The organism is Streptomyces sp. NPDC092296, assembly GCF_044755465.1.
GTDB lineage: Bacteria > Actinomycetota > Actinomycetes > Streptomycetales > Streptomycetaceae > Peterkaempfera.
Map to the genome: position 1 here is coordinate 115,344 of NZ_JBIVRB010000003.1, position 112,730 is coordinate 228,073.

The window sequence follows — 112,730 nt, forward strand, 5'->3', positions numbered from 1 at the left end:
CCGGCCCGCCGCTCCCCGGCGCCCGGCTGGGCCTGCGGGCGGACGCCGAGCACCCCGCGCTGCACCCGCAGCGCGAGCCCCGGCCCGGCCTGCGGGTCGGCCGGGGCGACATCGCCGCCGTCCGCGCGGTCGGGGACCTCTTCCGCACCCTGGACCGGGCCTACGGCGGCGGCCACGCCCGGCAGGCGCTGGTCCGGTACCTGGAGAGCGAGGCCGAGCCGATGCTGCGCGGCCGGTACGGGGAGTCCATCGGGCGGGCGCTGTTCGGCGCGGTCGCGGACCTCACCCGGCTGGCCGGCTGGACGTCCTTCGACATCGCCGCGCACGGCCTGGCCCAGCGCTACTTCGTCCAGGCGCTGCGGCTCTCCCAGGCCGCCGACGACCGGGTGTACGGCGGCTACGTCCTGGTCACCATGAGCCGCCAGGCGGTTCACCTCGGCCACGGCCGGGAGGCCGTGCAACTGGCCCGGGTGGCGCAGCAGGGCGTCGGCGCGGCGGCCCCCACCGCCGTCCAGGCGCTGATGCACGCCGCCGAGGCGCGCGGCCACGGCGTGCTCGGCGACAGCCGCTCCTGCACCGCCGCCCTGGTGCGCGCCGAGCGGTGCCTCCAGGCCGTCCGGCCCGGCGACGAGCTGCCCGGCTGGGCCAGGTCGTTCGACGAGGCGCAGCTCGCCGCCGAGTTCGCCCTCTGCTACCGGGACCTCCAGCAGTGGCGGCTCTGCGCGCAGCAGGCGGAGAAGTCGCTGCGGCTGCGGTCGCCCGGCCACGCCCGCAGCCGGGTCTTCTCCCGCAGCGTGCTGGCCACCGCGCGGCTCGGCATGGGCGACGTGGACGAGGCCTGCGCGGTGGCCACCGAGGCGCTGCGGGCCACCGCCGAGATGCGCTCGGCGCGGGCGGTGGAGTTCCTGCGGGACTTCCACCGCAGACTCTCCCCGTACCGGGGCAGCCCGGTGGTGCGGGCCTTCGAGGAGGCCGCCCGCACCGCCGGCATCGCCTGACCCGGGCCGCCGCCCCCTCGCCCGCCCCCGCGCGGGCGGGGGCGGCGGGGTGGGCGGGTACCCCGGTCAGGCCGCTGCGGCCTCCCGTACGGGGCTGGGCAGCCCCAGGTCGGCCGTGATCTGGCGGGCGGCGCGGCGGCCGGAGTGCAGGGCGCCGTGGACGGTGCCGGTCTCCCGGTGGTCACCGCAGACGTACAGCCCGCCGATCACCCGCACCGGTCGGCGGAAGTGGTACGGCGGCGGCATCGCCGGGACCGCGTACGGCTCGTGGCGGGCCGTGAGGAACGCCCAGTCGGCCGTCGGCGTCCCGTACAGCTCCGCCAGCCGCCGCCGCACCAGCGGCTCCAGCGCCGCCGGGCCGCCCGGCCCGAAGGTGCGCTGCCCGAGCACCGTGGTCGCCACCAGCGACCGCCCGGCCGGGGCGTACGAGGGGTGCACCCGGCTGAGCACCAGCGAGTGCGAGACGGGCCCGGTCCGGTCGGCGTCCAGCAGCAGCACCGGTTCGGCCAGCGGCGGCCGCGCGGCGGCGTGGTAGTAGGTGGTCACCGGGTGGAAGCCGGGCCGGTGCAGGCCGGGCAGCAGCTCGGCGGCGGACACCGCGTCGGTGGCCAGCACCACGCAGCGGCCCCGCACCCGGCCGTGCCGCAGGGTGTCCACGCCGTCCGCCGACACCGCGACGGCCTGTACGCCCAGCCGTACCGTGCCCGGCGGCAGGCCCGCCGCCAGCTCCGCCGGCACCGCGCCCAGGCCCCTGGCGGGCAGGCAGAGCCGCCCGCCCGCGTACGCCCGCAGCGCCAGGTCGGAGCAGCGGCTGCTGGTGCCCAGGTCGGGATCGCAGAGCAGGGCGGCCAGCAGCGGCCGCAGGAAGCCGTCCACCACCCTGGCGGACAGGCCCCGGGCGGCCAGCGCCTGCGCGGTGGTCAGCTCCGGTCTGGCGAGCAGCCGGTCGGCGGGGGTCGCGGCGAGGCGGCTCAGCGCGGCGCCCAGGCGGGCCTTGTCCAGCGGGCTGCCGATCGGCGCCCGGTCGGCGGCCCGCCGGGCGGCGGTGCGGCGCGGGTCACCGACCCGGTAGCGGCGGCCGTCGGCGTACACCAGCACGCCGGGGGCGAGCGGGCGCAGCTCCAGGCGGTCCGGGTCGAGCAGCCGGGGCAGCTCCGGGTCGGAGGCGTCCAGCAGCCGGCTGCCGCCGTCCAGCCGGAAGCCGTCGAGCTCGGCGGCGGCCAGCCGGCCGCCGATGTGCTGTGCGGCCTCCAGCACCGACACCGTCAGCCCGGCGGCGGTGAGATGGCGGGCGGCGGCCAGTCCGGCGATTCCGGCGCCCACGATCACCACATCGGGATCGGCGGGGCGGCGACTGCGCTGCGTGGGGTCATATGCGGGCAAGGGGTGCTCCCTCCTTGCTCCGTGCCGCCCGGTGTCCTCCGGGCGGCACGGATGCGGTCCGACCGATTGATGCCCAGTCGGCAGCGTCGCCAGACCGGCGCCCCCGGTCGGATTCCACCGCCGTCCGCACCCGGCTGTCGCGCCGTCACCAGCAGCGACACCCCGCCCCACCCGGCGCGCGGGCCGCGCTACCGGGCGGCGCGCACCGCCTCCTCGATGGTGGGGTCGCTAAAGCGGAAGCCCGCCTCCAGCAGCCGGGCGGGGACCACCCGCTGACTGCCCACCACCTCGACCGCGAACTCTCCCAGCACCAGCCGCAGCGCCGCCTCCGGCACCGGGAAGGGCGTGGGGCGGCGCAGCACCCGGCCCATCGCCGCGGTCACCTCGCGGTTGGTGACCGGGTGCGGGGCGGTGAGGTTGACCGGGCCGCTCAGCTCCTCCCGGTCGACCAGGAAGCGCAGCGCCGCCACCTCGTCCCGCAGCGAGATGAAGCTCCAGTACTGCCGCCCGGAGCCCAGCCGCCCGCCGAGCCCCAGCCGGAAGATCGGGAACAGCCGACCCCAGGCGCCGCCCCCGGCGGCCACCACCAGGCCGGTACGCGGATGCACCACCCTGATCCCGGCGTCGGCGGCGGGCTGCGCCGCGTCCTCCCACTCCTGGCTGACCCGGGCCAGGAAGTCGTCGCCGGGGGCGGCGGTCTCGTCGATCACCCGGTCGCCGGCCTGCCCGTAGAAGCCGATGGCGGAGCCGGAGACCAGCACCCGGGGCGGGGTGTCCAGCTCGGCGAGGGCCTCGGCCAGCGCGGCGGTGCCCAGCACCCGGCTGTCGCGGATCTCCCGCTTGTACGCCGCCGTCCAGCGGTGGTCACCGACACCGGCCCCGGCCAGGTGCACCACGGCCTCCGCCCCGGCCAGCGCGGTGGGGTCGGCCTGCCCGTGCGCCGGGTCCCAGTGGGCCTCGGTGCTGCCGTCGGCGCGGCGGCCGTCGCCCTGCGGGGGGCGGCGGACCAGCCGCACCACCTGGTGGCCGTCGGCCAGCAGTGAGCGGATGAGGGCGGTGCCGATGAGTCCGGACGAACCGGTGACAGCGAAGCGCATGCGCCCATCCTGGCAGCCGGGGCGCCGTCCGCCGGGGTGTACACGGGCTCGGCTGCGTGGTCGGGTGCGGCGGGGGTGGTCGGGCGGGTCGGGGTGGTCGGGCGGGTCGGGGCGGTCGGGCGGGTCGGGGTGGTCGGGTGGGTCGGGGGGAGGCGCTGGCTAGAGTGGCCCGCATGCCCGATGACGATCTGATGATCCGCCCGGCCGAGGAGAGCGACGGCCGACCGCTCGCCGAGTTGGACCGGCGCTGCTGGTCGTGGCTGAGCGAGGTGGGGCCGCTGCGCGCGGCGGACGTGCCGTTCTTCGACGAGCGGCACGGGCCGGACCAGTACCTGGTGGCCGTGGTGGCGGGCCGGGTCGCCGGCTACGTCCGGGTGGTGCGGCCGACGCTGCTCGCCAGCAACGCCCATGTGCGGCAGATCCAGGGCCTGGGGGTCGATCCGGACCTGCGCGGCCGGGGGGTGGGGAGGGCTCTGGTGGAGGCGGCCTGCGAGCGGGCCAGGAGCGCGGGCGCGCGGCGGCTCACCCTGCGGGTGCTGGGGCACAACGCACCCGCTCGGGCGCTCTACGAGAGCTGCGGCTTCGTGGTGGAGGGCGTGCTGCCGGAGGAGTTCCGGCTGAACGGCCGCTATGTGGACGACATCTGGATGGGCCGCTCCCTGGTCCGCTGAGCCGCCCCTGCCTCGCCCCGCCGCGCTCAGTCGCCGTAGCGGTCCCAGAGCCGGGGGAAGCGGTCCGCCATCGCCGCGTGGTCCTCGAAGTCCAGCGCCCGGCCCTCCGGCTCGTCCGGCTCGTCGGAGAGCTCCAGGTCGGGCAGCGGCGACCCGGTGAGCTGCTCGTACGCCTCGTCGGCGGCGTAGCCCAGCTCCTCGGCGTCGCCGTCCTCCTCCTCGTCGAAGTCCGGGACCAGCTCGGCCAGGTTGTCCGGGTCGTGCAGCGCGCCCTCGAAGACCTCCCGCCCCCGGCCGATCAGCCAGCAGCGGAAGTAGTCGAAGGAGTCGTCGGAGGCTCCGCCGAGCAGCAGGTGGGCGGCGCCCCACAGGTCCCACCGGTACGCCCGCCGGAAGCGCATCTCGAAGAGCCGCGCGAAGTCGACCACATCGTCGGGGGTGAGGTCGGCCAGCCGTTCCACCAGCAGGTCGGCGTGGTCGACCGGGTCGCCGTCGGCGGCCTGCCGGGTGTCGTCGATCAGCTGCCAGAACTCCGTCTCGTACATCACGCCACCAGCATCCACGTCCGGGGGCGCATACGCACGCCTTATCGGGCGCGCGGCGGCAGACGAATGCGCCCCCGGCCCGCCGAACGCGGACCGGGGGCGCACCGTGCTTGCGCGCTGGGGACTACAGCCCGAGGTCGCCCTCGAACGCGCCGTCCTCCAGGCGGGCCTTGACCGTGCCCAGGAAGCGGGCGGCGTCGGCGCCGTCCACGATCCGGTGGTCGTACGACAGGGCCAGGTAGACCATGTCGCGGACCGCGATCGTGGTGCCGAACTCCGGGCTCTCCACCACGACCGGGCGCTTGACGGTCGCGCCGATGCCCAGCATGCCGACCTGCGGCTGGTTGAGGATCGGCGTGTCGAACAGCGCGCCGCGCGAACCGGTGTTGGTCACCGTGAAGGTGCCGCCGGCCAGCTCGTCGGGCTTGAGGCCGCCGTCGCGGGTACGGGCCGCCAGGTCCGCGGTCTTCTTGGCGATGCCGGCGATGTTGAGGTCGCCCGCGTCGTGGATAACCGGGACGAACAGCCCCTTCTCGGTGTCCACCGCGATGCCGATGTTCTCGACGTCGTGGTAGGTGATGGTGTCGTCCTCGTTCACCCGGGCGTTGAGGACCGGGTGCACCTTGAGAGCCTCGATGGCGGCCTTGACGAAGAACGGCAGCGGGGAGAGCTTGACGCCCTCGCGCTGCTGGAAGCCGTTCTTGGCGCGGGCGCGCAGCTGCATGACGCGGGTGACGTCCACCTCGACCACGGTGGTGAGCTGCGCCGAGACCTGGAGCGACTGCACCATGTGCTTGGCGATGGCCTTGCGGACCCGGGTCATCGGCACCGTCTGGCCGCGCAGCGGCGACGGTACGACCGGCGCGGCCTGCTTGGCGGCGGCCGGGGCGGCAGTGACCGGAGCGGCGGCGACCCGGGCGGCCTCGGCCGCGTCCAGGACGTCCTGCTTGCGGATGCGGCCGCCGACGCCGCTGCCCTTGACGTCGGTCAGGGCGACGCCCTGCTCGGACGCCAGCTTGCGGACCAGCGGGGTGACGTACGGGCCCTCGCCCTCGCCGGCGGCCGGAGCCGGGGCGGCGGGAGCGGCGGCCACCGGGGCGGCCGGGGCGGGAGCAGCCGGGGCGGGAGCCGGGGCCGGGGCGGCCGGCGCGGGAGCGGCCTGGACCGGCGCGGGCGCCGGAGCAGCCGGGGCGGCGGGCGCGGCCGGAGCCGGAGCCGGAGCCGCCGGAGCCGGGGCCGCCGGGGCGGGAGCGGCCACCCGAGCAGCCGCGGCCGGAGCGGCCGGGGCCGGGGCGGGGGCAGCGGCCGGAGCGGCACCCGGGGCGCCGATGACGGCCAGCTGGGCGCCGACCTCGGCGGTCTCGTCCTCACCGATCAGGATCTTCAGCAGCACACCGCCGGCCGGGGCCGGGATCTCGGTGTCGACCTTGTCGGTGGAGACCTCGAGCAGCGGCTCGTCGGCCTCCACGGTGTCGCCCTCGGCCTTCAGCCAGCGGGTGACGGTGCCCTCGGTGACCGACTCACCGAGCGCCGGCAGCAGCACCGGGGTGCCCTGCGCATCGCCGGCCGGGGCCGGGGCGGCCGGAGCAGCGGGAGCGGCCGGGGCCTCCTGGGCGGCGGCCGGGGCGGCCGGAGCAGCGGGGGCGGCCGGAGCCTCGACCGGCGCCGGGGCGGCGGCCGGAGCGGCCTCGGCCACCGGGGCCGGGGCGGCGGCGGGGGCACCGGAGCCGTCGTCGATGACGGCCAGCTCGGCGCCGACCTCCACCGTCTCGTCCTCGGCGACCTTGATGGAGGACAGGATGCCGGACGCGGGCGCCGGGATCTCGGTGTCGACCTTGTCGGTGGAGACCTCGAGCAGCGGCTCGTCGGCCTCCACCCGGTCGCCCTCGGCCTTCAGCCAGCGGGTGACAGTGCCCTCGGACACGCTCTCGCCGAGCGCGGGCAGCGTTACTGAGACCGCCATGGTTCCAGGAACTCCTTCAGTCGTGCGGTGCGGATGTGGTACGCGTGTCCCGGGCTCAGTCGTGGTTGTGGAGCGGCTTGCCGGCCAGCGCCAGGTGTGCCTCGCCGAGGGCCTCGGACTGGGTGGGGTGGGCGTGGATGAGCTGCGCGACCTCGGCCGGCAGTGCCTCCCAGTTGTAGATCAGCTGAGCCTCGCCGACCTGCTCGCCCATGCGGGCGCCCACCATGTGGATACCGACGACGGCGCCGTCCTCGACCTGGACGAGCTTGATCTCGCCGGCGGTCTTGAGGATCTTGCTCTTGCCGTTGCCGGCCAGGTTGAACTTGGCGACCTTGATCTTCTCGGCGCCGTAGATCTCCTTGGCCTTGGCCTCGGTGATGCCGACGGAGGCGACCTCGGGGTTGCAGTAGGTCACCCGGGGCACGCCGTCGTAGTCGATCGGGACGACCCGCTGCCCGGCCAGCCGCTCGGCCACCAGGATGCCCTCCGCGAAGCCGACGTGCGCCAGCTGGAGGGTCGGCACCAGGTCGCCCACGGCGGAGATCGTCTCGACGTTGGTCCGCAGGTACTCGTCCACCAGGACGTAGCCGCGGTCCATCGCGACGCCGGCCTCCTCGTAGCCCAGGCCCTGCGAGACCGGGCCGCGGCCGATGGCGACCAGCAGCACGTCGGCGTCGATCTGCTTGCCGTTCTCGGTGGAGACGCGCACCCCGGACTCGGTGTACTCGACGCCGGAGAAGCGGGACTTCAGCTCGAACTTGATGCCGCGCTTGCGGAAGGCGCGCTCCAGCAGCTTGGAGCTGCCCTCGTCCTCCAGCGGGACCAGGTGCGGCAGCGCCTCCACGATGGTCACGTCCACGCCGAAGGACTTCCACACCGAGGCGAACTCGACGCCGATGACGCCGCCGCCCAGGATCACCGCGGACTTCGGGAGGTAGTCGAGCTTCAGCGCGTGGTCCGAGGAGATGACCCGGTTGCCGTCGATCGTCAGGCCCGGCAGCGACTTCGGCACGGAGCCGGTCGCCAGCACGATGTGGCGGCCCTCGTAGCGCTGACCGGCGACGTCCACCGAAGTGGGGGAGGAGAGCCGCCCCTCGCCGGTCACATAGGTGATTTTGCGGGAGGCCACCAGGCCCTGGAGGCCCTTGTACAGCCCCGCGATCACATCGTCCTTGTACTTGTGCACACCGGGGAGGTCAATGCCCTCGAAGGTCGCCCGCACGCCGAACTGGGCGGCCTCACGGGTTTCGTCGGCCACCTCCGCCGCGTGCAGGAGCGCCTTGGTGGGGATGCAACCACGGTGCAGGCAGGTGCCGCCCAGCTCGCCCTTCTCGATCAGCGCGACCTGAAGTCCCAACTGGGCCGCGCGCAGCGCCGCGGCGTAGCCGCCGCTTCCGCCTCCGAGAATGACTACGTCGAAAACGGTGCTGGCGTCGTTCGCCACGTCACGTCCTCCATGCATCGGTGCTTGTGCCCGGCCGGTGCTGGACCGGATGGGTGTGCTCCCTTGTGGGGAGCCCAGTCGTGCCGGAAATACATCTTCGCACTTGTTCACGGGTGCCGATGTCCGGGGTCGCCCCGTGGACACCCGTGCCGGGGTGCGCGGACTGCGGCCGCCGCGCCGCGCGATGGTATCGCCGCAGCTCACAGCGGTACGGCCCGGGTGGCGCGGCGGCCGGGAACGCGGCCGGGGCCCGACGGGATCTCCCGCCGGGCCCCGGCCGCGTACACCGGTGCGGACGACCGCGCCGACTACAGCAGGGTGCCGGCCGCCGCATCCTCGGCCAGCTGCACCAGGGTGCGCACGGCGGAACCGGTGCCGCCCTTGGGGGTGTAGCCGTACGGCGCGCCCTCCTGGAAGGCCGGGCCCGCGATGTCCAGGTGCGCCCAGGCGATGCCCTCGGCCACGAACTCCTTGAGGAACACGCCCGCCACCAGGCCGCCGCCCATCCGCTCGCCCATGTTGGCGAGGTCGGCGACGGACGAGTCCAGGCCCTTGCGCAGGTCGGCGGGGAGCGGCATCGGCCACGCCTGCTCGCCGGCCCGCCCGGCCGCGTCGAAGACCCGGTCCCGGAAGCCGTCCTCGCCCGCCATGATGCCGAAGACGCGGGTACCCAGGGCCATCACCATGGCGCCGGTCAGGGTGGCCACGTCCACGATGGCGTCCGGCTGCTCCTCGCCCGCGCGGACGATCGCGTCGGCCAGCACCAGGCGGCCCTCGGCGTCGGTGTTGAGCACCTCGACCGTCTTGCCGCCGTACATCCGCAGCACGTCGCCGGGGCGGGTGGCGCCGCCGGACGGCATGTTCTCGGCCAGCGCCAGCCAGCCGGTGACGTTCACCTCGACGCCGAGCCGGGCGGCGGCGACCACGGCGGACAGCACCGCGGCGGCGCCCGACATGTCGCACTTCATGGTCTCGTTGTGACCGGCCGGCTTGAGCGAGATGCCGCCCGAGTCATAGGTGATGCCCTTGCCGATGAAGGCCAGCGAGGCCCGCGCCTTGGGGTGGGTGTACGCCACCTTCACCAGCCGGGGCGGGTTGGCCGAGCCCCGGCCGACGCCCAGGATGCCGCCGTACGACCCCTTGGCCAGCGCCTTCTCGTCCAGCACCTCGACCTTGAGGCCGTGCTCCTTGCCGGCGGCCTGCGCGATGGCGGCGAACGCCTTCGGGGTGAGGTCGTTGGGCGGGGTGTTGACCAGGTCGCGGGTGCGGTTCATCTCCTCGGCGAGCACGGTCGCCCGCTCGGCGGCGGCCTTGGCGCCCTTCTGGCCCTTGCGGCCGGTCACCACGATCAGCTCGCCCACCGGGGCCTTGCCGCTGTCGCCGGTGCGGTACTCGGTGAACGAGTACGCCCCGAGCAGACCGCCCAGCGCCACCGCCTCGACGGCCTCCGGGGTACCGGTCGGCAGCGCCAGCGCGGCCTTGCCGCTGCCCGCCAGCGTACGGGCGGCCACCCCGGCGGCCCGGCGCAGCGCCTCCAGGTCGTACGTCCCGTCCTCGGCCGCCTCACCGACGCCCACCGCGAGCACCACGCTCGCCTTCATCCCGGCGGGGGCGGGGACCTTGACCGCCTCGCCCTCCGCCCCGGTGGCGCCCAGGGCGCCGAGGATCTCGGCCAGCCGGCCGTCGAACGCCTCGGCCACCGTCTCGGCGCCGGACGCCGGGACGGGCCCCTTGTCGCCCTTGGCCACGCCGACAACGACGGCGTCCACGCGCAGGGAGGCCGCTGCTGAGGTGCTGACAGACAATGCAGTCACGTATCTGGGTCCTGTTCTGGGTTCAGGGCCGGTCGCGGCCGGACGGGCCGCACCGGCCGTCGGCTCGCCCCGCCCTTCACCATGAGGGGTTCGTCAGGGGGTTCCCGGGCTCTCGGTGCCTCACGCATCGTAATCCGCGTGCCCGACGGCCGCCCCCGTGGGAAAGCTCTTCCCGCCCTCCACGCCAGGCGGGTACTCGCCACCGGCGGCGGACCGCCACTCCCGGCTCCACCCGGCGGCGCGGCGGATTGCGGGCCGGGTGGTTTGGCCGGGGTGCGGGGGTTGCGGGGCGGGTGTCCACCGGGGTGCGGGGTGTCGTCGGCTCGGCGTACTACGGAGGTGCCGGGTTTCTCGCGCAGTTCCTCGCGCCCCTGAGGCCCGTGCCCGGTTGCTGTACGGCGGTGGGGTGGCGCCGCGCCGGGGGCGCGGGGAACTGCGCGATCAGCCACCCGCTCGCGTAGGGCGCTGAGCCCGCAGATCCCCGTGCCTCGCTGGTCCGGACAGCCTGCCCGCAACAAGCAACCGCGCGAGCGGCCACCCACTTCCGCAGACCCGCGTGGCGGAGCGCCGTTCAGCCGCCTCCCAGCAGCGCCAGGCCCAGCAGCGCACCGGTGGCCGCCGTCTCCGCGAGGGCCCCCAGGACGTCGCCGGTGATGCCCCCCAGCCGTCGTACGCAGCGCCGCAGCAGCAGCCACCCGCAGCCCACGCCGACCAGGAGCGCCGCCGGGCACCCGTAGCCCCAGCGGCCGCCCACCGCCGCAGCCGCCGCCGCACCCAGCGCCAGCGCCGAACCGCCCGTCACCGCCGCCGCCCCCCACGGCCGTACCGTGCCGGCCACCGCCGCCCCGAGGCCGCCCGGCCGCGCCGCCGGGACCGAGCGGAGGCACCCCCAGCCGAGCGCGCAGCGCGCAGCCACCGCCGCCGTCACCACCGCCGCCGCGCCCCGCCACGCGCCGCCGTCGTACGCCCGTGCGGCGGCGGCGATCTGACCGAGCAGCACCAGTACCAGCACCAGCACCCCGAACGGACCGATGTCCGACTGTTTCATGATGCGCAGCGCGTCCTCGGCGGGCTTGCCGCTGCCCAGCCCGTCGGCCACGTCCGCCAGCCCGTCCAGGTGCAATCCCCGGGTCAGCGCGGCCAGGACGCCGATCGCGGCCACCGCCGCCAGCAGCCCACCGCCGCCGAGCAGCGCCACGGCCGCCCCGCACGCCGCACCGGCGGCGCCCAGCAGCAGCCCCACCAGCGGCGCCCAGAGCATCGCCGCCCCGGCGGTGGGCCGGTCCCACCGGTCCACCCGGACCCGGATCACCGACAGCGTGCCGACGGCGAACCGCAGCCCGTGCAACGCCGGCAGCCGCCCGCTCACGCCGCCGGCCCGGCCCCCTCGACCGAGCCCGCATCCGAGCCCGAGCCCGCATCCGAGCCCGAGCCCGCATCCGAGCCCGAGCCCGCATCCGAGCCCGAGTCACCCGAGCCCGACTCCGTGACCGGCACCAGCTCCGCCAACGCCGCCGCAGCCGCCTGGAGCAGCGGCAGCGCCATCAGCGCTCCGGTGCCCTCGCCCATGGCGATGCCCTGGTCCTGGAGCGGGTCGAGCGTCAGCCGGTCGTACGCCTTGACCAGCGCGGGTTCGCCGGTGGCCTGCCCGGCCCGCCACCACTCCGGCGACCGGAAGGCGATCCGCTGCGCCACCAGCCCGCAGGCCGCCGACACCACGCCGTCCAGCAGCACCGGGGTGCGCCGCACCGCGCTCTGCAACAGGAAGCCGGTGATCGCGGCGAAGTCCGCGCCGCCGGTCGCCGCCAGCAGCGCGATCTGGTCGCCCAGCACCGGCCGGGCCCGCCGCAGCGAGTCCCGGATAGCGGCGCACTTGACCATCCACACCCGGTCGTCGATGCCGGAGCCGCGCCCGGTCACGGCCGCCGCGTCGGTCCCGCAGAGCGCGCCGACCAGCACCGCCGCCACCGTGGTCGAGCCCACGCCGAGGTCGCCCAGCACCACCAGGTCGGTCCCGGCGTCGGCCTCCTCGTCGGCGACGGCCATCCCGGCGCGGAACGCCTGCTCGGCCTGGGCGACGGTGAGCGCGTCCTCGACGTCGATCCGGCCGGAGCCGCGCCGCACCCGGTGCCGTACCACCTCCGCCGGGAAGGCGTCGGGCTCGGCGTCCACGGCCATGTCCACGACCCGTACGCTCGCGCCGAACCGCCGGGCCAGCGCGTTGACCGGCGCCGCGCCGTCCAGCACGGCCCGCACCCGGGCGGCGGTGGCGCCGACGGGGAGCGCGGAGACGCCCAGCGAGGCGATGCCGTGGTCACCCGCGAAGATCACCACCCGGGGCCGCTCGACCGCCCGTACCGGGCTGCGGCCCTGCACCCCGGCCAGCCAGTTGCCCAGCTCCTGGAGCTGTCCCAGGCCGCCGCGCGGCAGGTCGAGCGCGGCCCATCGCTCCTCGGCCGCGCGCAGGCCGGTCTCGTCGGGCCGCCCCACCAGGGTGGAGAACGCATCCAGATCCACAGTGCTGTCCATCAGACGGGAGGTTACCCGTCACCCCTGCTTGATCGGCAACACCTGTCCGGCCACCACCAGCAGCACGCTCTGCGAAGCCTCCGCCACGGCCATGTTGAGCCGCCCCAGCTCGTCGCGGAAGCGGCGGCCGGCCGCCGTGGCCGGGACCACGCCCATCCCCACCTCGTTGCTGACCGCCACCACGGTCCGGCCGGTCTCCCGCCAGGCCGCCGCCAGCGATGCGGCCCGCGCCTGCACGGCCCGCTCACCGCTGTCGGCCCACAGGGCGTCGTCCCAGGCGCCGCAGTCGTCCATCACCCGGGTGAGCCAGAGCCCCAGGCAGTCGATCAGCAGCGGCGCGGGGTCGGCGGTGTCGCGCAGCAGCCGTTCCAGGTCGCAGGTCTCCGCCGTACGCCAGCCGGCCGGCCGCCGCTCGCGGTGCAGGGCGACCCGGCGGGCCCAGTCGGCGTCGTCGTCCCGGGTGCCGCCGGTGGCCGCGTAGAGCACGTCGGCGCGGTCGGCGAGCAGCTGCTCGGCGCGGGTGGACTTGCCGGAGCGGGCGCCGCCGAGGATCAGGGTGCGCGGAGGAAGCATGCGGCCATCCTCCCCTCGCCGGGGTGACGGCGGGCCGCCGGGGCCCTCGCCGGGGTGACGGCGGGCCGCTGGGGTGGTGATCGAAGGCCACCGCTCGGCTACTGTGCGCAGAACGGCGCGGCGGACGGCCGCGCGGGGACGACCGGGAGGAGCCGGGCATGGCGTGGACATGGCGGTACGAGAAGGCCGACGGCTCCGCGGTGAACCCGACCGTGGGCCAGGAGGACTTCCCCACCCAGGGCGATGCCGAGTCCTGGATCGGGGAGAACTGGAAGCAGCTCGTGGAGGAGGGCGCCGACCAGGCCACCCTGCTGGACGACGGCAGCACCATCTACACCATGAGCCTGCACGAGGCATGAGCCCGCGCAGGGGCTGAGCCCGCGCAGGGCCTGAGCCCGCACGAGGCGGTAGCACACGACAGCGGGGGCGCGGCCGACCGGCCGCGCCCCCGCCAGGTGCCCATGGCCCTACGGGCGGCCCTGGGGGGAGGTCTTCTCGGTGAGCCCCGGGTCGCGCTCGACGACCGGGTCGAGGATCTCGTCGATCGCGCTCAGCAGCTCCGCGTCCAGCTTGACCCCGGCGGCCTTGACGTTCTCGCCGACCTGCTCCGGCCGGGAGGCGCCGATGATCGCGGCGGAGACATTGGGGTTCTGGAGCACCCAGGCCACCGCCAGCTGGGCGAGCGACAGGCCCGCCTGGTCGGCCAGCGGCCGCAGCTGCTGCACCCGCTCCAGCACGTCGTCGCGCAGCCAGCTGGCGACGAAGTTGGAGCCGCCCTTGCTGTCGGTCGCGCGGCTGCCGGCCGGCAGCGGGGCGCCGGGCGCGTACTTGCCGGTGAGCACACCCTGGGCGACCGGCGACCAGACGATCTGGCCGAGCCCCAGCTCCTCGCAGGTCGGCACCACCTCGGCCTCGATCACCCGCCACAGCATCGAGTACTGCGGCTGGCTGGAGACCAGCGGCACATGCAGCTCACGGGCCAGCTGGTGGGCCTCGCGGATCTGCTGCGCCGACCACTCCGAGACGCCGATGTAGAGCGCCTTGCCGGACCGGACCACGTCGGCGAAGGCCTCCATGGTCTCCTCCAGCGGAGTGGAGTGGTCGTAGCGGTGCGCCTGGTAGAGGTCGACGTAGTCGGTCTGCAAGCGGCGCAGCGAGCCGTCGATCGACTCCATGATGTGCTTGCGGCCCAGGCCCCGGTCGTTGCGGCCGGGACCGGTCGGCCAGAAGACCTTGGTGAAGATCTCCAGGCCCTCGCGGCGCTCGCCCTTCAGCGCGCGGCCGAGCACGGACTCGGCGCGGGTCTCCGCGTAGACGTCCGCGGTGTCGTAGGTGGTGATCCCGGCGTCCAGGGCGGCGCGCACACAGGAGAGCGCGGCCTCCTCCTCGACCTGGGAGCCGTGGGTGATCCAGTTGCCGTAGGCGATCTCACTGATGACAAGGCCGCTGCGGCCAAGGTGACGGAACTCCATGCGGCGACCTTACCCGGCCGGTGATCATTCATCCCACCGGGCGCTTGGCTCCCACCACGTGCAGCAACGCCGCGACCTGGCGATATGGGTCGGTCCGCCCGGCTCGTTCCTCCGCGTCCAGCAGCTGCGCCAGCTGCCGCCCGTCGGCGGGCAGCGGGGCGTCGTCCGGCGCCGCGTCGGTGAAGACCCCCACGCCGTACCAGTGCCGGACGGGCACGTCCATCCCGGCCAGCGTGGTGGACAGCGCCTCCAGCCGGTCGGCGCGGGTCGCCAGGCCCAGCCGGTCGGTGTAGTGCGGGCGGCTGTCGAACGCCTGGAGCGCACCGCGCCAGTCACCGGTCAGCCCGGCCCGCATCGCCAGCGCCGCGCCGTTCCGGGCGACCAGCGACAGCAGCCCGCCGGGGGCCAGCACCCGGGCCAGCGAGGCCAGCAGCGGACCCGGCTCGGGCAGGTACATCAGCACCCCGTGGCAGAGCACCACGTCGAAGCTGCCCGGTCCGAACCAGCGGCCGCACTCGCGGCCGTCCCCGCTGAGCAGCCGCACCCGGGCCCGTACCTCCGGGGGCTCGGCCTCCAGCGCCGCCTGCCCGGCACCCAGCGTGACCGGATCGGCGTCCAGCCCGGTCACCAGGTGCCCGGCGCGGGCCAGCCGCAGCGACTGGGTGGCCTGCCCGCAGCCCGCGTCCAGCACCCGCAGCGGGTGGTCCTGGCGGGCGCCGAAGTGCTCGGCCAGCTGCTCGGCGAGCTGCCGCGCCACCAGCTCCTGGCGGACCGCGTTGCGCAGCCCGCCCAGGTGGGACAGCCACGCCCCGGCGCCCGGCGTGAAGCCGGAGGCCGGCGCGGGCAGGTGGTCATGGCCGCCGCCGTGCCGGGGCCCCGGCCGCAGCGCGTGCCGCTGGCCGTGGCGCGGCCCCTGCTCCGGCAGGCCGCCGGGCCAGGAGGGGACGGGCGCCGTACTCAGAGCTTGGCCCCCCGCTGCACCTGCGGCTTGGGCAGCCGCAGCCGGCGCATCTGGAGGGTGCGCATCAGCGCGTACGCGGTGGCGCCCTTGTGGCTCTCGTTCGGGAAGCGCTCCCGCAGCTGCTTGCGCAGGCCGAAGGCGTGGCGCAGCGAGTCGAGCAGGATGCCGACGATGATCAGCACCCAGAGCATCAGCGAGACGAACTGCAGAGCGCTGTTGTGCAGCACGCTGAGGATCAGGATCACCACGGCGAACGGCAGGAACCATTCGGCGACGGTGAAGCGGGAGTCGACGTAGTCCCGCGCGAAGCGGCGTACCGGGCCCTTGTCCCGGGCCGGGAGCGCGCGCTCGTCGCCGTTGAGCAGCGCCAGGCGCTGCTTCTCGCGCTCGGTCCGCAGCCGGGCGCGGCCCTCGCGGGCGGCCTCCTTGCGGTCCTTGGGCACGTTGACGCGGGTGCGGCGGCCCGCCTGGGCCTCGCTGCGCTTGGGGGTGGGCCTGCCCTTGGGCGCTTGCGGGTCGCGGGACCGGTTCTGGTCCGGCTCCACGAGCGCGGTGGGGGTGGCGGGGGCATCCTGGGAACGGCGTCGGAACACGTAGAGAAGAGTACGTGCTGACGGCCGCCGACCCACACTGCCGTCCGCCCGGCGACCGCCGGCCCGGGTCCGGACGACCCGTACGGGACCTCCCTCAGCCCTGGGGATCATCCCCGTCGGGGCCGAATCCGCCGTGCGGACGATGTCGGGCGGACCGGGCTGTAGCAGTCTTGATGCAGGCAGGTGCGCTGCGGCAGGCGCCCCACTGCCCGTAGTGTTGGTACGAGAGACACAGCTGGCCTGAGAAGGGGGCGCCCGAGGCCCATGAGCGACGGAATCATGAAGCGGATGGGGATGGTCTTCCGCTCCAAGGCGAACAAGGCCCTGGACCGGATGGAAGACCCGCGCGAGACGCTCGACTACTCGTACCAGAAGCAGCTCGAACTGCTGCAGAAGGTGCGGCGGGGGGTGGCCGACGTGGCCACTTCGCGCAAGCGCCTGGAGCTCCAGCTCCAGCAGCTTCAGCAGCAGTCGGCGAAGTACGAGGACCAGGGGCGCAAGGCGCTCTCCCTGGGCCGCGAGGATCTCGCGCGTGAAGCGCTGACCCGCAAGGGGGCGCTGGCGCAGCAGATCAGTGATCTGGAGGCGCAGTACCAGCAGCTGCAGGGGGAGGAGGAGAAGCTCACCCTCGCCTCGCAGCGGCTGCAGTCCAAGGTGGACGCCTTCCGTACCAAGAAGGAGACCATCAAGGCGACCTACACCGCGGCCCAGGCGCAGACCAGGATCGCGGAGTCGTTCTCCGGCATCTCCGAGGAGATGGGCGACGTCGGCCTGGCGATCCAGCGGGCCGAGGACAAGACCGCGCAGTTGCAGGCCCGAGCCGGCGCGATCGACGAGCTGCTCGCCTCCGGTGCGCTGGACGACTCCAGCGGCATGGGGCGCAAGGACGACATCGAGGCCGAGCTGGAGCGGATCGGCACCGGTTCGGATGTCGAGCTGGAGCTGGCCCGGATGAAGGCCGAGCTGTCCGGCGGCTCCACGCAGCAGGCGCTGGAGCAGGGCGGCGGGGCGCAGCAGCAGCCGCAGTCCCCGCAGGACACTCCCCGTTACGAGAAGTGAGGGCGGCGTCATGATCGTCCGGATCATGGGGGAGGGTCAGCTGGATGTGGCCGAGAGCCACCTCGACCGGCTGAACCAACTCGACGACGAACTGCTCAAGGCGCTGGACGAGGGCGACCAGGGCAACTTCCGCACCACCCTGGGCGCACTGCTCGCGGCGGTGCGCGAGGCGGGTTCGCCCCGGCCGGAGGACGCCCTGGAGCCCTCCGATCTGATCCTGCCGAACGAGGACGCCACGGTGGAGGAGGTCAGGCGGTTGCTGCGCGACGACGGCCTGATCCCCGGCTGACCTGCGGGCCGGACATACGGGAGGGCCCCGGCGGTGTGCCGCCGGGGCCCTCCCGTATGCGCCTGTGCGTGCCGCGGTCCTACGGCAGCGCCAGCATCCGGTCCAGCGCGGCCTTGGCGTACTTCTCGGTGTCCGGGTCGACCTGGATGCGGTTGACCACCCGGCCGTCGGCCAGCGACTCCAGCGCCCACACCAGGTGCGGCAGGTCGATGCGGTTCATGGTGGAGCAGAAGCAGACCGTCCGGTCCAGGAAGACGATCTCCTTGTCCGGGTGGGCCTTGGCCAGCCGCCGCACCAGGTTGAGTTCGGTGCCGATGGCCCACTTGGAACCGGCCGGGGCCGCGTCCAGCGCCTTGATGATGTACTCCGTCGAACCGACCTGGTCGGCCGCCGCCACCACCTCGTGCTTGCACTCCGGGTGCACCAGCACGGTGACCCCGGGCACCCGCGCCCGGACGTCGTTCACCGACTCCAGCGAGAAGCGGCCGTGCACCGAGCAGTGGCCGCGCCAGAGGATCATCTTCGCGGCGCGCAGCTGCTCGGCGGTGAGGCCGCCGCCGGGCTTGTGCGGGTTGTAGACGACGCAGTCGTCCAGCGACAGGCCCAGCTCGCGGACGGCGGTGTTGCGGCCCAGGTGCTGGTCGGGCAGGAACAGCACCTTCTCGCCCTGCTCGAAGGCCCACTCCAGGGCCCGCCGGGCGTTGGAGGAGGTGCAGATGGTGCCGCCGTGCCGGCCGGTGAACGACTTGATGTCGGCGGAGGAGTTCATGTACGAGACGGGGACGGTGGTCTCCGCTATCCCCGCGTCGGTGAGCACGTCCCAGCACTCCGCGACCTGGTCGGCGGTGGCCATGTCCGCCATCGAGCAGCCGGCGGCCAGGTCGGGCAGGACGACCTGCTGCTGCTCCGAGGTCAGGATGTCGGCCGACTCGGCCATGAAGTGCACGCCGCAGAAGACGATGTACTCGGCCTCCGGGCGGGCGGCGGCGTCGCGGGCCAGCTTGAAGGAGTCGCCGGTGACGTCGGCGAACTCGATGACCTCGTCGCGCTGGTAGTGGTGGCCGAGGATGAAGACCCGGTCACCCAGGCGCGCCTTGGCCGCGCGGGCACGCTCCACCAGGTCCGGGTCGGAGGCGGCGGGGAGGTCGCCGGGGCACTCCACGCCGCGCTCGCTGTCCGGGTCGGCGTCGCGGCCGAGCAGGAGCAGCGCAAGGGGAGTGGGCTGAACATCCAGCAGAGGCTCTGCGGCGGGGGTGGTGGTCACGGGCCGATGCCCTTCTTCGATCGCCAACGGCTTTTCGTCTATCTGACGTTATCTATCATAACTCCTTCGCGTCAGATTGACGATGGCTCCCGGTCCGATGTGACATGGATGACCGTCCCGAGCCCGGCAGCGATTCCCAGGCATTAGCCTGAGGAGGGCGTTGATTCCCAAGGCGCCCAGAGCGTATCGCCCTGCCTTCACAACCGCGGGAGCCGCACCCCATGAGCCTGAGCCGTCCCTTCGGAAACGGCCCGCTCCCGCCGCTGGGCGCCGCCCCCGACGCCGACCTCGACGACATCGACCGCCGCCTGCTGCGCCGCCTCGGCGAGGACGGCCGCGCCTCGTACGCCCGGCTCGGCGCCGAGGTCAACCTCTCCGCCACCGCCGTCAAGCGCCGCATCGACCGGCTGCGCGCCCGTGGCGTGGTGCGCGGCTTCACGGTCGTCCTCGACCCGGGGCTGCTCGGCTGGGGCACCGAGGCGTTCGTGGAGGTGTACTGCCGCGAGCGCACCCCGCCGGAGGAGATCCTGGCCAGCCTCCGCCAGTTCCCCGAGGTCGTCGCCGCCTGGACCGTCACCGGCGACCCCGACGCCCTGGTCCACCTCCGCGCCGCCGACATGCGCCACCTGGAAGCCGTCATCGAACGCATCCGCCGCGAACCCGGCATCCAGCGCAGCCGCAGCGCCGTGGTCCTCTCCCGCCTCATCGGCTGACCCCGCACGCCCCCGGGGACGCGAGGAACCACGCGAGACACCCCCGCCCCGTGCAGCAGCCCCCGCATCAGCCCCAACCCCGCGCAGGAATCGTGCGCCCCCGCCCCGGAAGACGCCGGAATGCTGCGCCCGGGGCAATGGATCGACGCGCGCCCCGGCCCGACCCCTGCCTAGGCTGATCCCGGCCCGGCAGCGCCCGGCCACCTCCCCGCAGAGCCCCTGGGCCGCGCCCAAGCCGCCACCGAGAGGGATGCCCGTGCCCGCCGCGCCGCACCGCATGCACCAGTACGACGCCCACCTGGTCGACCTGGTCTTCGACTACATGCGGGCCCGTCTCCAGTACGACCCCGTCCCCCTGGACCACCCCGGCGACGGCGACAAGCTCCGCGCCCACCTGGACGGCGTACTCAACGAGCACGGCAACGCCCCCGCCGACGTGATCAGGCTGTACGACCAGCACCTCAGCCGGGCCGTGATCTCCGCCGACAGCCCCCGCTACCTGTCCTTCATCCCCTGCGCCCCCACCAAGGCCGCGCTCCTCTTCGACATGGTGGTCTCCTGCGCCTCCCTCCAGGGCATCTCCTGGCTGGAGGCGGCCGGCGCCATCGCCGCCGAGAACCAGGTGCTGCGCCTGATCGCGGACCGGGCCGGCCTGCCCGCCACCGCCGGCGGCTGCTTCGTCTCCGGCGGCTCGGCCGGCAACCTCTCCGCCCTGGTCGTCGCCCGCGACACCGCCCGCCGCAAGCACGGCGTCACCGCCTCGTCGCAGGGCGCCCGCGCCCGGCTGCGGATCGCGGTCAGCGACCAGGCCCACTCCTCCATCACCAACACCCTCAACATCATCGGCGTCGAGGCCCTGGTCGTCCCCACCGAGGGCCACCGCCTCACCGGCGAGGCACTGCGCGCCGCCATCGAGGCCGACGACGACCGCAGCAGCATCATCGGCGTGGTCGCCACCGCCGGCACCACCAACGCGGGCATCATCGACGACCTGGCCGGGGTCGCGGACGTGGCGGGCCACTACGACCTCTGGTTCCACGTGGACGGCGCCTACGGTGGCGCGGGCCTGTTCGCCCCCTCCGTACGGGACCGCTACCGGGGCATCGAGCGCGCCGACTCCTTCGTGGTCGACCCGCACAAGTGGCTGTTCGCCCCGTTCGACTGCGCCGCGCTGATCTACCGCAAGCCGTGGCTGGCCAAGGGCGTGCACACCCAGGACGCCTCGTACCTGGACTGCCTGCACACCGAGGGCGAGGAGTGGAACCCCACCGACTACGCCTACCACCTCACCCGGCGCGCCCGCGGCCTGCCGCTCTGGTTCTCGCTGGCGGTGCACGGCACCGAGGCGTACAGCGACGCCATCGAGGCCGGCCTCCGGCTCGCCCGCGACACCGCGCAGCTGATCCGGGAGGCCGACCACCTGGAGCTGGTCCGCGACCCGGAGCTGTCCGCCGTGGTCTTCCGCCGCCGGGGCTGGGGGGCGCAGGACTACTACGACTGGTCGCAGCGGCTGCTGGCCGGGCAGGTCGGCTTCGTCACCCCGACCGGCTGGGAGGGCGAGACCGTGGCCCGCTTCGCCTTCCTGCACCCGGGCACCACCATGGAGATGGTGCGGGAGATCCTCGACACCATGGCCTGACCGCCGCCCGGCCGACGGCTCACAGGAAGCCCTCGTGCGGCAGGTACGGCGCCGGCGGCCGCATGCCGCGCAGCGTCACATAGCCGTAGGTGGACAGTCGCAGACCGGCCTCCAGGCCCACGTCCACCGCCCACTCCTGCTCGGCGGTCAGCATGCTCACCGACGCCTCCTCGCCGTCCGGCACCCGGGCCAGCGCCTCCCGCAGCAGCCGGACCGCCAGCCGCCGCGAGGTGGCGGCCAGCAGCACCACCCGGCCACCGGTCCGGTAGCAGTAACCGGTGCCGGTCAGCGTGTCCGCCACCAGCAGCTCATCGGTGTGCAGCGTCAGGAAGTCATGGTCCACACCGTGCGAGGAGCCGCGCAGCAGCCGGTCCACCGACTCCAGCAGATGCCGCTGCGCCACACCGCCCGGATGCACCGGGATCTCCCCCGGGTCGCGCAGCCCGGTGCGGTCCACCCGGCCGCGCAGCCGCATCGCGGGATGCAGCGTGAACCCGGCCCGCCGGTAGCGGCGGGCCGCCTGGGGGTCGGGGGAGGAGCAGAGCATCCCGCGCAGACAGCCCTGGCCGTACTGGAGCGCCCGCTCCAGCAGCATCAGCCCAACGCCCTTGCCCTGCGCCTCCGGCCGCACCGCGAGGAGGCCGAGCACCCAGGTGCCCTCCCGGCGGGCCGCCTGCGCCACCCCGACCGCCCGGCCGTCCTCCTCCGCCAGCCAGCCGCCCTCCGGGTCGTGCCGCGCCCGGTGCCGGATGCCCGCCAGCGCCCGCACCCGTGCCTCCGGCGGTCGCGGCGCGCTCGGCTCGCCCAGGGACACCGCCAGCGCGGCGAACGCCGCCTCGGCGACCTCCCGGACCGCCTCCGCGTCGGCCGCCGTGTCCCGTACCGGTCGAAGGATCATGGGCTCCACGCTGGCACGGCCGACCGGCGCCCGAAAGGGGACGGCCGGTAGTCGGCGTGAACTGTTCGCCCGCAGGTCCGAGCCGTGCGGCGGTCTGCCACGGCCGTGACCGTATCCGCTCGGTGTGCGAGCATGGAGCGACCGGGGCAGCGCGCCCGCCGCACGGCGGCCGACACTCCGGGACCACCCTCCGGAATACATCCGGGAGGCCGCCGGTTGCTGCTGGCGGCAGTCTGTCGTCAAGACCGGGAGTATGCAGATGACCGTCCAGGACGAGACCACCGTCGAGAGTGGCATCCTCCTCACCGATGCCGCCGCGGCCAAGGTCAAGGGCCTGCTTGAGCAGGAGGGCCGTGAGGACCTCGCGCTGCGCGTCGCGGTCCAGCCGGGCGGCTGCTCCGGCCTGCGCTACCAGCTCTTCTTCGACGAGCGCTCGCTGGACGGCGACGTCGTCAAGGACTTCGGCGGCGTCAAGGTCGTCACCGACCGGATGAGCGCCCCCTACCTGGGCGGCGCCACCGTCGACTTCGTCGACACCATCGAGAAGCAGGGCTTCACCATCGACAACCCCAACGCCACCGGCTCCTGCGCCTGCGGCGACTCCTTCAGCTGAGCGGCACCGCCGAAGGCGGCGGCCCCGGGACCACCTCCCGGAGCCGCCGCCTTCCGCATGCCGCGACCTACTGCGGCTGACCCGGCCCCACGCCCTTGGCCCCCTTCACCCCGGCGCCGCCCGGCCGGGGCACCAGCGGGGGAGTGCCGCCCGGCTTCAGCGCACGGCCGTCCGCCGCGTCGACCACCGTACGGTCGCCCAGCGGGCGGGACAGTTCGGCGCTCACCGGCTGATACTTCGCGATCATCGGGCAGACCTGGCCGTCCGGCGCCCGACCGCTGGTCACCACCCGTACCGTCACCCGGTCGGCGGCGGACTCGTCGACGCGCAGCGCGTACTTCTCGCAGACGCCCGCCCAGAACCACACGGACAGCCGAGCGCCCTTCACCGTGTACGAATGCGCCGTCGGCCCCGCCACCGGGCTGCCGCCGGCCGTGGGCGTGGGCCCCGCCGCCGGGCTGGTGGTCGCCGTGGGCCCGGCCGCCGGCCGCTGCGCCCGGTCGGACGCCGGGGAGCCCTGCGCCAGCCACGCGGCACCGCCGCCCACCACCAGCACGGCCGCCACCGCCAGCGACACCGGCCACACCCGGCGCACCCCGGCCTTGGTCACCTGCGGCTCCGCTTCCTGCTCCGCGTCCACGTTCGTCCTCCTGACGCCCTGTCCCATGCGGCCCCGGCCACCCGGAACCACCAATCCGACGCACCCACCCCCACCCCGGTTCCCCCACCCACCCCCACCCACCCTCAGTCCCCGTACTCCGCCATCCCCGCCACCACCGAGACCGCCCCCGCCGACACCGCCAACCCCGGCCGCCGCCGCCCGCCCGCCCCCGGCGGCAGCGGCTCGGGCGAAGCCGCCAGGACCGGCCAGAACAGGCGCATCCGGCGGGAGGAGTCCACCAGCCCGGCCAGCGTCTCGGGCTCCGCGTCACCCCGGAGCGCGGCGGACACCTGGCGTGAGTCGTGTTCGAGGGTCATGCACTGCTCCGGATCGCTCGACAACCGCCCGCGGGCACCCCGCAAGCCCGGCCGGGGCGCCAGGCACCCCGCCCCGCGACCCTAGGCCGACACCAGCGCCCCGGCCACCCTCCCCGCAGCGGCAGACGCCCCGGCCGAACCGCCCGTACCACGCCCGCAATCACCGCATAGGGCGGCACCTCGCAGACCGCCCGGGTACCGTGTGAGGGTTCAACCCCTGTTCAGCCCCTGCTCACCCCCCGTGCCCGCCCCCACCGCCGCCTGACCGAGGAGAACCCGCCGTGCGCATCGCCGTCACCGGCTCGATCGCCACCGACCACCTGATGACCTTCCCCGGCCGCTTCGCGGACCAGCTGGTCGCGGACCAACTGCACACGGTCTCGCTCTCCTTCCTCGTCGACGCCCTCGACGTACGCCGCGGCGGCGTGGGCCCCAACATCTGCTACGGCATGGGTCTGCTCGGCCTGCGCCCGCTGCTGGTCGGCGCCGCCGGCCCCGACTTCGCCGAGTACCGCTCCTGGCTGGACCGCCACGGCGTGGACACCGGCTCGGTGCTGATCTCCGAGCTGCGCCACACCGCCCGCTTCGTCTGTACCACCGACGCCGACCACAACCAGATCGCGTCCTTCTACACCGGCGCCATGTCCGAGGCCCGCAACATCGAGCTGCGGCCGATCGCGGACCGGGCCGGCGGCCTGGACCTGGTGCTGATCGGCGCGGACGACCCGGAGGCGATGGTCCGCCACACCCAGGAGTGCCGAGCCCGGGGCTACGCCTTCGCGGCCGACCCCTCCCAGCAGCTGGCCCGGATGGAGGGCGACGACATCCGGGAGCTGGTCGACGGCGCGCAGTACCTCTTCACCAACGAGTACGAGGCCGCCCTGATCCAGACCAAGACCGGCTGGTCCGCCGCCGAGATCCTGGACCGGGTCGGCACCCGGGTCACCACCCTCGGCGCGCGCGGCGTGCGGATCGAGCGGTCCGGCGAGCCGCCCATCGAGGTCGGCTGCCCGGAGGAGGAGGCCAAGGTCGACCCGACCGGCGTCGGCGACGCCTTCCGGGCCGGCTTCGTGGCGGGCCTCTCCTGGGAGCTGGGCCTGGAGCGCTCCGCCCAGGTCGGCTGCATGCTGGCCACCCTGGTCATCGAGACGCTGGGCACCCAGGAGTACGAGCTGCGCCGCGGCCACTTCCTGGAGCGCTTCGCCAAGGCGTACGGCGACACCGCCGCCGACGAGGTCCGCCGACACCTGGGCTGAGCCGGGCGGCGGCGGCCCGTCAGGCGCTGCGCCGCACCACCAGGTAGGCCGTGCCCCGGTCGCCGCCGTAGTCGGCGGCCGGGGCCTCGCCCGCGTACTCCTCGCCGCGCATCCCGCACCAGGCCGGGATGTCCAGCCGGGCCGCCTCGTCGTCGGAGAGCACCGCGACCGTGCCGCCGGTCGGCACCCCGCCGATCCGCTTGGCCAGCTCGATCACCGGGATCGGGCAGCGCCGCCCCAGCGCGTCCACCACCAGCACCGGCGCGGCCCCCGGACCCGGCTCCGTCCCGCCCGGTTCCGCCCCGACCGGCTCCGTCCCGCCCGGTTCCGCCCCGACCGCCCCCGGCGAGGCGCCCAGGGTGGCCCGTACCGAGCCCACCAGCCCCGGCAGCTCGGCCAGGAACCGCTCCACGTCGGCCTCCGCCGCGCCGTACGGCAGCGAGACCCGCACATTGCCCTCGGTCAGCACCCCCATCGCCTTGAGCACATGGCTCGGGGTCAGCGTGCTGGAGGTGCACGACGAGCCGGAGGAGACCGCGAACCCGGCCCGGTCCAGCTCGGTGAGGAGCACCTCGCCGTCCACGTACAGGCAGGAGAAGGTCACCACGTGGGGGAGCCGGTGCACCGGGTCGCCCACCACCTCCACGTCCGGCACCGACTGCGGCACCCGCGCCCGGATGCGCTCCACCAGGGCGTGCAGCCGGGCGTTCTCGGCCGCCGCCTCCTGCCGGACCGCGCGCAGCGAGGCCGCCGCCGCCACGATCGCCGGTACGTTGACGAAGCCCGGCACCCGGCCGCGCTCCCGCTCGTCGGCGGGCAGCGGGGAGGCGTACCGGACGCCCTTGCGCACCGCGAGCACGCCCACCCCGGCCGGTCCGCCCCACTTGTGGGCGCTGGCGGCCAGCAGCGACCAGCCGCCGGGCACCGCGACCCGGCCGGCGCTCTGCGCGGCGTCCACCAGCAGCGGCACCCCGGCCGCCGCGCACAGCTCGGCGGCCTCGGCCACCGGCTGGACCGTGCCGACCTCGTGGTTGGCCGACTGGAGGCAGGCCAACGCCGTGCCGGGCCGCAGCGCGGCGCCGAAGGCGGCGGGGTCCACCCGGCCCAGCCGGTCCACCGGCACCTCGGTCAGCTCGCCGCCCGCCGCGGCGTGCACCTCGGCGGCGTGCAGCAGGCTGGAGTGCTCCACCGCCGAGTGCACCAGGTGACGTCCCGTCCGCCGGTGGCCGGCCAGGGCGCCGAGCACACCCAGCTGGACCGCCTGCGTCCCGGAGGCGGTGAAGGAGACCTCGTCGGGCCGGGCGCCCAGCACCTCGGCCACCGTCTCCCGGGCGGCGTCCAGCAGCATCCGGGCCCGCCGGCCGTCCCGGTAGAGCCGGGCGGGGTCGGCCCAGCCCTCGTCCAGCGCGGCGGTCAGGGCCTGCCGGGCGACCGGGTGCAGGGGGGCGGTGGAGGCGGCGTCGAAGTAGGGCACGGGTGCCACGGTAGCCGCCCCGGGGCGGCCCTGGGCGGCGGCACTTACCGCCCGTCAGCCGCTTGGTGCGGATACCCTTCGAAGGGCCTCGTCATGCCTGCTGCGGGGCACCTTTCCGAGCGTCCTCCGATCGGCTGTACGAGCCGCTTGACCTGCAACTCCACCCCTTCGGGGGCTGATCGGGTACCCGGACGGCGCGTTACCGGGACCTGCCCGTGAGACGTGGATAAGCCTGGAGTAGGGTTTGGCGCGCATAAACATCCAAACCCTGCCCGTGGCCGGGCCCCACCGGGTTGAAGGCGACAGACCCTTCGCCCCGAGGGCGCGATCGCGGGCGAGACTTCGGGAAGGCGCTACGTGAGTCCCAACGGCTCCGACCGCTCGCCGCGGCGCACGATGCGGCGGAAGCTGCCTCAGGCGCTGGCACTGGGCCTCGTCATCGCGACCGCCACCGGCTGCTCGTCCCAGGACCTCCCCAGGCTCGGCCTGCCCACTCCTGTCACGAAGGAAGGACCGTTGGTCCTCCAGATGTGGCAGGGTTCCTGGATTGCTGCACTGGTGATCGGCGTGCTGGTCTGGGGCCTGATCATGTGGAGTGTGATCTTCCACCGGCGCAGCCGCACCAAGGTGGAGGTTCCTCCGCAGACCAGGTACAACGTGCCGATCGAGGCGCTCTACACCGCGGTCCCCATCATCATCGTCTCGGTGCTCTTCTTCTTCACCGCGCGCAATGAGTCGCGGCTGCTGGAGACCTCCAAGCACCCGGACCACGTCGTCAACGTGGTCGGGTTCCAGTGGAGCTGGGCGTTCAACTACGAGAACGACGAGCACGGCAAGAACGCGCAGGGCGCCTACGACGTGGGCTCTCCGGCAGAGCCGCCCACGCTCTACCTGCCCAAGGGCGAGAGCGTGCTGTTCAAGCTGACCTCGCGGGACGTCATCCACGACTTCTGGACGATCAACTTCCTGATGAAGCAGGACGTTGTCCCCGGTCTGGTGAACGAGTTCCAGGTGACCCCGACCGCCTACGGCACCTTCCGCGGCAAGTGCGCGGAGCTGTGCGGCGTGGACCACTCGCGGATGCTCTTCAACGTCAAGGTCGTCTCCCCGGCCGACTACCAGAAGCACCTCCAGGAGCTTCGGGCCGAGGGCAAGACGGGTGCGGTGCCCTCCGGCGTCATCACCACCGGAACCACGGGAAGTGAGAAGTGACCATCCTCAACGAGCCCCAAGGGGCGGCCGGAGGAGTAACCGCGGCCGCGGTCGTCGGGGGCGAACCGCGAACCCGTAAGGGCTCCAGCGCGGTGAAGTGGCTGACCACCACCGACCACAAGACGATCGGCACGCTGTACCTGGCGACGTCCTTCGCCTTCTTCCTGATCGGTGGCGTCCTCGCCCTGGTCATGCGTGCCGAGCTGGCCCGCCCGGGTACCCAGCTGCTCTCCAACGAGCAGTTCAACCAGGCGTTCACCATGCACGGCACCATCATGCTGCTGATGTTCGCGACGCCGCTGTTCTCCGGCTTCGCCAACTGGATCATGCCGCTACAGATCGGCGCCCCCGATGTGGCGTTCCCGCGACTGAACATGTTCGCCTACTGGCTGTACCTGTTCGGCTCGCTGATCGCGGTGGCCGGCTTCCTCACCCCGCAGGGTGCCGCCGACTTCGGCTGGTTCGCCTACTCGCCGCTCTCGGACGCGATCCGCAGCCCCGGCGTCGGCGCCGACATGTGGATCATGGGCCTGGCCTTCTCCGGCTTCGGCACCATCCTCGGCTCGGTCAACTTCATCACCACGATCATCTGCATGCGCGCCCCCGGCATGACGATGTTCCGGATGCCGATCTTCACCTGGAACGTGCTGCTCACCGGTGTGCTGGTGCTGCTCGCCTTCCCCGTGCTCGCCGCCGCGCTGCTGGCGCTGGAGGCGGATCGGAAATTCGGCGCACACGTCTTCGACCCGACGAACGGCGGAGCGCTGCTCTGGCAGCACCTCTTCTGGTTCTTCGGCCATCCGGAGGTGTACATCATCGCGCTGCCGTTCTTCGGCATCGTCTCGGAGATCATCCCGGTCTTCAGCCGCAAGCCGATGTACGGCTACACCAACCTGATCGCGGCCACCATCGCCATTGCCGGTCTGTCCGTGACGGTGTGGGCGCACCACATGTACGTCACCGGTCAGGTGCTGCTGCCGTTCTTCTCGTTCATGACCTTCCTGATCGCGGTTCCGACCGGTGTGAAGGTCTTCAACTGGATCGGCACCATGTGGAAGGGGTCACTGAGCTTCGAGACCCCGATGCTCTGGACCATCGGCTTCCTGATCACCTTCGTCTTCGGTGGTCTGACCGGTGTGCTGCTGGCCTCGCCGCCGATCGACTTCCACGTCTCGGACTCGTACTTCGTGGTGGCGCACTTCCACTACGTGGTGTTCGGCACCGTGGTCTTCGCGATGTTCGCGGGCTTCCACTTCTGGTGGCCGAAGATGACCGGCAAGATGCTGGACGAGCGGCTCGGCAAGATCACCTTCTGGACGCTGTTCATCGGCTTCCACACCACCTTCCTGGTGCAGCACTGGCTGGGTGCCGAGGGCATGCCCCGCCGGTACGCCGACTACCTGGCGTCCGACGGCTTCACCACGCTCAACACCGTCTCCACCATCGGCTCCTTCCTGCTCGGCCTGTCGATCCTGCCGTTCCTCTACAACGTCTGGAAGACCGCCAAATACGGCGAGAAGCTCACCGTGGACGACCCGTGGGGCTACGGCCGCTCGCTGGAGTGGGCCACCGCCTGCCCGCCGCCGCGGCACAACTTCGTCACGCTGCCGCGCATCCGCTCGGAATCCCCGGCGTTCGACCTGCACCACCCGGAGATCGCCGCCCAGGACTACCTGGAGAACTACGGCACTCCGGCCGAGCCCCAGGCCGTGGGCGCGGGCGCGGGCGCGAAGAAGGAGGGTGACGTCTGATGAAGGTCCAGGGCAAGATCTTCGCCGGCCTGGCCGTCTTCATTCTGGCCATCGCCATCTCCTACGGTCTGTGGTCGAAGGAGCCCGCCGGTACCACGGCGCTCTTCCTCGCCTTCGGCCTGTGCATCTTCATCGCCTTCTACCTGGGCTTCACCGCCCGGCGGGTGGACACCGGAGCCGGTGACAACCCGGAGGCCGAGGTCTCCGACGACGCCGGTGAGCAGGGCTTCTTCAGCCCGCACAGCTGGCAGCCGCTGGCGCTCGGCATCGGTGGAGCGCTCGCCTTCCTCGGTGTGGTCTTCGGCTGGTGGCTGCTCTACTGGTCGCTGCCGATCACGCTGATCGGCCTCTGGGGCTGGGTCTTCGAGTACTACCGGGGCGAGAACCAGAACCAGTAGTTCCGCACCTTTCGACGGCCGGGGCCGGGCACCTTCCACAGGTGTCCGGCCCCGGCCGTCGGCGCGCCCGTCCGACGGACCGGTTCACCCGGACGGCCCTGGCCGCACCGTCCCGATATGCCCCGCTGCTCCGTTCTTCCTACGATATGAGCGATCGTCGGTGAGACGGAGGCAAGCGATGGACACTGCGGTTCGCACGGACCCCGGGGTTCGGGCTCGGCCCTCCCGGACGGGGCACTCCCTCCGGCGCCGTACGGGACCCGCCCTACTGCCGGGCCTCTGCGCACTGGCCCTGCTGGCGGGCGGCTGCACCGCGGCCAGACCCAGTACGGACGCCCGACCCCCGCAGACGGTCGACGTGGCCCCGATGGTCCGGCTGACGCCCGCCGGGGGCGCCCCGGTCGACCCCGCCCGACCGCTCACCGTGACGGCCGTCCGCGGCCGCCTCACCGATGTCACGATGACCACCGACGACGGCCGCCAGGTCGCGGGCCGCCTCGCGGCCGACGCCCGCAGCTGGCGCACCACCGAACCCCTGGCCGCCGGTGCCCGCTACACCGTGCGGATCGGTGCCGACGACGGCCGGGGCGGACGCGGCGAGACCACCACCGGGGTCACCACCAAGCCCGGCAACCAACTGCTCACCGCGCTGCTGGGCCCCACCGAGGACCAGGACGACGGCAGCCCGGTCTACGGCGTCGGCCAGCCGGTCACCGTACAGCTCTCCCGGCCGGTGCACGACCCCGCCGCCCGGCAGGCCGTGGAGCACGGGTTGCGGGTCACCTCCGAACCCGCCGTCAGCGGGGCCTGGCACTGGGTCGACGACCGCACCCTGCACTTCCGCCCCGAGGAGTACTGGCCCGCGCACGCCACCGTCCGGGTCGCCTTCGACGCCGAGGGCCGGCACATCAGCGACGACCTGTACGGCGGCACGCCCAGCCGGATCGCCTTCCGCACCGGCGACCGGGTGGTGGCCCTGGTCGACGCCCGCACCGACTACCTGACCTTCCGCCGCAACGGCGAGGTGGTCAGGACCATCCCGGTGACCACCGGCAAGCCCGGCTTCGAGACCCGCAACGGCATCAAGGTGGTGCTGGGCAAGGAGGCGCAGGTACGGATGGACGGCGAGACCGTCGGCATCCCGACCGGCAGCGCGGACGCCTACAGCCTGGACGTGCAGTGGGCGACCCGGGTCACCTGGAGCGGCGAGTACGTGCACGCCGCGCCCTGGTCGGTGGCCTCCCAGGGCCACGCCAACGTCAGCCACGGCTGCACCGGTCTGAGCACCGCCGACGCCCGCTGGTTCTACGACCACGTGCGGGTCGGTGACGTCGTCCAGGTGGTGGGCAGCAACGGGCACGGCATGGAGCCGTTCGACAACGGCTTCGGGGACTGGAACCTCTCCTGGAACGACTGGCTGGCCGGCTCGGCGGGCGGCTCGGCCGTCTCCACCGCCGGCGGGCCGACCGGTGACGTCGGCGTCACCCCTGACGGCCGGGCCGAACCGGTCGGCGCCCTGGTACCGCAGATCTGATCCGGCCGCCGCCGGGCCGCCGGGGCGACTGGGTAACTGGGGGTACGTGGGGGCATCCGGGCATCTGGAAGGAGGTGGTGGCCATGGCCGAGCGGACTCGCCCTCCCGCACGCCGCAGAAGGGTTCCGGTCGTCGGCGGGCTGCTGGTCGCCGGGCTGCTGACCGCCGGTACGGGGACCTGGCTCGCGCTGCGGCCCGACGCTTCGGCGGGCGGCCACACGGCGGGCACGGTCACGGCGGGGGTGGTCGCGGCCGGCCAGTCCGCCGACTGCGCCGCGCTCACCGCAGCGCTCACCGCCGGGCGGACGGTCGACACCGGCCGGGCCATCGCCTGCGAACGGCAGGAGGCCACCGCGCTGGACGCCATGCGGCGGCAGGCCCTGGCCCGGGGTGAGCGGCCGGCCGCCGGCTCCAGCACCATCTGTGCCGCCGTCGAACGCCGCGCCGCCCAGGGCGACCCGGCCCTCGACCGCGACCTGGCCTTCCACTGCCGCCAGCACGAACACTTCGGCCCCGGCGGCGGCCCCGACCCCGACGGCTCCTTCTGCCGCGGCGTCCGCGCCCGCGCCGCCCGAGGCGCCCCCCTCACCACCTTCCAACGCTCCCTCTGCCCCCTCACCACCCCCTCCCCCCACCCAACCCCGACCCCCTAGGACCACCGACCAGGGGCACGAGCAACCTCGCACTCCCATGGAGCGCGGAACAGCGCCGCCGCCGCGCCCCCGCCAGGGGCGCGAGGAACTGCGCGAACAACCCCCCACCCCGAGTGGCGTACCCCGGGCCAACGCTCCGCTCCCCGTCAGGGGCGCGAGGAACTGCGCGAACAACCCCCCACCCCCGTAGAGCGCCGAACGACCAGCTCCCCCCGCCCCGAGTGGCGTACCCCGGGCCAACGCTCCGCCCCCGCCAGGGGCGCGAGGAACTGCGCGAACAACCCCCCACCCCCGTAGAGCGCCGAACGACCAGCTCCCCCCACCCCGAGTGGCCTACCCCTGGCCAACGCTCCGCCCCCGTCAGGGGCGCGAGCACCCCCCACCCCCGTAGGCCGCCGAACAACCGGCCCCCGCCCCGAGTGGCGCCGGTTGCTGGTGGGTTGTCCGCAGCCCCCCCGGAGGGGGTCACTCCTCGGCGGCGTAAGCCGCCCGGAGCGCCGTGGTGACGGCACCAAGCGCCTCGGCGTGGCTGAGCCCGAGGTGATGGGCCCGGTCGGCGTAGGCGGTGGCGGCGGTGGCGGCGTGGCGGTGGGCGGCGTCCCCGGCCGCGGCGATCAGGGTGCCGTGCCGCCCGCGCGTCTCCACCACACCGTCGGCCTCCAGCTCACGGTAGGCCCGCGCCACTGTGTTGGCGGCCAGCCCGAGTTCGGCGGCCAGGCCCCGGACGGAGGGCAGCCGGTGGCCGGTGGGCAGCTCGCCGGAGCGGGCCAGCTCCGCGATCCGGGTGCGCACCTGCTCGTACGGCGGGACGGGGGAGGACGGGTCGACGGTGATCTGCACGGTACGGTCCCTCGGGCTCGGCTCGGCTCAGCTGCGGGGTGGGTGGGTCCATTGTGGCGGTAACAGCGGCGGCAAAGGCCGAGGGCCCGCCCCCGGCGATGTGCCGGGGGCGGGCCCTGCGGGTGGCGGAGCGGGAGCGGGCCTCAGTGGTGGCCGTGGCCGCTGGTGATCTCCTGGTACTCCTCGGCGGTCGGCTTGGGGATCTGGCCGTCGTCGCCGTAGTAGCCACGGGACAGCTTCGCCCGGAGCTTCTGGGTGCGGGTGATCTTCGCAGCGACACCGTTCTCGTCGACCTCGGCGGGCAGCTCGGCCGGCCGGTGCTGGTCGTGAGCGGTGAGCTTGTACCGCTGAGCGGGCGACAGCGGCTCGTGCACCTCGATGAACTCACCGTGCGGCAGCCGCTTGATGATGCCGCTCTCCCGGCCGTGCAGCACCTTGTCGCGGTCCCGGCGCTGGAGTCCCAGGCAGATCCGCTTGGTGATGATGAAGGTGAGCACCGGGATCACGAAGAACCCGATCCGCATCGTCCAGGTGATCGCGTTGATCGACAGGTGGAAGTGCGTGGCGAACAGGTCGTTGCCACCCGCCACCAGCAGCACCAGGTAGAGGCTGATCCAGGCCGCGCCGAAGCCGGTGCGCACCGGGGCGTTGCGCGGGCGGTCCGCGATGTGGTGCTCGCGCTTGTCACCGGTGACCCAGGCCTCGATGAACGGGTAGGCCCAGATGGCCACCAGCACCAGCGGGAAGATCATCAGCGGGATGAAGACACCCAGGTTGAGGGTGTGGCCCCAGGCCCGGATCTCCCAGCCCGGCATCAGCCGGATGAGGCCCTCCGAGAAGCCCATGTACCAGTCGGGCTGGGCGTCGGTGGACACCTGGTCCGGCCGGTAGGGGCCGTACGACCAGATCGGGTTGACCGTGGCGATGGCCGAGATGATCGCGGTCACGCCGAACACCAGGAAGAAGAAGCCACCGGCCTTGGCGATGTAGACCGGCATCAGCGGCATGCCGACGACGTTCTTCTCGGTGCGGCCGGGCCCGGCGAACTGGGTGTGCTTGTGGTAGAAGACCAGCACCAGGTGCGCCACCAGCAGACCCAGCATGATGCCCGGGATGAGCAGCACGTGGACGGTGAACAGCCTCGGGATGATGTCGTCGCCGGGGAACTCCCCGCCGAACAGGAACATCTGGATGTAGGTGCCGACCAGTGGCACCGCGAGCACGGCGCCCTCCATGAACCGGATGCCGGTGCCCGACAGCAGGTCGTCGGGGAGCGAGTAGCCCATGAAGCCGTCGAACATGCCGAGGATCAGCAGCAGGGCGCCGAACACCCAGTTGATCTCACGGGGCTTGCGGAACGCGCCGGTGAAGAAGACGCGCATCATGTGGACCAGCATGGCCGCCACGAACAGGATCGCGGCCCAGTGGTGGATCTGGCGGATCAGCAGACCGCCGCGCACGTCGAAGCTGATGTCCAGCGTCGAGGCGTACGCCTCGGACATCCGGATGCCGTTCAGCGGCTGGTACGTGCCGTGGTAGACGACCTCGCCCATGCTGGGCTTGAAGAACAGGGTGAGGTAGACACCGGTGAGGATGATGATGATGAACGTGTAGAGGCAGATCTCACCGAGCATGAAGGACCAGTGGTCCGGGAAGATCTTCCGCAGGTTCGACTTGGCCAGGCCGTAGATGCCCAGCCGGCCGTCGGCCCAGTCGGCAGCGGCCTCGGCCTTGTTGGCCGGCTTGGCCCGGCTGCTGCTCGGCTTCTCGCCGCCGGAGGCGGCGCTGCTCGCGGCACTCATGCGCGCTCCCAGTAGCTCGGGCCGACGGGAGCGTTGAAGTCACCCGTGGCGATCAGGTTGCCCTGCGTGTCCGTCTTGATGGCCAGCTGCGGCAGCGGGTGGCCGGCCGGGCCGAAGATCACCCGCGCGCCGTCGGAGAGGTCGAAGGTGGACTGGTGGCACGGGCACAGCACGTGGTGGGTCTGCTGCTCGTACAGGCTGATCGGGCAGCCGACGTGCGTGCAGATCTTCGAGAAGGCGAGGATGCCCTCGAAGCCCAGGTCGCGCGAGGCGCGGTCCTTGATGTCCTGCGGCGCGATGCGCACCAGCATGACCGCGTCCTTGGCGATGGCCTCCTGGAAGTTCTCCGCGTCCTCCGAGAGGCCCTCGGGCTTGGCGAAGACCAGCGAGCCGACGGTGATGTCCTCGGCCTTCAGCGGCAGGTCGGTGTTCATGCTGACCAGCTTGATCGGCTGGGCGGCAGTGGCGTCGTTCCAGTTGGTGTGCAGCAGCTTCTTCTCGGGCAGCGGCCCGAGGTCGCGCAGCAGCACCACACCGGAGAGCGGCACCAGCGCCATCGAGCCGATCAAGGTGTTGCGCAGCAGCTTGCGGCGGCCGAAGCCGCTCTCGGCGGCGCCCTGCTTGAAGTCGGCGATGACCTTGTTGCGGACCTCGTCGGACGACTCGATCGGGTGACGCTCGTCAGCGACCTCGACGTCCGACATCAGCGTGCGCGCCCAGTGGACGGCGCCGGCGCCGATGCAGAACAGTGCGACGCCGAGGGTGATGCCCAGGGCGAAGTTGAGGATGCTGACATGGCCGAACGGCCAGACGAACACGATCTTGTGCGGGCTGAAGCTCACATACGACGCGATGAAGGCGGCGGTGGCCAGCATCGAGACCGTGAACAGCAGCGCGACCTGACGCTCGGCGCGCTTGGCGGCGCGCTCGTCGATGTCGGTGCGGCGCACCTCGTGGGGGGGCAGCCCCGGATCGGCGAACGGGTCGGCGTGTACCGCGACCTCGTGGCCTTCGGAGCTTCGGCGCTCCGGCAGGTTCTCTTCTGACATGTCCTGGCTCATGACTTCTTGGCCTTGGTGGTGTGGGCGGCGATCCAGATGGCGATGGCGATCAGCGCGCCCAGCCCGAAGATCCAGCCGAACAGGCCCTCGGTCACCGGACCGAGGCTGCCGAGGTCCATGCCACCGGGGGTCGGGGCCTCGGCGGTGTGCCGCACGAAGGCCACGATCTCCTGCTTCTGCTTCTCCGGCATGATCGAGTCGGGGAACGCCGGCATGCTCTGCGGGCCGGTCTGCATGGCCTCGTAGATGTGCTTGGGCGACGTGGTGTCCAGCGCGGGCGCGTACTTGCCGTTGGTGAGGGCACCGCCCTTGCCGGCGAAGTTGTGGCACTGCGAGCAGTTGGTGCGGAAGAGCTCTCCGCCTGCCGCGACATCCGCCGCGCTCGACGAGCCGTACTGCTTCTCCGTCGGGATCACCGGGCCGGGGCCCAGGGAGGCGACGTACGCCGCGAGCTGGTCGATCTGCGTCTGGCTGTAGATGACCTTCTTGGCGGGCACCTGCGCACCGGGCTGCTGGGCGGGCATCCGGCCGGTGCCGACCTGGAAGTCGACCGCGGCCGAGCCCACGCCCACCAGGGTGGGCGCGTCGCTGCTGCCCTGGCCGTTGAGGCCGTGGCAGGAGGAGCAGCCCACGGCGTACAGCTTCTTGCCCTCCTCGATCTGGATCGACTGCGAGGAGGAGTCGGCCTGCGCCTTCTCAGCGGGCGCGAAAGCGGCGTACAGCCCCCCGGTGGCCGCGAGCGCGAAGAGTAGGACGACAAGCGCCGCCAGCGGGTGGCGCCGTCGTGCGGAGAGCTTTTTCACGGATAACCCCGGTGTGAGGATCTTGGTCGTCTGGAAGTCTGGTCGGCGGGCGGGTCGGCCGGTGTCCGCTACTTGATCAGGTAGATGGTCGCGAAGAGGCCGATCCAGACGACGTCGACGAAGTGCCAGTAGTAGGACACCACGATCGCGGCCGTGGCCTGCTCGTGAGTGAACCGCCTGGCCGCGTACGTACGCCCGAGGACCAGCAGGAAGGCGATCAGACCACCCGTCACGTGCAGGCCGTGGAAGCCGGTGGTCAGGTAGAACACCGAGCCGTACGGGTCGGAGGAGAGCGAGAGGCCCTCCTCCTTGACCAGGCTCGTGTACTCGTAGATCTGACCGCCGATGAAGATCGCGCCCATCAGGAAGGTGACCACGAACCACGAGCGGAGCTTCTTCACGTCGCCGCGCTCGGCGGCGAAGACACCCATCTGGCAGGTGAACGAGGAGAGCACCAGGATCGTGGTGTTGGTCGCGGAGAAGGGCACGTTGAGCGCGTGCGCCTTCTCGACCCAGAACGCCGGTCCGGTCACGGACCGGAGCGTGAAGTACATCGCGAAGAGGGCCGCGAAGAACATCAGCTCGGAACTCAGCCAGACGATGGTTCCGACGCTGACCATGTTCGGCCGGTTGACCGAACCGTGCGCGTGCCCGGTTTCTACTGCTGTTGCTGTCGCCACGTCCGACATTATGTCGGTCCCTTATTCCGCCTTCACTCCGGGGGGTCTTCCTCGGTGTGTCCGGGTTGCGCGTACCCTCCGTCGGCTCACACGGGGTGCCGTGCGGCGTGATCGGGAGTAGCATCCGCTTGCAGTCGAAGTGGTCCCGATCACATCCCGCCGAGAACCCCGGGGGCATCGTCCATGGCGCACACGACGGACGCGACCGTCACCGTCCTCGTCTACAGCGACGACCGCAACACCCGCGAGCAGGTGCGGCTGGCCCTCGGCCGGCGGCCCGCGGCCGACCTGCCGGTGGTGGAGTACCTGGAGTGCGCCACCTCGGCGGCGGTGGTCCGGGCCCTCGACCGGGGCGGGGTGGACCTCTGCGTGCTCGACGGCGAGGCGGTCCCGGCCGGCGGCATGGGCCTGTGCCGGCAGCTCAAGGACGAGATCTACCGCTGCCCGCCGGTGCTGGTGCTGATCGGCAGGCCGCAGGACTCCTGGCTGGCCGCCTGGAGCCGCGCCGACGCCGCCGTGGCGCACCCGGTGGACCCGGTGGCGCTGGCCGACGCCGCCGCCGAGCTGCTGCGGGCCCGTACCGGCGGCCGGACGCCCGCCGCCTGCTGAGCCGGTCCCGCTCGCAGGGCCGGTCCGTCTCAGCAGGAGAGAAGGGGCGCCGGGTACCGGCGCCCCGGGTGCGTGGCTGGATAGGGTGGCCTTCTCCTGTTCACACCCGGGCGAAGGCTGGAGTTGGTCATGGTGAACGTGTCCCCTGCGAGCGGTGGCGACGACCCCGTGCAGGCACGCTCCTGGCCGGAGATCCTCACGGCCCTGCTGCGGCGCCAGGACCTCGGCGCGGCCGACGCCGCCTGGGCGATGGCCGAGATCATGAGCGGCGAGGCGACCCCGGTCCAGGTGGCCGGGTTCATGGTGGCCCTGCGCGCCAAGGGTGAGACGGTCGACGAGGTCAGCGGCCTGGTCGAGGCGCTGTACCGCTACGCCGAGCCGCTGGAGATCCCCGGCCCGGCGGTGGACATCGTCGGCACCGGCGGCGACCGGGCCAAGACGGTCAACATCTCCACCATGTCGGCGATTGTGGCGGCCGGCGCGGGCGCCAAGGTCGTCAAGCACGGCAACCGGGCCGCCTCCTCCGCCAGCGGCTCGTCCGATGTGCTGGAGAAGCTCGGCATCAGCCTGGACCTCTCCGCCCAGCGGGTCGCGGAGGTGGCCGAGGAGGCCGGCATCACCTTCTGCTTCGCGGCGAAGTTCCACCCGGCGATGCGTCACGCCGCCCCGGCGCGGGCGCAGTTGGGCATCCCGACCGCCTTCAACTTCCTGGGCCCGCTGATCAATCCGGCCCGGATCAGCGCCTCCGCCATCGGCTGCTACGACACCAGGATGGCCGGGATCATGGCCGGGGTGCTCGCCGCGCGCGGCTCCACCGGGCTGGTCTTCCGGGGCGACGACGGGCTGGACGAGCTGACCGTCACCGCGACCTCCCGGGTCTGGGTGGTCCGGGACGGCGCCGTCACCGAGACCTCCTTCGACCCGCGCGAGCTGGACATCCCGTTGGTCGGCATCGAGGCGCTGCGCGGCGCCGACGCCTCGTACAACGCCGAGGTGGCCCGTCGGCTGCTGGCCGGCGAGCGCGGTCCGGTCCGGGACGCGGTGCTGCTGAACACCGCCGCCGCGCTGACCGCGCTGGACCTCACCGAAGCACCGCTGGCCGAGCAGTTGGCGGCCGGGATGCGGCGGGCGGCGGACGCCATCGACACCGGGGCGGCGGAGCGCACCCTGGAGCGCTGGGTGGCCGCCTCCGCCCGGAGCTGACCGCAGCCAGTCGAGGGGGGCCGGAACCGCGTGCGCGGACCGGCCCCCCTTCGCATGTCCGCATCGCGGACAGCGGTTGGGCGGCCCGGCGGTCTCTGCCATACTCCTCGGCAGGTCATGAGTGACAGCATCACAAGCCCCGGCTTGCTGTCCGGCAACCCTCCGTCCGTGGCGGGGTGCCCCGGGTGAAGACCAGGTCGTGTGGCATAGGTGCCTACGGCAAGCGCGGACCCCTCGCGATACTCCAGGGGTCCTGGTCCCGAGGAGACACGCAGTGAAGAAGCGAATGCGCTAGAGGCCGCGCGCCTCCACCCCCGCCGCCGGACCACGCCGCGCCCCGTCGCCGCGTGCCCCCGTCCGGCCGTCGGGGCGACCCCGCAAGCCTGTGCAGCCCGTCGGGCTGCCGTACCGGTGCGGCACCGCCGCGCCGTGGTCGCCCCTGCCCGCGCACCTCCCGCCGCCGCACTCCAGGAGCCCCGCCATGACCGCTCAGCCCATCGCCGCCGCCCGTACCGCCGCCACCCGTACCGCCGCCGCGACCGCCGACTCCGACGCCGCCCCCGCCTGCGGCCCGCTGCCCGTCCTCGGCCGCGAGGTGCAGGTGCCGCTGGTCAGCGGCGAGAAGGTGGCGTACGCCGCCCTCGACTACGCCGCCAGCGCCCCCGCGCTCCAGCGGGTCTGGGACGACGTCGCCGCGTACGCCCCGTACTACGGCAGCGTGCACCGGGGCGCCGGCTACCTGTCGCAGCTCTCCACCGACCTGTACGAGCAGAGCCGCCGCACCGTGGCCGACTTCCTGGACCTGCGCGCGGACGACCAGGTCGTCTTCACCCGCGCCACCACCGACTCGCTCAACCTGCTGGCCGCCGCCCTCCCGGCCGGGACCCGGGTGCTGGCCTTCGAGACCGAGCACCACGCCTCGCTGCTGCCCTGGCGCCGCGAGGGCGTCACCGTGTCGTACCTGCCCGCCCCCCGCACCCCGCAGCAGGCCGTGGCGGCGCTGGAGGAGGCGCTGACGGCGGCCCCCGAGGGTCCCAAGCTGCTCTGCGTCACCGGCGCCTCCAATGTCACCGGCGAGATCTGGCCGGTCGCGGAGCTGGCCGCCGTCGCCCACCGCCACGGCTGCCGGGTGGTGCTGGACGCCGCGCAGCTCGCCCCGCACCACCCGGTGTCGGTGCGCGAGCTGGACGTGGACTGGGTGGCCTTCTCCGGGCACAAGCTGTACGCGCCGTTCGGCGCCGGGGTGCTGGCCGGCCGCGCCGACTGGCTGGACGCCGCCGAGCCGTACCTGGCCGGCGGCGGGGCCAGCCGCACGGTGGCCCGGGAGGCCGACGGCGCGGTGGCCGTGGAGTGGCACCGGGGCCCGGCCCGGCACGAGGCGGGTTCGCCCAATGTGATCGGCGCCTACGCGGTGGCGTCCGCCTGCCGGGCGCTGACCGAGGCGGGCTTCGAGGCGCTGCGCGACCGCGAGCAGCGGCTGCTGGCCCGGCTGCGGGCGGGCCTGGCCGAGATCCCCGAGGTGCGGGTGCTGGGCCTGTTCGGCGAGGACCAGCCCCGGGTCGGGGTGCTCTCCTTCGTGGTCGGCGGCTGGAACAGCTCGCACTTCGCCGCCGCGCTCTCCGCCGAGTACGGCATCGGGGTGCGCGACGGGCTGTTCTGCGCCCATCCGCTGGTGCGCACCCTGCTGGCCGAGTCGGGCTGGGGCGGCACCGAGGAGGCGCCGTCCGCGTGCGGCGCGCCCGAGCCGTCGCTGCCCGGCGAGCGCAGCCTGAACGCCATCCGGGTGAGCTTCGGCGCGGGCACGCCCGACGAGCACGTGGAGCGCTTCCTGACGGCGGTGCGGGAGCTGGTCAGCGACGGCGCCCGCTGGTCGTACCGGACCGAGGGCGGCCGCTGCGTGCCGGACGGGCGCCGCTGAGCGGCGGCCCTGCGGTTGCTGGTCGGGGTGGCCGCTGGTCGGGGTGGCTACTCGTCGAGGCCCAGGGCGAAGGCCGCCTCCAGGTCGTGCCGGGAGTAGGTGCGGAAGGCGATGTGGGTCTCGGTCTGCCGCACCCCGGGGACCTTGTTGAGGCGGCCCGGGATCACGTCGGCGAGGTCCTCGTGCCGGCGCACCCGGACCATCGCCACCAGGTCGTAGGTGCCGGTGACCGAGTAGACCTCGGTGACGCCCTCCAGTGCGGCGATCGACTCGGCGATCTCCGGAATCCGGTCGACGGTGGTCTTGATGAGCACGATCGCGCTGATCACACGGGTCTCCTGAGCGGTCGAAGGGCTGCCGGGCCAGCGTACTGAGGCAGGTCGCGCCCTGGCGACAGCGGGCGGTCAGACCGGGTCGGGGTCGGACTCCCGGCGCGCCCCGGCCGCCCGTACCGGCGGGCCCGCACCGCGCCGCCGCCCGTACAGCGCCCAGGCGGCCAGGAAGCCCAGCGCGAAGCCGACCACATGCACCAGGTACGCCACCCCCGGCCCCGCCTGCCCGGCGGACCGGGCCAGCCACCCCTGCGTACCGAACCAGAACCCCAGCACCAGCCAGGCGGGGAAGCGCAGCGGCAGGAAGAGCAGCAGCGGCACCAGAGCGGTGACCCGGGCCCGGGGGAAGAGCCGCAGGCAGCCGCCGAGCACCCCGGCGATGGCCCCCGAGGCGCCGATCAGCGGCCGGACGGCCTCGGCGGTGTGCGCCTCGGCCAGTGCGTAGCCGTACGTGGCCAGGCAGCCGACGCCCAGGTACAGCGCCAGGAAGCGCAGCCGGCCCAGGCGCTCCTCCACGCCGCCGCCGAAGACGGCCAGGAACAGCAGGTTGCCGAGCAGGTGCAGCCAGCCGCCGTGCACGAAGAGCGAGCTGAGCGCGGAGAGTGCCGGGACCTTGCCGGGCGCCGCGACGTCCGGGCACCGGGGGCTGCCCGGTACGGGCGCCGGGAGCGCGGCGGGCGGCAGCGGGCGGTTGCCCAGCAGTTCCGCCGGGACAGCCCCCCAGCGCTCCGCGTAGCGCTGCTGTGCGCAGTCGCGCTGCTGCGCCGAGCCGTGCGGCGGGGCCAGCCCGGAGGCCGGGCCGACCGCGAAGACCAGGACGTTCACCGCGAGCAGCGCGCCGGTCACCAGCGGCGGCCGCCGGAGCGGAAGGTCCTCGCGGACCGGGATCACCATGGTCGGAGCATTCCTCCGCCGGGCCGCTCCGACACCGCGCGGTGCTGCGGACGGGCGAGTCGTACCGGGCGGGTGGTCCGTCCCGAGGTGCGAACTCGGTATCCACCGGCGCCTCCGCAGGCCATAGGGTTCTCGTTGCGCGATGTGCGGGAGCGACGGCTGGTCGCGCCCGCAGCACCCCGAGACCGGGACGACCCGAGAGGACCCCCCATGCCCGTCCCCGTGCCCGACGCCGGGACCCGCTGGCGCTGCACCCTGTGCGGCAATCTGACCCGCTTCGACGTCACCCGTGCCTCGCGCGTGGTCGACTTCGTCCACCTCGACCTGGCCGGCGACCCCCGGGTCGAGGAGAGCGAGGTGCTCAGCGAGACCGTGGAGTCGGTGCGCTGCCGCTGGTGCAACGCGGTGGACCAGGTGGAGCTGGTCGCCCGTCCCGGCGGCGACGCGCCGCAGGACGGGGCCTGAGGCAAGGCCGCCCGTGCCCGCCCGGTGGGTCCGCCGTTCGTGTGGCGGACTGCCGGGCGGGGCAAGGTACGCGCGAGAATCGAAGTGACGGTGTGCGGGGAGGCGCCGGACGAGAAGGATCGGAGTCGTGGACGTGGTGGACAGAGCTGGAGCGGCGGCCGGGTCGCAGGGGCAGCAGCCCGCTGCGCGGGGAGCGGCCGATGACGCCGGGACCGGGGCGGGCGCGACCGGCGCCGCCGTCCCCGGCACCGACGGCGCCCCCGGCTCGGCCGCGACCGATCCGGCAGCCAGTGCGGAAGCCGAGGGCAGAGCGGGAGCCGAGGGCACTGCGGGAGCGGACGGCACTGCGGGAGCCGGCGGCACTGCGGAGGCTGGTGCGGAAGCCGGTGGCGGCGACGGTGAGCGGCTGGACCGGCCGCTCCCCGAGGGCGTACGCCGCCGGGTGGTCGGCATAGCCGCTGACGCCCTGGGCACCCTGCCCCTGGGCGAACTCCCCGCCGGGCTGCGCCCGTACGCCAGGTTCACCCCCGCCCGCCGGGCCCGGTACGCGGCGACCGCGCTGGCCGCCGCGCTGGAGGCGGAGCCGCTGTTCCGGCTGCGGATCGCGGAGCGGCTGCGGCTCGGCCAGCCCGATCTGGTACGGGCGCTGGAGGGCGGCACCGTGCCTCCCGCCGCCGACCCGATGGATGTGGCCGCCGCGGCCTACCTGGTGCGCTCGGCCGGCTGGAGCCGGCTGGTCGCGGAGGCCGGCGAGGAGGTCGAGCGGGCCGACGCCGAGGGCGCGGCCGCCGAGGCGGTACGGCTGGCGGAGAAGCTCCAGGGCGAGCTGCTCGCGCTGCGCGCCTCCGCTCGGGCCGACGCCGACCGGCTGCGCGGCGAGGTGGACGCCGCCCGGCGGGAGTCCGAGGCGCTGCGCAAGAAGCTGCGCAGCCTGGAGAGCGACACCCGCCGCGCCGAGGCGGCGACCCGCAAGGTGACGGCCGAGCTGGAGGCGGCGCGGGCCACCGCGCAGGCGGAGCGCGGCAGCGCCGAGGCGGAGACCCGGCGGCTGCGGCACCGGGTCACCGAGGTGGAGTCGGCGTTGGAGGCGAGCCGCCGCAACGCCCGCGAGGGCCGCAGCGTGGAGGACATGCGGCTGCGGCTGCTGCTGGACACGGTGCTGAACGCGGCCCAGGGCCTGCAACGCGAGCTGGCGCTGCCGGTGGCCCGCATCCGGCCCGCCGACCTGGTGGAGGCGGTCGCCCCCGGGGCGGCCTCGCCGCACGACGTGGCCCGGCGGGCGCTGGCCGAGGACGACCCGGCGCTGCTGGACCAGCTGCTGGCGCTGCCGCAGGTGCATCTGCTGGTGGACGGCTACAACGTCACCAAGACCGGCTACCCCATGCTGCCGCTGGAGCAGCAGCGCATCCGGCTGCTGGGCGGCCTGTCGATGCTGGCGGCGCAGAGCGGCGCCGAGGTGACCTGCGTCTTCGACGGGCAGGACCTGGACACGCCGGTGATCATGGCTCCGCCGCGCGGGGTACGGGTGCGGTTCAGCCGCACCGGTCAGACGGCGGACGAGCTGATCCGGCAGCTGGTGCGGGCCGAGCCGGTCGGCCGGCCGGTGGTGGTGGTCTCCTCCGACCGGGAGGTGGCCGACGGGGTGCGCCGGGCGGGGGCGCGGCCGGTCTCCTCGGCGCTGCTGCTGAAGCGGCTGGTGCGGACCTGAGGCCGGACTTGTCCTGACTTACGGTCATGACCGCACTCTGCGGGGCGGTGCGGCGTCCGCCGGGCTTGGCCGGACAACGGATCTTCACTATGGTCTGTCGTCAAACCCCCATCCCGACCGTCACTCGCGCGAGTGGTGTTTGCAGGACTAAGGAGCACCTCCCTTGGCGTCCCACCGCCGTCCCAAGCAGCCGAGCCGTGCCCGGGTCTCGGTCCTGACCGCTGCGGCCGCGACCGCCGTCGCCATCTCCGCCCAGGCCGGTGCCGCGCACGCGGACCCCAAGCCGACCAAGGACCAGGTGAAGGCGAAGGTCGACAAGCTGTACGAGGAGGCCGAGGAGGCCACCGAGCAGTACGACGGCGCCAAGGAGAAGCAGCAGCAGCTGCGCAAGCAGGCGGCTCAGCTCCAGGACCGGGTGGCCCGCCAGCAGGCCGAGGTGACCGAGCTGGAGAGCGGCCTCGGGGCGGTGGCGGCGGCGCAGTACCGCTCGGGTGGCATCGACCCCACCGTGCAGCTGGTGCTCTCCTCCGACCCGGACGACTTCCTCGCCAAGGCGTCCTCCTCGGACCAGGTGAGCGCCCAGCAGGCGGACACGCTGCGCCGGCTCCAGGAGCAGCAGCGCTCGCTGGACCAGCAGAAGGCGGAGGCGGCGGCGACGCTGGCCGAGCTGGACCGCACCACCACGCAGCTGAAGCAGGGCAAGGCGCGGATGCAGGCCCGGCTGCACGAGGCGCAGACGGTGCTCAACACCCTCACCGCGCAGGAGCGGATCGCGCTGGAGGCGGCGGACGCCCGCGCCTCGCGCGGCGGCATGGAGCGGGTGGACCTCAGCTCGCTGCCGGCCGCGCACGGCTATGCGGCGGTGGCGTTGCAGGCGGCCCTCGGCAAGCAGGGGTCGGCCTATGTCAGCGGCGGGATGGGCCCGAGTGTCTTCGACTGCTCCGGGCTGATGAAGTGGGCGTACGCGCAGGCGGGCGTCACGCTGCCCCGGATCGCCAGCGACCAGGGCATGGTGGGGGTCGCGGTGCCGTCGCTCGCCGCCGCGCAGCCGGGCGACCTGATCATCTACTACGGCGGCAGCCACGTCGGGATGTACGTCGGCAACGGTCTGGTCGTCCACGCGCCGCGCCCCGGCAAGTCGGTGGAGGTGGTCTCGGCCAGCTCGATGCCGATCTCCAAGATCCGCCGGGTCTGACGGCGGCGCTGCCGCGAGCGGCCACCGCCGTACGGTCGTGCTCAGTACCCTTCAGCAACCATGCCAGGCCCGGCTTTTCGGACAAGCCGGGCCTGTCGGCTGCTGCGGCGGCGAGTGAGGTCGGCCACGGTGATCGGCCGCCGAAGCGCTTCACAGCGCCGAACGATCAGCTCAGGGTCAGATGTCGACTACCCTTTGTGGTAATTCCGAAGAAATCTTGTCGCCACCGGGACTTTTTACCTACAAGGATTTGAACGGATCACAGTTCAGTTACTAGTGTCTGGCGACGAGCCACCGTGAAGTGATCAGCCGACGTGGGTGACGGCGGTGGCTCCCGCCGAGTTCGAGACGCGGCAGGACAGGGTGCTGTCCTCCAGGGGATGCCGTCGATCGGAGCCGGGGAACCAACTTCCTCGGGGTGAATCGGCGTCAGGGCCGGCCAACACCGGCTGAGGCGTCGTAGGGCATGCTTCCAGCCCGAACCCGTCAGCTCACCCGGTAGGCGGACGTAGGAAGAAGGAGTCCGCCTTCGTGGCGTCCCACCGCCGTCCCAAGCAGCCCAGCCGCGCGCGCATATCCGTCCTGACCGCCGCAGCAGCCACCGCCGTCGCCATCTCCGCCCAGGCCGGAGCCGCCCACGCGGCCCCCAAGCCGACCAAGGACCAGGTCAAGGCCCAGGTCGACAAGCTCAATGAGCAGGCCGAGGTCGCGACGGAGAAGTACGACGGCGCCAAGGAGAAGCAGCAGCAGCTCCAGAAGCAGGTCAACCACCTCCAGGACCAGGTGGCCCGGCGGCAGTCCGAGGTCTCCTCGATGCAGAGCACGCTCGGCCAGGTCGCCGCCCAGCAGTACCGCAGCGGCGGTATCGACCCGACCGTGCAGCTGATGCTCTCCTCGGACCCGAGCCAGTTCCTGGACAAGGCGTCCTCGCTCGACCAGGCGAGCAGCCAGCAGACGGACGTCCTCAAGGAGCTCCAGCAGCGGCAGCGCAAGCTCGACCAGGACAAGGCCGAGGCGCAGGACAAGCTCGCCGAGCTGGACAGCACCACCAAGGAACTCAAGGCGTCCAAGGCCGAGGTGCAGCAGAAGCTCGCCAAGGCGCAGGAGCTGCTCAACACCCTCACCGCCCAGGAGCGCGCCGCACTCCAGCAGGCCGAGGCCGACGCCGAGCGCGCCTCGCGCGCCGCCGCCCGCGGCCCGCTGACGACCTCCGGCGCCACCGGTGGCACCACCAGCACGGCGGGCGCCGCCTCCAGCTATGCCGCCGCCGCGATCGCCGCCGCCGAGTCCAGGCTCGGTTCGCCGTACGTCTACGGCCACGTCGGCCCGTCCACCTTCGACTGCTCCGGCCTGATGCTGTGGGCCTACGGCCAGGCGAACGTCTCGCTGCCGCGCACCTCGCAGGCGCAGGCCAGCGCCGGTACGAACATCGGCACCAACATCGCCAACGCCAAGCCCGGCGACCTGATCATCTACTACAGCGGGATGAGCCACGTCGGCATGTACGTCGGCAACGGGCAGATCATCCACGCCCCGCACACCGGCGCGGTGGTCCGCTACGAGTCCGCCACGGTGATGCCGATCGCCCGGATCGTCCGGATCTGACGCACCGCTGACCCAGCGCTGACGCGTGTTCCCGGGGCGCCGCCGACGGCGACACCCCGGGAACACGCGTCTCCGGGGCCGGCTGCTCAGCCGGGCAGGCGGCGGAGCCCCAGGGTGTTGTCGACGCGGGTGGCCGGCTTCCCGTCGGGGCCCTGCTGGATGCGTTCGTGCTCCTCGCTGACCAGGACCTCCCACCGGTCGCGCGGCAGGTCCAGCGCGGCCAGCAGCTCCAGCGGGGTGGGGAGGTCCACCTCCTGCTCGGGCCCGTGCTCCCAGGGCGGCGGCCCGGCGTGCCCGACCACCAGCAGGACGCCGCCCGGGGCGACGGCTGCGGCGGCGGTCCGCAGGATCTGTTCCCGGGGTATGCCGGGGGAGTGCAGGAAGTGCGCGGAGACCAGGTCGAAGGCGCCGGCCGGGAAGGACTCCGCCAGGTCGTGTCGCTGCCAGTCGATCCGGTCGGCGACGCCCGCCGCCGCCGCGTGCCCGGCCGCGCGGTCCAGGGCGACCCGGGAGACGTCGGTCGCGGTGACCCGCCAGCCCCGCCCGGCGAGCCAGACCGCGTCGGCGCCCTCGCCGCAGCCCAGGTCGAGCGCGGTGCCCGGCGTCAGGTCGGCCGTCTCGCGGATCAGCGTGGTGTTGGGCTCGCCGCTCCAGATCCGGTCACTCCGGGCGTAGCGGGCGTCCCAGAACCCCGCCGTCGACATGCTGCTCCGGTCATCGGTCATCGGTGCTTTCCTCCATGGCGTGGGGGTCGGACCCTGCCGAGGGTCGGTCCGCGCCCCGGCGTTTGACAAAATTCCTTGCCGGGTCGGCAAATGGAGCCATGGCAGACGACGACTTCGCCACCGTACTGACCGCCGTGGGCCCCCGGCTGCGGGCGCTGCGCCGGGAGCGCGGCACCACGCTGGCCGCGCTCAGCGGCACGACCGGGATCTCGGTCAGCACCCTCTCCCGGCTGGAGTCCGGGCAGCGCAAGCCGACGCTGGAACTGCTGCTGCCGCTGGCCAAGGCGTACGGCGTGCAGCTGGACGAGCTGGTCGGCGCGCCCGCGACCGGCGACCCGCGCATCCATGCGCGTCCGTTCGTCCGGTACGGCAGGACCTTTGTGCCGCTGACCCGCCACCTGGGCGGGCTCCAGGCGTACAAGCTGATCCTCCCGCCGGTCCGGTCGGGCCGCGAGGAGCTGGAGCAGCGGGTCCACGAGGGGTACGAGTGGCTCTATGTGCTGGCGGGGCGGCTGCGGCTGGTCCTGGGCGAGCACGACCTCGTCCTCACGACGGGGGAGGCGGCCGAGTTCGACACCCGGGTGCCGCACGGATTCGTCAGCGCCGGTCCGGAGCCGGTCGAACTGCTCTCCCTGTTCGGGCCGCAGGGCGAGCGCCTGCACGTCCGGGCCGGACCAGCCGGCCGCTGAGCCGCCAGGGTGCTGACTGCTCGTCCGGTGTGTCCGATACGGAAGAAAAATTGCTATTAACGGAAGTTTGGTCTCAGTGCTCCCGGTTCGCTAACGTCTGCGCTCGGACCTCCGCCTCCCGGCGGCGGCCAGGATGAAGGGAGCCCGCGCGCGTTGGCCACCCATCGCCGCCCCAGACAACCGCGCCTGGCACGCGCCACGCTCACCGCGGCCGCCGCCACCGCCGTCGCCCTCGGCGCGGCCGCCGCCGCCCAGGCGTCGCCCGCCGACCCCGCCGTCGCCTCGCACCCCTCCGAGCAGGAGGTCAAGCAGCAGGTCGACGAGTTGTACGCCCAGGCGGAGACCGCCACCGAGCGCTATGACGGCACCCGGGAGCGGGTGCGGCAGCTGCGCGTCGAGGCCGCCTCCCTCCAGGACCAGGTGGCGCGCGGACGCGACGCGCTCAACCGCATGCTGGAGGACCTGTCGGAGATCGCCGGGGCCCAGTACCGCTCCGGCGGCATCGCCCCCACGATGCAGCTGATGCTCTCCTCCGACCCGGACGGCTACCTGGACCGCGCCACCGCGCTGGACCGGCTGGCCGCCCAGCAGGCCGACGTCCTGCACGAGGTCGCCACCAAGCAGCGCGCCCTGGACCAGCGCCGCGCCGAGGCCGCCGCCCGGCTGGCCGACCTGGAGACCGCCCGCCACGACCTGGTCCGCGACAAGCAGGACGTGCAGCGGCGGCTCGGCCGCGCTCGGGCACTGCTGGACACCCTCACCGGCGGGCAGCGCGCCCGGCTGACCGCCGAGGACGCCCGCGCCGCCCGGCAGCGGGTCAACGCGGCCACCGGCGGAGTGGGCCTCTCCTCGCTGCCGGCCCCCGACGCTCGGGCCGCCACCGCCGTCGCGGCGGCCACCGGCGCGCTCGGCTCGCCGTACTTCTACGGCGCGGCGGGCCCGTACTCGTTCGACTGCTCGGGCCTGATGTACTGGGCCTGGCGGCAGGCCGGGGTCACCCTGCCCCGCACCTCGCAGGCCCAGGCGGGCGCGGGGCGGCGGATTCCGCTCTCCGAAGCCCGGCCGGGGGACCTGGTGATCTACTACGGTGACATGCACCATGTCGGCATGTACGTCGGAGGCGGCACCATCATCCACGCGCCCTACCCCGGAGCCAGGGTCCGCTACGAGAGCGCCCGGACGATGCCCATCGCGGCGGTGGTGCGGGTCTGAGCGGGACCACGCCCACGCCCGGCATACCGGGCCGGGGGCGGCTCACCCGGCGGGGAGCGCTGCTGCTCGCCGCCGGGGGCCTGGTGCAGCTCTCCGTACCGCGCCGCGCCCCCGCCCCGGCCGTGAAGGCGCTGCGGATCGGCGTCGCGGACCGGGCGCTCGCCCCCGCGCCGCCCAGCCCCGAGCCGTCCGCCGCCGCCCGCCCCGAGGTGGAGGCGCTGCTCGCCCGCCGCGCCCGCGCGGTGCTGCACCGGGACGCCGCCGAGCTGGCCGCCACGGCCGCGCCCGCCCACCGCGCGGCCCAGGCCGAGCTGGAGCGGCGTACCGCGCGGGTGCCGCTCGCCGCCTGGAGCTACCGGGTGACCGGGCTGGACGGCGGCGGCGACCGGCTGACCGCCGACGTCCGGCTCGACCACCGCATCACCGGCTACGACCGCCATCCGGCGACCGCCACCCGGCGGCTCACCCTGGAACGCTCCGGCGGGCGCTGGCTGCTCGCCGCCGACCGGCCGGTCGGCGGCGCCCTGCTGTGGGATCTGGGCACCGTACGGGCGGTGACCGGTCGGCACTGCCTGGTGCTGGGCCTGGGCACCGCCGCCGAGGCCGAACTGCTGGCCCGCGCCGCCGACCGCGCCGTCCCGGCCGTCAGCGCGGTCTGGGGCACCGGCTGGGCCGGGCGGCTGCTGCTGTACGCCCCCGGCTCGCTGGACCAGCTCGCCCGGCTGCTGGACGCCGGCGCCGCCGACTACCAGGGCATCGCCGCCGTCACCACCGCCTCCACCGGGCCGTCCGACACCGCGCCCGCCGACCGCATCCTGGTCAACCCCGAGGCGTACCGGGGGCTGAGCGACCTGGGCCGCCAGGTGGTCACCACCCATGAGGCCGTCCATGTCGCCACCCGCGCCGCCACCCGGCCGTGGACGCCGCTCTGGCTCTCCGAGGGCGCCGCCGACTGGACGGCCTATCTGCACACCGGCCGTACCGCCCAGCAGATCGCCCCGGAGCTGGCCGCCGACGTCACGGCCGGCCGGCTGCCCCGGGCGCTGCCCGCCGACGCGGCCTTCGGCACCACCGCGACCGGCCTCGCCCAGGCGTACGAGCAGGCGTGGTTCGCCTGCACGCTGATCGCCCGCCGCCACGGCCCCCGCGCCCTCACTACCCTCTACCGCACCATCGCCGCCACCGGCTCCGCCGACGCCGACCGCACCACCACCGTCGACCGCGCCCTGCGCAAGGTCCTCGGCACCGGCCTCGCCGCCTTCACCGCCGACTGGCGCTCCCAGCTGGCCGCCGAGCTCACCACCCCGACCCCCTCCCCCCGGCCCGCCGGCTGACCGCCCGGGTGCCGCCTTCGGGCGCGGGCGTCCTGCTGGCTGTCGTCCAGGAAGGTTACGCGCCGTCACTGACTGCTGTCCCCTTCCCATTACGGGCCGTTCAATGCCTGCGGAACCAGTGATCCACGTCATGTCGAGGGCGTCAGGAGTTCGCCGCTTTCCCTGTGATGCGCCCCGTTCTGTGGAGGTGGACAGGAAGATTGCCTGCTCTATACCTTCCCTTGGCAGATCGATGAACGAAATCCAGATCTGCGGGGGACGGATGAGGCGGGGAGCGCTCGCGGGTAGGCATGCCATCGTCGGGCTGATGAGTGCGGCGCTGGTGCTGACGTTGACGGTTGGCAGTCCGGGCACCGGGTCGGCCGAGGCAGCACCGAGGACTGTGCCGGTGGCGGGGGAGCCTTCCGCCGAGGCCGACACCGCACCGGTGCTGAGCGAGGATCAGGCGCGCGCCGAGGCGGAGCGCGCCGGAACGGAAATCGAGGTCACCGCGCGGCGCGGCGAATCGAGCGAGCTGTTCGCGAAGCCGGACGGCACCTTCGAACTGGTGGAGCACGTCAGCCCGGTGCGTACCCTGCGTAATGGCCGCTGGGTGGCGATCGACGCCACGCTGCACCGCGCCGCCGACGGCTCGGTGGCGCCGGCGGCCACGCCGCTGGACGTGGCGTTCTCCGGAGGAGGCGACCAGCCGCTGATCCGGTTGCGGGAATCCGGACGTGACCTGCGGCTCTCCTGGCCGCAGCCACTGCCGGAACCCATCCTGGACCGAGATACCGCCACCTATCCGTCCGTGCTGCCCGATGTCGACCTCCGACTGACGGCCGACGTCTCCGGGGTGAGCCAGATCTTCGTGGTCAAGACCCGCGAGGCCGCGCACAACCCGGCACTGCGGCAGCTGACCCTCCAGTTGGCTTCAAACGGGCTCAAGGTACGCGAGAACGCGCAGGGCGGCCTGGAGGCGGTCGACAGCGGCGCCGGTGGCGTCGTCTTCCGGGCCCCGCTGCCCGTCATGTGGGACTCCCCGGCCGCCCCGGCGTCCGATGAACCGGCACGCCATGCCGCGGCCGGCCCCGCCGGAGCCCGCAGCGCCCCGCTGCCGGACGCGGCCGAGACCGCCGGTGGCCCCGTACCGTCCGGGATCGAGCAGGCCACGCATACGGCGCCGATCCAGGTGGATGTGGCCGACGAGCAGGACGCGCTGCTGCTCACCCCGGACCGGGCGCTGCTCGACGACCCGGACACCCGGTACCCGGTCTACATCGACCCGACCTGGGACTCGCCCAAGGCGACGGACTGGGTGGGGGTCTCCCGGGCCTATCCCAACCAGCCGTACTGGCATTTCTCCAACAAGTCGGACTTCGGCATGGGCTTCTGCGGCGCGGACCCCGCCTGCGCGCCCTCCGACGTCAAGCGGGTGCTGTACCAGGTGCCGACCACCAAGTTCGCCGGCAAGCACATCCTGTCCGCCGAGTTCGTGGCGCACGAGACGCACTCCTACTCCTGCACGGCGCGGTCCGTGGAGCTGTGGCAGACCAAGGCGATCAGCTCCGGTACCGACTGGACGGCCCAGAAGGCTTCGGGCTTCTGGACCACCAAGCTGGCCACCTCGTCCTTCGCCCACGGCTGGGGCAGTTCCTGCCCGGCGGCCGATGTCGAGTGGGGTGGCACGTCCGGCGCGGTCAAGGACGCCGTGCAGAAGGCGGCCAACAGCTCCGCCCGGACCATGACCTTCGGCCTGCGGGCCACCGACGAGACCGACAACTACGCCTGGAAGCGCTGGTCGAACAGCGCCTACCTGCGGGTGCAGTACAACCTCCCGCCCAAGCAGGCCCGGATGGCGAGGGACGGCTCGACGCTCGACCTGACCATGTCGCCCGGTGTCTGCCAGACCTCGCCGGCGTTGCTCAACCGCATTCCCTCACTGACCGCGAAGCTGTCCGACCCGGACGGCGACAAGGTCGGCGCGCAGTTCGCCGCCGGCTGGGACATCGGCGACGGCCAGGGTCACAAGCGGCGGTGGTGGTCCACCGGGGCGGAGGGTACGGCGCCGGCCAGCAGCACGTTCAAGGCGTCGGGATCCACCTTCTCGGTCACGCTGCCCACCTCGATCCCGCAGAACAAGAGCATCGGGTGGGAGGTCCGCGCCTGGGACGGGGCCGAGTGGGGCAGCTGGAGCTCCGCAGGTGACCCGCAGACCAACTGCTACTTCAACTACGACACGACCCGCCCTCCGGGCCCGACCGTGACCTCGGCGGACTATCCCGGGTCCATGGACCCGACCGCCGACCTGCCCTGGATCGACGGAGTCGGCCGGTACGGCACGTTCAGCATCCGCTCCACGGCCAGCGACGTCACCATGTACCAGTGGGGCCTCGACGCCTCGGCGTCCTCGGCACACCAGCTGACCACCAGCGGCGGCGCGGCGAAGACCGTCACCCTGCTGCCGCAGACCGAGGGTGTGCACTTCCTGTCGGTGACGGCCATCGACAGCCACGGCAACGCCTCCCAGCCGGAGACCTACTACTTCGCCGTCCGGCGCGGCCAGCCGGAGCGGGGCTCCTGGGACCTGGACGAGGCGGCGGGCGCGACCGCCGTCACCGGGAGCGGCGGATCATACCCGGCCGCGCTCGGCGGCGGCGCTGTACTGGGGGAGCCCGGACAGCAGGGCACCGCCGCCGGACTCAACGGCAGCGACGCCTACCTCGAAAGCAGTGGCGCGGTCCTGGACACCACTCGCAGCTACACCGTCGCCGGCTGGGTCAGGCTGGACAGGACAGGGCGCAACTACACGGCGCTGGCGCAGGACGGCACGTACCACGCGGGCTTCTACCTGGGCTACGGACGGCAATGAGCCGGGAGACCTCTGCTGGGCGTACGACAACGCCACGATCAGCTTCAACGGCAGGGCGGGGGAGCTGATCCCCACCGGTACCGCCGACACCTGGCGGATGAAGAACGACGACGGCACCCGCATCCAGCGGATCAAGGACACCGACCGGGGCAACGGCGACAACGACGGCGAGTACTGGAAGGTCACCACCACCGCCGGCGTGCAGTACTTCTTCGGCTACAACCGCCTGCCCAACTGGACCACCGGCAAGCCCGAGACCAAGTCCACCTGGACCGTGCCGGTCTACGGCGACGACACCGGGGAGCCCTGCCACGCCTCGACCTTCGCCGCCTCCTGGTGCCAGCAGGCCTGGCGCTGGAACCTGGACCTCGTCCTCGACCCGCACGGTGACGACATCACCTACTGGTACACCCAGGAGACCAACTCCTACGGACGCAACCTCAAGGCCGCGGACGACACCCCCTACGTGCGGGGCGGCTACCTGTCCCGCATCGACTACGGCCAGCGCAAGGCCGACATCTACTCCGCCAGCGTCAAGCCGGCCGCCCAGGTGGTCTTCGGCAACTCCGAGCGCTGCCTCCCGCAGACCGGCGTCAGCTGTGCCGAGTCCGCCATCGACAGTCAGAAGTTCTACTGGTACGACACCCCGTGGGACCTCAACTGCAAGGCGGGCACCGACTGCGACCAGGGCAGGCTCTCCCCGACCTTCTGGACCCGAAACCGGCTCACCTCGGTGACCACCCAGACGCTCCAGGCGGACGGCGGCTACCAGCCGGTCGACATCTGGTCGCTGACACACCACTGGGGCACCGCCGACACCGACTACCAGCTGCTGCTGGACAGCGTGCAGCACACCGGCAAGGCCGACGGCAGCGTCACACTGCCCAAGGTGACCTTCGGCTACGACCAGCTGGCCAACCGGCTCGACAAGGTCGGCGACGGCCGCGCGCCCTTCATCAAGCAGCGGCTGGGCACCGTGGACGACGAGTCCGGCGGCCAGATCGACATCAACTACAAGGCCCCCGACTGCTCCTGGTCCGACCTACCGACGCCGGAGGCCAACACCACCCGCTGCTTCCCGCAGTACTACCAGCCGAGCAGCAAGGTCGACCCCAAACTGGAGTGGTTCAACAAGTACGTCGTCGAAGCCGTCATCCAGACCGACCGCACCGGCGGCGCGCCGGACATGAAGACCACGTACGACTACCTCGGCGGCGGGGCCTGGCACTTCGACGACGACGACGGCCTGACCAAGGAGAAGCTCAAGACCTGGTCGCAGTGGCGCGGGTTCAGCCACGTACGGCAGCGGACCGGCGGCGTCTCCGCCATGAGCACCCAGACGGACCACTACTTCCTGCGCGGTATGGACGGAGACCGGAAGAACGCCTCCGGTGCCACCCGCAGCGTCACGGTAAACGACGGCGAGGGCACCTCGCTCACCGACCATGACGCGCTGGCCGGCTTCGAGTACCGCACCGAGACCTACTCGGCGCCCGGCGGGGTGGTGCTGGTCAAGTCCGTGGCGTCCCCGTGGCACCATGAGACGGCCAAGCGGGAGCGCTCCTGGGGCACTACGACCGCCAACCTGACCGGCATCGGGACGGTCCGCACGTACACCTCGCTGGACAACGGTGCCGGTGCCTCCTGGCGGCGCACCCAGCGCACCACCAGCTACGAGAACACCGCCGGCCGGGCGGTGCAGGTGGAGGACCTGGGCGACCTGTCCACCATCGCGGACGACCGCTGCACCACCACCAGCTACATCGACAACACGACGGACTGGCTGCTCGCCTTCCCCTCCCGCACCGAGACGGTCACGGTGGACTGCTCGGCCCGGCCCGTCCGCCGGACCCAGGCGGACGGGACCGGCTCCCAGGTGCTGTCCGACATCCGCACCGGCTACGACAACCAGAGCTGGGGCGCCGCGCCCGTCAAGGGCGACGCCACCATGGCGCAGACCCTGGTGTCGCACGACGGTCGGTACGGCACCTACCAGAACGCCAGGACGGCCTTCGACGACTACGGGAGGCCGACCGAGTCCTGGGACATCTACAGCAGCACGGTCTACGACGACACCGGCGCCGACGCGCCCAGCACCACGGCCGCCTCGGACGCCCGTAAGACGACCACCGCCTACACCCCGGCTACCGGCAGGCCGACCAGGATCACTGTCACCACGCCGCCGGCTGCGACCACCGCTGCCTCGACCGCGCAGACCACGACCACCTACTACGACACCCTGCGCGGCGCGACATCCGCGACGGTGGACGCCAACGGCAAGCGCACCGACCTGATGTACGACGCGCTCGGGCGCCTGGTCAAGGTCTGGCTGCCCAACCGCCCCAAGGCCTCTTCGCCGACCCCCTCGTACGAGTACGTCTACACCATCGCCGACGACACCATCGTCTCGGTGGAGACCAAGGTGCTCCGCAACAACGGCACCCAGCAGTCGTCCTTCGCGCTCTACGACGGCCTGCTGCGGCAGCGGCAGACCCAGGAGCCGGGCCCAGACGGCGGCCGGCTGCTGACCGACACCTTCTACGACGCGCGCGGCCTCACCGTCCTGACCTGGACGCCCTACTACGTCACCGGCGCCCCCAGCGGAACGCTCCAGCGGATCGACGACGACTCGGGTGTCGAGACGCAGACCGCCTACCAGTATGACGGCCTGGGACGGCAGACCAGCGAACGGCTGCTGGCCGGCAACGGCAACGGTGAGCCGCTGGCCACCACGACCGTCACCTATGGCGGGGACCGCGTCTCCGTGGTGCCGCCGACCGGCGGCACCCCCACCACCACCGTGCTGGATGCGCAGGGCCGCACGATCGAGCTGCGGCAGTACCACGGGCCGACCGCGACCGGGGCCTACGACGCCACGCACTACGAGTACAACGCGGTCGGCTTCCCGACCAGGCTCGCGGACCCGGCGGGCAACGTCTGGACATGGGCATACGACCTGCGCGGCAACCAGGTCAAGGCCGTCGATCCGGATCACGGGACGACGGTGAGCGGCTACGACAAGCGAGGCCGGCTGATCTCCACCGCCGCCGGCGAGCAGAAGCTGTTCTACGCCTACGACGACCTCGACCGCAGGACTGCGGAACGCTCCGGCAGTGCCACCGGGTTGCTGATGGCGTCCTGGACGTACGACGCGGCCGGCTACAAGGGCCAGCTGGCGTCGAGCAGCCGCTTCCGCCAGGTCGGCAGTGCCACCTACGAGTACAAGGACACCGTCAACTTCTACGACGAGCTCTACCGGGTCACCCGTTCCACCACGCAGATCCCCTCGGTGCCCGGCGAGGAGGCGCTGGCCGGCAGCTACCAGGTCAACAGTCCTTACAACCTGGACGGAACGCCGAAGACGATCGGCTACCCCGCAGCCGGCGGCCTGCCGGCCGAGGCACTGGCACCGACCTATGACGACCTGCACCGGGTCACCGCCCTCGAAGGCGCCACCAGCTATCTGACGAAAGCGACGTACAGCCTGACCGGCAAGCCGCTCCAGTACGAGCTGTCCACCGGTGGGCGCAAGGCCTGGATCACCGACTCGTACGAGTGGGGAACCCAGCGGCTGGCCACCTCGCGGACCGACCTGGAGAACACCACCGGACCGGAGCGCGCCGCCCTCTACCACTACGACCAGGCGGGCAATGTGCTGTCGGTCTCGGACCGGTCGCGAACCGGCACCGACACCCAGTGCTTCGGCTACGACTACCTCCAGCGCCTGACCCAGTCCTGGAGCCAGTCCACGGACAGCTGCGCCGCCCAGCCCTCGGCCGCCGTCGTGGACGGACCCGCCCCGTACTGGACGAGCTACACCTACAACCTCGACGGCAGCCGGAAGACCGAGACCCAGCACGACGCCGGCGGGAACAGCGCCCTGGACACCGAGCGCGCGTACCACTACCCGACCGCCGGCAGCCCGCACCCGCACGCCCTGTCCGGGATCACCACCACCGGGCCCGACGCCCGGACCGAGTCCTTCGACTACGACACCACCGGCAACACCATCGAGCACGACACGGTGCTCTCCGACACCCGGCTCCCGGCGGGCACCGTACTCACCGGCGGCCAGGACGCCACCTCGCCCTCGGCGCGGCTGGTGATGCAGACGGACGGCAACCTCGTCCTCTACGCGATCTCCTCCGGGGAGAAGCTGTGGCAGTCGGGGACGGCCGGACACCCCGGCGCCACCGCCACCATGCGGGACGACGGCGCGCTGGTCGTCACCGGCACCGACCACGCCGTCCTGTGGACCTCAGGCACCGCGACCGGCGCCGGGTCCGGCAACGCCGCCGTGCTGACCGCCCACGGCAACCTCGCCGTCCGGGACGCGGACGGGCACGACCTGTGGTCCACCGGCACCCTCGCCGACCTCCCGGACGGCACCCCGCCCGACTCCACGATGAAGCCGGAGTGGGACGCCGAAGGTCGGCTGGCGAAGGTCTCCCAGACGACCACCCGGGTCGTCGGCGGCACCTCCACCAGCAGCACCAGCACCACCACCTACCTTTATGACGCCGCCGGCAACCGGCTGCTCCAGCGCACGGCGAACAGCGCCGCGCCGGGCTCCGCCACCACCACGCTGTACCTCGGCGCGACCGAGCTCACCTTCGCCTCCGGCGCTGCGTCGGCCACCGCCACCCGCTACTACGACCTGGGGGAAGCCACCGCTGTACGGACCAGCGACGGCACGGTCAACTTCCTGGTGGGCGACCAGCACGGCACCGACGACGTCACGGTGAACGCCGCCACCGGCGCCACCTCCCAGCGGCGGTCCGCCCCCTTCGGCGCCCCGCGCGGTGCCCAGCCCGCCACCTGGCCGGGCACCAGGGGCTTCGTCGGGGGCACCGTCGATCCGACAGGGCTCACCCACCTGGGGGCCCGCGAGTACGACCCCGCGACCGGGCGCTTCCTCAGCGTGGACCCGCTCCTGGACGCCAGCAACCCGCAGCAGCTCAACGGATACGCCTACGCGGAGAACTCTCCGGTAACCCGGTTCGACCCCTCCGGGCAGTTCAGCCTCAGCGGGCTGATCAACGCGGTCCTCGGCTTCGCCAACAACCTCACGGCGGCGATCAACCGGGCCAGCCAGCACACCGGGTCCCGGCCGGGCAGTCAGGGAACCGGTTCCTCCATCCCCGCCGCCACCTCCACCCCCGCCTCCACGTCCGTCTCACCCACGCCCAGCCCGTCTCCCGGCCCGCCGCCGGTCCCACCGCCCTACGCCTTCGCTCCGTCGCCCCCGTCGCGGGTCGGGCTGGAGATCGCCCTCGCCGTCTGCGGCTGGATTCCCTTCGCGGGCGTCGCTTGCGACGCGTACGACCTCAAGCGTTCCTGGGACGAGGGCGACAATCTGGGGGTCGGCCTGAGCATTGTCGGTTTCCTCCCGTTCGGTGACTTCGCCAAGATCCCCAAGGCCGCCAAGCGGGTCGACGAGGCCAGGGACGCCGTCAAGGAGGCGAAGCGGCTCCACGAGGCGGCCGAGGCGGAGAAAGCGGCGCAGAAGGCGCTCAAGGCCTGCGCCGGCAGGAGCTTCCTGCCGGACGCACCGGTGCTGCTGGCGGACGGCACCACCAAGCCCATCCAGGATGTCAAGGTCGGTGACCGGGTCTGGGCCACCGACCCGGACACGGGAGAGAGCACGGCCCGGCCGGTCACGGCGGTGCTCAGGATGGAGCACGACGAGGACTTCGCCGACGTCACCCTCCAGGGCGCCGACGGCACGGAAACCCTCACCGCCACGACCAACCACCCGATCTGGGTGGACAGCACCCACACCTGGACCCCTGCGGGCAGCCTCGTCCCGGGCATGCGCCTGCACGCCGCCGCCGCCCGGCCCCTGCGCGTCGTCCAGGTGCACACCTACACCAAGCGGCAGACGACATACGATCTGACGGTCGCCGACGTCCACACGTTCTATGTGATCGCCGGCGCAACTCCTGTCCTCGTCCACAATTCAGGACCGAACTGCGGGGTTCCGCTTGGAGGTAAGAATGGCGACCACCTTGGCGGAGAAGACTTCCACGGTAGTGAATACTCCTTGGATGAGATCACTGAGTTCGTGAATGGGCATACGGGTGATGGAAATCCAGCGATGGGTAGGCCTTCGGCGGCAGAGGTGGAAACCACGTTGAGGCAAGCTGGGCCCCGTCAGATTGAAGGGCAGAATTCATCGCGATTTGACTATGATGGAGTTCGCGTCATCGTGAACTGGGATATGCCATGGAAATCGACGGCCTACTACCCGGGAAGGTGATGTCATGTCGGAAGTTCAAGCCCGCGAGTGGCTTGGCCGCCATCTGGGAGTCGCTGAAGCGGACCAACTGGACGGGACTGTGGTCAGCGTGGCCCCTGCTCGATCGTTGGGCCTGGTCACGCTGCTGATCGGTTGGTACGAGCACGTGACGCGGATGGAGAGGGAGATCGAGCTCCCCGATTCCGACAGGTCTGTATGGGGTGCGCATGACTTGATTGCGGCCGACATTCTGCGGGATTTCCTCGCCAGAGGGCTGGAGAGCCTTTCTGGGGGAGAGTCAAGAAATTTCCTTAACGCCCTCAATGAGGCGGATTCGAGATTTCTCTCTTATACGGAAGTCGACGAACTGGGTGTCCTCCTTCGGCTTGATGATGATGGGCCTGAAGTGCGTGGATGGTGGTGGACACGCATTCCGCGCTCTGGGCCGATCCGTAGAGACCTAGACCGGTTTTCCGCGTCGTTCTAGACGACAAGTATGGCCACTCATGGGTGGCCAGGAATTGCCAGAGTGCCCCACCGGCGACTTTCCTGGTGGGGCACTCTGGCGAGCTTGACGGCAGTAGTTGACGGCAACGTCAACGCACGGCGGCTCCGATGAGAGGCGGAGTGTCACCGTCGTCGGGCTTGCCGGTGATCTCGGCGGGGTTGCAGAGGGCGCGGCCGAGAAGGTCGATGGCGTCGCGCTGGAGGCGGAGCCGGACGTGGGCGTACACGGTGGCGGTGACGCCGATGTGGGCGTGCCCCAACAGCTCCTTGACCACGACGAGTCCCACTCCCTGCTCCAGGAGGAGGGTGGCCGCCGAGTGGCGGAGGTCGGAAGCGGATGCGGCGGAGTCCGGCGTGGCGGAGCAGGGTGTTGAAGTGCGGGGTGAGGGTGGCCCCTTCGATCGGGTCGCCGGTGGACCGGGTGAAAACATAGCCACTGTTCTTCCAGGCCATCCCGGCCGCTTCGCGTTCCTGGCGCTGCCGGGCGCGGTGCTGTTCGAGGGAGCGCATGCACTCGGTGGGCAGGGAGATCCGCCGCTCCGAGCTCTGGGTCTTGGTCGGGAGGGCGGTCAGGCCGTCGGAGTTGGTGCGCTGGAGGGTGCGGCGGATGCTCGCGATTCCGTCGGCCAGGTCGAGGTCCTCCCAGCGCAGGCCGAGGAGTTCGCCCTTGCGGAGCCCACTGGCGGCTCCCACCTGGCCACCGAGCTCACCACCCCGACCGCCTCCCCCCGCCCCGCCGGCTGACGGCCCGTCATCCTTCCTGTCGCCGCAGCCGGTTCCCGGCGCGGCCTGGTCGGTGCCGCTTCGCGGGTCGGCCGGCTGCGGCTGTAGGGTCTCGCCAGCCCTGACGAGTGCCGACCAAGCGGCATCGGGGGGCGGTGATGAGCTGTTCGGTACGGGGGATGAAGCAGTGCATGAAGTGCAGTTCGGGACGGAGGGGCTGTCCGAGGTCGGGGGGTCACCGGAGCGCCGGGGTCGGAAGCCGTGGTTTGTGGCCGGTGGCGTGGGGGTCTGCCTGGCGCTGGGGGCGCTGGTCGTGGTCGGACGGTCGGCGCAGCACAAGGCTGTTTCGCCCGATGCCGGGCGGCTGGTGCCGCCGTCGTCCTTCCAAAGCATGGAGCTCATTGACAGCTGGGTCGCGAGGGAACTGATGGTGGCGTTCGCCCAGGCATGGCGGGAGAGGCCGGGCGTCCTGAGCAGGGCTGTGCCCAGTGCTGCGGCGTACGTCGATGGTTCGGGACGGGGGCTGATCTTCATTGGTGCGGCCGGCCTCAGTGGCCCGGTAGCGAGCAACGACCAGGTGCTCGAGGACTTCATGGGCGAGGACGGCGGAAGGCTGGACGAAGCGAAGGCCTATGATCCAGGGGCACTGGGCGGGTCGCTGACCTGCGGAAACGCGGTGAATCTCGCGACCTCCCCGGGAGCCTGCTTCTGGTCGGACGAACACACCGCCGCCATGCTGATAGACATCTCGGGCACCATGGGCCGAGACCGACTGGCCGCGGATGCCCGAGCCTTCAGAGCGGCGGCCGAGGCCGACCGGTGACCGGCGGGCGCGGGCGGCGCCGGCGATGGTCGCTGGAACATGCCGCCATCGGCGGTGGAACGGTACGACTGCCGGACGGTGACGTGCCCGCCCGCCGCGCCCGGGGTGGGCCGGGCGCGGCGCGGGCGGTCGGTCCGGCCGCTCAGTCGGGGAGGTCGACCAGGGTGCAGCCGTGGAGCTGCATGACCTGCTGGGCGGCGAGGATGCGGTGGATGTTGGGGTCGTCGTAGGCGATGGTCACATCGGTGGTGGCGCGGGGGCGGGTCTGGCCGGGGTGGGCGAGGTAGAGGCCGCCGTAGACCCCGGCGACTTCGGGGTGCTTGACGCGTACGGCGACATAGCGGCCGCGCAGATGGGGGCAGAGCCGTACCGAGACCCGGGCGCAGGGCAGGCAGAGCGGCGGGTCGGTGGCGGCCATCCGCTCCGGCCAGCCGGGCCACTTGCCGCGTTCGTCGCGCAGCAGCCAGAGGCTCCCCAGCTCGTTGACGTCGGCGGGGCCGTCGCAGACCTGGCAGCGCAGATTGCGCATCGCGTGCCGCTGGCGGCGGGGGTGGACCAGGCCCAGCTGTGGGCGCCCCCGGGTCGGCCGGCTGTCGACCCGGGTCCACAGCACCCCGTGCGCGTCGCGGTCCCCGGGGCGTTCGTCGCGGTACGCGATCCGGCCCGTGGCCGGGTCCGCGACCAGCTCCCGGGTGTAGCGCTTCTCGCTGCTCCAGGTGGCGATGTACGGGACGGGGACACCGTTCTTCGGGTTCATACGGCCGCTCCTCGGCTCTGCGCGTTCAGTCGGGACACCTCGGGCACCAGCCGGTCGCTCAGCAGCGCCGGCCGAATCCGCTGGGGCGGTACGGGCCACTCGCACCCGCCGCCCTGCGGCCGCAGCATCCACCGGCCGCCGACCGTCCCCCGGAACTCCCCGACCCGACCCGTCCGGGTGTCCACCAGGACGGTGCCGACGGCCGGGATACCCGGTTGCTGCTGAAGTTCGGTCGGCTGTTCGAGCATTGACACTTTTGGGTTCCGTCCTTGTCTGTCTTGCTGGGATCTCACTCTCTGTGCATTAATCGTGGCGTTTTGGGCCTACGATTCCCAGACCGGAAGCGTTGACCTTACAGAACGTCAACTGGAGGAACTGCGCATGGCATATGCCGACGAACTCGACCCGCTGTCATCCGTACTCGCGTTCTATGCGACGGACCTTCGCAGCTTTCGCGAGAGAGTGGGATTGTCCCAGCGTGCGATGGCCGCCAAGGCGCACATCACCCCGTCTCTCCTGAACAAGATCGAGGCGGCTAAGCGGCTGCCGAGTCGTGAACTGTCCGAACTTGCCGACGAACTGTTCGGAACGGGTGACCATTTCCAACGGCTCTGGCCATTGGTGATCAAGTACGCCTATCCAGCGTGGTTCCGGCCGTTCGTAGACCTTGAGGAAGCGGCTACGGCGATCCGGTCGTTCGAGGTGCAGGTCGTCCCGGGCTTGTTGCAGACGGCCGACTATGCGCGGGCCGTACTCTCCGCAGGCCGACTGGACATCGACGGCCTTGAGGAGCAGGTGACCGCGCGACTCGAACGGCAGCGCATCCTCTCACGGGATGCACCTCCGGAGCTGTGGGTGGTGATGGACGAGAACATCCTTCGCCATCGCACGGGGAACGTCGAGACGATGCGGGGCCAGTACGAGCACCTGCTGACGGCTGCCGAGGCCCCGAACACGGTGATCCAGATCGTCCCGTTCGACGCCGGAGTCCATGCGGGAGTCGGCGGTCCTTTCTCGGCACTCAGCCTGGACGAGGGCCCTGACGTGGTGTACATCGAGGGCTTCCTGCAAGGGCAGATCCTCGGGGAACCGGAGCACGTCAAGACCGCTGCGCGCATTTATGATCTGCTCACAGCCGTCGCTCTCTCACCCAACCGGTCAATCGACATGATTGCCCACGCTCTGAAGGAACTGAGTACATGACCAGCGCGAGCAGCCTGCCCGATGCGGTGTGGCACAAGTCCAGCTACAGCAGCAACAACGGTGGTAACTGCATCGAGGTGGCGGACAACCTCCCGGGTATCCGTCCGGTGCGCGACAGCAAGGACCCGCACGGCCCCGCGCTGGTCTTCCCCGCCGACGCCTGGCAGGCGTTCGTCGCCGCCACCGCCGCAGGCGAGTTCGGCCCCGCTTGACGACCCGCCCCGGGACCCCGCCACCGCCCGCCGGTGGCGGGGCCCCACTGCGTTCCTCGCCCACTTGGCTACGTGGGGGCGACCGGCTCGGCGTCGTCCAGGGGCGGCGGTGGGTGGGCACGCCAGACTTTGCCCGTGACGTCGCACGCACTGCGTCTCACCGCCGCGATCCCGGCCACGTCCGCACTCGCGGCAGCCGCGCCAAGTACCGCAAGGAAGGCCGCATGTACCGTTCTCTCGCGCCGGGCGCCCTGCACTTCCTCCTGTGGCAGGCCGACTGGACCGTGGACGACCTCGACGGCTTCCTGAAGTAGCCGTTCCCTCTGCGGGGGGTCACTGGTCGGGGGTGGGCCAGCGGGGGCCGGTGGTGGGGTCGTGGCACCAGAGGTACTGGTGGGTGGGTTCGACGGTCATGCCGTAGTCGTAGAGTTTCGGGCTGCCGTGGGAGAGCCAGGTGTCCCAGGCCCGTTCGAGGTCGTCGGCGAGGCGGCGCGGGCCGCCCTGGTGGGCGACCGTACGGCCGGGGCCCAGGGCGGAGAGGGTCGCCCAGGAGGTGCCGTCGTGCAGCCAGGCCGACTCGCCGTCGGTGGTGATCCGGAGCCGGGGGAGTGCGACGCGCAGCGCGAACCGCAGGTGGGCGTCGTCCCGCAGTGGGCCCAGGTCGCGGTGGAGCGGCCGTTCGGCCTGGGCGGGGCCGTCGCCGCGGACCGTACGGAAGTCCGGCAGCGGGCGGCCGGTGCCGCGCGCGGGCATGAACTGGGCGAGGCCCTGCACCCAGCCGGTGGCCGACCGGCCGTCGGGGGCGACGGTGAGGGCCACATGCCCGAGGTGCCCCCAGGGGGTGACGATCCGGCCGCCGGGGCGCGTCTGGGCCACCCACGCCCAGGGCACCCGCTCCACCGCGTACGTGGCGACCACCCGGTCGTACGGCGCTCCGGCCGCCCACCCGGCCGCGCCGTCCCCGACCTCGACGGCGACCCCCGCCCCCGTCGCCGCCAGCCGCCGGCGGGCGGCGGTGGCCAGGGCCGGGTCCACCTCGACGCTGGTCACCCGGCCCGGACCGGCCCGCCGGGCCAGCAGGGCGGCGTTCCAGCCGTTGCCGGTGCCCAGCTCCAGCACCCGGTGGCCGGGCGCCAGGATGAGGGAGTCCAGCATGTCGGCCACCACGGCCGGACAGGACAGGCTGGACGACGGCAGCCCCTCGCAGACCTGGGTGACCGCCGCCTCGTCGGGCCCCGCGAACAGCACCCGGGCCCACCGCTCCGGGTCGGCCCCGCGCTCCACGGACACCCAGCGGTGCCCGTCCCACTGCCAGAGCAGATCCGGCGCGAACCGGTCACGCGGCAGCGCCTCCACCGCCAGGCGGACCCAGGGCGAGTCCGCAGGCCAGTCGCCGCGCCGCTCCATGGCGTCCGCCAGGCGGCGGCGCAGGATGTCGACGTCCATGCGCGCTGCTACTTCCGGTGCCTGCCGTCGGAAGGCGGCGGCTCGGGGACCTGCCCGTCCGCGTTCCCGGGCGGCGGTGTGCCCTGGGACGGGTCCGGCGGCGGCTTCTCGTGCTCTCCCACGGGAGCCTCCCTTCGTGAGCGCTTGGCCGTACGGTCCCAGCGTCCGCCGCAGGCTGACAGCCGGTCAACGGCGCTCGGGTGTGCGGTGGGGCGCGTGGCGGGACGGGTGTCGGCCATGATGGGCGCAGAGCGGGCGGCGGCGCGGGAGGCGTGTGGTGGACAGTGCGGCGGGCGGCGTCTTCACGGCCGAGGAGGTCGCCCGGGGGAAGGCGCTGCGCCGGGCGCAGACGCCATGGGCGCTGGCCGGGCGGCTGGTGGGGCTCGGGGTGACGGCCGGGCTGGGCTTCAGCGCGGCCGGCGCCGGGCTGGTGGACGGCGCGGGGGAGCTGTTCGGCGGGTCGTGGGCGGCCCGGGTGCTGGCCGGGGCGGCGGTGCTGGTGCTGCTGGGCGAGGCGGTGGGGCTGCCGTTCACCGCGCGGGTGCGGGTGGTGCGGCGCCGGTACGGGCTGGTGACGCAGGGCTGGGGCGGCTGGGCGGTGGACGTGCTGCGCGGGCTGCTGCCGGCCCTGCTGCTGGCGCTGGCCGCCGCGTACGGGCTGTACGCGCTGATCGGCTGGTCGCCGCACCGCTGGTGGCTGCCGGCCGCCGGGGCGGCGGCGCTGCTGGTGGTGGCGCTCTCGTTCCTCTACCCGCTGGTGGTGGAGCCGCTGTTCAACCGGTTCACGCCGCTGGCCGAAGGGCCGCTGCGCAGCGCCCTGCTGGACCTGGCGGAGCGCGACGGCGTCCCCGTACGGGAGGTGCTGGTGGCCGACGCCTCCCGCCGCACCACCGCGCTCAACGCCTATGTCTCCGGCCTCGGCGCCACCCGCCGCATCGTCGCGTACGACACCCTGCTGGCCACCGCCGAGCCGCGTGAGGTGGAACTGGTCGTCGCCCATGAACTCGGTCATGTCAAGCACCGTGACGTCCCCGTCGGCACCGCCCTGGGCGCGGTCGGCGGCGCGGTGGTGGTCTGCCTGCTGGGCCTGCTGCTCTCCTGGGGGCCGCTGCTGGCGGCCGCCGGTGCGCCCGACGCCGCCGACCCCCGCTCGCTGCCGCTGCTGGCCGCCTGCGCCTCGCTGCTCGGCGCCGCCGCCGGGCCGTTGCAGTGCGCGGTGAGCCGCCGGATCGAGGCGCGCGCCGACCGGCACGCGCTGGACCTCACCGGCGACCCGGAGCAGTTCATCGCCATGCAGCGCCGACTGGCCGTGGCCAATGTCTCCGACGTCGACCCGCCGCGCGCCCTCCAGCTGCTGTTCGGCACCCACCCCAGCGCCGCCCGCCGGATCGCCGCCGCCCGCGCCTGGCGGCCGTGACCGGTTGCCGCCGCCCGCCGGGGTGCGAGACCGTACAGGTATGACGGCAGCCATCGCGCATCTCAGTGATCCGCACCTCACGGCCGGTCAGCCCGCCGACGCACGGGCGGCGGCGCTGCGCCGGGCCCTGGACCGCGTCCTGGCGCTCGACCCGCTGCCGGACTGCGTGGTGATCACCGGTGACCTGGTCGACCAGGGCGGGCCGGAGGCGTACCGGACGCTGCGCGAGGTGATCGGCGGCTTTCCGCTGCCGCTGCACCTGACGGCGGGGAACCACGACGATCCGGGGGCGCTGCTGGGCGAGTTCGGCGGCACCGGGTTCCTGGGCGGGGCGGACCGGACGCACTACGCGGTGGACCACCCGGCGTTCACCCTGGTCGCGTTGGACTCGCATCTGCCCGACTCGCCCGGCGGACGGCTGGGGGCCGCCCAGCTGGCGTGGCTGGACTCCGTCCTCGCCCGTCGGCCGGACGTCCCGGCGCTCGTCTGCCTGCACCACCCGCCGATCGCCGTGGGCATCCCCTATCTGGACGGGATGCGGCTCACGGACGCCGCCGAGCTGGGCGCGGTGCTGGCCGGGCACCGCAATGTCGCCCGGGTCCTGGCTGGCCACCTCCACCGCCCGGTCGTGGCGGCCTTCGGGGGCAGCACCCTGACCACGGCCCCGAGTACGTACCTCCAGAGCAGCCTGGCCCGGCACGAGGGCGTCCCCGACTTCCTCCCGGAGCCGGCGTCCTTCCTGCTCCACCTCGGCGGCGACGGCTGCTGGGTCACCCACACCGTCGCCGTCGCCGAGGCCGCCGCGCACTGAACGGGGACCATGCGCCCGGCGGCCCCCCGACCGGGCTGAGCCCGGCCGTCACGCCGGCCCTGGCGACGGCGAATGCCCGCCCGCAGTCACGGCTTTGAGCTCGGCCAGGGACTCCCGGATCAGTTGTGACATGTCCTGCTGGTCGGTCCCGTTGATCCAGCGCTCGAAGGCGATCTTGAAGACGGCTATCCCCGCCTCGGCGGCCAGGCTCGCGGCCGGCTCCGCGACGCCGCGCTGACGCAGGGTGTCGGCCAGTGCCGCCGCCAGTGAGGCGAGCTTGATCAGCTCGCGTTCCCGCAGCTCCGCGTTGGCGGTGATGACCCGCTGGCGCTGTCGGGAGTGTTCGCGGCGCTCCTGGAAGACGGCGGCGGCGGCCTGGAGGGCCGTGGCCACCGCGTCGATCGGCGCTGCCGACTCGGGCGCGTCCGCGAGGGTGCTCACAAAGAGCTGTTGCAGGGAGGCCGCGCCCGCGAACAGGACCTCGCGCTTGTCGGCGAAGTGCCTGAAGAACGTGCGCTCGGTGAGCCCCGCCCGCCTGGCTATCTCGGTCACGGTGGTCTGTTCGAAGCCGCGTTCGCTGTAGAGCTCCAGTGCGGCCTGCTCCAGCCTGCCGCGTGCGTTCGGCTCCCATCGACTCATGCCGCTGATTCTATGTGATGACAGTGGCTGGCATCAGGTGTACGTTGATGACAGTTGCTGACATCGACTGTCCCGCCGCGCCCGCCGTGGCACGGGCACTCCATTGACCAGGATTGACCAGGGAGGATTCCCATGCGCGTCTTCATCACCGGTGCGTCCGGCTGGATCGGTTCCGCCGTCGTCCCCGAACTCCTCGGCGCGGGCCACCAGGTCGTCGGGCTCGCCCGCTCGGACGCCGCCGCCGCCGCCCTTGCCGCCGCCGGGGCCGAGGTGCAGCGCGGCACTCTGGACGACCTCGACACCCTGCGGAGCGCGGCCGCCGCGTCGGACGGTGTGATCCACCTCGCGTTCAAGCACGACATCGCCTTCTCGGGGGACATGCAGGGCGCTGCCGAGGCGGACCGCCGCGCCATCGAGACCTTCGGTGCGGCGCTCGCCGGCTCCGATCGACCGTTTCTGATCGCCTCCGGGACACTCGGGCTCGCACCGGGTCGGGTCGCGACCGAGCGGGACGGGCAGGCCGCCGACTCGGCGGCGCAGCCGACCGGCGGTGCGCACGTCCGGGCGGCCAATGCCCAGCTGACGACCTCCTTCGCTTCGCGGGGGGTCCGCTCGTCCGTGCTGCGCTTCCCCCCGACGGTGCACGGCGCGGGGGACCACGGCTTCATGGCGACCCTGGTCCGCATCGCCCGTGACAAGGGCGTCTCCGGCTACCTCGGTGACGGCGCCAACCGCTGGCCCGCCGTGCACCGGTTCGACGCCGCGCACCTCGTCCGCCTGGCGTTGGAGCAGGCCCCGGCGGGATCGAGCCTGCACGCGGTGGCGGAGGAGGGCGTGCCGATCCGCGCCGTCGCCGAGGTGATCGGCCGCCACCTCGGCCTCCCCGTGGCCGCCGTCTCCCCGCAGGACGCGGGCGAGCACTTCAGCTGGCTGGGCGGCTTCCTGGCAGCCGACGGCCCGGTCTCCAGCACGCTGACCCGCGAGTGGCTCGGGTGGCAGCCGACCGGCCCCGGGCTGCTGGAAGACCTCGACCAGGGCCACTACTTCCACGCCCCGTCCGCATGACGCCCTGACTCCGACCGGGGGGGCTAGGCGGAGGGGAGCCGTACGAAGCGGGGAAGCTCCTGGTGGACGGGTTCACGGCGGCCCGTACCACCAGGAGCTTCCGCACCCCCGTCCCCGACACGCCGGGGCTGGCCCCCGCCCTCCGGTCAGCGGGGGTCCAGGCCCGTCAGCAGCTCCGGCAGCTCCCGGCTGTGGATGACGCCGAGGCTCTTCGTCGCGCGGGTGAGCGCGACATAGAGGTCATTCGCGCCATGGCTGTGCGCGGCCAGGATCTCCGTGGGCTCCACGACGAGGACCGCGTCGAATTCGAGCCCCTTGGCCTGCGCCGCCGTCAGCAGCAGGGCGGGCGAGTCCAGCGCCGACGGGTCGCCGGCCCGGGTGACACCGTCCAACCCGGTCAGCGCGTCGATCAGGTCGGCCGGCCACCCAGGGGCGTGGATGATCGCCATCCTGCCGCCGTCCAGCGCCGCGATCTCCCGCTTGACGGCGGTGCGCAACGCCGATCCCCGGTCGTCTGCGGCGATCCGGAGGCTCCACGGGCGGAGTCCGCCGCTGCGCACCGCGCGGGGGGCGGTGAGCGCCGGGTCGACCGCCCGCAGGACGCCCTCGGCGACCCGCATGATCTCGGCCGGGGTTCGGTAGTTGACGGTGAGCTCCACCGTGCGCCAGCGTCCGGCCGTGTACTCGTCGAGCGCCTCGCCCCAGGAGCTCAGCCCGGCCGGTGCGCCGGTCTGCGCCAGGTCGCCCACGATCGTCATGGAACGGCCGGGGCAGCGGCGGGCCAGCAGCCGCCAGGCCATGGGGGACAGCTCCTGCGCCTCGTCCACGATCACATGCCCGAAGCCCCAGGTCCGGTCCTCGGCCGCGCGCTCGGCCAGGGGCCGGAGCGCTTCCGCGCCCCGGTATTGGCGGGTCAGCATCTCCGCGTCGATCTCGACCAGTCCGTCCCCGAAGTCTTCGAGGACCATCTTCGCGAACTCCAGCTCCTCCGCCTGGGCGGCGGCCTCGGCCTTGCGGGACCGGGCGCTCCCGGGAAGCGGCCCGAGCAGTTCGGCGGCCTCGTCCAGCAGCGGCACATCGGCGGTCGTCCAGGGGGCGGCCTCCCGGTCCGGGCCCGGGTGGGCGCGCAGCAGGGCGGCGCGCTCGGCCTCGGAGAAGTCCGGCATGGCCGTCGCCAGCAGCTCCGGGGAGCCGAACAGGGCGGTGAGCAGCTGCTCTGGGCTCAGCAGCGGCCACAGCCGCTCGGCGACGGCCTGGAACTCGGGCTCCCCGACCAGCGCGTCCGCGAGGTCCGCCACGTCGTCCAGCGCCATCTTCCCGCCCCGGTCCCTGGCGATCCGCAGGGCCAGCTCCGAGGAGAGCCGCTCGACCAGGGCGGCTCGGGCCGCGTTGTGGGGCTCGCCGGTCTTGCGCGCCTCGGCGCGGCCCCGCTCGCAGAGGGCCCGGTCGATCCGCAGCTCCTCCTGGCGGGCCGACCTTCGGCCCACGGTGATGGTCCAGGCCGTCTCCGGCAGCTGCCGCAGGCCGTCCAGCGCGGCGGCGAGTACCCCGGCCATCCGTGCGTCGCCCTTGACGGCGGCCGCCTCGGGCGGCTCGGTGTCGGTCGCCGTCACACCCGGGTAGAGTGCGCCGATGCTGCTCAGTACGACCTCGCTCTCACCGAGCGCGGGGAGCACCTGGTCGATGTAGCGCAGGAACGTCGTGTTCGGCCCGATGACCAGCACACCGCGCTTGGCCAGCCGGTCGCGGTGGGTGTACAGCAGGTACGCGGCGCGGTGCAGCGCGACCACGGTCTTGCCGGTCCCCGGACCGCCCTGCACCACCAGCACGCCGCCCAGCTCGGAGCGGATCACCCGGTCCTGCTCGGCCTGGATGGTGGAGACGATGTCGCCCATCCGCCCGGTCCGGGCCGCCGTCAGCGAGGCGAGCAGGGCACTCTCCCCACTGAGCCGGGAGCTGTCCCGCCCCTCCAGGGCGCCCATGCCGAAGGCGTCGTCGTCGAAGTCGACGATGGTCCGGCCCTTGCTCCGCAGGTGCCGCCGCCCCGCCACACCGCCGGGCACGGTGGGCGTCGCCCGGTAGAACGGCTCCGCGGCCGACGCCCGCCAGTCGATGAGGAGCGGCTCATGGTCGTCGTCCGCCAGCGCGATCCGGCCGATGTACTGCCGCTCGCCGTCGGCGCTCTCGATCCGGCCGAAGCAGAGCCCGTACTCGGCGGCATACAGCTCCGCCAGCCGCCGGGTGTGGTGGATCTCCAGCGTGTCGCGCTCCAGCCGGGACTGGTACGTGCCGCCCCTGTCCGCGAGATGGATCTCGCGCAGCCGGGCCGTTGCGAACGCACGCTGCCTTTCGAGGCGGTCGTACAGCTCGCTGACATACGCGTTCTCCGCGCGCAGCTCCCCGGCCCGCCAGTCGCCGTCCGGGTCCGTCCCGTCTCCGGCTCCGGCATTGACCACTGAATCGGGTTCGGGTGAGGACGAGGATGTCGGGACCAAAGCAAGCTCCATTGACTCAGGACTCTCAAAAGATCGCGCGGTTGCGGGGCGACGGAATGCGGCAGGGCCGCCCCGCCGCTGCCACGGCCCCGGGCCGGGCCCCGCGCGCACTGAGCACTCCCATGTGGGCGCATTCCGGCCGGTGTTTCGGCCCATGGCCGGTCATTCTGCGGCACCACCGGGGCCTTGCCGCAAGGCCCCCTGTGCGCTATATGTTTAATAGGGCGAGGAGTGACCACTCCTCGCCTTTATCATGGCCCGGCGGCTACGGATGGCGGCCGTTGCGGGTGGTGGGGGTGTCGAGGTCGTCGAGGAGGTGCTGCTCGTAGGCGATGCCGGGGCGGATGGTGTAGGCGAGGGTCTCCGCTTCGAAGGGGTCGCCGACGCGGGTCAGCGGCTCGGCGGGCTCCCAGGCGTCGTCCTCGGCGGGCTCGGCGGGCTCGTACGCCGCAGTGGAGCGCCACAGCCGGACGCAGGAGACCAGCGTGGCGGCCAGCAGCAGCAGATCGCGGGCGGTGAGCAGTGCGACGCCGGTGGCCGTGGAGCTGACCACCGGGCCGAACTCCACCGGGAACTCCAGCACGGTCAGCCCGGCGGCGGGCAGCAGCAGCAGCGCCACCGGCCGCTGGGTGGTGCCGCGTACGGTGAGGCAGACGGCGGCCAGCCCGATCAGCCACACCAGGTACTGCGGGCTGATCACCCTGCTGGTCACGGTGAAGACCAGCAGCGCCGCCAGCGCCGCGTCGTACGGCGTGGCGGGCTGCCACTCCCGGGCCCGCAGCCGCCACACCAGCAGCCAGCCGAAGCCCAGCGCGGTGGCGCCCAGCGACACCTGGCCGATGGTGTGCACCCACGGGCCGAGGAACTCCATCGAGCCGTAGTTGAGCGCGACCTGCCCCTGCCAGTGGCCGTACAGCCGGGCCCAGTGGATCGGCAGCGCCCCCAGCGACTCCACCTCGACGCCCCGGTCGCGCTGGAAGGCCAGGAACCGGAACGCCCCGTTCATCGCGGAGGCGACCAGCAGGCCCACCCCGGCGGCGGTCAGGGCGGCGGTGGTCCAGGTGCGGCGGGTGCGGCGGCCGCGCGCGGTGCCGAGCACGGCCAGCAGCGGCCAGACCTTCAGCAGCCCGCCGATCCCCAGCAGTGCCCCGCCGAGGCGGGCCCGGCGGCCCATCGCCAGCAGCCCGGCGACGGCCACGGCGGTGACGATCAGGTCGTAGCGGGCGTACACGGTCGGCCCGAGCAGCGGCACCGCCACCACCCAGAGCCAGGCCCCGGCGTAGCGCCGCCGCCCCCGGACGCCCGCCCGGACCAGCAGCAGCATGGCCAGCACGTCGAAGGCGGCGGTCAGCACCATGAAGGAGGTCAGGTACGACCAGGGCAGCAGCCCCGGGGCCAGTATCACCAGGGCCGCGCCGGGCGGGTACTGCCAGGTGACGTCGTCCATCGGGAAGGTGCCGGTCCGCAGCACCTCGAACCAGCCGTGGTAGACCACCGACACATCGGTGGTGACGTCCATGTCGGAGATCCGGAGCACGCCGACGCACATCAGCACGATCAGCACCCGGGTGGCCGCGAAGGAGAGGCCGAGCGCCCACAGCGGTCCGGCGGCGGTGCGCTGCGGGGCGGTCGGGTCGTGGGCCGGGGTCCGGGCCGCTCCCGGCGCTGCCAACTCCACGGCTGCATCCCCCACTCGGTTCTCGGGCCGCCCGCGTCGCGGGTGACGCCCGGCCGGTCGGGTGAGCGTACCCGCTCCGAGCCGGGACACCGGCCGGGCGATTCCGGTTCCCGGCGAGTCGCGGCCCTGACCTATGGTACGGATCACCACCGACCCCGAGCCGAACACGAGCCCCATGCAGAAGACCCTGATCGTCACCAACGACTTCCCGCCACGGCCGGGCGGCATCCAGCAGTTCGTCCACAGCATGGCCGTCCGGCAGCCGCCGGGCAGTGTGGTGGTGTACGCCTCCACCTGGCGGGACGGGTCCGAGGTGGCCCGCTTCGACGCGGAGCAGCCCTTCCCGGTCGTCCGCGACCGGACCAGGATGATGCTGCCCACCCCCCGGGTCATCCGGCGGGCGGCGGAGATCCTGCGGGCGGAGGGCTGCACCTCGGTCTGGTTCGGCGCCGCCGCGCCGCTCGGGCTGATGGCCCCCGCGCTGCGCCGGGCGGGCGCCCGGCGGCTGCTGGGCATGACCCACGGCCATGAGGCGGCCTGGGCGCAGCTGCCCGGGTCCCGGCAGCTGCTGCGGCGGGTCGGGGCGGGTACGGATGTGCTGACCTATCTGGGGGAGTACACCCGGTCCCGGATCGCGGCGGCGGTCGGGCCGCAGGCGGCGGCCCGGATGGCGCAGCTGCCGCCGGGGGTGGACGAGAGGGTCTTCCATCCGGGCTCCGGCGGCGCCGAGGTGCGCCGCCGGCTGGGGCTGGCGGACCGGCCGGTGGTGGTGTGCGTCTCCCGGCTGGTGCCCCGCAAGGGCCAGGACACCCTGATCCGGGCGCTGCCGCGCGTGCTGGCCCGGGTGCCGGACGCGGTGCTGCTGGTGGTGGGCGGCGGCCCCTACCGGGCCGATCTGGAGCGGCTGGCGGACGCGACCGGCGTACGGGAGTCGGTGCGGTTCACCGGCGCGGTGCCGTGGGAGGAGCTGCCGGCCCACTACGGCGCGGGCGATGTCTTCGCGATGCCGTGCCGGACCAGGCGCGGCGGGCTGGACGTGGAGGGGCTGGGGATCGTCTACCTGGAGGCGTCCGCGACCGGGCTGCCGGTGGTGGCGGGCGACTCCGGGGGCGCGCCGGACGCGGTGCTGGAGGGCGAGACCGGCTATGTGGTGCCGGGGCGCTCGGCCCCGGCGGCGGCCGACCGGATCGCGGAGCTGCTGCTGGACGAGGGGTTGCGGCAGCGGCTGGGGGAGCGGGGGCGGCGCTGGGTGGAGGAGTCCTGGCGCTGGGACCTGCTGGCCGGGCGGCTGGCGGACCTGCTGCGCGTGGACTGAGGCACGCGAAGGGATTGCGAGCGGGTCCGGCGGGGCCGGCCGGGCGCTTCCGCGTGCTGCCTCCGGTCGCCGTCCAGACCGAGGCGGGCAGCCGCGTACCTTGACCTGCTCGATCGTGGCGCCGCGCAGCATCTCCCGCCCGCCGGAGGCAGCCGGGCCGCTGCTCGGGATCTCCGAGCCGGGCAGCGGCGGCCGGCACCGGGGGGGAGGGGGGAGGCACCGGGGGGAGGCGGGCGCGGTGGCGCGGGACCGGTCGGCCGTCGGGGTGCCGGTCGCCGCTGCCCGGTGTCGGACAGGGTGAGGCCGTGCGCGTCCTCGGCGCCGCCGGGGATCGGCAGCCGCAACGCGTTGTGCACCGCGACGGCGGCCGGACCGCCGCGCCCGGTCCGCACTTGCGGGGCCCCGCCGGGTGGGTGCCGGCGGGCCCCGGGGTGGGGCGGCGGGGGCGTCAGCGCTGGTAGAGCGCCTCCACGTCGGCGGCGTAGTCCTTGAGCACCACACCGCGCTTGAGCTTCAGCGACGGGGTGAGATGGCCGCTGTCCTCGGAGAAGTGGGCCTGGAGGATGCGGAACTTCTTCACCGCCTCCGCCTTGGAGACCGCCTTGTTGCCGTCGTCCACGGCGGCCTGCACGGCGGCGAGCAGGTCCGGATCGTCCCCCAGGTCGGCCACGGTGGCGTCGGCGGGCTTGCCGTGCAGCCGCTTCCAGGTCGGCCAGAACTCCTGGTCGATGGTGATCAGGCAGGCGATGAACGGCTTGCGGTCACCGACCACCATGCACTCCCCGACGATCGGGTGGGCGCGTACCCGGTCCTCGATCACGGCGGGTGCCACGTTCTTGCCGCCCGCCGTGACGATGATCTCCTTCTTGCGGCCGGTGATCACCAGATAGCCGTCGTCGTCCAGGGCGCCCAGGTCACCGGTGGCGAACCAGCCGTCCCGCAGCGCCTCGGCGGTGGCGGTCGGGTTGTTCCAGTATCCGGCGAACACCTGCGGGCCCCTGAGCAGCACCTCACCGTCCTCCGCGATCCGGATCGCGGAGCCGGGCAGCGGCTGGCCCACCGTACCGATCTTCGGCTTGTCGTACGGGTTGAAGGCAGTGGCGGCGCAGGTCTCGGTGAGGCCGTAGCCCTCCAGCACGGTGAAGCCGATGCCCCGGTAGAAGTGGCCCAGCCGCTCACCCAGCGGCGCCCCGCCGGAGATCGCATGGGTGGCCCGGCCGCCGAGCGCCGCCCGCAGCCTGCGGTAGACCAGCGCGTCGAACAGCCGGTGCCGCAGCCGCAGGCCCAGCCCCGGGCCGCCGCTGTCCAGGGCGCGGCTGTAGGCGACGGCGGTGTCCGCCGCCCGGTCGAAGATCCGGCCCTTGCCCTCGGCCTGCGCCTTGGCGCGGGCGGTGTTGTACACCTTCTCGAAGACCCGGGGCACCCCGAGGATCAGCGTCGGGGAGAAGGAGCCCAGCTCCTGGGTGACGTCCCTGATGTCCGAGACATGGCCGATCTTCACCGGGGCGATGGCGCAGGCGATCTCCGCGATCCGGCCCAGCACATGGGCCAGCGGCAGGAACAGCAGCACCGAGTCCTCGCCGGTGCGGAAGAGCGGCCGCAGCCGCTCGGTGACATTGCCCAGCTCCGCCAGGAAGTTGCCATGGGTCAGCAGGCAGCCCTTGGGCCGCCCGGTGGTGCCCGAGGTGTAGACGATGGTGGCGACCGAGTCCGGGCCGAGCGTCGCCCGGCGCTCCGCCACCGCCGCGTCGGAGACCGCCGCGCCGCCCCGGGTCAGCTCCTCGACCGCGCCCGCGTCGAACTCCCACACATGCGCCAGCTCCGGCAGCCGCTCCCGGGCCCGCTCCACGGTCGCCCGGTGCCCGGCGGTCTCGGTGACCACCGCCACCGCGCCCGAGTCCCCGAGGATCCACTCCACCTGCTCGGCGGAGGAGGTCTCGTACACCGGGACGGTGACCGCCCCGGCGCACCAGACGGCGAAGTCCAGCAGCGTCCACTCGTAGCGGGTGCGCGACATGATGCCGACCCGGTCGCCGGGCCCGATGCCGGCGGCGATCAGCCCCTTGGCGGCGGCCCGCACCTCCGCGAGGAAGCCGGTGGCCGTGACGTCCTGCCAGCGGCCGTCGGTCTTGCGGCTCACCACGGCGAGGGTCGGATGGACCTCGGCGTTCCGATGGATGAGATCGGAGAGGTTGCCGCCGCTCGGCACCTCGTAGAGGGCCGGAAGGCTGAACTCGCGCAAGACTGCTCCTCGTCTGCGACGCTGCGGGACGCCAGGACGTTACTGCCCGGTAGGGACGTTCAGATAGGGGGACCGGGCAATCTGTTCCGCGGGTCACACGGCCGCCGACCGCCGGTCGCGGCCCCGTTCCGGCCGGTGGCAGCGGTGCACCGGCGCGCCCACCGGCACCGTCCCCTGCGGGCACCCTACGGCAGCCGCCCCGCCGCAGGACCGATTGCCGGTCGCGCTCCGGCGGGGGGCGGTGGGGCCGTCCGTGTCCGAACCCCTAAGGTGGCGGTCATGCGGGTGCATGTGGTGAGTGATGTGCACGGCAGCGCCGAGGCGCTCGCCAAGGCCGGGGACGGCGCGGACGCCCTGCTGTGCCTGGGTGACCTGGTGCTCTTCCTGGACTACGCCGACCACAGACGCGGCATCTTCGCGGACCTCTTCGGCGCCGCCAACGCCTCGCGCTATGTGGAGCTGCGCACCGCCCTGCGCTTCGACGAGGCCAAGGTTCTCTCCGACCGGCTGTGGGCCTCCCTGGACCGCCCGTCCGGGGAGGTGGTCGAGGAGGCCGTCCGCCGGCAGTACGCCGAGCTGTTCGCCGCCTTCCCCGACCCGACCTACGCCACCTACGGCAATGTCGACATCCCCCGGCTGTGGCCCGAGTTCGCCCGCGACGGCGTCACCGTGCTGGACGGGCAGACCGTGGAGCTGGGCGGCCTCACCTTCGGCTTCGTCGGCGGCGGCCTGCCGACCAGGATGCGCACCCCGTACGAGGTCGCCGAGGAGGAGTACGCCGCCAAGGTCGCCGCCGTCGGCGCGGTGGACGTGCTCTGCTGCCACATCCCCCCGGCCGTCCCCGAACTGACGTACGACACCGTCGCCCGCCGCTTCGAGCGCGGCAGCCGGTCCGTACTGGAGGCGATCCGCGCCACCGAACCCCGGCTGGCGCTGTTCGGCCACGTCCACCAGCCGCTGGCCCGCCGGATGCGGATCGGCCGCACCGAGTGCGTCAACGTCGGGCACTTCCGGGCCACCGGCCGCCCGTACGTGCTGGAGTGGTGAGCCGCCGCGCCGCCCATGACGCGGCCCGGCGCCCGGGTGCCTCCCCGGTGACGCCCCGTACGACCGCGATAACCTTCCAGCGCACAGCACCCGAACACCCCGTACCACCCCACAGCGGCCGAGACGCGGAGGGCCACCCATGGCGGAGCACACCAGGTCGAGCATCACCATCGACGCGACCCCGGCCGAGGTCATGGGGGTGATCGCGGACTTCGCCGCCTACCCGGAGTGGACCGGCGAGGTCAAGGAGATCGAGGTGCTCGGCCAGGGGCCCGACGGCCGGGCCGAGCAGGTGCGGCTGCTGCTGGACGCCGGAGCCATCCGCGACGAGCATGTGCTCGCCTACACCTGGGACGCCGACCGCAAGGTCACCTGGACGCTGGTCAAGAGCCAGATGCTCAAGGCCCTCGACGGCTCCTACTCCCTCGCCCCGACCGACGGCGGCAAGAGCACCGAGGTCACCTACCAGCTGGCCGTGGACGTGAAGATCCCGATGCTGGGCATGATCAAGCGCAAGGCCGAGAAGGTCATCATCGACCGGGCCCTGGCCGGGCTGAAGAAGCGCGTGGAGAGCTGACCGGTCACCCTGGAAGCAGGAGCCGGCGAGCAGGAGCCGGCGCACCCCCGACGGCCGAGCGAAGGGCGGAACGCCATGACGACCCGAACGGTGCTGGTCACCGGCAGGGGCGGCAGCGGCACCAGCACGGTCGCCGCCGCCACCGCCGTGCACGGCGCCAGGCACGGCCTGCGCACCCTGCTGCTGGCCGCCCACGACCCGCACCGCACCGTCGACACCCTGCTCGGCGTCCGGCTCGGTGACGCCCCCGCGCCCGTCGGCGACGGCGGACAGCCCCCGTACGCGGCCCGGATCGACGAGGAACTGGCCTTCCAGCAGGAGGCGCTGCGGCTCTCCGGCCGCGCCAAGCCCGCCTTCGACCTGTTCGGCGTGGACCCGCTGGACCCCGAGGAGCTGATCGCCCTCCCCGGCACCCGCCACCTCGTCCTGCTGCGCACCCTGCGCGAGCACACCGCCTCCGGCCACTGGGACCTGCTGGTGGTCGACGCCCCGCCGGTGCCCGAACTGCTGGCCGCCCTCGCACTGCCCGAGCGGCTGGACCGCTACCTCGCCCGGCTGCTGCCCGAGCAGCGCCAGGCCGCCCGCGCGCTGCGCCCGGTGCTGGCCGGCCTCGCCGGGGTGCCGATGCCCGCCGACTGGCTCTTCGAGGCGCGCCGCTGGGCCAGCGAGCGGCTGGCCGAGGCCCGCAGGGTGATCGAGGCGCCGCAGACCTCGGTACGGCTGGTGGTGGACGCCGACGGCTACAGCCTGCCGGAGGTGCGCCGGGCCCGCGCCGGGCTCGCCCTCTTCGAGCACCGGTTGGACGCCGTGGTGGCCGGCCGGGCGATCCCGGCCGCCGCCGCCGACTCCGCCGACCCCTGGCTCGCCGCGCTGGCCGCCGAGCGGCGGGCCGCACTGGCCGCGCTGGCCGCCGAGTTCGCCCCGGCCGTGCCGCTGCTGCACGCCCCCCACCTGGGCCGCACCCCCGACGGACCGGCCGACCTAGCGGAGCTGGGCGCCGAGCTGTACGGCGGCGGCCCGGACCCGGAGCCGCCCGCCGCCGACCCGTGGACCGTCGAGGACCGGCTCGGCGAGGACGGCGTACTGCTCTGGCGGCTGCCGCTGCCCGGCGCCGACCGGGCCGACCTGGACCTGGTGCGGCGCGGCGATGAGATGATCATCGCCACCGGCGCCTACCGGCGGATCGTCCGGCTGCCGTCCGCGCTGCGCCGCTGCACGGTGACCGGCGCCGGGCTGCGCGACGGCGCGCTGTCGGTGCGGTTCGCCCCCGACCCCGACCTGTGGCCGCGTCGCTGAGCACCCTCCGCAACCAGGGGCCGGTCCGGTAGCGTCGAAAGCAAGGGCCGCCCACCGACCCGCACCACAGCTGAGGAGCCGCCGCCATGACCAGTTCCGACGACCGCCGCGAGGACGCGGACGCCTGGGCCCGCGCGGTCGCCGAGGACGCCGCCGAGCAGGCCGCCGCCGCCGAGCAGCGGCGCAAGCAGCAGCAGGCGGCCGACGACCAGGGCGCACCCGCCGGTGAGACGACCGGTGAGACGACCGGGGAGACCGGCAAGGGCGCGGGCGCGGACGCCGCGTCCGAGTTCGGCCCGCTGGTGGACGAGGTGCGCCGCTTGGCCACCACCGTCGGGGAGAAGGTGCAGGAGGTCTCCCGCAGCCTCGGCGCCGGCGGCGGCCTGGAGCAGCTCGCCGCCCCGCTGCGCGAGAAGCACCCCGAGGTCTACCGCCACCTCGCGGCGGCCGGCGGCGAACTGCTCGCCGCCTACCGCGTGGCCGTCTCCGGCCACGAGCGCCGCTGGAGCGGCGAGCAGCCCTCCGGGACCGAGCGCATCGACCTCGACTGACCCGTCCCGCCTCCCGTCCAGCAGTGAAGTCGCAGGTGGCAGCCGGTCACCGAGCGGCTCCCGGCTATCACGCAGCGGGATGGAGCGTACGACTTCTGAAGGCTCCCACCATGATCACCCGGACCCTGTCTTCGGCTAATGTAAGGGGCGGTGTGTACCCGGAGCCTGCGGACGGGTACGGTACCGCCCAGCGGGGACCGAGTGAATGACTGAGGGACACATGGGACTCACCATCGGCGTCGACGTCGGCGGGACCAAGATCGCGGCAGGCGTGGTCGACGAGAGCGGTCGGATTCTCGGCCGTACGCGGGTGCCCACACCGGCCGATCCGCAGTGGGCCGTCGATGCCATCGCCCAGGCCGTACGGGAACTCAAGGAGCAGTACCCGGACGTGAGCGCCGTCGGCGTGGGCGCCCCCGGGTACATCAACCGCGAGCGCTCCACCGTCATCCTGGCCCCCAATATCGACTGGGAGAACGAGCCGCTCAAGACCCGCATAGAGGAGCTCACCGGCCTGGAGACCGTCGTGGAGAACGACGCCAACTGCGCCGCCTGGGCCGAGTTCCGCTTCGGCGCCGCCGCCGATCACACCGACATGGTGCTGATCACCGTCGGCACCGGCATCGGGGGCGGCATCGTGCTCGACGGCCGCCTGCACCGGGGTCGTTTCGGCGTGGCCGGCGAGATCGGCCACCTCAACATGATCCCGGACGGGCTGGCCTGCGGCTGCGGCGGCCACGGCTGCTGGGAGCAGTACGCCTCCGGCCGCGCGCTGCGCCGCTACGGCCGGGAGAAGGCCGCGGCCGACCCGGTCGCCGGCAAGCGGATGCTGGAGCTCAACGACGGGGTCGCCGAGACCATCCGGGGCATCCACATCACCGAGGCCGCCGAGGCGGGCGACCCGCTCGCCCTGGAGTGCTACGACGACGTGGCCGACTGGCTCGGCCGTGGCATGGCCGACCTGGCCGCCCTCTTCGACCCGGCGGTGTTCGTGCTCGGCGGCGGCGTCTCCGACGCCGGGCGGCTGCTGCTCGACCCGGTCTCCAAGGCGTTCGGCAAGTACCTCACCGGCGGCGTCCACCGGCCGCGCGCCGAGGTCGTCCTCGCCTCCATGGGCTCGGCCGCCGGGATCGCCGGCGCGGGTGACCTGGCCCGTACGGCCTGACACGCTCGGAGCACGGCGGGGCGGGAGGCAGCGGCTCCCGTCCCGCCGTACCGTCATGCTCGTACGCTCGGGCTCGTACGGTGAGGTTCGTACGGTGAGGTTCGAAGCGGTCGTGTTCGGGCGGTCGTGTTCGGGCGGTCGCGTTCGGGCGGGCCGCCGAGGAGGACGCCATGGGTGACGTACCGGTCCCGCCGCCCCCGCTGCCCGCGTCCGGGCCCGAGCCGGACGGTGGCGAACGCGTCCGGGTGCTCAGCTACAACATCCGCTCGCTGCGCGACGACCGGGCCGCGCTGGCCAGGGTGATCCGGGCCTGCGCCCCCGACCTGCTCTGCCTCCAGGAGTCGCCCCGCTTCTGGCGCCCGGCCCAGCAGGCCGCCCGGCTCGCCCGGGAGACCGGCACCGTGGTGCTCTCCGGCGGCCGCAGCGCGGCCGGGCCGCTGCTGCTCGGCCGGCTCAGGGCCACCGTGCTGCGCACCGGCGATGTGGCGCTGCCCCGCACCCCGGGGCTGCACCAGCGCGGCTTCGCCACGGCGGTGGTCCGGATCGGCCGGGCGGCGCCCTTCTCCGTCACCAGCTGCCACCTCAGCCTGGACTCCGCCGAGCGGCGCGACCAGGCCGGCCTGCTGCTGGACCACCTCGCGGCCCAGGGGGTGCGGCACGGCGTGGTCGGCGGCGACTTCAACGAGCGCCCGGACGGGCCCGGCTGGCGGCTGCTGGCCGGGCGGCTCCAGGACGGGTACGCGGTCGCGCCGTGGGGGTCGGAGCTGACCTCGGTGCCGGGCGACCCGCACCAGCGGATCGACGCGGTCTTCGCCACGCCCGACATCCAGGTGCTGGCCTGCGGCGTCCCCGACCACCTCCCCACCATCCCCCCGCCCGACCTCCTCGCCGCCACCGACCACCTCCCCGTCCTGGCGGTCCTCCGCATCCCCCCGGCCTGAGCCGAGCACGGACCTGGGGTGCCCCGGGTGGCCTTGGGAGGTCAGACGACGGCGCCGCCGGTGGGGTCGTCGTCGTCCTCGTCGCGGTCCTTCATACGGGCGACCAGGGTGACGAAGCCGCCGATGAAGGCGGTCACGCCCAGGACGGCGGGCCAGCCGCTGATGTCGCGCCAGGCCAGGGCGGAGAAGAGCAGCAGGGCCGGGCCGCCCAGGACGGCCAGCCAGGCGAACTTGGCGGTGGTGTCGCCGGTGGGCAGCGGCGGCGGCTCCGGGGGGATGAAGTGGTCGTCGTCCGGGTCGTCGGCCGCCTGCCAACTGCGCGGGTCCGACGGGCCGGGGTTCGGGCGTGGCCGGGGCCGGGGCTGCGGGGCGAAGTCGGCGAGCCGGTTGACGTCGCCGGGATCGCCCGGAGCGCCGGGCCGCCCGCCGACGTCGTTGAGGTCCTCGGACTCCGGCCAGGTCCGCAGGTCGACCGGGGCGTTGAAGGAGGCCACCAGCTCCTTGAAGATGGCGTCCTGCTCCGCCTGGCTGCCCGCCGGCGGCCGCCGCTCGGGCGTGCCCTCGGGCGCCGTCCGGTCGGAGGCGGCCGCGTCGCCGCCCTGTGCGTCGTCCGGCAGGTCGGCCGCGCCGCCCGCGTTGTCGCTCTCCTGCACCCCTGGTCCCCAAGCCCCTCGTGTCGGTAGCCGCGCCGTCACCGGGATCGGCCCGGCCGCTGAGTCCTGCCGCTGAGTCCTGCCGCTGAGTTCCGGCGGATCAGACCCGGTCGGTCGTCGCGGCCGGTGCCAGCCGGCGGATGAAGTCGAGACTGCCCTCGAAGACCGCCTCGGCGTCGTGGTCCAGCGTGGCCACGTGGAAGCTGCGCTCGCAGAGCCGCTCCTCCACATCAGTGGAGGATATGCGGCCGAGCAGCAGCCGTGCGTTGGCGGGTGAGACGACGTGGTCCTGCGGGCTGCGGAAGAGGAGCAGCGGCTGGCTGACCTGCGGCAGTTCCGCCTGTACGGTCCGCCAGAGCCGGGACAGCGACCAGGCCGCGTGCAGCGGGGTGCGGTCGTACCCGATCTCGGTCGAGCCCGGCGCCGCGATGTCGTTCGCCACCCCCGCGACGCTGGGGACCAGGTGCCGCAGCACCGGCAGCAGCGCGGTGGCGGGGCTGTCGGAGCGTACGGACGGGTTGACCAGCACCAGGCCGGAGACGGCGGCGCCGTGCCGGGCGGCCAGCCGCAGCGCCAGCGCGCCGCCCATCGACAGGCCGCAGACGAAGACCTGCGCGCAGGAGGCGGTCAGCGCCCGCAGCTCCCGGTCCACCTCGGCGTACCAGTCCTCCCACCGGGTGATCTGCATGTCCTGCCACCGGGTGCCATGGCCGGGCAGCAGCGGCAGCGAGACGGTGAGCCCTTCGGCCGCGAGCCGGTCGGCCCAGGGGCGCAGCGACTGCGGCGAGCCGGTGAAACCGTGGCAGAGGAGCGCACCCACCGGCCCACCCTGGTGGTGGAACGGCTCGGCGCCGGGTAGCAGCGGCATCGCGGGCTCCTTCGCGAAGCGGGGCCCGCATCGTCCCACGGCGGCGCGGGAATCGTACAGCGGCCCCGTCAAGCCCGCCGATCAGCCGGTGCCGGGGAGAGACTTTGCCCGGATCGGCATTAAGGTTCTATCGGTCCGGGACTCAGGAGGTCAGGCGTTGTTCTACCGCTTCATGAAGATGATCGTCTCACCCACGCTGCGGATCTTCTTCCGCCCGTGGGTCGAGGGTCTGGAGAACATCCCCGACGAGGGTCCCGCGATCATCGCGAGCAACCACCTGTCCTTCTCGGACTCCTTCTTCCTGCCCGCCCTGATGAAGCGTCGGGTGACCTTCATCGCCAAGGCCGAGTACTTCAACACACCGGGTATCAAGGGCAAGCTCACCGCCGCCTTCTTCAAGGGCGTCGGCCAGCTGCCGGTCGACCGCTCCGGGACCCGGGGCGCGGGCGAGGCCGCGATCCGCAGCGGCATCGCGGTCATCGAGCAGGGCGAGCTGTTCGGCGTCTACCCCGAGGGCACCCGGTCGCCCGACGGCAAGCTCTACCGGGGCCGGGTCGGCGGCCTGGCCCGGGTCGCGCTGGCCACCGGCGCCCCGGTGATCCCGGTCGCCATGATCGACACCGAGAAGGTGCAGCCCCCCGGCCAGGTCGCGCCCAACTTCGGCATCCGCCCCGGCATCCGGGTGGGCAAGCCGCTGGACTTCTCCCGGTACCAGGGCATGGAGGGCGACCGCTTCATCCTGCGCTCGGTGACCGACGAGGTCATGTACGAGATCATGAAGCTCTCCGGCCAGGAGTACGTGGACATCTACGCCACCGCCGCCAAGCGCCGGATCGCGGAGGAGAAGAAGAAGGCCGAGGCCGAGCGCAAGGCCGCCCAGAAGGCCGAGGCGGCCGCTGCCAAGGCCGAGCAGCCGGAGCAGCCGGAGCAGGTGGAGCAGTCGGAGCAGTCGGAGCAGGCCGAGCAGCCGGAGCAGCCGGAGCCTGCGGCGCCGAGGCAGGACGACCCGGCCGGCTGACCGGCGGCGGGCGGACGAGCGGGGGGGACCATGCGCGCAGCGCGCGGCCGGCCGGCCGGCACCGGACCAGGCGGCGGCATGTCCGTCGAGCTGCCGCTGTGGCGGGCGATCGCGCTCTTCCGGCTGCTCACCCTGGCGTACGCGCTGGTGCGCTACCTGGCCGCGTACCAGCACTACGCCCATCCGGCGGCCGGCTGGCTCTACATGGGCCTGCTCACCGTCTGGACCCTGGCCACCGCCCGGTCCTTCCTCGCCCCCGAGCGCTGCGGCTGGCCGCTGCTCTCCGCCGACGTCGCGGTGGCGGTCACCGGCATCGTGCTCACCCGGGTCCTCGACGATCCGCAGCGGGTGCTGGCCGGTGAGGCCACCCTGCCGACCATCTGGGCGGCCGGCGCGGTGCTGGGCTTCGCCGCCAAGGGCGGCTGGCGGACCGCCGCGCTGGCCGGCGGCGTGGTCGGCGCCTCCAACATCGTGGAGCGCGGCGGCGTGTCCGTCGGCAACGTCCACAACATCGTGCTGCTGCTGGTCGCGGGCTGCGCCATCGGGTACGTGGTGGAGCTGGCTCGGGCCAGTGAGAGCGCCCTGGCCCGCGCGCTGCAACTGGAGGCGGCGACCCGGGAGCGGGAGCGGCTGGCCCGCGACATCCACGACGGGGTGCTCCAGGTGCTGGCGATGGTCCAGCGGCGCGGCGCCGAGGTCGGCGGCGAGGCGGCGGTGATCGGGCGGATGGCGGGGGAGCAGGAGGCGGCGCTGCGCGCCCTGGTCTCCAGCGGACCCGCGCCCGGCGGCCCGGCCCCCGCCCGGCGGCCGATCCCCCGACCGGACGAGCAGCCGGACGAGCAGCCGGAGCCGGCCGACCCGGCTGCGCCGCAGGACCTGCGGGCCCTGGTCGGCCGGTACGCGGACACCCGGGTCACCGTCTCCGCGCCCGGCACCCCCGTACTGCTGCCGGGCCGCGCCGCCGCCGAGGTGGCCGCCGCCGTGGGCGCCGCGCTGGACAACGTACGGCAGCACGCCGGGGAGGCCGCCCGCGCCTGGGTGCTGGTGGAGGACGAGCCCGCCGAGGTGATCGTGAGCATCCGGGACGACGGGCCGGGCTTCCCGCCCGAGCGGCTCGGTGACGCGGAGCGCGAGGGGCGGCTCGGGGTGGCGCTCTCCATCCGGGGCCGGCTGCGCGACCTGGGCGGCAGTGCCGACGTCAGCTCGGTACCGGGGCAGGGCGCCGAAGTGGAGCTGCGGATTCCGCGCCCGCGCGGCGCAGGGTGAGCCGGCGGCCGCCGGCCGGAGGGAAGGACGGACCGACGTGACGGCAGTACCGGAGGGCGGCGCCCCGATCCGGGTGATGGTGGTGGACGACCACCCGATGTGGCGGGACGCGGTGGCCCGCGACCTGGCCGACGCCGGGTTCGACGTGGTGGCCACGGCGGGGGACGGCCGGGAGGCGGTGCGGCGGGCCCGCGCCGTGGTGCCGCAGGTGCTGGTGCTGGACCTCAACCTGCCCGGCCTGCCCGGCGTCGAGGTCTGCCGCGAGGTGGTCGGCCACGCCCCCGGGGTGCGGGTGCTGGTGCTCTCGGCCAGCGGCGAGCACGCGGACGTACTGGAGGCCGTCAAGTCCGGCGCCACCGGCTATCTGGTGAAGTCGGCCGGCCGGGAGGAGCTGCTGGACGCGGTGCGGTGCACGGCGGCGGGCGACCCGGTGTTCACCCCGGGGCTGGCCGGGCTGGTGCTGGGCGAGTTCCGCCGACTGGCCGCCGAGCCCGCGCCGACCGACGCCCGCACCCCGGCGCCGCCCCGGCTGACCGCCCGAGAGACGGAGGTGCTGCGGCTGGTGGCCAAGGGGCTGTCGTACCGGCAGATCGCGGACCGGCTGGTGCTGTCGCACCGCACCGTGCAGAACCATGTGCAGAACACCCTGGGCAAGCTCCAGCTGCACAACCGGGTGGAGCTGGTCCGGTACGCCATCGAGCAGGGGTTGGACGGCTGAAACCCGCTGCCGCTCGGCCGTGGTGACCCTGCGTCAGGCAGGACCCCTCCCGCTGTGACGTGATCGGGGTCACACTCGTGCTGCGGTTTCCTGTGCCATCGACACGGCCGAAGGGGACAACCATGCGGATCGGAGTACTCACCGGCGGAGGCGACTGCCCCGGACTCAACGCGGTCATCCGAGGGATCGTGCGCAAGGGCGTGCAGCAGTACGGCTATGAGTTCATCGGCTTCCGGGACGGCTGGCGCGGTCCCCTGGAGAACGAGACCATGCGGCTGGACATCCCGGCCGTACGGGGCATCCTGCCGCGCGGCGGCACCATCCTGGGCTCCTCGCGCACCAATCCGCTCAAGGTCGACGACGGGGTGCGGCGGGTCAGCGAGAACCTCGCCAAGCACGAGGTCGACGCGCTGGTCGCGATCGGCGGCGAGGACACCCTCGGGGTCGCCGCCGAGCTGAGCCGGTCCGGCGTCCCGGTGGTGGGGGTGCCGAAGACCATCGACAACGACCTGGACGGCACCGACTACACCTTCGGCTTCGACACCGCCGTCAACATCTGCACCGAGGCGATCGACCGGCTGCACACCACGGCCGAGTCCCACCGGCGGGTGCTGGTGGTGGAGGTGATGGGCCGGCACGCCGGGTGGATCGCGCTGCACTCCGGCATCGCGGGCGGCGCCAACGCCATCCTGATCCCCGAGCAGCCCTTCGACCTGGACCGGGTCTGCGGCTGGGTGGAGGACCGGTTCAAGATCAACTACGCGCCGATCGTGGTGGTGGCGGAGGGCGCGGTACCGGCCGTCGGCCGGATGGTCACCAAGGACGACTCGCTGGACGCCTTCGGACACGTCCGGCTGTCCGGCATCGGTGAGTGGCTGGCCGCCGAGATCGAGCACCGCACCGGCAAGGAGGCCCGCACCACCGTCCTCGGCCACATCCAGCGCGGCGGCACCCCGACCGCCTTCGACCGCTGGCTGGCCACCCGCTTCGGACTGCACGCCATCGAAGCCGTCCGGGACGGCGACTTCGGCACCATGGTCGCGCTGCGCGGCACCGGCATCGTCCGCGCGCCGCTGTCGACCGCCACCGCCCGGATCAAGACCGTCGACCCGGCGCTGTACGAGGAGTTCGGCGTCTTCTTCGGGTGAGCCGGGTGACCCGGGTGACCCGGGTGACTTGGTACGGGTCAGGGGGTGAACGCCGTCGGGAAGAGTTCGCGGTAGCCGGCGAGGTGGCCCCCGGGCGTCGTCACCGAGTCGGCGGCGAGCACCGCGTGGGCCACGGCTCGGGCGAAGACGTCGGCCGCTGCCGCCAGCAGCTGGTTGACCGCATCGGCCGGTCCGTGCTCGGGCAGCAGCCCCGGGCGTGGCGGCGGCGGGTCGGCGGTGCCGGTGGCCAGGGCGAAGACCGTGTCGCCGTCGGCCAGCGAGTGGCACGGCCGGACCGCGCGGGCCATGCCGTCGTGCGCGGCGGTGGCCAGCCGGCGGGTGTGGGCCCGGTCCAGCCGGGCGTCGGTCGCCACCACGCCCAGGGTGGTGTTCAGCGGGGCCGGCCACTGCGGCGGGGGCACCGCCAGCAGCAGGGCCCGCTCGGCCGCCGCCCGGCCCGGGGCGCGCAGCGGGAACTCCGGTACGCCGTCGGCGTACCGGAGTCCGTCGGCCACCCCGTACGGCAGCCCGCCGGCCGGGTCGACGGTGGAACCCTGCGAGTTCACCGCCACCAGCGCGGCCACCACCACACCGCCCGGCAGCAGCACGCTCGCGGTGCCGACCCCGCCCTTCAGCCCCCCGGCCACCGCCCCCGTACCGGCCCCGACCGAACCCTGTGCCACCGCCGCGCCCGCCGCCGAGGCGGCCGCCGCCTCGATCGCGGCCCGGCCGGTCGCCGCGTCCGGCCGGGCCCGGAAGTCGCCGCCCCGGCCCAGGTCGAACAGCGCGGCGGTGGGCACCACCGGCACCACCTGCGACGGGTCCGGGCCGACCCGGTGGCCCCGGCCGGCCCGCTCCAGCCAGGCGGCGACGCCGTCGGCGGCGGCCAGGCCGTAGGCGCTGCCGCCGGTCAGCAGCACGGCGTCGATCCGCTGCACCAGGTTGCCGGGGGCCAGGGCGTCGGTCTCCCTGGTACCCGGGCCCGCTCCCCGTACGTCCACCGCCGCCACCGCGCCGCCCGGCGGGGCCAGCACCACCGTCGTCCCGCTCAGGGCTCCCGCGCCGTCGAGCCGGGCATGGCCGACTCGGATGCCCGGCACGTCGGTGATCGCGTTCCGCCGACCTGGGTGGGGGGTCATGCGGTCGATGGTGTCAGGGGTCGGGGGCGGGCGACAGCGGGGTGGGTGGTCGGCCGCGCGGGTCCGCGCGGCGCCGGGGGTTGCCCGGCGGCGCGGGGACCGGGGTGGGTGGCGGGGAGTGGGCCACCCGGGGTGCGGGGGTCGGTCTGTTCGGTGCTCTGCGGGGGTGGGTGGTTGTGCGCGCGGTTCCTCGCGCCCCTGGGTGGGTGTGGGGGCTGGTGAGTGCGGTGGTGTACGGGGTGGGTGGTTGTGCGCGCGGTTCCTCGCGCCCCTGGGGGCGCTTCCCGGTGCGGGGGGTCAGTTGGGTGTCGGGGTGAGGGTGCGCAGGAGGGTGCCGATGATGGCGTGGCCGTGGCGGGTGAGGACGGATTCGGGGTGGAACTGGACGCCGGCGAAGCCAGGGCCGCGCAGCGCGTGGACGTCGCCGGTGAGCGGGTCGCGGGAGACGTCCACGCCGAGGGCGGCGAGCCGGGTCGCGGCGGCGTCGTCGCAGCGGGCGGTGAAGGTGTTGTAGAAGCCGACCGTCTCCCGCCGGCCGAAGAGGTCGATCTCCTCCTGCGCGCCCTGGTACGGGATGTGCTTGCGTACCAGCGGCAGCCCCAGCTCGGCCGCCAGCAGCTGCTGGCTGAGGCAGACGGCCAGCAGCCCGCCCCGGTGGTCGGCCAGCGCGGCGGCGGTCAGCTCGCGCATCAGCCGGAGCCGGGGGTCGCCCTGGTCGGTGGGGTCACCGGGGCCGGGGCCGAGGACCAGCGGGCCCCGGTGGGCGGCCACCTCCTCGCGCAGGCCGGGGGAGTCATGGCGGCGGACGGTGACCCGCTGGCCCAGCGAGCGCAGCAGATGGGCCAGCATCGAGGTGAAGGTGTCCTCGCAGTCGACCACCAGCGCGTGCGCGTCGGCGGGCGGCGCGGGCTGCTGCATCCGCAGCCAGAACGGGGCGAGCCCGGCCCGGCGGGCGTCCAGTGCGGCCTGCACCCGGTGATCGTCGGCCAGCCGGGGTTCGGAACCGGCGGCGCGGCCGCGCCGGGCCGGGGCGGGCCGGGCACCGATGGCGGTGAGCACACCGGCCGCCTTGGCGTGGGTCTCGGCGACCTCGGAGTCCGGGTCGGAGTGGCGGACCAGGGTCGCGCCGACCCGTACCACCAGCCGGCCGGTCGCCGGGTCGATGTCGGCGGTGCGGATGCAGATGGGGGAGTCCAGCAGCTGCCCGCCGCTGCCGGTCCGGCCGATCAGTGCCAGCGCCCCGGAGTAGTAGCCGCGCCCGGTGGACTCGTAGCGGGAGATCACCCGGGTGGCGTTCTGCACCGGGCTGCCGGTCACGGTGGCGGCGAACATGGTCTCCCGCAGCACGTCCCGGACGTCCAGACTGGTACGGCCGCGCAGTTCGTACTCGGTGTGCGCCAGGTGCGCCATCTCCTTCAGCCGCGGCCCCAGCACCTGCCCGCCCAGGTCCCCGACGGTGCACATCATCTTGAGCTCCTCGTCGACCACCATGGTGAGCTCCTCCAGCTCCTTGGGGTCGTGCAGGAAGTCCAGCAGCGAGGGGAGCGTCGGGCCGCCCGCCGGATAGCGGTAGGTGCCGGAGATGGGGTTCATCACCACCGTGCCGCCGGTCTGCCGCACATGGACCTCGGGGCTGGCCCCGACCAGCACCCGGTCCCCGGTGTGCACCAGGAACGTCCAGTACGCGCCGCGCTCCTGCTCCAGCAGCCGCCGGAACAGGGTCAGCGCCAGGGCGGGCGAGAAGCTGTCCAGGGTGGCGGTGAAGTCGCGGCGGATCACGAAGTTGGCGCCCTCGCCCCGGCCGATCTCGTCCTCGATCACCCGGCGGACGATCTCCGCGTACTCGGCGTCGTCGATGTCGAAGGCGCCGTCGCGCAGCGCCACCGGCCGCCGGGGCAGCGCGGGCAGCAGCTCCGCCAGCGGCAGCGCGTACTGCTCGGTGACCCGCAGCGCCTCCAGCGGGGTGCCGTCGTCGCGCGCCTCGAAGCCCCGCTCGCGGATCTGCCGGTACGGGACCAGCGCCAGCAGGTCGTGGACGGGGGCGCCGCCGGCCGGGGCGCCGGTCGGCACCGGGAGGTCGGCCAGCGTCTCGTAGCGGCCGGTGTCGCCCAGCAGCACCTCGACGGTGTCCGGGGCGAGCCGGGGGGCGCGGCGGTGCAGCAGGGCGAAGGCGGGTGCCGCCGGGGCGGTCAGGCGGTCGACCAGGGCGGTGGGGGTGAGCGGGCCGGTCACGTGGGGCGTCCTTCCGGGAGGGGAGCGGTGCGGGGAGTGGGTTCCGCTGTCCGGGGAGGGCCGCCGCCACAGACGCCGACGGCCGCCCCGAGGGGCGGCCGTCGTGTCGTCAGGGACGCGCGATCAGTGGGCCGCCTCGGGGACGGTCCACCACCAGGAGAAGGTGTGCGGCGCGTTCATGCGCCCGACTGTAGCGGATCGCGGCCGTGCCGCCGAGGGTCCGCGCGGATGTCCATCGGGTGTCTCAGTCCTCGGGCGGCGGGGACGGAACGGTCCGCGCAGGCCGTAGCCTGGTGCACGTGACCGTGAACGATCTGCACACATGGCAGTCCCTGCCCGCGGCGCAGCAGCCTGAATGGCCGGATTCCGAGGCGCTGCGCAAGTCCCTTGCGGAGCTCGCCTCCTATCCGCCCCTCGTCTTCGCGGGCGAGTGCGACCAGCTGCGCGCCCGGCTCGGTGCGGTCGCGCGCGGCGAGGCGTTCCTGCTCCAGGGCGGTGACTGCGCCGAGGCGTTCGACGGCGTCTCCGCCGAGCAGATCCGCAACAAGCTGAAGACGCTGCTCCAGATGGCGGTGGTGCTGACGTACGCCGCCGCCGTGCCGGTGGTCAAGATCGGCCGGATCGCGGGCCAGTACTCCAAGCCGCGCTCCAAGCCGACCGAGACCCGCGACGGGGTGACGCTGCCGGTCTACCGGGGCGACTCGGTCAACGGCTTCGAGTTCACCCCCGAGTCGCGCATCCCGGACCCGGAGCGGCTCAAGCGGATGTACCACGCCTCCGCCGCCACGCTGAACCTGGTGCGCGCCTTCACCACCGGCGGTTACGCCGACCTGCGCCAGGTGCACGCCTGGAACCAGGACTTCGTGCGCAACTCCCCGGCCGGGCAGCGCTACGAGTCGCTGGCCAAGGAGATCGACAGCGCGCTGGCCTTCATGCACGCCTGCGGGATCGACCCGGAGGAGTTCAAGACGGTCGAGTTCTACTCCTCGCACGAGGCGCTGGTGCTCGACTACGAGACGGCGCTCACCCGGACCGACTCGCGCACCGGCGACCTGTACGACGTCTCCGGCCACATGGTGTGGATCGGTGAGCGGACCAGGCAGCTGGACGGCGCGCACATCGAGTTCGCGTCGCGCATCCGCAACCCGATCGGCGTGAAGCTGGGCCCGACCACCACCCCGGAGGAGGCGCTCACCCTGATCGAGCGGCTCGACCCGGAGCGGGAGCCCGGCCGGCTCACCTTCATCACCCGGATGGGGGCGGGCAAGGTCCGCGACCGGCTGCCGAACCTGGTGGAGAAGGTCACCGCCTCCGGCGCGCGGCCGGTCTGGATCTGCGACCCGATGCACGGCAACACCTTCGAGGCGGAGACCGGCCACAAGACCCGGCGCTTCGACGATGTGCTCGACGAGGTCAAGGGCTTCTTCGAGGTGCACCGGGCGCTGGGCACCCACCCCGGCGGCATCCATGTCGAGCTGACCGGCGACGATGTCACCGAGTGCGTCGGCGGCGGCGACGAGGTCTTCGTGGACGACCTGCACCAGCGGTACGAGACCGCCTGCGACCCCCGCCTCAACCGCAGCCAGTCCCTGGACCTGGCGTTCCTGGTGGCGGAGATGTACCGGCAGGCGCCGTGAGGCCATGCCGAGCCCTCGGGTGACGGCAGGAGTGTGACGGCACGAGTGTGACAGCGTGAGTGTGACGGCACGAGTGTGACGAAGGCCCCCTCGGAACCGGGCGACCGGTGCCCGAGGGGGCTTTTCGCATACGAAGGGTCCAGGTAAGGTGAACCTCAGTCCAGTTAGGCAAGCCTTGGCTGAGTGCCGCGAGGGAGAGACCGCACGATGTACGTCTGCAGCTGCCACGCGGTCACCGAGCAGCGCATCCAGCGCGAGATCGCCGCTGGGGCGGCCACTCCCCGGGAGATCGCCAAGGGCTGCGGGGCGGGGACGGACTGCGGCTCCTGCGTCCGCCGTATCCAGGCGCTGCTGGGCCACCACGGCGCCCGGCCGTGCCCCACTTCCCGGCTGGCCGCCCGGCTCGGCCTGCCGGAGCCCGGGGCGGCGGCGGTCAGCGGCGGCGCCGAGGCGGCGTAGCGGGCGCGGTCAGCTGTCCGGCTGCTCGATCACCTGGGCCAGGTACAGCGGCTCACCCAGCTTCTCCACCAGCTCCAGCTGGGTGTCCAGGTAGTCGATGTGGTCCTCCTCGTCGGCGAGGATCGCCTCGAAGATGTTGGCCGAGGTGATGTCCTGCTTGGCACGCATCACCACGATGCCCCGGCGCAGCCGGTCGATCGCCTCCACCTCGACCTGGCGGTCGGCCTGGAACATCTCGGTGACGGTCTGCCCGACCCGCACATGGAACAGCCGCTGGTAGTTGGGCAGCCCCTCCAGGAAGATGATCCGGTCGGTGAGGATCTCGGCGTGCTTCATCTCGTCGAACGACTCGTGCCGGGTGTACTTGGCGAGCTTGGTCCAGCCGTGGTGCTCCTGCAGTTTGGCGTGCAGGAAGTACTGGTTGATCGCGGTGAGTTCGCCGGTCAGCTGCTCGTTGAGGAACTCGATGATCTCTGGGTCGCCCTGCATGGGTGCACGCTCCACGTCTTCGGGGATGTCGCGGCCGGGGTGCGGCGGCTGGGGGCATCGTGGCACCCGGTGTGGCGAAACTTCCAGTAAGTGCACACTCACCGTGTTCGGTGTGTTTCAGTGCGTTCGAGTGGTTCTGCGGTGGTCAGGGGCGGTAGGGGAGTCCATCGCCCGCTCTGTCACCATGGGGGCATGGGCCAGTTCGAACACCAGCAGCAGCGCCCCCGGCCCGAGGCAGTCGACCCCCGGCTGCCGCCGGGCCAGCGTCCGCAGCGCGGCTGGCCGGTGCTGCACTACGGGCCGGTGCCTCGCTTCAAGCCGCTCAGCTGGGAGTTCCAGGTCTTCGGCGCCACCGCCTCCGGTGAGAAGCACAGCTGGGACCATGAGCGGTTCTCGACCCTGCCGAGGACGACGGTCCACGGGGATCTGCACTGTGTGACCCGGTTCAGCATGCTGGGCAACGAGTGGAGCGGGGTGGCCACCCGGACCGTACTGGAGCTGGTGCCGCCGGCGCCCGATGTCACCCATGTGATGGTGTGGGCGGAGTACGGCTACAGCTCCAATCTGCGGCTGGCCGACTTCGCGGACCGGCGGTCCCTGTTCGCCACCCATCGCGGCGGTGAGCCGCTGACCGTGGAGCACGGCTTCCCGGTGCGGCTGGTGGTGCCGCACCTGTACGCGTGGAAGGGCCCCAAGTGGGTGCGGGCGGTGGAGTACATGCGGGCCGACCGCCGGGGCTTCTGGGAGGAGCGCGGCTACCACAACATCGGCGACCCCTGGGCGGAGCAGCGCTACTCCTACCAGGAGCGGCCGGGCGACGGCCCCGAGATGTGACCGCCGGGCGTGCCCCCGGGTGGGCTCAGAGCAGGACGAGGGTGACCGTGGTGCCCTTGGGCCGCCGGGCGTCGCCGCCCGGGTCCTGGTTGCGCACGGTGGGGGTGCCGAACGGGTTGAGCCGCACCACCCGCACCTGGAACCCGGCCTCCCGCAGCGCGGCCGTGGCGTCGGCCTCGTTCCTGCCCCGGACGTCCGGCACCGGGTAGAGCTGCGGGCCCTTGGAGACGGTCAGCGTCACGGTGGCGCCGGGACCGGCCCGGTCCGCCGGGTCCTGGGCGGCGATCGAGCCCGCGTCGACCGTGTCGGAGTACACCTGGTCGGGGCTGATCTGCACGGTGAAGTGCTGCTCGGCCAGCGCCGCCTGGGCCTGGTCCAGCGGCAGGCCGACGACCTGCGGCACCGGCAACGGCGCCGGGCCCTTGCTGACCACCAGCGAGACCGGGGTCTCCCGGGCCAGCCGCTTCCCGGCGGCCGGTTCGCTGCTGATCACCGCGCCCTCCGCGACGGAGTCGCTGTACTCCTCGGTGGTGGTGCCGGGGGCCAGACCGGCGCCGGTCAGCTGCTTCCTGGCCTCCGCCAGCGGCTTGCCCAGCACACCGGGCACCGCGATCCGCTCCGGGCCGCCGGAGAGCACCACCTTGACCGGGTGGTCCTTGCGGGTGCGCGCGCCCGGCTCGGGGCGGCTCTCGATCACCTCGCCGCGCGGCACCGTCTCGCTGAACGCCTCGGTGAAGTCGGCGCTCAGCCCCGCCGCGTCCAGCCGGGCGACGGCGGCCTGCCGGGTCAGGCCCAGCACGCTGGGCGTGGTCGCGTACAGCGCGGCGGACAGCAGCCAGGTGGTGAGGCCCACCACCAGCACCAGCGCGGTGGCCGCCGCCGCCAGCGTCGGGCCGCGCCGCCACCGCCGCCGACCGGGCCGGGCGGCCGGCGCGGGCTCGTCGTACGGGCGGCCCCGCGGCGTCAGCAGCTCGGGGGGCAGCTCCAGCACGCTGGTCCGCTCCGCGCCGGTCCGCTCCGGGCCGGCCGACGGCGGCGCGGCGGTCGCGGGCAGCCGCGTGGTGGGCTCGCTGGTGGAGTACTGCGGGGTGTGGTACGTGGAGGCGGGCGGCTCGGCGTCCAGCTGCTCGGCCGTCAGCGTGCGGCGCACCCGCTGGAGCGCGGCCAGCAGCTCCACCGCGTCGTACGGGCGGCGCTCGCGGTCGCGGGCGGTGGCGGCGGCCACGATGGCGTCCAGCTCGGGCGGCAGCCCGGGGACGGCGAGCGAGGGCGGCGGCACGTCCTCCGCCAGGTGCTGCCGGACGATCTCGGTGGGCGAGCCGCCGGTGCGCGGCTTGCGGCCGGTGAGCATCTCGTACAGCACGATGCCGCAGGCGTACACATCCGAGCGGGGGTCGGCGGGCTGCTGCCGGATCTGCTCGGGGGAGAGGTACGAGACGCTGCCGAGCACCGTGCCCAGCGGGGTGGCGCTGCCGCTCGCGGCGTCCCCGGCGACCGGGTGGACCAGGCCGAAGTCCGCGACCTTGACCAGGCCGCCCTCGGTGATCAGCACATTCTCCGGCTTGACGTCGCGGTGCACCAGACCGGCCCGGTGGGCGGCGCCCAGCGCGGCGAGCACCGGCTCCAGGATGTCCAGCGCGGCCCGCGCGGACAGGGCGCCCCGGTCGCGCAGCACATCGCGCAGCGTGCAGCCCGGCACGTACTCCATCGCCAGGAAGACCCGGGAGCCGTCGGCGCCCTGGTCGAAGACATTGACCACATTGGGGTGCGCCAGCCGGGCCACCGCCTTGGCCTCGCGGATGAAACGGCCGGTGAACTCGGCGTCCGCCGCGAGCGCGGGGTGCATCACCTTCAGCGCCAGCACCCGGTCCAGACGGGTGTCGGTGCCCCGGTAGACGGTGGCCATGCCGCCCACGGCGATCCGCTGCTCGACCCGGTAGCGGCCGTCGAGCAGCGCTCCGATGAGCGGGTCGTGCAAGGTCGTGTCCACGAGGGGAGTCTAGAGGCGCCCGGGGACAGCCCGGCATGGCGGCCGCTCAGAAGGCGGGCATCTCCCGGTGGTCCAGCTCGGCGCGGCCCGCCGACGGCGAGGACGCCTCGGCGTGGAACCGGCGCGGGATGCGCCCCGCGCGCCGGGCCAGCCGCCCCGCCTCCACCGCCCGGCGCATCGCATCGGCCATCAGCGCCGGGTCCTGGGCCCGGGTGACCGCCGACGCCAGCATCACCGCGTCGCAGCCCAGCTCCATGGCGAACGCCGCGTCGGACGCGGTGCCCGCCCCCGCGTCCAGGATCACCGGCACCCCGGCGCTCTCCACGATCAGCTGGAAGTTGTGCGGGTTGCGGATGCCGAGCCCGGAGCCGATCGGGGAGCCCAGCGGCATCACCGCCGCGCAGCCCACCTCCTCCAGCCGCCGGGCCAGCACCGGATCGTCATTGGTGTACGGCAGCACCGTGAAACCGTCGTCGACCAGCGTCTCGGCCGCGTCCAGCAGCTCCACCGGGTCCGGCAGCAGGGTGCGCTCGTCCGCCACCACCTCCAGCTTCACCCAGTCGGTGCCCAGCGCCTCGCGGGCCAGCCGCGCGGTCAGCACCGCCTCGCCCGCCGTGAAGCAGCCGGCCGTGTTGGGCAGCACCTGGACGCCGTTGCGGGCCAGCACCTCCAGCACCGAGCCCTTGACCGTCGGGTCGACCCTGCGCATCGCCACCGTGGTCAGCTCGGTGCCGGAGACCCGCAGCGCCTGCTCCAGCACCTCCAGGCTGGGGGCGCCGCCGGTGCCCATGATCAGCCGGGAGGTGAACGTCGTCCCGGCGATGGTGAGTGTGTCGTCCGCCATGGCTCAGCCTCCCTGCACCGCGGTGAGGATCTCGATCCGGTCGCCGTCGGCCAGCGTGGTGGCCTGCCAGGCGCCGCGCGGCACCACGGCCTCGTTGACGGCGGCGGCCACCCCGGCGGGCGCGGCGCTGACGGTGGCCACCACCTCGGCCAGGGTCCGGTCGGCCGGGACGCGGCGCGGCTCGCCGTTCACCGAGAGGGCGATCTGCGGGGCCGCAGCGGCTCCCGGGCTGTCGTACGGGCTCATCGCAGGGCCTCCTGAAGGGTGTCGCGGGTGAAGCGGGAGGGCAGGAAGGGGACGGCCGGCTCGGGCAGCCGGCCGGTGGCCAGGTACTCGGCCACCAGGTCGCCGGTGACCGGCGTCAGCAGCACCCCGTTGCGGTAGTGGCCGGTCGCGGCGACCAGGCCGGGCAGCGCGGTGGGGCCGAGCAGCGGCGCGTTGTCCGGCGACCCCGGCCGCAGCCCGGCGCCGGTCTCCACCAGCGGCAGCTCCGTGATGCCGGGCAGCAGCTCATGGGCGTCCCGCAGCAGCTCGTACACGCCGCCGGCGGTGACCGTGGTGTCGTGCCCCAGCTCCTCCACGGTGGCGCCGATCACCAGCTCGCCGTCGGCGCGCGGCACCAGGTAGATGTGCCGGCCGCGCACCACCGCGCGCAGATTGCGGGAGAGGAACGGCGCGTACACCGGCGGCACCCGCAGCCGCAGCACCTGCCCCTTGACCGGACGCACCGGCGGCAGCACGCCGTCCGGCAGCCCCGGCAGCAGATGGCTGCGGCTGCCCGCCGCCAGCACCACCTGGTCGGCGGTGAACTCCGTGCCGTCCTCGGCCAGTGCGCCGACCGCCCGGCCGTCCGCCACGGTCAGCCGGGCGGCGGCCGACGCCACCAGGGTGACCCCGGCGCGGCGGCAGGCCGCCACCAGCGCGGCGCCCACCCGGCGGCCGTCCACCTGGTGGTCGTCGGCGACATGCAGGCCGCCGCGCACCGAGGGGGCGAGCATCGGCTCCAGGCGGCGGCACTCCCGGCCGGTCAGCCAGCCGGAGTCCAGCCCGAGCCGCTGGTGGAAGTCGTACAGCTCGCGCAGCTCCGCCCGGTCGTCGGCGTCCAGCGCCACCGCGAGGGTGCCGCAGGCGCGGTAGCCGGTGGGCAGGCCGGACGCCTGCTCCAGCTCGGCCGCGAAGTCGGCGTACCGGGCGTTGGAGGCCATCCCCAGCCGCAGCAGCGGCTCCTCGCCGTACTGGAGCTCGGTCACCGGCGCCAGCATCCCCGCCGCCACCTGCGCGGCGCCGTGCCCGGGGTCGGGGTCGAGCACGGTCACGGCGAGGCCGCGCTGCGCCGTGCGCCAGGCGACGGCCAGCCCGATGATCCCACCGCCGACGATCAGGACGTCGGCATGCGTGCGTGCCAAGATTCGGATGCTCCCTTCGCCGGCATGACCCGGATCAGGTTCGGACGGTCGGAGGCCGCCGCAGCCTCCCTCTCAGCCCGGTGCGCCGGGCTCCCGTGTTCATGCTCCTCCCACCATAGCGCCGCCCCGTGGCGGGCCCGAAGGGGCCTGCCACGGGGCGGCGGGTGGGTGCACCGGGCCGGCCGTCCGCCGGCGGCGGGCCCGGCGCGGCTCAGTCGGCCTGCCGGGTCCGCGCGCGGTGCGCGGCGATCAGCTCGGCGTAGCGGTGTCCGCTGCTCTTCACGGTGCGCTGCTGGGTGTCGTAGTCGACGTGGACCAGGCCGAAGCGCTTGTCGTAGCCGTACGCCCACTCGAAGTTGTCCAGCAGCGACCAGGCGAAGTACCCGGCCAGCGGGACGCCCCGGGCGACCGCGCGGGCGCAGGCGGCGAGGTGCTCCTCCAGGTAGGCGGTGCGCTCGGGGTCGTGCACCGAGCCGTCCCGGCCCACGGTGTCCTGGTACGCCGAGCCGTTCTCGGTGACGTAGACGCGCTGGGCGCCGTATTCCTCGGAGAGCCGCACCAGCAGTTCCTCCAGGCCGGGGCCGTGCACCTCCCAGTCCATCGCGGTGCGCCGGGGGTCCGGGCCGGGCTGCTGCCGGGCGTAGGGGACCGGGCCGGTCGGGTCGTCCGCGATGATCTGCCGGAAGTAGTAGTTCAGGCCCAGCCAGTCCAGCGGTGCGGCGATGGTCTCCAGGTCCCCCGCGCGGATCGGGAGGTCCACCCCGTACAGCTCGACCATGTCCTGCGGGTAGCCGCGCCCGTGGATCGGGTCCAGCCACCAGCGGTTGGTGTGGCCGTCGGCCCGCAGCGCGGCGGCGCGGTCGGCGTCGCTGTCGCTGGCCGGCTCGATCGGGCTGAGGTTGTTGACGATGCCGACCTGGGCGCCGGGGCAGGCCGCGCGGACCGCCTGCACGGCCAGGCCGTGGCCCAGGTGCAGGTGGTACGAGGTGCGGACGGCGGCGGTGAGGTCGGTCAGCCCCGGGGCCATGTGGCCTTCGAGGTGGCCGATCCAGGAGGAGCAGAGCGGTTCGTTGAGGGTCGCCCAGTGGGTGATCCGGTCACCGAGGGCGCCGGCGACCACCGAGGCGTACTCGGCGAACCGCTCGGCCGTCTCGCGCTCCGGCCAGCCGCCCCGGTCCTGCTGCACCTGCGGCAGGTCCCAGTGGTACAGGGTGGGGAAGGGGGTGAGTCCGGCCTCCAGCAGCGCGTCGGTGAGCCGGTCGTAGAACGCCAGGCCGGCCGGGTTGACCGGGCCGCCGGCCTGCGGCATCACCCGGGGCCAGGCGATGGAGAACCGGTAGGCGTCCAGGCCGAGGCCCTTGGCCAGGCCGACGTCCTCCGGCCAGCGGTGGTAGTGGTCGCAGGCCACGTCCCCGGTGTCGCCGCCCGCGACCTTGCCGGGAGTGTGGGAGAACGTGTCCCAGATGGACGGAGATCGCCCGTCCTCGTTCACCGCCCCCTCGATCTGGTACGCGGCGGTGGCCGCGCCCCAGACGAAGTCGTCGGGCAGAGCACTCAGGTCGTTCACAACAGGCCTTTCGATGAGGGTCGTTCGGCGCCGGGTGTCCGCCGGCGCGGGTGTCACTTGACGGCTCCGGCGGTGAGTCCGGCGACCAGGTAGCGCTGGAGCAGCAGGAAGCCCGCGACGACGGGGACGCTGACGACCAGCGAGGCGGCCATGACCTGGTTCCAATACACGTCGGTCTGGGTGGCGTAGCCCTGGAGCCCGACGGCGAGGGTGCGGGTGTCCTCGTTGGTCAGCACCGACGCGAACAGCACCTCGCCCCAGGCCGTCATGAAGGAGTACACGCTGACCGCGATGATGCCGGGCCGGGCGGCCGGGACGATCACCTGGATCAGGGCGCGGACCGGCCCGCAGCCGTCCACCAGTGCGGCCTCGTCCAGGTCGCGCGGGATGGAGTCGAGGTAGCCGACCAGCATCCAGATGGAGAACGGCAGCGAGAAGGTGAGATAGGTGAGGATCAGCCCGGTCCGGCTGCCGTAGAGGTTGAGCCCGGTGCTCTGGCCGATGTTGACGAAGAGCAGGAACAGCGGCAGCAGGAAGAGGATGCCGGGGAACATCTGGGTGGAGAGCACCGTGGTGGTGAAGACCCGGCGGCCCGCGAACCGGTACCGGCTCACCGCGTACGAGGCGAGGATCGCGACCACGACCGACAGCACGGTCGAGCTGATCGACACCACCAGCGAGTTGATGAAGTACCGGCCCAGCGGGACGGTGTGCCAGATGTCGATGTACGGCCGGATCGTGAAGCCGCTCGGTATCCAGCGGAACGGCTGCTGGACGTCCCGCAGCGGCTTCAGCGACGAGGTGATCATCACCAGCACCGGCGCCAGGGTGAAGACCGCCAGCAGGGTGAGCAGCACCCGCCGGGTCCACCGGAAGGAGGCGGGGGCCGCCATCGCGGAGGGGACCGCGGCGGCGGTGCCGCGCTTCGAATGACTAGGCATCGGCACCCTTCCGGCGAGAGGTGAAGAACAGGTAGATCGCCGTCACCACGAGCAGGAACAGCAGCAGCAGGACCGACATGGCCGAGCCGGCGCCGAAGTTCCAGGTGACGAAGGAGGACTGGTAGATGTGGATGGAGATCAGGTCGGCGGCTTCCGGTGCCGACTTCCCGAACAGGACGTACGGCGTGTTGAAGTCGTTGAACGTCCACAGGAAGAGCACCAGCACCAGCACCTGGTTGACCGGCCGCAGCGACGGCAGGGTGATCTTGCGGATCTGCTGCCAGATCCCCGCGCCGTCCATCGCCGCCGCCTCGTACAGCTCGCGCGGGATGTTCTGTAGGCCGGCCGTCAGGGTGAGGAAGGCGAACGGCCAGGAGCGCCACACCGAGACGACGACCAGGGCGGTGAAGCTGTTGCCGCCGATCAGCCAGAACGGCCGGTCGGAGGTGAGGTGCAGCTGGTCGTGGAGGACGTGGTTCACCAGGCCGGTGTCCCGCTGGAACATGAACGACCAGGTGATCACGGCCGCGTAGACCGGCAGCGCGTACGGGATCAGGAAGAGCGTGCGCAGCAGGCCCCGGCCGCGGAAGGCGTCCTGCATCAGGACGGCCGCGACCGTCCCGATGAGCCAGGACAGCCCCACCGACAGCACCGTGAAGCAGCAGGTCACCCAGAAGGAGTGCAGCAGGGCCTGGCCGACCGGGGCGTTGAAGTCCACCGCCATCCGGTAGTTGCCCAGCCCCTGCCACGGGGCGCCCGTCCAGTTGTGGATGTAGAACTGGGTGAGCTGCTTGAAGCTCATCATGGCGCCGACGATCATCGGTACCACGTGGATGAGCAGTTCCAGGATGAGAGCGGGTATCAGGAGCAGATAGGGCAGGCCGATCCGGCGCAGTCGATCGCGCACGTCAGGAAGCCGGCATCTGCTGCTGGGCCTTGGTCAGGCGGTCCTTGACCGTGGCGTCGGTGATCGGCTTGCCGGAGGCGGCGTCCGCCAGCAGCTCCTTGACGGCGGTGCCGACCAGGGTCTCGAACTGGCTCTCGTCGGCGACCTGCGGCATCGGCGCGGCGCTCTTGGAGAGCACGCTGGAGAGCGCCTTCAGGTCGGGGGAGGCGAACGCCGGGTCGTCCTGGACCGACTTGACCGACGGCAGCGAGCCGTAGGTGGAGTTGAGGATCTTCTGCTCGGCGTCGCTGGTCATGAACTTCACGAAGTCCAGCGAGCCGCTGAGGTTCTTGGTGTTCTTGAAGACGGCCAGGTTGATGCCGGCGACGATGGAGTTGACGGCGGTGTCGCCGGAGGCGTCGGCGGTCTGGAACGGGATCGGGGCGACGCCGTAGTCCTCGGCCTTCATGCCGTGCGACTTCAGCGACGAGGCGGCGGCCTGCCACATCAGCATGGCGGCCTTGCCGCTGGCGAAGTCGGTGACCGACTGGTTGGCGGCGTACTCGGCGTTGCCGGGCGCGGTGATCTTGTCCTTGGCGATGAAGTCGGCGTACTGCTTGACGGCCGCCACGGCGCCGTCGGAGGCGAAGTCCGGCTTGCCGGAGGCGTCGAAGAAGGGGGCGCCGTGCTGCTTGCCGAGGACGAAGACGTTGTGGATGTTCTCCGAGAGGTTGCCGCCCTCGATGGCCAGGCCGAAGTGGCCGTCCTTGGTGAGCTTCTTGCCGTCGGCGACCAGCTCGTCCCAGGTGGTGGGCGGCGCGGCGATGCCGGCCTCCGAGAACATCTTCTTGTTGTAGTACAGGCCGTAGGCGAGCGAGTACAGCGGCACCGCCGCCGGGGCCTGGCCCGCGGCGCCGGCCGAGGCGATGGTCGACGGGAGGAAGCGGTCCTTGCCGCCGATCTTGTCGAAGGTCGCGTCGTCGAACGGCAGCAGCGCGCCGGTGGCCTGGAGCGAGGCCGACCAGGTGTTGCCGATGTTCAGCACGTCCGGGCCCTGGCCGGACGCGGTGGCCGCCAGGATGCGGTTCAGCAGGTCGGACCACGGGATGACCTCGAGCTTGACCTTGATGCCGGTCTGCTTCTCGAACTTTCTGAGTTCCGGCTCCAGGACCTGCTTGTCGTTGTCCAGGCTGGTGCCCTGGTTGCTCGCCCAGTAGGTCAGCGTCTTGGGGGCACTGCTGCTGCCACCGCTGGAGCCGCTGCTACAGGCGCTGGCGGTGATGGTGAGGGCGGCGACGATGGCAGTGGCGGCGGCGAGCCTGTTGGTACGCATGGCTGAGTGCCCCTTCCAGGGGTGCTGGGTGATCAAAGCCGGCGGCTTCACGGCTTATTTCAGGGCGTGATTTAACTCGTGCGCAAAGTGCGGCGTCAAGGCCCCGTGACGCGCCGACGAGCCTACGTAACGGACCCATACCGCTGCGGCCCCCCGCGCTTCCCCCGCCAACCTCCGCTCCCACCTGCGCAGATACCTCCCCGGCCGACCACGCCGCAGGCCACCGGGAGCCGCGCCGAGTCGCAATCGTTGTACAGCGGAGACCCCAACCCCCCACCGGGCGGCCCGGATCGGCGCCCACCCGACCCGCCCCCGCCCCCGCCCGCCCCGAGCGTTAGATTGACCCGGTGGCAGAGCCGAGGAGTACCGACCGGATCGTGATCGTCGGCGCCGGCGTGGCCGGCGCCCGGACCGCCGCCGCGCTGCGCGAACACGGCTGGACGGGCCGGCTGACCCTGCTCGGCGACGAGCCGCACCCGCCGTACGACCGCCCACCGCTCTCCAAGGACGTCCTGCTCGGCAAGGCCGACGCCACCACCTTCGACCTCGACTGGGCCGCCCTGGACGTCGAACTGCTCACCGGCCACCGGGCACTGCGGCTCGACGGCGCGGCCGGCGCCGTCCTCACCGACCTCGGCGCCGTCCCCTACGACCGGCTGGTCGCCGCCACCGGCGCCTCCGCAGTGCCGCTCCCCGGCGCGCTGGGCGTCCCCGGCGTCCACCTGCTGCGCACCGTCGACGACGCGCTGACCCTGCGCGCCGCGCTGCGCCCCGGCGCCCGGGTGGTGATCGTCGGCGCCGGCTGGATCGGCGCCGAGACCGCCACCGCCGCCCGCGCGCTCGGCTGCGACGCCACCGTGGTCGAGGCCGCCGCCGAACCGCTGGCCGGGGCGCTGCCCGCCGAACTCGGCCGGATCGTCCGCGACTGGTACGCCGCCGCCGGGATCGCCCTGCGCACCGGCGCACCGGTCGCCGGGGTCGAACCCGGCGCCGTACACCTCGCCGACGGCAGCACCCTGGCCGCCGACGCGGTGGTGGTCGGCGTCGGCGCCCGGCCCGCCACCGGCTGGCTCGGCGACTCCGGCGTCACCCTGGACGACGGCGGCGCGGTACTCACCGACGCCCGGCTGCGCACCACGCTGCCCGGCGTCTGGGCGATCGGAGACTGCGCCTCCTTCCCCTCCGCGCGGTTCGGCACCCGGCTGACCGTCCAGCACTGGGACAACGCGCTGCACGGCGCCGGTACGGTCGCCGCCGACCTGCTCGGCTCGGACGCGCCGCCGTACGACCCGGTGCCGTACTTCTGGTCGGAGCAGTTCGGCCGGATGGTGCAGTACGCCGGACACCACCCCACCGCCGACCGGCTGGTGTGGCGCGGCTCGCCGCAGGAGGCGGGCTGGACGGCGCTCTGGCTGCGCGGCGAGGCCCTGGTGGCGCTGCTGGCCGTCGACCGGCCGCGCGACCTCGCCCAGGGCCGCCGGCTGATCGAGCGCGGCACCCCGCTGGACCCGGCCGCCGCCGTCGACCCGGCCGTCCCGCTGAAGTCCGCCGCCCGCTGAGGCCGCCGCCGTACCGCCGGGCGCGGCACGGATGGACCGCCAACCGGCCCCGGAGTTACCCATCGGGCCCGCCGGATGGCAGTCTGGACCGGTGAGCGAGATCGATCCCAAGATTGAAGCCCTTGTCCCGGCGTGGCTCTACCTGCCCGACATCTCCGAGCGGTGGGGGGTGGAGGTCACCCGGGTCCGCCAGATGGTCAAGGACCGCGACCTGATCGCGGTGCGCCGCGGCGAGAACAACGCCCTTCAGGTCCCCGCCGACTTCATCGGCGACGAGAAGCCCGTCAAGGGGCTGCTCGGCACCCTGACCGTGCTCAGGGACGCCGGATTCAGCGACGCCGAGGCCCTGGAGTGGCTCTTCACCGAGGACCCCAGCCTCCCCGGCACGCCCGTCCAGGCGCTGCGGGAGAACCGGGGCACCGAGGTCAAGCGCCGCGCCCAGGCGATGGCGGTCTGACCCGGTGACCGAACCGAACACCCACGCGGCGTCGGCCCGGCCCCAGCTGGCCGACGCCCGCCTCTACCTCTGCACCGACGCCCGCCGCGAGCAGGGCGACCTGCCCGAGTTCCTGGACGCCGTACTGGCGGGCGGGGTGGACATCGTCCAGCTGCGGGACAAGGGGCTGGAGGCCCGGGACGAACTGGCGGCGCTGGAGGTCTTCGCGGACGCCTGCCGCCGCCACGGGCGGCTGCTCGCGGTCAACGACCGCGCCGACGTCGCCCACGCCGCCCGCCCCGACGTGCTCCACCTCGGCCAGGGCGACCTGCCGGTGCCGCTGGCTCGGGCCATCCTGGGCGACGAGGTGCTGATCGGCCGGTCCACCCACGCCGAGGCGGAGGTGGACGCGGCCGCCGCCGAGCCGGGCGTGGACTACTTCTGCACCGGCCCGGTCTGGCCGACCCCCACCAAGCCCGGCCGCCACGCACCCGGACTCGGCCTGGTGGAGTACGCGGCCAAGCTGGAGACCGACCGGCCCTGGTTCGCGATCGGCGGCATCGACGCGGGCAACCTGGACCAGGTGCTGGCGGCGGGCGCCCGCCGGGTCGTGGTGGTCCGCGCGATCACCGCCGCCCCCGACCCGGGCGCCGCCGCCGCCGCCCTGGCCCACCGCCTCCGTACCGCCTGACCCCCTCCCGAGCCGGGCCCCCGAAGGGCCCGGCTCGCGGTGCCCCGGGGTACTGCCCCGGCCCGGCAGGGGCGCGGGGAACTGCGCGCCCAGCCACCGCCGACGGTCAGTTGTTGCCCGTACAGATCCCCCGCCTACCCGCCGTCGACGGGACCGGCCCGGCCCGGCAGGGGCGCGGGGAACTGCGCGCCCAGCCACTCCCGACGGTCAGTTACCGGCCGCCCGGCCGCCCGGCTCACGGAAGACCTCTCCCGGCTGAGCACCCGGGTCGCGGGCGACATCGTCCAGAAGTTCGCCGACTACCGGCTCCGGCTCGCCATCGTCGGGGACGTCTCCCGGCACACCGAGGCCGGCGGCGCGCTGCGGGACTTCGTCCGCGAGAGCAACCGGGGCGCCCAGCTCTGGTTCCTCCCCGACACCGAAGCCCTCCGCGCCCGGCACGCCCCGCCGCCCGGCCGTCAGTAGCGGCGAGCGGTCGCCGCCGACGCCAGCTCCCGAAGGGCGTGCCGCGCCCGCTCGTCGCGGAGCGGCGCCGCGTCCAGCGCGGCCACCGCCTCGGCCAGCAGCGCGTCGATCCGCCGCTCGATCCGCTCGGCCGCCCCGCTGCGCGCGATCACCTCGCGCAGCCGGTCCACCTCCGCCGGGGCCAGGTCCGGCGCGCCCAGCCGCTCGTCCAGCAGCCGGGCGTCGGCGGCCGGGCAGGACTCCATCGCCAGCGCCACCAGCAGCGTCCGCTTGCCCTCCCGCAGGTCGTCCCCGGCCGGCTTGCCGGTCACCGCCGGGTCACCGAAGACCCCGAGCTGGTCGTCGCGCAGCTGGAACGCCTCCCCCAGCGGCAGACCGAACGCCGAGTACGCCTCCAGCAGCGCGGGCCCGCCCCCCGCCAGCAGCGCCCCCACCTGGAGCGGCCGCTCCACGGTGTACTTCGCCGACTTGTAGCGGACCACCGCCAGCGCCCGCCGCGCCGCCCCGTCGCCCATCGAGTCGCCCGCGACCGGCTCCAGCACGTCCAGGTACTGCCCCGCCATGACCTCGGTGCGCATCACGTCGAAGACCGGCTTGGCCCCCAGCACCGCCCCCGCGTCCAGACCGCAGCGCAGGAACAGCTCGTCGCACCAGCAGAGCAGCATGTCGCCCAGCAGCACCGCCGCCGCCGTACCGTACTGCGCCCGGTCGCCGCGCCAGCCGCCGTCGCGGTGCAGCGCCTCGAAGCGGCGGTGGATCGACGGCAGCCCGCGCCGGGTGTCGCTGCGGTCCATCAGGTCGTCGTGGATCAGCGCGCTGGCCTGGAGCAGCTCCAGCGCGGCGGCGGCCGTCACGATCCCCGCCGACTCCGCCGAACCGCCCGCGCCGCGCCAGCCCCAGTAGCAGAACGCCGGGCGCAGCCGCTTGCCCCCGTCGAGCAGGAAGTCGCGCAGCGCCCCGGAGGCGTCGAGCAGCTGCGGCGAGATCTCCGCCAGCAGCACCTCCTGCCGGTCCAGGAACTCCGCCAGCGCCCGGTTGACGCGTATCCGCAGCCGCTCCCGGTCCACCGGGTTGCCGGCGGACTCGCTGAGCGGTGCGGCGGTGTCGGCAGGCAGGGTCACGGTGCGGCTCCGGGGCAGGTACGGGGACGACAGCCAGCGTAACCGGGGCCGGCCGGCGTTCCCGCAGGCGGCCGGTCCCTTCGGCGTCTCAGCGGGTGGACGGAGAGTGCCCCGGGGGTCCGGATCGCGGATAACCTTGACTTATGGCACTGGGCACCCCTTCCACCAGAACCGACCACGCGGCCACCGTCCGTGAGCTCCTGGCGGAGGGGCACCGCTCGTTCTCCTTCGAGTTCATGCCCCCGCGCTCCGAGGCCGCCGAGCGCCGGCTCTGGGACGCCATCCGGCGGCTGGAGCCCCTGGCGCCCAACTTCGTCTGCATGACGTACGGCGCCGGCGGCCAGTCCCGGGACCGCACGGTCGACATGGTCGGCCGGATCGCCACCGAGACCACCCTCACCCCGGTCGCCCACCTCACCGCCGTCGACCACTCGGTCGCGGAGCTGCGCAACATCATCGGCCACTACGCCGACGTGGGCGTACGCAATGTGCTGGCCGTGCGCGGCGACCCGCCCGGCGACCCGCTGGGCGAGTGGGTGCGCCACCCGCAGGGCGTCTCCTACGCCGCCGAGCTGGTCGAGCTGATCAAGGGCATCGGGGACTTCTGCGTCGGCGTCGCCGCCTTCCCGGAGAGGCACCCCAGGTCGCAGAGCTGGGAGGAGGACATCCGGCACTTCGTCGCCAAGGTGCGCGCCGGTGCCGACTACGCCATCACCCAGATGTTCTTCGACGTGGACGACTACCTGCGGCTGCGCGACCGGGTCGCGGCGGCCGGCTGCGACGTGCCGATCATTCCGGAGATCATGCCGGTCACCAACGCCAAGCAGATCGACTTCTTCGCCCGGCTCAGCAACGCGGTGCTGCCCGCCGCGCTGGCCGATCGGGTGCTGGCCGTCGCGGACGACCCGGCGGCGGTCCGCGCGATCGGCGTGGAGCACGCCACCGCAATGGCGGAGCGCCTGCTGGCCGAGGACGCGCCAGGGCTGCACTTCATCACGCTCAACCACTCCACCGCGACGCTGGAGATCTACCAGAACCTCGGCCTGCACGAGCGCGGCTGACCCCCCGTCCGCTGCCGCCCGGAGGTCACGGGGCGGCTCCGGGGTCCCGGCGGCGCGGTACGCTCGCTCGACACACGTACGGCGCGGGTGGGCCGGACGGCGGCGCCGGGGCTGCCCGGTGAGTGGAGGTCTCGGTGGGCGTCGGGTACATGCTGCTGTACGCCGCGTTCGTGGTCGTGGCGCTGTGGCTGGTCGCTGAGCTGCTGCTCCAGCACAAGGCGCCGCTGCTGTGGCGGTCGGTCGCGCTGGCGGGCTTCCTCGGCGTGGTCGCCGGGATGCGGTTCGGCTCGGTCGCGGTGATCGGGCTGGGCGCGGCGGCCTTCGCCGTGGGGCAGACCTTCGTCACCCTCTCGGTCAAGCGCGGCTACCGGGCCGGCTGGTCGCTGCGCCGCTCCGACGGCAGTCTGCCGGGCCCGCTGGCCCGGATTCCCTTCCTGGCCGGTGCGGTGGGCGCGGGCGCGGTGCCGCCGTCGGCGCCGGCCGTGCAGCCGGTCGGTGAGGTGGGGCCGGTGGAGGCGGTCGAGATGACCATGGAGCAGCCGGCGGTGGAGCAGCCGGTCGACTACGGGGTGGCGGCGGAGCCGCAGCAGCAGGTGTACGAGATGCAGCCGTTGCAGGACGACGGCGCGGAGGGCTACGGCGTGTACGCGGGGGCGGCCTCGTACGGGGCGTACCCGCAGCAGGACCCGTATGCGGCGGCGGCCTACCAGGGCGGCTACGACCAGGCGCAGTACGGGGCGTACCCGCAGCAGCAGGGCTACTACGACGCCTCCTACGGCAGCTACCCCCCGCAGCAGGACCCGTACGCGGCGGCGGCCTACCAGGGCGGCTACGACCAGGCCCAGTACCCGGCCTCGCCCTACGACCCGCAGCCCGACTGGGCCCCCCAGCAGCAGCCCTGGCCCGACTACAGCACCCCCCACCCCTACGCCGACCCCCCGCCGCCCCCGTACCCCACCAACACCCCGTAACCCTCCCCGACTCCGCGGTGCAGCGGGCCCGTGTGACGGGAGGGGGGCGTGGCAAGCGTGTTCGGGCAGCACGGGCCCCTGCCGACTCGGCAGGGGCCCGTGGTGTGGTGAGCTCTTGTGGTGTGCTGAGCTGAGGAGAGCCGGGACCTGTCCTGGACGGGCAGCATCCCGGCCGACACCCCCTTAGCGTCTGCTACCGGCCGGACAGCCCGGCCTCACTTCAGGTGCCGGTCGAAGAACCGGCCGCCGTTCTCCACCTCGAACCACGGGGTGCCGACGTGCCCGCCCATATTGGCGTGCAGCGTCTTCTCCGTGCTGCCGAAGGCGTCGAACAGGTCCAGGGCCCGCTGCCGGGGGTTCCCTTCGTCGTCCCACTGGAGCAGGAACAGCAGCGGAACGGTGATCTGCCGGGCCTCCTCGCGCTGGGCGCGGGGCACGTAACCCCCGGCGAAGAGACCGGCGGCCGCGATGCGCGGCTCGACGGCCGCCAGCCGGATGCCGACGGCGGTCCACCCGGAGTACCCGACCGGGCCGTCGATCTCGGGCAGCGAAAGGAGGGCGTCCAGGGTGGTCCGCCACTCCGGGACCGCCTTTTCGACCAGCGGGCCGATGAAGGACTCGAAGATCTCGTCGACCGGCTCGCCGGCCCGCATCGCCCGGCGGAGGTCGGCGCGGGCCTGGTCGTCGGCGGCGGAACGGGGCCGGTCACCGCACCCGGGGGCGTCGATGGCGGCCACCGCGTAGCCGTACGCCGCGTAGCGCCGGGCCCGCGCCACCAGCCGGGGTTCCCCCTTGGGCAGGCCGTTGTTGGGGGCCATCAGGATCAGCGGCGCCGGTCCGGAGCCGGGCGTCCACAGGGTGCCGGGGGTCTCACCGAGGGTGAACTCGCGTGCGAGGACGCCGCCATCGAGGTGCTGTTCGGAAGTGAACTGCATGGTCGTGCCTTTCGGGAGAGCTCTTGAACGGCGCTCCCGGACGACCTATCGCCCGACCGTGACCCCGGAGGAGAGCACCCATGTCGCTGCTGTGTTCACGGGTACCACCTCCTCGTTCTCTCGCACGGCCTCCGGGAATCTAGCAGTGGTCCCCGTGGTCCGCCAAACGGATTCCCGCGCGGCTCCGCCACCGGGCGCCCGGAGTCGGAACAGTACGCAGAGCTACTTGGAGCCTCATCGGCCTCGGCCGGCAAGATCACAATCCCCAGCTCGAGTACGAGAAGCGGCGACACCCCGCCGGGCCCGGGTGGTGGGGTCTGCTCAGGCCTTGATCTCGTCCATAAGCATTCTGAGAGTCAAAGAATGCTTTTCTGGAGGCAGATTTTCGAGGGCGGCTTGTGCGTAAGTGACTCCTCCGGGGCCATCTCCTGCCCTGGCCATCATCAGCCCTTTGTGCATCTCCAGATGGGTGGCAAATCGCGGCAATGCGTCGGGTAGTTCTGCAAAGGCATGCTCCTGTGCCTCCTGCGCCTTCTTCTCGTCTCCGAGTCGAGCGAAGAGAAGGCTGAGGAATACATTCATGCGCCAATGCGGAACCGCGTAGTCAGAGGTTTGTCGGTGAGACCCGGCAAGATCGAAGATCCTGCGTCCCTCTTCGGCCAGGGCGAGGGCTTTTCGTCGGTCTCCTCCGATCGCGGCCACATGTGCACGCCCCATGACGGCGTTGAGCAGGCCGAGGCTCGGTGCCTGTGAAATCTCCTGTGCCTGCTTGGCCAGCAGGTCGGCCACGGGGAGGGACGCGCCTTCATAGCCGAGTGCGATGGCGGCCCTGCCTCGCACCCAGACACGCGACTCTTCGTCTCCTGAACGGTCGGCGGCCTCAACGGCCATCCGGTACCACACCAGAGCCTTGGAGCCGTCGGAGCCGGGGAATGTCTTCGCGTAAAGGGTCATAAGCCTTGCTGCGACAGCCCACAGTCTAGGGTTTTCCAGCTGCTGCTGGATCACCACCAGTTCACCGGCGAGGCTTCGTTGGATGTCGGCTGCCCCCATGGACATATAGTCGGTGCCATAGGAAGCCAGCTTCTCCTCCCAGGTGTCCAGGTCGGGACCGAGGCGCCTTAGGCGTGCAGCGAATCCGGCCTCGATCAGGTCCGAAGCCGCGATGGGAGCTATGGCCAAAGCTGCAACGTCCGTAAAGAAGGTTCGACGTTT

The 112,730-nt window shown here is 73.3% G+C and carries 100 protein-coding genes, 2 pseudogenes and 3 riboswitches (2 of these 105 cut by a window edge); of the genes and pseudogenes, 53 read left to right on the forward strand and 49 right to left on the reverse strand.

Features of this window, described 5'->3' with window-relative positions:
- Positions 1-998: the 3' portion of a regulator gene (locus tag ACIQGZ_RS10955; protein WP_402600875.1), read on the forward strand. Its footprint begins 652 nt before the window's first position; the window shows 998 of its 1,650 coding nt (coding positions 653-1,650); the start codon falls outside the window, past its left edge; it ends in the stop codon at positions 996-998.
- 66 nt (positions 999-1,064) lie between these two features.
- Here ACIQGZ_RS10955 and ACIQGZ_RS10960 read toward each other — a convergent pair whose 3' ends face one another.
- Together ACIQGZ_RS10960 and ACIQGZ_RS10965 are read right to left on the reverse strand one after the other, a co-directional pair.
- Entirely contained in the window at positions 1,065-2,381 is a 1,317-nt protein-coding gene (locus tag ACIQGZ_RS10960) for an NAD(P)/FAD-dependent oxidoreductase (RefSeq protein WP_402600877.1), read from the reverse strand.
- Between the two features lie 188 nt (positions 2,382-2,569).
- Positions 2,570-3,478, reverse strand: a complete 909-nt coding sequence (locus ACIQGZ_RS10965; protein WP_402600879.1) for a TIGR01777 family oxidoreductase — start codon at positions 3,476-3,478, stop codon at positions 2,570-2,572.
- A 173-nt stretch (positions 3,479-3,651) separates the two neighbouring features.
- Here ACIQGZ_RS10965 and ACIQGZ_RS10970 point away from each other — a divergent pair, with 173 nt between their 5' ends.
- Positions 3,652-4,149 carry a GNAT family N-acetyltransferase gene (locus ACIQGZ_RS10970; protein WP_402600880.1) on the forward strand — a complete coding sequence of 166 codons (498 nt, stop codon included), beginning with the start codon at positions 3,652-3,654 and terminating at the stop codon, positions 4,147-4,149.
- A gap of 26 nt (positions 4,150-4,175) precedes the next feature.
- On the opposite strand, the gene ACIQGZ_RS10975 is transcribed toward ACIQGZ_RS10970, so the two are convergent.
- From ACIQGZ_RS10975 to cobU, 7 genes are all read right to left on the reverse strand, one after another.
- Positions 4,176-4,694 (reverse strand): DUF4240 domain-containing protein, encoded by a 519-nt coding sequence (locus ACIQGZ_RS10975; RefSeq protein ID WP_402601436.1) that lies wholly within the window; start codon positions 4,692-4,694, stop codon positions 4,176-4,178.
- 124 nt (positions 4,695-4,818) lie between these two features.
- Positions 4,819-6,657, reverse strand: coding sequence for a 2-oxoglutarate dehydrogenase, E2 component, dihydrolipoamide succinyltransferase (gene sucB, locus ACIQGZ_RS10980; protein ID WP_402600881.1), 1,839 nt, complete (start codon positions 6,655-6,657; stop codon positions 4,819-4,821).
- Positions 6,658-6,712: 55 nt separating this feature from the next.
- Complete coding sequence (lpdA, locus tag ACIQGZ_RS10985) at positions 6,713-8,101, reverse strand: dihydrolipoyl dehydrogenase (protein ID WP_402600883.1); 1,389 nt, start codon at positions 8,099-8,101, stop codon at positions 6,713-6,715.
- Positions 8,102-8,409: 308 nt separating this feature from the next.
- The gene (locus ACIQGZ_RS10990; RefSeq protein WP_402600885.1) at positions 8,410-9,915 is read right to left on the reverse strand and encodes a leucyl aminopeptidase; all 1,506 of its coding nucleotides are present in this window, start codon (positions 9,913-9,915) and stop codon (positions 8,410-8,412) included.
- Between the two features lie 571 nt (positions 9,916-10,486).
- Positions 10,487-11,284: an adenosylcobinamide-GDP ribazoletransferase gene (locus tag ACIQGZ_RS10995; protein WP_402600887.1), complete on the reverse strand. Its 798-nt coding sequence runs from the start codon at positions 11,282-11,284 to the stop codon at positions 10,487-10,489.
- Entirely contained in the window at positions 11,281-12,444 is a 1,164-nt protein-coding gene (gene cobT / locus ACIQGZ_RS11000; protein WP_402600888.1) for a nicotinate-nucleotide--dimethylbenzimidazole phosphoribosyltransferase, read from the reverse strand. The genes ACIQGZ_RS10995 and cobT overlap by 4 nt, the downstream gene beginning before the upstream one ends.
- Positions 12,445-12,462: 18 nt before the next feature.
- Positions 12,463-13,017, reverse strand: coding sequence for a bifunctional adenosylcobinamide kinase/adenosylcobinamide-phosphate guanylyltransferase (cobU, locus tag ACIQGZ_RS11005; RefSeq protein ID WP_402600890.1), 555 nt, complete (start codon positions 13,015-13,017; stop codon positions 12,463-12,465).
- A gap of 158 nt (positions 13,018-13,175) precedes the next feature.
- On the opposite strand from cobU, the gene ACIQGZ_RS11010 reads away from it, so the two are divergent.
- A complete protein-coding gene (locus ACIQGZ_RS11010) occupies positions 13,176-13,376 on the forward strand; it encodes a hypothetical protein (protein ID WP_402600891.1) in 201 nt (66 codons plus the stop codon).
- Positions 13,377-13,484: 108 nt separating this feature from the next.
- Here the strand turns inward: ACIQGZ_RS11010 and ACIQGZ_RS11015 are convergent, their stop codons facing one another.
- The 3 genes from ACIQGZ_RS11015 to ACIQGZ_RS11025 all read right to left on the reverse strand — a co-directional run bounded on the left by ACIQGZ_RS11015 (position 13,485) and on the right by ACIQGZ_RS11025 (position 16,043).
- On the reverse strand, positions 13,485-14,489 hold the full coding sequence (locus ACIQGZ_RS11015) for an aldo/keto reductase family protein (RefSeq protein ID WP_402600893.1): 1,005 nt from the start codon (positions 14,487-14,489) through the stop codon (positions 13,485-13,487).
- Between the two features lie 28 nt (positions 14,490-14,517).
- The gene (locus ACIQGZ_RS11020) at positions 14,518-15,246 is read right to left on the reverse strand and encodes a class I SAM-dependent methyltransferase (protein WP_402600894.1); all 729 of its coding nucleotides are present in this window, start codon (positions 15,244-15,246) and stop codon (positions 14,518-14,520) included.
- A 200-nt stretch (positions 15,247-15,446) separates the two neighbouring features.
- Complete coding sequence (locus ACIQGZ_RS11025) at positions 15,447-16,043, reverse strand: DUF3043 domain-containing protein (RefSeq protein WP_402600896.1); 597 nt, start codon at positions 16,041-16,043, stop codon at positions 15,447-15,449.
- 264 nt (positions 16,044-16,307) lie between these two features.
- Between ACIQGZ_RS11025 and ACIQGZ_RS11030 the strand changes: the two genes are divergently transcribed.
- Positions 16,308-17,102 (forward strand): PspA/IM30 family protein, encoded by a 795-nt coding sequence (locus ACIQGZ_RS11030; RefSeq protein WP_402600897.1) that lies wholly within the window; start codon positions 16,308-16,310, stop codon positions 17,100-17,102.
- A 10-nt stretch (positions 17,103-17,112) separates the two neighbouring features.
- Positions 17,113-17,391 (forward strand): hypothetical protein, encoded by a 279-nt coding sequence (locus ACIQGZ_RS11035; RefSeq protein ID WP_402600899.1) that lies wholly within the window; start codon positions 17,113-17,115, stop codon positions 17,389-17,391.
- A 79-nt stretch (positions 17,392-17,470) separates the two neighbouring features.
- Here ACIQGZ_RS11035 and nadA read toward each other — a convergent pair whose 3' ends face one another.
- The gene (nadA, locus tag ACIQGZ_RS11040; RefSeq protein WP_402600900.1) at positions 17,471-18,655 is read right to left on the reverse strand and encodes a quinolinate synthase NadA; all 1,185 of its coding nucleotides are present in this window, start codon (positions 18,653-18,655) and stop codon (positions 17,471-17,473) included.
- Positions 18,656-18,876: 221 nt separating this feature from the next.
- On the opposite strand from nadA, the gene ACIQGZ_RS11045 reads away from it, so the two are divergent.
- Positions 18,877-19,368 (forward strand): Lrp/AsnC family transcriptional regulator, encoded by a 492-nt coding sequence (locus ACIQGZ_RS11045; RefSeq protein WP_402600902.1) that lies wholly within the window; start codon positions 18,877-18,879, stop codon positions 19,366-19,368.
- Positions 19,369-19,618: 250 nt separating this feature from the next.
- Positions 19,619-21,007 carry a pyridoxal phosphate-dependent decarboxylase family protein gene (locus tag ACIQGZ_RS11050; protein ID WP_402600904.1) on the forward strand — a complete coding sequence of 463 codons (1,389 nt, stop codon included), beginning with the start codon at positions 19,619-19,621 and terminating at the stop codon, positions 21,005-21,007.
- Positions 21,008-21,026: 19 nt separating this feature from the next.
- Here ACIQGZ_RS11050 and ACIQGZ_RS11055 read toward each other — a convergent pair whose 3' ends face one another.
- Positions 21,027-21,905 carry a GNAT family N-acetyltransferase gene (locus tag ACIQGZ_RS11055; RefSeq protein WP_402600906.1) on the reverse strand — a complete coding sequence of 293 codons (879 nt, stop codon included), beginning with the start codon at positions 21,903-21,905 and terminating at the stop codon, positions 21,027-21,029.
- A 259-nt stretch (positions 21,906-22,164) separates the two neighbouring features.
- Between ACIQGZ_RS11055 and ACIQGZ_RS11060 the strand changes: the two genes are divergently transcribed.
- Positions 22,165-22,518: an iron-sulfur cluster assembly accessory protein gene (locus ACIQGZ_RS11060; protein ID WP_030269055.1), complete on the forward strand. Its 354-nt coding sequence runs from the start codon at positions 22,165-22,167 to the stop codon at positions 22,516-22,518.
- Positions 22,519-22,585: 67 nt separating this feature from the next.
- Here ACIQGZ_RS11060 and ACIQGZ_RS11065 read toward each other — a convergent pair whose 3' ends face one another.
- Both ACIQGZ_RS11065 and ACIQGZ_RS11070 read right to left on the reverse strand, forming a co-directional pair.
- On the reverse strand, positions 22,586-23,158 hold the full coding sequence (locus ACIQGZ_RS11065; protein ID WP_402600907.1) for a hypothetical protein: 573 nt from the start codon (positions 23,156-23,158) through the stop codon (positions 22,586-22,588).
- Positions 23,159-23,262: 104 nt separating this feature from the next.
- Positions 23,263-23,496, reverse strand: a complete 234-nt coding sequence (locus tag ACIQGZ_RS11070) for a hypothetical protein (protein WP_402600908.1) — start codon at positions 23,494-23,496, stop codon at positions 23,263-23,265.
- Positions 23,497-23,777: 281 nt separating this feature from the next.
- Between ACIQGZ_RS11070 and ACIQGZ_RS11075 the strand changes: the two genes are divergently transcribed.
- Complete coding sequence (locus ACIQGZ_RS11075; RefSeq protein WP_402600909.1) at positions 23,778-24,752, forward strand: carbohydrate kinase family protein; 975 nt, start codon at positions 23,778-23,780, stop codon at positions 24,750-24,752.
- Positions 24,753-24,771: 19 nt separating this feature from the next.
- Here ACIQGZ_RS11075 and ACIQGZ_RS11080 read toward each other — a convergent pair whose 3' ends face one another.
- Positions 24,772-26,226 (reverse strand): cysteine desulfurase/sulfurtransferase TusA family protein, encoded by a 1,455-nt coding sequence (locus tag ACIQGZ_RS11080; RefSeq protein ID WP_402600910.1) that lies wholly within the window; start codon positions 26,224-26,226, stop codon positions 24,772-24,774.
- A 357-nt stretch (positions 26,227-26,583) separates the two neighbouring features.
- Between ACIQGZ_RS11080 and coxB the strand changes: the two genes are divergently transcribed.
- From coxB to ACIQGZ_RS11105, 5 genes are all read left to right on the forward strand, one after another.
- A complete protein-coding gene (coxB, locus tag ACIQGZ_RS11085; protein WP_402600911.1) occupies positions 26,584-27,438 on the forward strand; it encodes a cytochrome c oxidase subunit II in 855 nt (284 codons plus the stop codon).
- Positions 27,435-29,189 carry a cytochrome c oxidase subunit I gene (gene ctaD, locus ACIQGZ_RS11090; RefSeq protein WP_402600912.1) on the forward strand — a complete coding sequence of 585 codons (1,755 nt, stop codon included), beginning with the start codon at positions 27,435-27,437 and terminating at the stop codon, positions 29,187-29,189. The genes coxB and ctaD overlap by 4 nt, the downstream gene beginning before the upstream one ends.
- Positions 29,189-29,587, forward strand: a complete 399-nt coding sequence (locus tag ACIQGZ_RS11095; protein WP_402600914.1) for a cytochrome c oxidase subunit 4 — start codon at positions 29,189-29,191, stop codon at positions 29,585-29,587. The genes ctaD and ACIQGZ_RS11095 overlap by 1 nt, the downstream gene beginning before the upstream one ends.
- Before the next feature lie 367 nt (positions 29,588-29,954).
- Positions 29,955-31,121 carry an Ig-like domain-containing protein gene (locus ACIQGZ_RS11100; RefSeq protein ID WP_402601438.1) on the forward strand — a complete coding sequence of 389 codons (1,167 nt, stop codon included), beginning with the start codon at positions 29,955-29,957 and terminating at the stop codon, positions 31,119-31,121.
- Between the two features lie 83 nt (positions 31,122-31,204).
- Entirely contained in the window at positions 31,205-31,774 is a 570-nt protein-coding gene (locus ACIQGZ_RS11105; RefSeq protein ID WP_402600915.1) for a hypothetical protein, read from the forward strand.
- A gap of 465 nt (positions 31,775-32,239) precedes the next feature.
- Here ACIQGZ_RS11105 and ACIQGZ_RS11110 read toward each other — a convergent pair whose 3' ends face one another.
- From ACIQGZ_RS11110 to ACIQGZ_RS11130, 5 genes are all read right to left on the reverse strand, one after another.
- A complete protein-coding gene (locus ACIQGZ_RS11110; protein WP_402600916.1) occupies positions 32,240-32,614 on the reverse strand; it encodes a GntR family transcriptional regulator in 375 nt (124 codons plus the stop codon).
- A 143-nt stretch (positions 32,615-32,757) separates the two neighbouring features.
- Positions 32,758-34,416: a cytochrome bc complex cytochrome b subunit gene (locus ACIQGZ_RS11115; RefSeq protein ID WP_402600917.1), complete on the reverse strand. Its 1,659-nt coding sequence runs from the start codon at positions 34,414-34,416 to the stop codon at positions 32,758-32,760.
- On the reverse strand, positions 34,413-35,477 hold the full coding sequence (locus ACIQGZ_RS11120) for a Rieske 2Fe-2S domain-containing protein (protein ID WP_402600918.1): 1,065 nt from the start codon (positions 35,475-35,477) through the stop codon (positions 34,413-34,415). The genes ACIQGZ_RS11115 and ACIQGZ_RS11120 overlap by 4 nt, the downstream gene beginning before the upstream one ends.
- Positions 35,474-36,280, reverse strand: coding sequence for a c-type cytochrome (locus ACIQGZ_RS11125; protein WP_402600920.1), 807 nt, complete (start codon positions 36,278-36,280; stop codon positions 35,474-35,476). The genes ACIQGZ_RS11120 and ACIQGZ_RS11125 overlap by 4 nt, the downstream gene beginning before the upstream one ends.
- A 68-nt stretch (positions 36,281-36,348) precedes the next feature.
- Positions 36,349-36,969: a heme-copper oxidase subunit III gene (locus tag ACIQGZ_RS11130; protein ID WP_402600921.1), complete on the reverse strand. Its 621-nt coding sequence runs from the start codon at positions 36,967-36,969 to the stop codon at positions 36,349-36,351.
- A 174-nt stretch (positions 36,970-37,143) separates the two neighbouring features.
- On the opposite strand from ACIQGZ_RS11130, the gene ACIQGZ_RS11135 reads away from it, so the two are divergent.
- The 3 genes from ACIQGZ_RS11135 (at position 37,144) to ACIQGZ_RS11145 (ending at position 40,690) form a co-directional block, all read left to right on the forward strand.
- Entirely contained in the window at positions 37,144-37,569 is a 426-nt protein-coding gene (locus tag ACIQGZ_RS11135; protein ID WP_402600923.1) for a hypothetical protein, read from the forward strand.
- A 129-nt stretch (positions 37,570-37,698) separates the two neighbouring features.
- Positions 37,699-38,772, forward strand: a complete 1,074-nt coding sequence (trpD, locus tag ACIQGZ_RS11140; protein WP_402600925.1) for an anthranilate phosphoribosyltransferase — start codon at positions 37,699-37,701, stop codon at positions 38,770-38,772.
- Between the two features lie 113 nt (positions 38,773-38,885).
- Positions 38,886-39,004: riboswitch (SAM riboswitch) on the forward strand.
- 249 nt (positions 39,005-39,253) lie between these two features.
- Positions 39,254-40,690 (forward strand): aminotransferase class V-fold PLP-dependent enzyme, encoded by a 1,437-nt coding sequence (locus ACIQGZ_RS11145; RefSeq protein ID WP_402600927.1) that lies wholly within the window; start codon positions 39,254-39,256, stop codon positions 40,688-40,690.
- A gap of 47 nt (positions 40,691-40,737) precedes the next feature.
- Here the strand turns inward: ACIQGZ_RS11145 and ACIQGZ_RS11150 are convergent, their stop codons facing one another.
- A complete protein-coding gene (locus ACIQGZ_RS11150; RefSeq protein ID WP_402600928.1) occupies positions 40,738-41,019 on the reverse strand; it encodes an Lrp/AsnC family transcriptional regulator in 282 nt (93 codons plus the stop codon).
- 75 nt (positions 41,020-41,094) lie between these two features.
- Positions 41,095-41,916, reverse strand: coding sequence for a rhomboid family intramembrane serine protease (locus ACIQGZ_RS11155; protein WP_402600930.1), 822 nt, complete (start codon positions 41,914-41,916; stop codon positions 41,095-41,097).
- Positions 41,917-42,126: 210 nt separating this feature from the next.
- On the opposite strand from ACIQGZ_RS11155, the gene ACIQGZ_RS11160 reads away from it, so the two are divergent.
- The 4 genes from ACIQGZ_RS11160 to ACIQGZ_RS11175 all read left to right on the forward strand — a co-directional run bounded on the left by ACIQGZ_RS11160 (position 42,127) and on the right by ACIQGZ_RS11175 (position 46,889).
- Positions 42,127-42,381: a hypothetical protein gene (locus tag ACIQGZ_RS11160; RefSeq protein WP_402600931.1), complete on the forward strand. Its 255-nt coding sequence runs from the start codon at positions 42,127-42,129 to the stop codon at positions 42,379-42,381.
- 406 nt (positions 42,382-42,787) lie between these two features.
- On the forward strand, positions 42,788-44,089 hold the full coding sequence (locus ACIQGZ_RS11165; protein WP_402601440.1) for an NYN domain-containing protein: 1,302 nt from the start codon (positions 42,788-42,790) through the stop codon (positions 44,087-44,089).
- Positions 44,090-44,252: 163 nt separating this feature from the next.
- On the forward strand, positions 44,253-45,284 hold the full coding sequence (locus tag ACIQGZ_RS11170) for an NlpC/P60 family protein (protein ID WP_402600932.1): 1,032 nt from the start codon (positions 44,253-44,255) through the stop codon (positions 45,282-45,284).
- Positions 45,285-45,655: 371 nt separating this feature from the next.
- Positions 45,656-45,805: riboswitch (cyclic di-AMP (ydaO/yuaA leader) on the forward strand.
- A gap of 10 nt (positions 45,806-45,815) precedes the next feature.
- Complete coding sequence (locus ACIQGZ_RS11175; RefSeq protein ID WP_402600933.1) at positions 45,816-46,889, forward strand: NlpC/P60 family protein; 1,074 nt, start codon at positions 45,816-45,818, stop codon at positions 46,887-46,889.
- Between the two features lie 86 nt (positions 46,890-46,975).
- Here ACIQGZ_RS11175 and ACIQGZ_RS11180 read toward each other — a convergent pair whose 3' ends face one another.
- Entirely contained in the window at positions 46,976-47,614 is a 639-nt protein-coding gene (locus ACIQGZ_RS11180) for a class I SAM-dependent methyltransferase (RefSeq protein WP_402600935.1), read from the reverse strand.
- A 98-nt stretch (positions 47,615-47,712) separates the two neighbouring features.
- On the opposite strand from ACIQGZ_RS11180, the gene ACIQGZ_RS11185 reads away from it, so the two are divergent.
- From ACIQGZ_RS11185 to ACIQGZ_RS11210, 6 genes are all read left to right on the forward strand, one after another.
- Entirely contained in the window at positions 47,713-48,303 is a 591-nt protein-coding gene (locus tag ACIQGZ_RS11185; protein WP_402600937.1) for a helix-turn-helix domain-containing protein, read from the forward strand.
- A 153-nt stretch (positions 48,304-48,456) separates the two neighbouring features.
- Complete coding sequence (locus tag ACIQGZ_RS11190; protein WP_402600938.1) at positions 48,457-49,515, forward strand: NlpC/P60 family protein; 1,059 nt, start codon at positions 48,457-48,459, stop codon at positions 49,513-49,515.
- 83 nt (positions 49,516-49,598) lie between these two features.
- The gene (locus tag ACIQGZ_RS11195) at positions 49,599-50,849 is read left to right on the forward strand and encodes a hypothetical protein (RefSeq protein WP_402600940.1); all 1,251 of its coding nucleotides are present in this window, start codon (positions 49,599-49,601) and stop codon (positions 50,847-50,849) included.
- Positions 50,850-51,237: 388 nt separating this feature from the next.
- The gene (locus tag ACIQGZ_RS11200; RefSeq protein WP_402600941.1) at positions 51,238-53,700 is read left to right on the forward strand and encodes a hypothetical protein; all 2,463 of its coding nucleotides are present in this window, start codon (positions 51,238-51,240) and stop codon (positions 53,698-53,700) included.
- Between the two features lie 97 nt (positions 53,701-53,797).
- Positions 53,798-59,959 carry an RHS repeat-associated core domain-containing protein gene (locus ACIQGZ_RS11205; RefSeq protein ID WP_402600942.1) on the forward strand — a complete coding sequence of 2,054 codons (6,162 nt, stop codon included), beginning with the start codon at positions 53,798-53,800 and terminating at the stop codon, positions 59,957-59,959.
- Between the two features lie 4 nt (positions 59,960-59,963).
- The gene (locus ACIQGZ_RS11210; protein ID WP_402600943.1) at positions 59,964-60,425 is read left to right on the forward strand and encodes a hypothetical protein; all 462 of its coding nucleotides are present in this window, start codon (positions 59,964-59,966) and stop codon (positions 60,423-60,425) included.
- A 109-nt stretch (positions 60,426-60,534) separates the two neighbouring features.
- Here ACIQGZ_RS11210 and ACIQGZ_RS11215 read toward each other — a convergent pair.
- Positions 60,535-61,126 (reverse strand): annotated as a pseudogene (locus ACIQGZ_RS11215) (site-specific integrase); the annotation flags it as partial.
- A 229-nt stretch (positions 61,127-61,355) separates the two neighbouring features.
- Here ACIQGZ_RS11215 and ACIQGZ_RS11220 point away from each other — a divergent pair.
- Positions 61,356-61,991 (forward strand): hypothetical protein, encoded by a 636-nt coding sequence (locus ACIQGZ_RS11220; protein WP_402600944.1) that lies wholly within the window; start codon positions 61,356-61,358, stop codon positions 61,989-61,991.
- Between the two features lie 142 nt (positions 61,992-62,133).
- Here ACIQGZ_RS11220 and ACIQGZ_RS11225 read toward each other — a convergent pair whose 3' ends face one another.
- Entirely contained in the window at positions 62,134-62,748 is a 615-nt protein-coding gene (locus tag ACIQGZ_RS11225) for a hypothetical protein (protein ID WP_402600945.1), read from the reverse strand.
- Positions 62,745-63,002: a hypothetical protein gene (locus ACIQGZ_RS11230; protein WP_402600946.1), complete on the reverse strand. Its 258-nt coding sequence runs from the start codon at positions 63,000-63,002 to the stop codon at positions 62,745-62,747. The genes ACIQGZ_RS11225 and ACIQGZ_RS11230 overlap by 4 nt, the downstream gene beginning before the upstream one ends.
- Before the next feature lie 127 nt (positions 63,003-63,129).
- Here ACIQGZ_RS11230 and ACIQGZ_RS11235 point away from each other — a divergent pair, with 127 nt between their 5' ends.
- Positions 63,130-63,951, forward strand: coding sequence for a helix-turn-helix transcriptional regulator (locus ACIQGZ_RS11235; RefSeq protein WP_402600947.1), 822 nt, complete (start codon positions 63,130-63,132; stop codon positions 63,949-63,951).
- Complete coding sequence (locus tag ACIQGZ_RS11240; RefSeq protein WP_402600948.1) at positions 63,948-64,163, forward strand: DUF397 domain-containing protein; 216 nt, start codon at positions 63,948-63,950, stop codon at positions 64,161-64,163. Before ACIQGZ_RS11235 ends, ACIQGZ_RS11240 begins: the two co-directional genes overlap by 4 nt.
- Positions 64,164-64,496: 333 nt before the next feature.
- Here ACIQGZ_RS11240 and ACIQGZ_RS11245 read toward each other — a convergent pair whose 3' ends face one another.
- A complete protein-coding gene (locus ACIQGZ_RS11245) occupies positions 64,497-65,609 on the reverse strand; it encodes a methyltransferase domain-containing protein (RefSeq protein WP_402600950.1) in 1,113 nt (370 codons plus the stop codon).
- A gap of 277 nt (positions 65,610-65,886) precedes the next feature.
- On the opposite strand from ACIQGZ_RS11245, the gene ACIQGZ_RS11250 reads away from it, so the two are divergent.
- Together ACIQGZ_RS11250 and ACIQGZ_RS11255 are read left to right on the forward strand one after the other, a co-directional pair.
- Positions 65,887-67,026, forward strand: coding sequence for a M48 family metalloprotease (locus ACIQGZ_RS11250; protein WP_402600951.1), 1,140 nt, complete (start codon positions 65,887-65,889; stop codon positions 67,024-67,026).
- 40 nt (positions 67,027-67,066) lie between these two features.
- Entirely contained in the window at positions 67,067-67,837 is a 771-nt protein-coding gene (locus ACIQGZ_RS11255; RefSeq protein ID WP_402600953.1) for a phosphodiesterase, read from the forward strand.
- A gap of 48 nt (positions 67,838-67,885) precedes the next feature.
- Here the strand turns inward: ACIQGZ_RS11255 and ACIQGZ_RS11260 are convergent, their stop codons facing one another.
- Positions 67,886-68,476, reverse strand: a complete 591-nt coding sequence (locus ACIQGZ_RS11260) for a TetR family transcriptional regulator (protein ID WP_402600954.1) — start codon at positions 68,474-68,476, stop codon at positions 67,886-67,888.
- Between the two features lie 132 nt (positions 68,477-68,608).
- Between ACIQGZ_RS11260 and ACIQGZ_RS11265 the strand changes: the two genes are divergently transcribed.
- Positions 68,609-69,541: an SDR family oxidoreductase gene (locus ACIQGZ_RS11265; RefSeq protein WP_402600955.1), complete on the forward strand. Its 933-nt coding sequence runs from the start codon at positions 68,609-68,611 to the stop codon at positions 69,539-69,541.
- Between the two features lie 146 nt (positions 69,542-69,687).
- Here ACIQGZ_RS11265 and ACIQGZ_RS11270 read toward each other — a convergent pair whose 3' ends face one another.
- Both ACIQGZ_RS11270 and ACIQGZ_RS11275 read right to left on the reverse strand, forming a co-directional pair.
- The gene (locus tag ACIQGZ_RS11270; protein ID WP_402600956.1) at positions 69,688-71,997 is read right to left on the reverse strand and encodes a HelD family protein; all 2,310 of its coding nucleotides are present in this window, start codon (positions 71,995-71,997) and stop codon (positions 69,688-69,690) included.
- Positions 71,998-72,301: 304 nt separating this feature from the next.
- Positions 72,302-73,714, reverse strand: coding sequence for a glycosyltransferase 87 family protein (locus ACIQGZ_RS11275; protein ID WP_402600958.1), 1,413 nt, complete (start codon positions 73,712-73,714; stop codon positions 72,302-72,304).
- 175 nt (positions 73,715-73,889) lie between these two features.
- Here ACIQGZ_RS11275 and ACIQGZ_RS11280 point away from each other — a divergent pair, with 175 nt between their 5' ends.
- Positions 73,890-75,029, forward strand: coding sequence for a glycosyltransferase family 4 protein (locus tag ACIQGZ_RS11280; protein ID WP_402600959.1), 1,140 nt, complete (start codon positions 73,890-73,892; stop codon positions 75,027-75,029).
- Positions 75,030-75,477: 448 nt separating this feature from the next.
- On the opposite strand, the gene ACIQGZ_RS11285 is transcribed toward ACIQGZ_RS11280, so the two are convergent.
- Positions 75,478-77,271, reverse strand: a complete 1,794-nt coding sequence (locus ACIQGZ_RS11285) for an AMP-dependent synthetase/ligase (RefSeq protein WP_402600960.1) — start codon at positions 77,269-77,271, stop codon at positions 75,478-75,480.
- A 279-nt stretch (positions 77,272-77,550) separates the two neighbouring features.
- Between ACIQGZ_RS11285 and ACIQGZ_RS11290 the strand changes: the two genes are divergently transcribed.
- The 6 genes from ACIQGZ_RS11290 (at position 77,551) to ACIQGZ_RS11315 (ending at position 82,848) form a co-directional block, all read left to right on the forward strand.
- Positions 77,551-78,318 carry a metallophosphoesterase gene (locus ACIQGZ_RS11290; protein ID WP_402600962.1) on the forward strand — a complete coding sequence of 256 codons (768 nt, stop codon included), beginning with the start codon at positions 77,551-77,553 and terminating at the stop codon, positions 78,316-78,318.
- A gap of 139 nt (positions 78,319-78,457) precedes the next feature.
- Positions 78,458-78,895 (forward strand): SRPBCC family protein, encoded by a 438-nt coding sequence (locus tag ACIQGZ_RS11295; RefSeq protein ID WP_402600963.1) that lies wholly within the window; start codon positions 78,458-78,460, stop codon positions 78,893-78,895.
- 75 nt (positions 78,896-78,970) lie between these two features.
- Entirely contained in the window at positions 78,971-80,191 is a 1,221-nt protein-coding gene (locus tag ACIQGZ_RS11300) for an ArsA family ATPase (RefSeq protein ID WP_402600964.1), read from the forward strand.
- A gap of 86 nt (positions 80,192-80,277) precedes the next feature.
- Positions 80,278-80,742, forward strand: coding sequence for a DUF5304 family protein (locus tag ACIQGZ_RS11305; protein ID WP_402600965.1), 465 nt, complete (start codon positions 80,278-80,280; stop codon positions 80,740-80,742).
- 220 nt (positions 80,743-80,962) lie between these two features.
- Positions 80,963-81,907, forward strand: coding sequence for an ROK family glucokinase (locus ACIQGZ_RS11310; protein ID WP_402600967.1), 945 nt, complete (start codon positions 80,963-80,965; stop codon positions 81,905-81,907).
- Between the two features lie 170 nt (positions 81,908-82,077).
- Positions 82,078-82,848: an endonuclease/exonuclease/phosphatase family protein gene (locus ACIQGZ_RS11315; protein WP_402600968.1), complete on the forward strand. Its 771-nt coding sequence runs from the start codon at positions 82,078-82,080 to the stop codon at positions 82,846-82,848.
- Positions 82,849-82,889: 41 nt separating this feature from the next.
- Here ACIQGZ_RS11315 and ACIQGZ_RS11320 read toward each other — a convergent pair whose 3' ends face one another.
- Both ACIQGZ_RS11320 and ACIQGZ_RS11325 read right to left on the reverse strand, forming a co-directional pair.
- Positions 82,890-83,501, reverse strand: a complete 612-nt coding sequence (locus ACIQGZ_RS11320) for a hypothetical protein (RefSeq protein WP_402600970.1) — start codon at positions 83,499-83,501, stop codon at positions 82,890-82,892.
- Positions 83,502-83,601: 100 nt separating this feature from the next.
- The gene (locus tag ACIQGZ_RS11325) at positions 83,602-84,369 is read right to left on the reverse strand and encodes an alpha/beta hydrolase (RefSeq protein WP_402600972.1); all 768 of its coding nucleotides are present in this window, start codon (positions 84,367-84,369) and stop codon (positions 83,602-83,604) included.
- Between the two features lie 172 nt (positions 84,370-84,541).
- On the opposite strand from ACIQGZ_RS11325, the gene ACIQGZ_RS11330 reads away from it, so the two are divergent.
- The 4 genes from ACIQGZ_RS11330 to ACIQGZ_RS11345 all read left to right on the forward strand — a co-directional run bounded on the left by ACIQGZ_RS11330 (position 84,542) and on the right by ACIQGZ_RS11345 (position 88,519).
- Positions 84,542-85,387, forward strand: a complete 846-nt coding sequence (locus ACIQGZ_RS11330; RefSeq protein ID WP_402601442.1) for a lysophospholipid acyltransferase family protein — start codon at positions 84,542-84,544, stop codon at positions 85,385-85,387.
- A gap of 78 nt (positions 85,388-85,465) precedes the next feature.
- Positions 85,466-86,653: a MacS family sensor histidine kinase gene (gene macS / locus ACIQGZ_RS11335; protein ID WP_402600974.1), complete on the forward strand. Its 1,188-nt coding sequence runs from the start codon at positions 85,466-85,468 to the stop codon at positions 86,651-86,653.
- 76 nt (positions 86,654-86,729) lie between these two features.
- Positions 86,730-87,371, forward strand: a complete 642-nt coding sequence (locus ACIQGZ_RS11340) for a response regulator (RefSeq protein ID WP_402601444.1) — start codon at positions 86,730-86,732, stop codon at positions 87,369-87,371.
- 122 nt (positions 87,372-87,493) lie between these two features.
- Entirely contained in the window at positions 87,494-88,519 is a 1,026-nt protein-coding gene (locus ACIQGZ_RS11345; RefSeq protein ID WP_402600975.1) for a 6-phosphofructokinase, read from the forward strand.
- A gap of 38 nt (positions 88,520-88,557) precedes the next feature.
- On the opposite strand, the gene ACIQGZ_RS11350 is transcribed toward ACIQGZ_RS11345, so the two are convergent.
- Positions 88,558-89,658, reverse strand: a complete 1,101-nt coding sequence (locus ACIQGZ_RS11350) for a P1 family peptidase (RefSeq protein WP_402600976.1) — start codon at positions 89,656-89,658, stop codon at positions 88,558-88,560.
- Between the two features lie 297 nt (positions 89,659-89,955).
- The gene (locus ACIQGZ_RS11355) at positions 89,956-91,890 is read right to left on the reverse strand and encodes an anthranilate synthase family protein (RefSeq protein WP_402600977.1); all 1,935 of its coding nucleotides are present in this window, start codon (positions 91,888-91,890) and stop codon (positions 89,956-89,958) included.
- Between the two features lie 293 nt (positions 91,891-92,183).
- Here ACIQGZ_RS11355 and ACIQGZ_RS11360 point away from each other — a divergent pair, with 293 nt between their 5' ends.
- Both ACIQGZ_RS11360 and ACIQGZ_RS11365 read left to right on the forward strand, forming a co-directional pair.
- On the forward strand, positions 92,184-93,527 hold the full coding sequence (locus ACIQGZ_RS11360; RefSeq protein ID WP_402600978.1) for a class II 3-deoxy-7-phosphoheptulonate synthase: 1,344 nt from the start codon (positions 92,184-92,186) through the stop codon (positions 93,525-93,527).
- 207 nt (positions 93,528-93,734) lie between these two features.
- On the forward strand, positions 93,735-93,986 hold the full coding sequence (locus ACIQGZ_RS11365) for a bacterioferritin-associated ferredoxin (protein ID WP_402600979.1): 252 nt from the start codon (positions 93,735-93,737) through the stop codon (positions 93,984-93,986).
- A gap of 9 nt (positions 93,987-93,995) precedes the next feature.
- Here ACIQGZ_RS11365 and bfr read toward each other — a convergent pair whose 3' ends face one another.
- Complete coding sequence (gene bfr, locus ACIQGZ_RS11370; protein WP_402600980.1) at positions 93,996-94,475, reverse strand: bacterioferritin; 480 nt, start codon at positions 94,473-94,475, stop codon at positions 93,996-93,998.
- A gap of 192 nt (positions 94,476-94,667) precedes the next feature.
- On the opposite strand from bfr, the gene ACIQGZ_RS11375 reads away from it, so the two are divergent.
- Complete coding sequence (locus ACIQGZ_RS11375) at positions 94,668-95,309, forward strand: sulfite oxidase-like oxidoreductase (RefSeq protein WP_402600982.1); 642 nt, start codon at positions 94,668-94,670, stop codon at positions 95,307-95,309.
- A gap of 25 nt (positions 95,310-95,334) precedes the next feature.
- Here the strand turns inward: ACIQGZ_RS11375 and pknB are convergent, their stop codons facing one another.
- The 8 genes and pseudogenes from pknB to ACIQGZ_RS11415 all read right to left on the reverse strand — a co-directional run bounded on the left by pknB (position 95,335) and on the right by ACIQGZ_RS11415 (position 104,276).
- The gene (gene pknB / locus ACIQGZ_RS11380; RefSeq protein ID WP_402600983.1) at positions 95,335-97,299 is read right to left on the reverse strand and encodes a Stk1 family PASTA domain-containing Ser/Thr kinase; all 1,965 of its coding nucleotides are present in this window, start codon (positions 97,297-97,299) and stop codon (positions 95,335-95,337) included.
- A gap of 46 nt (positions 97,300-97,345) precedes the next feature.
- Positions 97,346-98,143, reverse strand: a complete 798-nt coding sequence (locus ACIQGZ_RS11385) for a thiazole synthase (protein WP_402600984.1) — start codon at positions 98,141-98,143, stop codon at positions 97,346-97,348.
- 3 nt (positions 98,144-98,146) lie between these two features.
- Positions 98,147-98,389: a sulfur carrier protein ThiS gene (gene thiS / locus ACIQGZ_RS11390; protein ID WP_402600986.1), complete on the reverse strand. Its 243-nt coding sequence runs from the start codon at positions 98,387-98,389 to the stop codon at positions 98,147-98,149.
- Positions 98,386-99,549 (reverse strand): glycine oxidase ThiO, encoded by a 1,164-nt coding sequence (thiO, locus tag ACIQGZ_RS11395; protein WP_402600988.1) that lies wholly within the window; start codon positions 99,547-99,549, stop codon positions 98,386-98,388. The genes thiS and thiO overlap by 4 nt, the downstream gene beginning before the upstream one ends.
- Positions 99,543-99,656: riboswitch (TPP riboswitch) on the reverse strand. Its footprint overlaps the gene before it by 7 nt.
- A 104-nt stretch (positions 99,657-99,760) precedes the next feature.
- On the reverse strand, positions 99,761-101,116 hold the full coding sequence (locus ACIQGZ_RS11400) for a GH1 family beta-glucosidase (RefSeq protein WP_402600990.1): 1,356 nt from the start codon (positions 101,114-101,116) through the stop codon (positions 99,761-99,763).
- Positions 101,117-101,169: 53 nt separating this feature from the next.
- Positions 101,170-102,057, reverse strand: a complete 888-nt coding sequence (locus ACIQGZ_RS11405; protein WP_402600992.1) for a carbohydrate ABC transporter permease — start codon at positions 102,055-102,057, stop codon at positions 101,170-101,172.
- Positions 102,050-102,973: pseudogene (locus ACIQGZ_RS11410) on the reverse strand (carbohydrate ABC transporter permease); the annotation flags it as partial. The gene ACIQGZ_RS11405 and the pseudogene ACIQGZ_RS11410, both read right to left, overlap by 8 nt.
- Positions 102,966-104,276, reverse strand: coding sequence for an ABC transporter substrate-binding protein (locus ACIQGZ_RS11415; RefSeq protein WP_402600994.1), 1,311 nt, complete (start codon positions 104,274-104,276; stop codon positions 102,966-102,968). The pseudogene ACIQGZ_RS11410 and the gene ACIQGZ_RS11415, both read right to left, overlap by 8 nt.
- A gap of 338 nt (positions 104,277-104,614) precedes the next feature.
- Here ACIQGZ_RS11415 and ACIQGZ_RS11420 point away from each other — a divergent pair, with 338 nt between their 5' ends.
- From ACIQGZ_RS11420 to ACIQGZ_RS11435, 4 genes are all read left to right on the forward strand, one after another.
- Positions 104,615-105,835: an NAD(P)/FAD-dependent oxidoreductase gene (locus ACIQGZ_RS11420; protein ID WP_402601446.1), complete on the forward strand. Its 1,221-nt coding sequence runs from the start codon at positions 104,615-104,617 to the stop codon at positions 105,833-105,835.
- A 91-nt stretch (positions 105,836-105,926) separates the two neighbouring features.
- Positions 105,927-106,292, forward strand: a complete 366-nt coding sequence (locus ACIQGZ_RS11425; protein WP_402600995.1) for an Rv2175c family DNA-binding protein — start codon at positions 105,927-105,929, stop codon at positions 106,290-106,292.
- A gap of 4 nt (positions 106,293-106,296) precedes the next feature.
- Positions 106,297-106,962 carry a thiamine phosphate synthase gene (gene thiE, locus ACIQGZ_RS11430; protein WP_402600996.1) on the forward strand — a complete coding sequence of 222 codons (666 nt, stop codon included), beginning with the start codon at positions 106,297-106,299 and terminating at the stop codon, positions 106,960-106,962.
- A gap of 39 nt (positions 106,963-107,001) precedes the next feature.
- A complete protein-coding gene (locus ACIQGZ_RS11435) occupies positions 107,002-107,427 on the forward strand; it encodes a DUF4180 domain-containing protein (RefSeq protein WP_402600997.1) in 426 nt (141 codons plus the stop codon).
- Here the strand turns inward: ACIQGZ_RS11435 and ACIQGZ_RS11440 are convergent.
- A complete protein-coding gene (locus ACIQGZ_RS11440) occupies positions 107,421-108,548 on the reverse strand; it encodes a polyprenyl synthetase family protein (protein ID WP_402600998.1) in 1,128 nt (375 codons plus the stop codon). The genes ACIQGZ_RS11435 and ACIQGZ_RS11440 overlap by 7 nt on opposite strands.
- Positions 108,549-108,691: 143 nt before the next feature.
- On the opposite strand from ACIQGZ_RS11440, the gene metF reads away from it, so the two are divergent.
- Together metF and ACIQGZ_RS11450 are read left to right on the forward strand one after the other, a co-directional pair.
- Positions 108,692-109,609, forward strand: a complete 918-nt coding sequence (metF, locus tag ACIQGZ_RS11445) for a methylenetetrahydrofolate reductase [NAD(P)H] (RefSeq protein ID WP_402601000.1) — start codon at positions 108,692-108,694, stop codon at positions 109,607-109,609.
- Positions 109,610-109,743: 134 nt separating this feature from the next.
- The gene (locus tag ACIQGZ_RS11450) at positions 109,744-110,580 is read left to right on the forward strand and encodes a hypothetical protein (protein WP_402601002.1); all 837 of its coding nucleotides are present in this window, start codon (positions 109,744-109,746) and stop codon (positions 110,578-110,580) included.
- 215 nt (positions 110,581-110,795) lie between these two features.
- On the opposite strand, the gene ACIQGZ_RS11455 is transcribed toward ACIQGZ_RS11450, so the two are convergent.
- Both ACIQGZ_RS11455 and ACIQGZ_RS11460 read right to left on the reverse strand, forming a co-directional pair.
- A complete protein-coding gene (locus ACIQGZ_RS11455) occupies positions 110,796-111,515 on the reverse strand; it encodes an alpha/beta hydrolase (RefSeq protein WP_402601003.1) in 720 nt (239 codons plus the stop codon).
- Positions 111,516-111,836: 321 nt separating this feature from the next.
- Positions 111,837-112,730, reverse strand: partial view of a helix-turn-helix domain-containing protein gene (locus tag ACIQGZ_RS11460; RefSeq protein WP_402601005.1) — the 3' portion only. 216 nt of this gene lie beyond the right edge of the window; 894 of the gene's 1,110 nt are visible here — the last part of the coding sequence; the start codon falls outside the window, past its right edge — the gene reads right to left on this strand; the stop codon is at positions 111,837-111,839.

What these genes read in the sequence shown, in the direction of transcription:
- ACIQGZ_RS10965 (WP_402600879.1), bottom strand. Translation starts at nt 3,478, where the DNA reads ATGCGCTTCGCTGTCACCGGTTCGTCCGGACTCATCGGCACCGCCCTC.
- ACIQGZ_RS10970 (WP_402600880.1), top strand. Translation starts at nt 3,652, where the DNA reads ATGCCCGATGACGATCTGATGATCCGCCCGGCCGAGGAGAGCGACGGC.
- ACIQGZ_RS10975 (WP_402601436.1), bottom strand. Translation starts at nt 4,694, where the DNA reads ATGTACGAGACGGAGTTCTGGCAGCTGATCGACGACACCCGGCAGGCC.
- sucB (WP_402600881.1), bottom strand. Translation starts at nt 6,657, where the DNA reads ATGGCGGTCTCAGTAACGCTGCCCGCGCTCGGCGAGAGCGTGTCCGAG.
- cobT (WP_402600888.1), bottom strand. Translation starts at nt 12,444, where the DNA reads ATGGACAGCACTGTGGATCTGGATGCGTTCTCCACCCTGGTGGGGCGG.
- cobU (WP_402600890.1), bottom strand. Translation starts at nt 13,017, where the DNA reads ATGCTTCCTCCGCGCACCCTGATCCTCGGCGGCGCCCGCTCCGGCAAG.
- ACIQGZ_RS11010 (WP_402600891.1), top strand. Translation starts at nt 13,176, where the DNA reads ATGGCGTGGACATGGCGGTACGAGAAGGCCGACGGCTCCGCGGTGAAC.
- ACIQGZ_RS11015 (WP_402600893.1), bottom strand. Translation starts at nt 14,489, where the DNA reads ATGGAGTTCCGTCACCTTGGCCGCAGCGGCCTTGTCATCAGTGAGATC.
- ACIQGZ_RS11030 (WP_402600897.1), top strand. Translation starts at nt 16,308, where the DNA reads ATGAGCGACGGAATCATGAAGCGGATGGGGATGGTCTTCCGCTCCAAG.
- ACIQGZ_RS11035 (WP_402600899.1), top strand. Translation starts at nt 17,113, where the DNA reads ATGATCGTCCGGATCATGGGGGAGGGTCAGCTGGATGTGGCCGAGAGC.
- ACIQGZ_RS11045 (WP_402600902.1), top strand. Translation starts at nt 18,877, where the DNA reads ATGAGCCTGAGCCGTCCCTTCGGAAACGGCCCGCTCCCGCCGCTGGGC.
- ACIQGZ_RS11050 (WP_402600904.1), top strand. Translation starts at nt 19,619, where the DNA reads ATGCCCGTGCCCGCCGCGCCGCACCGCATGCACCAGTACGACGCCCAC.
- ACIQGZ_RS11055 (WP_402600906.1), bottom strand. Translation starts at nt 21,905, where the DNA reads ATGATCCTTCGACCGGTACGGGACACGGCGGCCGACGCGGAGGCGGTC.
- ACIQGZ_RS11060 (WP_030269055.1), top strand. Translation starts at nt 22,165, where the DNA reads ATGACCGTCCAGGACGAGACCACCGTCGAGAGTGGCATCCTCCTCACC.
- ACIQGZ_RS11070 (WP_402600908.1), bottom strand. Translation starts at nt 23,496, where the DNA reads ATGACCCTCGAACACGACTCACGCCAGGTGTCCGCCGCGCTCCGGGGT.
- ACIQGZ_RS11095 (WP_402600914.1), top strand. Translation starts at nt 29,189, where the DNA reads ATGAAGGTCCAGGGCAAGATCTTCGCCGGCCTGGCCGTCTTCATTCTG.
- ACIQGZ_RS11100 (WP_402601438.1), top strand. Translation starts at nt 29,955, where the DNA reads ATGGTCCGGCTGACGCCCGCCGGGGGCGCCCCGGTCGACCCCGCCCGA.
- ACIQGZ_RS11105 (WP_402600915.1), top strand. Translation starts at nt 31,205, where the DNA reads ATGGCCGAGCGGACTCGCCCTCCCGCACGCCGCAGAAGGGTTCCGGTC.
- ACIQGZ_RS11115 (WP_402600917.1), bottom strand. Translation starts at nt 34,416, where the DNA reads ATGAGTGCCGCGAGCAGCGCCGCCTCCGGCGGCGAGAAGCCGAGCAGC.
- ACIQGZ_RS11120 (WP_402600918.1), bottom strand. Translation starts at nt 35,477, where the DNA reads ATGAGCCAGGACATGTCAGAAGAGAACCTGCCGGAGCGCCGAAGCTCC.
- ACIQGZ_RS11130 (WP_402600921.1), bottom strand. Translation starts at nt 36,969, where the DNA reads ATGTCGGACGTGGCGACAGCAACAGCAGTAGAAACCGGGCACGCGCAC.
- ACIQGZ_RS11135 (WP_402600923.1), top strand. Translation starts at nt 37,144, where the DNA reads ATGGCGCACACGACGGACGCGACCGTCACCGTCCTCGTCTACAGCGAC.
- trpD (WP_402600925.1), top strand. Translation starts at nt 37,699, where the DNA reads ATGGTGAACGTGTCCCCTGCGAGCGGTGGCGACGACCCCGTGCAGGCA.
- ACIQGZ_RS11145 (WP_402600927.1), top strand. Translation starts at nt 39,254, where the DNA reads ATGACCGCTCAGCCCATCGCCGCCGCCCGTACCGCCGCCACCCGTACC.
- ACIQGZ_RS11155 (WP_402600930.1), bottom strand. Translation starts at nt 41,916, where the DNA reads ATGGTGATCCCGGTCCGCGAGGACCTTCCGCTCCGGCGGCCGCCGCTG.
- ACIQGZ_RS11160 (WP_402600931.1), top strand. Translation starts at nt 42,127, where the DNA reads ATGCCCGTCCCCGTGCCCGACGCCGGGACCCGCTGGCGCTGCACCCTG.
- ACIQGZ_RS11180 (WP_402600935.1), bottom strand. Translation starts at nt 47,614, where the DNA reads ATGACCGATGACCGGAGCAGCATGTCGACGGCGGGGTTCTGGGACGCC.
- ACIQGZ_RS11185 (WP_402600937.1), top strand. Translation starts at nt 47,713, where the DNA reads ATGGCAGACGACGACTTCGCCACCGTACTGACCGCCGTGGGCCCCCGG.
- ACIQGZ_RS11205 (WP_402600942.1), top strand. Translation starts at nt 53,798, where the DNA reads ATGAAGAACGACGACGGCACCCGCATCCAGCGGATCAAGGACACCGAC.
- ACIQGZ_RS11210 (WP_402600943.1), top strand. Translation starts at nt 59,964, where the DNA reads ATGTCGGAAGTTCAAGCCCGCGAGTGGCTTGGCCGCCATCTGGGAGTC.
- ACIQGZ_RS11225 (WP_402600945.1), bottom strand. Translation starts at nt 62,748, where the DNA reads ATGAACCCGAAGAACGGTGTCCCCGTCCCGTACATCGCCACCTGGAGC.
- ACIQGZ_RS11235 (WP_402600947.1), top strand. Translation starts at nt 63,130, where the DNA reads ATGGCATATGCCGACGAACTCGACCCGCTGTCATCCGTACTCGCGTTC.
- ACIQGZ_RS11240 (WP_402600948.1), top strand. Translation starts at nt 63,948, where the DNA reads ATGACCAGCGCGAGCAGCCTGCCCGATGCGGTGTGGCACAAGTCCAGC.
- ACIQGZ_RS11245 (WP_402600950.1), bottom strand. Translation starts at nt 65,609, where the DNA reads ATGGACGTCGACATCCTGCGCCGCCGCCTGGCGGACGCCATGGAGCGG.
- ACIQGZ_RS11255 (WP_402600953.1), top strand. Translation starts at nt 67,067, where the DNA reads ATGACGGCAGCCATCGCGCATCTCAGTGATCCGCACCTCACGGCCGGT.
- ACIQGZ_RS11260 (WP_402600954.1), bottom strand. Translation starts at nt 68,476, where the DNA reads ATGAGTCGATGGGAGCCGAACGCACGCGGCAGGCTGGAGCAGGCCGCA.
- ACIQGZ_RS11265 (WP_402600955.1), top strand. Translation starts at nt 68,609, where the DNA reads ATGCGCGTCTTCATCACCGGTGCGTCCGGCTGGATCGGTTCCGCCGTC.
- ACIQGZ_RS11280 (WP_402600959.1), top strand. Translation starts at nt 73,890, where the DNA reads ATGCAGAAGACCCTGATCGTCACCAACGACTTCCCGCCACGGCCGGGC.
- ACIQGZ_RS11290 (WP_402600962.1), top strand. Translation starts at nt 77,551, where the DNA reads ATGCGGGTGCATGTGGTGAGTGATGTGCACGGCAGCGCCGAGGCGCTC.
- ACIQGZ_RS11295 (WP_402600963.1), top strand. Translation starts at nt 78,458, where the DNA reads ATGGCGGAGCACACCAGGTCGAGCATCACCATCGACGCGACCCCGGCC.
- ACIQGZ_RS11300 (WP_402600964.1), top strand. Translation starts at nt 78,971, where the DNA reads ATGACGACCCGAACGGTGCTGGTCACCGGCAGGGGCGGCAGCGGCACC.
- ACIQGZ_RS11305 (WP_402600965.1), top strand. Translation starts at nt 80,278, where the DNA reads ATGACCAGTTCCGACGACCGCCGCGAGGACGCGGACGCCTGGGCCCGC.
- ACIQGZ_RS11310 (WP_402600967.1), top strand. Translation starts at nt 80,963, where the DNA reads ATGGGACTCACCATCGGCGTCGACGTCGGCGGGACCAAGATCGCGGCA.
- ACIQGZ_RS11315 (WP_402600968.1), top strand. Translation starts at nt 82,078, where the DNA reads ATGGGTGACGTACCGGTCCCGCCGCCCCCGCTGCCCGCGTCCGGGCCC.
- ACIQGZ_RS11325 (WP_402600972.1), bottom strand. Translation starts at nt 84,369, where the DNA reads ATGCCGCTGCTACCCGGCGCCGAGCCGTTCCACCACCAGGGTGGGCCG.
- ACIQGZ_RS11330 (WP_402601442.1), top strand. Translation starts at nt 84,542, where the DNA reads ATGAAGATGATCGTCTCACCCACGCTGCGGATCTTCTTCCGCCCGTGG.
- macS (WP_402600974.1), top strand. Translation starts at nt 85,466, where the DNA reads ATGTCCGTCGAGCTGCCGCTGTGGCGGGCGATCGCGCTCTTCCGGCTG.
- ACIQGZ_RS11340 (WP_402601444.1), top strand. Translation starts at nt 86,730, where the DNA reads ATGGTGGTGGACGACCACCCGATGTGGCGGGACGCGGTGGCCCGCGAC.
- ACIQGZ_RS11345 (WP_402600975.1), top strand. Translation starts at nt 87,494, where the DNA reads ATGCGGATCGGAGTACTCACCGGCGGAGGCGACTGCCCCGGACTCAAC.
- ACIQGZ_RS11350 (WP_402600976.1), bottom strand. Translation starts at nt 89,658, where the DNA reads ATGACCCCCCACCCAGGTCGGCGGAACGCGATCACCGACGTGCCGGGC.
- ACIQGZ_RS11365 (WP_402600979.1), top strand. Translation starts at nt 93,735, where the DNA reads ATGTACGTCTGCAGCTGCCACGCGGTCACCGAGCAGCGCATCCAGCGC.
- bfr (WP_402600980.1), bottom strand. Translation starts at nt 94,475, where the DNA reads ATGCAGGGCGACCCAGAGATCATCGAGTTCCTCAACGAGCAGCTGACC.
- ACIQGZ_RS11375 (WP_402600982.1), top strand. Translation starts at nt 94,668, where the DNA reads ATGGGCCAGTTCGAACACCAGCAGCAGCGCCCCCGGCCCGAGGCAGTC.
- ACIQGZ_RS11385 (WP_402600984.1), bottom strand. Translation starts at nt 98,143, where the DNA reads ATGGCGGACGACACACTCACCATCGCCGGGACGACGTTCACCTCCCGG.
- thiS (WP_402600986.1), bottom strand. Translation starts at nt 98,389, where the DNA reads ATGAGCCCGTACGACAGCCCGGGAGCCGCTGCGGCCCCGCAGATCGCC.
- ACIQGZ_RS11405 (WP_402600992.1), bottom strand. Translation starts at nt 102,057, where the DNA reads ATGCCTAGTCATTCGAAGCGCGGCACCGCCGCCGCGGTCCCCTCCGCG.
- ACIQGZ_RS11415 (WP_402600994.1), bottom strand. Translation starts at nt 104,276, where the DNA reads ATGCGTACCAACAGGCTCGCCGCCGCCACTGCCATCGTCGCCGCCCTC.
- metF (WP_402601000.1), top strand. Translation starts at nt 108,692, where the DNA reads ATGGCACTGGGCACCCCTTCCACCAGAACCGACCACGCGGCCACCGTC.
- ACIQGZ_RS11455 (WP_402601003.1), bottom strand. Translation starts at nt 111,515, where the DNA reads ATGCAGTTCACTTCCGAACAGCACCTCGATGGCGGCGTCCTCGCACGC.